We start from the raw sequence: 115,343 nt of genomic DNA, 5'->3' as shown, positions 1-115,343 counted from the left end.
GAGAGAAGATCCCCCGGATACAACTTCATTACTTCGTCTGTGGCAATTTGCCCGACCTCACGCTGGCTGGATGTTGCTCGCACTAGTCATGACGATGACTGCGGCCATCGCCGAGGTCAAGACAATTCAGATGACAGAGCCCCTGACTCGTCTGTTAAAAAACTATCAGCAGGGCGATCCTCCGCTGATGCCTCAGGCGGTTTACTATCTGGGGATCATGTTCGCCTTCGCGGTTGTGGCCTGGCTTCTGGGTTGGGGACAAGGGGCGATTCTCGCCTGGGTCAGTGAACGGGTCACGGGCGACCTGCGGCGCCGAACGTATTCGCACCTGCAGAAGCTATCGCTGGAATATTTCGGCGGCAAACGAACGGGTGACCTGATGTCGCGAATCAGCAGCGACTCAGACCGCCTTTGCTCTTTTCTTTCAGACAGCATCGTGGACTTTACATCCAACACGATTCTGCTGTTTGTGATCGCCTATGCTCTGTTTAGTGCCAATCTCCAGATCGCCCTCGTCGCGTTGCTCCCATTCCCGTTGATTATCTGGCTGATGTACTATGCTCGGGACCGGCTCCAGATTGGCTTTCAAGCGTCCAGTCGTGCCTGGGGCGCCATGTCGAGTGTCCTGGCCGACACTATCCCAGGCATTCGAGTCGTGAAAGCCTTCGCGCAGGAAGATCGCGAGATCGAACGATTTTCGACTGCCAATGAAATGGTGGTGACAACGAACAATCGCGTTAATTCACTCTGGACGTTCTTTTGGCCATTGATCACGTTCCTGAATCACCTGGGTGTCCTGGTGGTCTGGGTCTGCGGGGTCTGGCTAATCGGTGGTCGCGCCTCAACCTTCGACGCCGGGGCTCTGGTCGCGGCAGTTTTGCTGAGCGAGCGATTCTACAGCAAGCTCGAAATGATGAGCCGGATTGTTAATGCATCCCAGCGCGCGGCCGCCAGCGCTCAGCGCATTTTTGAGATTCTCGATCGCGTTTCGAGCGTTCCCGAACCCGCGAAGCCGGTGCCGATCGATAAGCTGCGAGGCGAACTCGAGTTTCGCAACGTGGGATTCCGGTATGGCAACCGGAAAGTGATTCGCGATTTTTCGCTCAAGATTGAAGCGGGAGAGATGATCGGTCTGGTGGGGCACACAGGCGCTGGAAAGAGTACCCTGATTAACCTTGTCTGCCGGTTCTTCGATGTAGCGGAAGGAGCAATTCTTGCCGATGGCGTCGACATCCGTAGTTACAAAGTGGAACCCTATCGTCGAAACGTGGGGATCGTTCTCCAGGATCCATTTTTGTTTTACGGAACCATCGCCGAAAACATCGCCTACGGACTTCCAGACGCGACCCGTTTACAGATCATCGAGGCGGCAAAAGCCGCCAAAGCTCACGAATTTATTCTGCAGCTGGCCGACGGATATGACTCTCTGGTGGGAGAAAGAGGACAGTCGTTATCCGGAGGGGAGCGACAGCGCATCAGCATTGCACGCGCACTGCTGATTGATCCGAGAATACTGATTCTGGACGAAGCGACGTCGGCTCTTGATTCCACCACCGAGCGCCAGATTCAGGAGGCGTTGCAGAACCTTGTCCGCGGAAGAACCACGATTGCCATTGCTCACCGACTCAGCACCCTTCGTCAAGCTAACCGCATTATGGTGATTGAACGGGGACGATTGGTGGAAATCGGCACACACGAGCAGTTGCTGAAAATCAACGGTGCGTATGCAGCACTTCACCGTGCTCAGCAGGAACAAACCAAAGATATTGGCTGGTAAGAAGCCGTGCGTGTTAACCGGTTATCCTGCGTTTTCATCTGCTCATCACCACTCTTGTTGCCTCACTTCTTCAGAAAGCGTCCGAAATGACGGTCTCACAAGCCCAGAAACCCGTCGAGCATGTTCTTGTTGTTCCGACGTTGCTTTTTCATGAGCTCGGTTACTTCCAGGGATTCGAGTCGCGTATTGATCGATACATCAATACTTTGCTTGATCCCGCCCACACCAGTTTCCGGCCGCGAAACGAAGTGGAGGAAGACCCCAGCTACAAACAACTGATTCCGTATTGTATTTTCCGGTACGAGGGAAAAGTCTTCTTCTACAAACGGGGGAAACTGGGAGGAGAAGGCCGCTTGCATAGCAAAAGATCGATCGGTATCGGGGGGCACATTTCCTCAACCGACAGCCTTTCCGGTGACCGCCGTTACCTGGACGCGATGCACCGGGAAATTGAAGAAGAAGTCTTTCTGGAATCAGGGTTTACAGACCGATGTGTGGGGCTGATCAATGACGATGAAACCCCAGTAGGACGGGTGCATTTGGGAATCGTTCACATTTTTGACCTCGACATGGCCAAAGTTCGCCCACGTGAAGAGTCGATCTTAGAGACAGGATTCGCAGATCCCGCGGAATTGCTACAGGTCCACGACGAGTTTGAAACCTGGTCACAGATTTGCCTCAAGCATCTGTTTGGTTGATGACGACGCGAGGGCATTGGGGCAAAGCGGGAGGCCGTTTCAATAGATTCAGGCTGATCTCGAGGCGACACTGAGGGGGAAGTCGTGACCATGGAGGGTTATTCGATGTCGAAACAATGGAATCGTAGAAGCGTAATCAGCGCGGCCGTCATGGCAGCAGCCGTTCCCGTCTCAGGGGTGATGGCCGCGACGGAAAAGAAGGCGGATCCTGTCGTTAAAGGCAAACTAACCGATCAGACGCTCGGAAATTTGCTGCAGGCGATGGGCCTCGAGACCAAGGTCCAGGAAACACGCTACGACTTCGGATTCAAGGCGACCATTGAGGATCAGGAGTGGGAACTCTCCATGTCCACTGTGCTGAGCCAGGACGCCAGTTCCGTCTGGGTGATGGCTTGGCTGGATGAACTTCCCAAGTCAGCAGCAGACGTTCCCCGGACAGCACTGCTTCGACTGCTGTCGGACAACGACAAATTGGGGAAAGGAAAGTTCTTCGCTTATATCGCTGCGAATCGGCGATTTGTCCTTCAGCGAGTTGTTCCGAACGAAGGAATGACTGCAGAGAAGTTCCGTGCCGTGCTCGACGACCTGGGTGAGTCCGTTGTCGCTACCCACCCACACTGGAGTGTCTCGAACTGGACTTCGTCGGGAGATGATCCCGCTGCCGCCGCCAAGGCTGCTCCCCCTGTGAAGGGAAGCCTGCCTGCAAGCGGTGTCAATAAAGCCGTCGGTACGCAATCAACCGGTCAGGGTAAGGTTCTGAAGACCGGCGTGAATAATTCGAAGCTTGGAGACTCACAAAAGAAGTAAGTACGGAGAGTCCACGTTGAGAAGGTTGCGGTCGGTTTAATGACTCGGGAGGAATTGAACCGCTCTGAACTTTCGACACGGATGTGCAGTCCCGCATGGCTGAAAGCCCGCTGACCAATCTGGTCGCGGGCTGAGCTTTTAGCTGGAGACACGCTCGAAGGCTCACCGTCGCCGCTACCGGGGTTTGACTTGTCCCTCGCGATCCTTCCGGAACATCTCGTCCAGGACAATCGGATGCCAGGATCCATCCCGCTGTTCGGCGGGCGCATAGTGTCGCCTGGCCCAGGTTCGCATCCGCATTTCTTCTACTGGATCGACATCATGGCTACTGACTTGTTCGAACATAACCAGTCCGCTCACGATACCCTCCTCCACCGTACTAACGGCTCCGAATTGCTAAAGAACCGAACGACTGAACTCGTTCGACGCCTGCCAGCGTAAACAAATTTGAAATTTTGGCAACAAAAAAGCCGGTATCGCCAGGTTTTTTCCATCTTCTCTCCGACATTTCCACAAAAACTCGTGGAACCGACTTGCCACCAGTGCTCTGGTTGAAAAGGATTGTGCACGCTTTGCTTCGGCGAGCGATCGACTGCCTTCAACTTCGAGTATGGCCTGGATTCACGGTATGATCGTAAATACGCTTACGTCAGATGAAGTTCCTGCACGCTCTTAGGAGGAGCCATGGACGGGCTCGTTCAGAGTGGTCTGCAACCGAATCTTGAATTACGTCACTGGGAATTGGAGCCTTCAACTCCCACACAAATGCAGTGCTGGATCTCATTCGGTGGGAATGTTGGGGACGTCAAAGCCACATTTGATGCCGCTCTGGCACTTCTCAGCTTGCACCGCCATATAGAACTCGGTCCACGCTCGGGACTTTATTGTTCTGCACCGATGGGAGCGCAATCAGGGAGCGAATTCCTGAATTCCATCTGCGGACTGAAAACCAGATTGAATGCCCGTCAACTGCTCTGCGCCCTGCAATCGGTGGAAACGCAGCTTGGACGAGTACGTGACATCTACTGGGGTCCGCGGACGCTTGATCTTGATCTGCTGAGTTATGGCTGCAGCGTAATCGAAGAGACTAATCTGATCGTGCCCCACCCGGCATTGACGTATCGTCGATTCGTATTAGATCCGCTCGCCGAAGTCGCTGCTGAGTGGCGCCATCCCCTACATGGAGAGACCACACGAGAAATGCTGGGTCGAATCCAGATTCGCCCGTTACCGGTTAAGTTACTGGATGTTCCTATGGAACACATGGAAGCATTAGCGGCCCTGATCCGGCCAAAGTTTCCTGATATTCAATTTGTGCATCCAAAAGACCCGACCAGACAAGCACTGCTAATTCGTTTTGCTGGTGGCCCACCCTGCGAAAACCAGACGGTCATTGATTTGCGCCGTTCGCCTGGAGATCGGCATGAAAAACTGACCGCTGCCTTCACAGCGATCTTTGACAAACCTCTTCGCATCAGTGATTGGTGAGGAGAGCCAGTTACAAGCAAAGGGGACAACCGTTGCCGTGGATGACGACGCAGAACAACGGACAGCTCAGGCGGTGACGCCCACTCGATGCAGAATTGGGATTGCGTGTCGTCTGGCCGAAATCACATGAAGTGTCTGAGTGGAGTTCGTTTAAGGCCGTCCGTGACCGCGATCGAAATCAGGATCACCAGAATCGCAAGTAGTCCTCCTTCATGCAGTGGTGTCAATCGACAGGTGAGAAATTGCACGAACGGATGGACCAGATAGATCCCAAAGCTAAGCCCGGCTAGCCAACTTATGCAGCCAAGGGCGGGGATGTGGACGAGCCAGGCCGCTCCGATTGCTGCTGTTCCCAGGATGCAGGGGATATAAAACGCAGGGGAGTGCGTCGCAAGACACCCGATAGAAACTGCGAGGACAAGCGAGACAACGCGTAATGTCTTTCTGGAGAAGCCGCCCGAATGGGGGAGCGAAAGCCCCACGGCGACAGCGGGAAATCCGAATACCCACTGTCCAAAAGGGGCGGGGAACGTCGTTGTCTCCAGAATCCAGGCGCAGATCGCGGTCGTGCCACTCACAAGCATCACGGCCGTCGCACCCGCTGTCCGTTCCGAATAATAAATGTAGGCCTGCAATGGTCGCGCAAGACAGGTGACGAGAAAGGCAAAGGGGAGATACCACAGGTGAAGCGATGTGCCTGCCAGGAATGCCCATTCGTTAGCGGGATGCCTAGAGATCTCTTTGAGCCCTTGTGATTTGATCAGGTTCGCGCCTCCGTAGACGGCGCACCAGAACAGCCATGGCAACAGAAGTCGCTTCGCACGCTTCACGACCATCAGGGAGAAGGGCGCTGATGCACCGGGCGCCGTAGCAAGCCCCAAAGATAACGCGATGAGTGCAGGCAAACCGGCATACGCCAGGAATTTTCCCGGCCCCTTACAGTGGAACCAGACAACTCCGAGAGCAGAGACAATCCGAAGCAAATCCAGCGCTACATTCCGGTTTGATCTCGCGGCTGTGACGGATGGCAACTCGCTCGTCTGGACCGATTGCACGTCAGTGCTCATATCGGTCGTTCCTGTGTCTACTCAAGCTTAGCCTCGTCCGTGACTGAGTCGCTGAAAAACTCGTCACAATAAAAAGTCCTGGTCGCCTAGTTCAACGGTGTCTAGTGATTTCGGCCCCTCAACCAGGCCGCTGCGACTCTAAAGTGCTTGCTCTCAAAAACATAGAATCGCGTCTCGCGTTGTTAGCAACTTCCATTCCAGCAGGCGAAAGAAGGTGCGAATGGCATGAAGAATGGATCTCACTGCACGCGTTGGAAACTCTTTACTAACTTGGCGGAAAAGTTTTTTCAATCTCGGAAGAATTTCTTGCCTGCACTTGTTGTGTTTCGGAGGACATCCGCCACAAACCGCTGCGAAAAGTGCTGAGAACTGAGGCGGATCGCCCCACTTCAAGAGTTTTGCATCGGTGGATCTTGATGGGTTTTGCTTAGGAATCAGAATTAAATTGTTGGCTGGAAGGTCGGACGCTCGGGTTCCCCGATTTCCTCGCACGGGGTTTGTATCGAGAGTCGAAGGCATCCTCCATGCTTCCTATCTATTCCCGGTCAGCGAGACCGGAGGTTCGTTCAAGGGTTGTGTGCTCTTTTTTAGGAAAAGTTGTGTGGTTTGTGGAAGAATGGGCGAAGTCCCCTCGGAACGAGAGCAGACTCGGTTCAAGCGTTTTCGCCCACCCACCTCAATGTTACGATCAATTCAGGTTCACCTCGGGTGCGCAGGCTCTCGTCTGCGATTCCTCCCGGCCTTTCGATCGACGTCATCCAGCTGCGGTTGTCGCGCGAACTCGTCACTGGTCGTTCAGCGCGCGTTGATCACCTCGGCAGATTCAGTTCCTCTGGAAATCACAAGTTTTTTTCAGGACGGCGTTTGCAACAAGTGCGCCATGCTCGCTTCACCGGCGTTTGGGGAGACTTGCTTGAGTGTTGCCCGTCTGAATTTTGGCGAGATCTCTCCAAGGAAGGTACTCCGCGGAGGCTGAACGTCCCTCGCTCGGCCGAGGAATCCTCCCGGGAAACGCGTCACTGAGTGTCAACTCTGCTCCGATTTGCTCCACGAGGGTGGGGTGTCGTGTACTAGACAAGTACTTGACAGCGATACTGAAATATGTATCGAACAGTCTTGACTCAAATCCTGATTAACGAGTAGAAGACCGACGATGCGACACAGCCATTCGTGCTGTAATGCAGTAAACACTAATGTCAGCGTTGATTTTATCGACGCGTGGAAATAGTCCAAATCTGTTGTTCGCAGGTGAAGTTGAGATAAGTACATTGTTTTAGTCTTTATCCATAACACCTGTAATTAGCTTTGAAATTAAGTGTACGGTCCAGTCTCACGATTATTTCGCTTCCGCCCGGAAGTGAATAAAACCGACAGGATCAGATCATCACTTGAGTGTTGTCGCCGACTTCCGGTCCATCACGCTAACAGATGGTATGTCGGGCTCAATTGATGTCTCCAGGCATACGTCGTAACGTGTGATTAGCGGCAGTCTACGGACTATCGTTTGAGCGTGCTTTTCCGTGCGCTTGTAACCCGCCTGAACACCCCTCTACTGCCCATCTTATTTTCGATTCATAAACACTCCTCCTGCAATGGGGGAGTGTCTGATCTTAAGCCTCTGTAAATTTTGACTAGAACGGAGACTGGACCAATGGGTTCTCGTACGCGACAGGTCTCAACCATTGTGATGGCGGCACTTGTCGCATTGGTAAATTCAGGTGCAATTGCAGGTCCCGGCGCGTCCACGCCGGCGGCACCAAGAAAAGTTTTCTTCGCGGACCCCTCAAAAGGCTCAACGACGAAGGGCGATGGATCGGCGAAAAAGCCGTGGGGTTCGCTGCAGTCGATCGTTGATGCAAACTTGATCGACGGCAGGGCTCGATCAAATGGGAAAGTCGGTCCGGGTGATTTGATTTATCTGATGTCGGGTAATCATGGAGACATTGGAATCTGGGGCCCATCGCACACCAACTCTGACTTCATCACGATTCAGGCAGGTCCGAGTCAGACGCCCATCATCAAAACGATGACGATGTCGAATTGTGAAAAATGGGTCGTGCGAGGTGTGACATTTGAGAATATTCCCAAGGCTGGGGACCGTAAGGTTCTTCTGAATATTCAGCAGTCCAATGAGGTGATCATTGACGCGAATAAATTTCGATCGCAAGCAGACGTCCGCCAGTGGAGTCCCCGCAACTGGGCTATGCTGAGTGCCCCCCACGCGATCTTTACGAACAAGCTCACGAATTCGACCATCAGCAAGAATATTATCACGAATGTAGAGAATGGGATCGCGGTGTCTGGCGATTCGCTGGACGTGTCAAACAATTCAGTTGACTATTTCGCGAATGACGGAATTCAGTTCACGGCAAGCAATTCAATTATCAGTCGTAACCGCATTACGAATCATTACGGTCTGTGGAACAATGGTTACCATCATGACGGGATGCAAGGTTATACCGCATGGGACGAACGGAATACGAAGAACGTCGTTGTGGATGGAAATACCGTCCTGGCTTCGACCGGCGCGTACCCGCTGATTCCTCCGGTGTCCACCGGTCAGGGTGATGACTATATGCAGGGAATCGTGATCTTTCAGGGGGACTGGGATAACTTAACGGTCACTAATAATGTCGTCGGAGCCGCCGGATTCCACGGCCTCTCCCTGTTCAATCTCAAGAATTCGTCCGTATTGAATAACACCATCATTTCGCAGGCGAAGAACCACGATTCGTGGCTAGGTATCTTCGGGGAATACAAGAATGTCGTCGTCCGAAACAATATCGCGACGACGTATTCCCTTCCCGAGAAGGGAGTGCTGTTCGATTCAAACCTGGCATTCACGAAAAGCTGGCAGCCGTGGCAGCGATCGATCCCCTACACGTCACCGGAAAAAGTATTCACGAAGTGGTCGCCCTCAACCGCCCAGTTTGATTTTCGGCTCGCTAAAAACAGCTACGCGATTGGTCGCGGGAGCACCCGAAACTTCGCCCCCCGCGATATCGTCTACGTCAATCGAAAATCGCAGGTGGTGGATATGGGAGCTTACGTTCACAGTCGCTGATCGTGCCCGCGAGTACTGTGTGAACCTGGGTGGTCAGAGATTCGCCTCGTGCCCCTGACATTCCTCGACGGCATCGATCAATCGGTCGATGTCGTCGTTTGTGTTATAGAGATGGCAAGACACCCTGAGGAACGATTGGTCGCAGCAATTTGTGACTGGTATTTCGATCCTGTAGCGTTCACGCAAACGTTGTTGGAGTGGATGCATGGCGTTGGGCTTTGGCTTCTTCCAACCGTCATTTTTCAGAGGGATGGCGATCATCGAGGCATACCACTGAATCGAGTCCGGAATCCAGGCAGTCTGTCCCCAGCGGGATTCCATTTTCTGTCGAGCCGACGCAGCCAATTGATGCGTCCAGAGACGAAACTGCTCAAGTCCCGCCTGTTCCATAAATCTGATGGCTGCGGGCACCGCGAGATTCGGAGCAGGGTCCCTTGTTCCGAGCCAGTTCAACTGGTCCTGCCACCGTTCTGGTCTGCCACCCAGGCTTCGACCCCAACTCGTCACAGGCGACGTCAGGCTTCGTTGGTGTTGGCGCTTCACGTACAGGAATCCCGAACCAAATGGCGCGCAGAGCCACTTATGCAAGCTGGCGCAATAGTAATCGCAGTCGAGTTCACCCAGGTTGACGTCACGCATCGCGATGGCGTGAGGTCCATCGACGCAGACGGGGATCCCGCGGGCGCGTGCTTCACGGCAGATCTCTGCGACAGGAAGAACAATGGCTGAGGGCGAAGTCACATGGCTGACGACAATTAGCCTGGTCCGAGGGGTAACAGCGTCGAAGATGGATTTCACGACGGCGGCAGCGGGATCGCTGCCATTTTGCTGACCGGAAGCGATTTCCGCCGTGGTCTCAGGGGTTGATCCGAGTCCGAGCTTCGCTGTGACAACGCGGGCTCCTGTCTGCTGGCATCGTTGCCTCCAGATTCGAAACACGGCTCCGTATTCATGATCATTCAGCAAAACCTCGTCGCCAGCCTGCAGAGGTAGGCTGGCGGCAACCACGTTCATTCCCACGGTCGCATTATCAACAAACACCATATCTCTGGCGTCTGCTCCAACGAATCGCGCCAGCACGCTCATGGCTTCATCGAGCGCCGGTTCCATCTGCCTGAGATAGAAATCCATCGGCTGGTGTTCCAACCGTCGGGACCAGCCTTCACGGCATTCTTGCACGACGCGGGGCGAGGGGCCGAACGAGCCGTGATTAAGGTACGTGATATCTTCGGGAATTGACCATTCGGATCGTGGCGGGGGTACATAGTTCAAGCAAATGCCCCTTCGTGAAAACGGAACTTGCATGCCCCAGAGGGCGTATTTCTGGGGTTACTGGTGTGTGTGTTCTGCACCAGGAAACTCGCCATCCCGTACTTCCTGCAAGTAGCGTGTCGTCGCCTCGAGAATCACTGATTGAAGATCGGCGTAGCGCTTCAAGAATTTGGGATGGAACTGCTGATTCATCCCCAGCATGTCATGGCACACCAGGACCTGCCCGTCACAATCGGGGCCCGCACCAATTCCGATGGTGGGGATGGAGAGTTCTCTGGTAATGCGTGCGGCAATGGATTGCGACATCAGTTCCAGCACCACTCCGAAGGCACCAGCATCTTCGGCAGCCTTGGCATCGGCCAGGAGGGCTTCCTCGTTGCGCTGTACCTTAGACATCCCTCCCATTTTCATGACTGACTGGGGACGCATGCCGACATGTGCCATGACGGGCAAATCGGCAGAGGCCAATGCACGAATTGTGTCGGCCTGGTGGACGCCCCCTTCCAGTTTGACCGCTCCCGCGCCTGTTTCTTTCAGAATTCGTCCGGCATTTTCAAGCGCCTGTGTCGAGCTGACCTGATAAGACATAAAAGGGAGATCGACGATGACAAGAGCTCTTGAGGTGGCTCGCACGACCATTTCGCCGTGGTAAATCATCTCATCGAGGGTGACTGGAACTGTGGAGGATTTCCCCTGTACCACCATCCCCAACGAATCGCCCACCAGGATCGCATCGACACCGGCTTGATCGAACAACCGAGCGAACGCAAAATCGTAAGCTGTCAAAACAGTCAGCTTCTTTTCGCGCCCTTTCGCCGCGGCAAACTTGGGCACCGACATCGGCGAAATCTTGGGAGTGGTAGGGCGAGATTCAGACATACCAGCAATTTCCTGTCCGCAAAATAGGGGCAGCGTCTCGGCCATCCAGACATTCGCTGGGGGACGCAACGCTCAATTTCAATGTTAACGCTTCCGGCAACCCATGTCCGACCCGCGGTCTCCTCGGGAGGTTCGGCGGCGATCCCAGCGCGAGGATAATTCGCCGAATTGCCGTGGCAGCAGACTGTATCGGCTGTTTCAGGATATCTCGAAAGGGGGGAGGGACCGTTATCTTTCCCAGTTTTGCTGGGTCAGACCCTGCCAGCCGGTCAGGAAACTATTTCGAGAACAATTCAGCAAAATCTTTCTTCACCGAGTTAACCCCTGCGACCGCCAGGCGAATGTCATTTGTAGGAGACAGCATTTTGCATCCTTTGCTGAGCAGCATCTCTGCATGCTGAGCATTGAATGTGACCGCCGCCCAGGGTTTGCCAGCTTCGCGGCAGGCCATTGCGACTTTATCGATCGCTTCCAGGCATTTTTCGTGAAAGAACTGTCCGGTGACGCCGAGGCTCTGGCTGAGATCTGAGGGGCCGACGAAGAGCGCATCGACGCCGTCGATCTCGGCAATTTCCCGGCACTGTTCCAGCGATGACAGAGTCTCGATCTGGATGGCGACGAAGGTTTCTTCGTTGGCTTTGCGCGTGAACTCGGCGGCGGGAATCATGGAAAACTTGGCATCCCAGCCCCCGGCGTTCAATCCGCGCCATCCGCGAGGAGCAAACTTGGCCCATCGCACGAATTCTTCCGCTTGCTGAGCGCTGAAGATTTGAGCCGCCATGATGCCGCTTGAGCCTGCTTCAAAGCAGCGGGTCACCGTCGCATAGTCCGTCGGTGCCACTCGGCAAAAAGTGTCCAGGCCATGTTCCCGCGCGGCCATTGTCAGAATCTCGATTTCTTGTGAAGAGAGTCCGGCATGCTCGAGATCAAACCAAACTCCATGAAATCCGCCGCTCAGGCCTATAATGTGAACGAGATTGTGGTGCGGCATCCTTCCCATGCCGCAAATTCGCACAAATTCATCGTTTTTCAAACGCTGTTTCAGTGTTGGCATGCTGATCATTCCAGATATCGAGAACAGAAGCCGAGCAAATTCCTGGTGGCGGTAAGTCGGGTGTAAGATAGCGAATTGCTTCTTGGACTTCACGCGGATCGGAACTGACCGTATCCTCTCCGCCACGTACCAGTTGTGCGAAGCCTCGGTATCTGGGGCGAATGATCGACCAATGGATGTGTTCGTTCAATGATTCAAGTTCGTAATTCGTGTTTCGAGAGCCGCAAATGACGACCATTCTCGTGGTCGACGACTCGACCGTCGACAGGAAGTTGGCGACCGGACTGCTGGCGCAGGAGTCCGAGTGGCGCGTGGTTGAGGCCAGCGATGGTAACGCTGCCATGTCGATGATCAGCGAGGTTGACCCCGACTTGATCGTGACTGACCTGAATCTACCCGGGATCAACGGTCTCGAACTGCTGGCGAATCTCCAGAAAAGTCATTCCCGGATTGGGGTGGTTCTCTTGGCCGCCCAGGGAAGTGAGGAAATCGCGGTCGAAGCCCTGCAGACGGGGGCTTCCAGTTACGTCCCCAAACGGCTTGTCCCTACGACACTTGTGGAAACCGTCCGGCGAGTCCTGGCGTCGATACAGGAGACTCGAAAGCATTCCGATCTGATGGACCGCATGGGCGAACGCGTCGAGACGTTCGTACTCGAAAATGATGTTAACCTGCTGATGGCGATGTCGAGACATTTCCAGACCGTGCTGGCAGACTCATGGAGCCTTGATCGGACTGATCGACTCAGAACAGGAACTGCACTCGAAGAGGCACTGCTGAACGCCATGTACCATGGCAATCTCGAAGTCAGTTCCGAGTTAAAAGAACAGGATCATCAGGCCTTTTATGCCTTGGCCGAGGAACGAAGGAACTCGGCTCCGTGGATCGACCGTAAAATTTTCATTCGTACGATTCTCAACCCGGATGAGGCCACATTCGTGATTCGCGATGATGGTAGCGGGTTTGATCCCAACTCCCTGCCTGACCCCACCGATCCCGAGAACCTGATCCGGCCCTTCGGACGGGGTGTGATGCTGATGCGAGCGTTCATGGACGATGTGACGTACAATACGACTGGAAATGAAGTCACTCTAAAGCGGAAGCGAAACCGCAGTTAACTGCGACACCAGTTTTATTGTGAATGACAACGAGTGGCAGCCTGTACTTTCCTTTCCCCTGCGACGCTCCTAAAATTTAACCCAGTTGACTCCCTTTTGCCCAACCCCCACGTGCCAGTCATGAAATGCGGACGTTGTTCTAAACCGGCGGTGTTACACATCACCGAATTGCGTCACGGAGAAGTGCAGGCCCTGCACCTGTGCGAGAGCTGCGCGCAAGACTACCTCAATCCCTCTCAGGCGGCCAAATCTGCGAGCACAGCAGATTCCGGTGCTGCAGGTGACGCCTCAGAGCTTGAGGAACTGGATCAAAAGGTCTGTCCGAATTGCGGAATCTCCTTTAAGGAGTTTCGTGCACAGGGACGACTGGGCTGCCCACACGATTACGTGGTGTTTGCCGACGAACTGATGAAGCTGCTGGAAAATATTCACGGAGAAACCACTCATGTGGGTAAGGTTCCCAAGCGGTCGCCTCAGGCCAGTCAGCTTCAGTTCCAACTGATCAAATTGCGAAACGAACTTCGTTCTTCTGTAGAAGAGGAACGGTACGAAGATGCGGCCCGAATCCGTGATTCGATCCGTGAGCTTGAAGAATCCCGTTCCCGCTCTGATACGCCCGCAGCGACGAGTGAATCAGAGTGATTTCTCAGTTTTGGTGAAGACATTGCGTTGATCGAACAAATAACGCGATGCAGCACAATTCGCTTTCAAAGAGCACTACAATCAAGGAATTCACGTGGACCTCGAGTCCCTGACGCGCACTAGTGGCGAATGGTTGAAAGCGACTGGGCCTGACTCCGATATTGTCATGTCCAGCCGTATTCGGCTTGCCCGAAATCTGGCTCAGTTCTCATTCCCCAGTCGCGCCGATGAAGTCGCGCGGCGTGAGATCGAAGAACTGCTGCGCAGTCAGATCGCCAAGAAACCGGCCGGACGTGAACTGACTTACATTTCAGTCAGTGCGCTCAGCCAGATCGACCGCCAGATGCTGGTCGAACGACAATTGATCAGTCGTGAACATTCCGAAAATCAGGGACAACGTGGTGTCGGAATCAGCGATGAAGAAAACGTCAGCATTATGGTCAATGAAGAAGACCACCTGAGAATTCAGGTGCTTCGAAGTGGCTTTGCATTGGAAGATTGCTGGAAAGAGATCGATGCGATCGATGATGCCATCGAAGCTGATCGAACGTACGCCTTCAGTGATCGACTGGGATATTTGACGTCCTGCCCGACGAACTGCGGAACCGGCATTCGTGTGAGTGTGCTGCTGCACCTGCCCGCACTGGTGCATACAAAAGAGATCCAGAAAGTCTTCCAGGCGCTTCAGAAGATCAATCTCGCCGTTCGGGGGCTTTATGGGGAAGGGAGCCAGGCGATGGGCGACTTCTACCAGATCTCGAATCAGGTGACTTTGGGTAAAAGCGAGGAATACCTGATTCGTACGATTCAGGACGTTGTTCCCAATATCGTCGCGTACGAACGAAGGACGCGGCAGGCACTGGTCAGCGAGAGTCGACGTGAACTTCATGACCAGGTCTCGCGTGCATTTGGGATCCTTAAAACGGCTCGAACGATCAGTTCTGAAGAAACGATGGATCTGCTTTCCAGTGTGAGACTCGGGATCAACCTGGGTCTGATCGAAGGGCTGGAAATTCCCACGATCAATGAGCTGTTCATTCATACGCAGCCGGCCCACCTGCAGAAAATCCGGCACGAAAAACTTGAAACGGTCGACAGGAATGTTGCTCGAGCGGACTACATTCGACAGCGTCTCAATGAACAAAATTGATCAGTGGTGTCGTCGTTGAAGACGGTCCTCGATCGCCTTGCTGGTTCAGACCTCGAACCGGCCGGTCCGACAACCCCTCACACTGACTTCAGGTGTCGCCGTGGTCCGAATTTTTCTACCTCTGGCGCTACTCAGCACCGCATCGCTGCTGACCGCCATGATGTTGGGGTTTTCCATTGATGACCCTAAGGTCCGTACTCACGCCGTACAGGCGGGAGTGCAGTACCATTTTCTCATGGCCCTTGCGGCACTGGTCTTCGCAACCCTCGTCCATGCCATCGTCCTGACCTATTTCATGGGAACGGGGCGATGGATGGAAGAGACGTCAGCGGCCTATCATCTCGACCCCGGGCTGCACGCAAAGAGTCAGTCCCTGAAATACCGCACGATTCCGGCGATGGTGCTCTGCTTTGCCATGCTCTTGGTGACCGGGGCACTGGGTGCCGCCGCCGATCCGGCGTCACCACTTCAGTCAAAAGGGTGGGGCGGCTTGTCTGCCAGTTCCATTCACTCCATCGTTGCTCTCACGACCATCGCCTTGAATGTTCTGGTGCACTGGCTTGAGTTCCGGGCGTTGGAGCGAAACAGCGGTCTCATCGACCAGGTTCTGGCGGAAGTCCGGCGAATCCGCCTCGAAAAAGGTCTGGCTGTCGACGCCTGATCTCGAATTGCCTTCTCTGGTCGGTCATCCATTAATGAGACGAGTCGGCGACGCGTCCCATCAGCGACCGTTCAGTCAGCGACCGTTCACAGCGTAATCCCCACGAGACTTTCTGATCATAAAAATGACAAACCCCGGATGGATGGTCCGGGGTTTGTCTGCTGAGCCCGTCGGCGAAGGATTGCTGGAGCCGCACACCTCGCGAAGGGGGCGAGAGTCACTTGCTGGTGACAGCTTTTGGCTCGATGTGTTTCAGGGCAATCAGCACATACGCGGTCGTGAGGTTTGGATCTCCTTCGTACCACCGGTCATTCTTATTCAGCCAGCTCCCGTTTTCCCGTTGGAGACTTACCAGGTGGTCACCCAATTCCTTGCGCCAATCATGCTTGACGCCGTTATCGTCCACGAGGTAATCGAGGTTGAGCGTTGAGAGCGTTTTGGCAAAGACCTGGAAGTAGTAGTACAGGCCCTGTTGCCCCAGACCGGGATTGTCTTCGACCGTGTAATGTCGGGAGATCCATTCTCTGGCGGCTTTAACCCGTTTGTCGTCCGGTGTGAGGCCGGCAAAAACCATGCTCTTGAGGCCGGCATACGTCATGCTTCCGTATGACCGCAGTCCCCCATTCTCGTGGTTCCCCGCCTGCGAGTTTCCGCCGGCGGCGGGAGTGTAATAGAAGCCTCCGTCGTTGACCTTCGACGAAAAGGGAGTCGTGTTATGTTCGGATTCCAGGTTTTGGCAGCGGGATAGAAACACGAGGGCGTTTTTCACGGCGGGGTCATCGGCGGTCGCACCGGTCGCCTTCAGAGCGTCGAGGAAGAATGTCGTATTCGACAAGTCGGGACGATCATTTGTCCGTCCGTAACCGGCTCCACCGAATTTCACGTCAGACGAAGGAGTCTGCTCGGTTTCATCCCATTGCAGGTTTCGCAAGTATTTTTCCGCCCCCTTGATGAGGTCGGTAAATTCACCTGACTTGTTGGCCGCATTGAAGGCGAGCAAACTGATTGCGGTCTCGTAATTACCATGGTGCGTCTTTGGGGAATAGATCCCACCGTTGGGTTGAACGAAACTCTGCAGATGTTTTAAGCCCTTCACGAGGACAGGATCGTCGGCGGGAACCCCACTTTCCAACAGCGCGTAGGTGACCAGACCTGAAATCCCTGGAGATTCGGGCGAAGTCCAGCTTCCGTCTGCTGCCTGAGATGTTTTGAGGAAGTTTGCACCGCGAAGTCGCGCCTTGGCCAATTGTTCCGTATTCGGACCCAGAGTTTGACCGGCCAACGGCGACTCAAGTCCATGCGCGAAACACGTCAGAAGGAACAGCGACAGAAGTGTCGAGATTCTTGGCATGATCTACCTTTGCTGGATCCTGATTTGGCGAAGAGCAGGTGATGAACCGCTTAATGCAATTCTAGCTATCGCTTTCCTGGTCTGCGATCGTGATCGGATTCTGTTGGATGATTATGAAGTTCAGCGGTCCTCAACGTGACCGACGGTTACCGAAAAACGGTGGCCAGACGCAGAGACGAGGAACTGGGGAGGTTGCTGAATCTTAAGCTTCGATTCGACGCGGGAATTCAAGTTTGATCCCAACCCAAAGCGACAAACTCCTTCTGTCCCGTTGACGAACTGATGCCTTCACAAACGGAATGACTCCCGCTATTGGCCTGTTGCAACAGGCAGTAGTTGAGCCCGCGAATAACCTCTTCCCAACTCGTCGAGATCACGTTGAGAAATGATGCGTGGCGGTAGTTGTGAGCTGTCAATCGTGGCTTCGATGCGGGAAACGGGCCCCCCCCCGTCGAAGAAGCCCAGGACCTGTACACGGAAGACGTCACCCGTGGCGGTGATATAGGGATCCAGATTGATCATTCCGGGAAGATCGACCAGATTCTCTGTATAGAGCCAGCTTGTGTTTGAATGCTGCCGAATGGTTTCCAGCGAGGGCTGGCCGTTCGAATCCAGACGCTGGGCGGCAATGATGGCGTTCGCAATTTCTTCGGTCATCGATGGAAGACCCAAGAGAAGCTCGCGTCGCGCCTGATTGATGTTAATCCTCCCTTTCATAATCTCATCGGTCGTTGTCGTCAGTTTTGTCAGCAAGTCGGGCAGGACGGCGGAAATTGCTGCGGGATCGTCTTCCCAGGGACTTTCCAGCTCTTCTTCTTTCCCATTGATCGTGACCTTCGTCTTAGCCCCAATCAGTTGCCATAGAGAATTGATCGTTCCTTTGCTTTGACCACCTTTCGAGAGATCAATTCCCCCCCGAGTCACTTCGCCTCCTGAACGTGCAACCCAGCCGAGAAACTCGCTGAGCCCTGCCGCGACTTCTTTTTCCTGCTGCGACTGACCACTGTCAGAAGTCGAACTGCTGGCAGCATCGTCAGCCGGTTTCGCGTTGGGGCTGGAGGCCTTCTCGGTGTTTGATAGCTTGGTCGATTCTGCGTCTGGCGGGACGAGTGGATTCGTCTGGGATTCTTTCAGTTTCGTCGATGGACCGTTGATGCGGTACGCGACAATGAACTTGGCGGTGTTCTCATCAAATTCCTTCTCGAGAGCGTCGTACAGGTCGGTCAGGAAACCGTCGTTGACGTTAATTTTGAGTGTCCCATCCTTGCGCCGATTCGACTCCCCTCCGCTGACTGTTAAATAGGCCATGAATCCATGGTCAAGAATGCCATCCGAGTTATCCAGTGGATGACTCGCGTCCCCATCATTCTCATTCGGATCGAGCAGGCCATTCCGGTTTGCGTCTTCCCCGTACAACAGAGTCGGGGTGATCCCATTGACCAGAAGTAATTCGTCGATGGACTCGAAGGGGCCGTTCTTGGCTCGGTAAGGTGGCACCATTTGTTCGTACGTTTCTGATTCCGCCCCGTACGGATTCTTGGTGTCGTCAGTGTCCATCCAATCGAGAATGGCATCGATGATGTCGACCGTCATTCCGGGGATTCTGATCATCATCGCCGAGATTTCGTCATGGGACATTTTCATGTCCAGTAGATGATTGAGATTCAGCTTCGCAGACTCATCCATCAGCCCGTACCGAATGGCAGCCCCTCTGGGATCCTGTTCGATCGGAGCGATGATCGTGAAACGGCCGTTGGCACGCAGATGGGTGGAAGGGGAGACGACCCGGCCCATGAAGAGCTGGGGATTGTGGATCAGGTTCTCGGCCAGATTCGGATTGCGGCTGCCCAGCAGGGACGCGACAAATTCAACTCCTGAGTCAGCCGTGGCCTTCGCCTGCACATCCAGTGCATACATCGAAGCAGCCTCGAGCTCGGTCATCATCGACTGCGCGAAGTTATAGGCCGCAAGGGTGAGCATTGCGATCACAACGACGACCAGTAGCAAGACACTGCCTCTTCGAAGCGTCGATTTGAGCGAATCGGCGAGCTCAAGTGTCAACGAAACTTGAGCCGTGTCGGGTACTCTCACGTCAGGTTGCCGTTTCCGGGACCATGTTCTCATTGAATAAATTCCTTGGGAAATGGATCTGAAACGGGGATGAGAATCACGCTTCGAAAGGAGTCCATCGATCGACTGACAGCGGCATTCAGCAGAGGTGGTTTTCGTTTTGGTGGATGAAACGAGAATTTGATTTCAACCGCACGGGGAATTCTTCCCATCGTGTCGGAATCCCAGGTTGCATACCAGATCCTCCCGTCAAAGTAGCGAAGCTCGAACGTCGCCACTTCCGGGGCGAGAACCTGCGGGGTAGAGACGTTCGTCGGGTTGGCACCCTTTTCCTCCTGGACTTCTGCAGCCATGCGGTCCCCTTCGAACCTCACCAGTCCGCTCGATGCGGAAACGCCGCTGGGGAGAAAGCTGTAAGAGACGAATCGCAGGTCGCTGGTCCTGAGCGGGCTGACTGCGGCCGCTGCGGGCGTTGTTGAGTTCACACCGTTTTGGGCGGTCCCCATTCCCGGTAACAAATCCCGGCGTGCACGAGCGATGCTCATGTCCATACGGATATTCGTTCCCCGAATTCCGATGCTCTTCGAGTTCGGGGTGGTATCTTCGGTTTCTTCGGTGGTCGTGCTCTCTTCAGAATTTGAGGAGGAACTTGAGGTGGTGGATTCCGTTTCATCGACAGGAGGAGGGGGAACATACGTAATCGCACGAAGGTCCTGTTCCAGACGGTGAATCAACGCACGAGCCAACTGAGCCCGCTCCATCTCTTCGCGCCCGCTCGCAGCGGTGCGCCAGGATTGATCGATGGCCGCATAGATCCCTGCCAGCAGCAAAGCCGAGATTCCTAGAGCCAACATCGTCTCAAGCAGGGTGAACCCGAAGCGGCCAATATCCCGATCCTGGCGATGACTGGATCTCATGCTCCCCTGGCGTTGTCGACCGGCCCGGAAGTAGGCATCTGCTGACGACGGGGACAAGCCACGCCATCGTCTCTTTCGCAAGGATTGAGCGGCGCTGTCTTTCATTGACCCCGCTCCTCTTCTTTTTTCTCTTCGAGTCTTCCCTGTGCAGCCCCTTGCTGGAAGACTGCGAGTTGTCGAGCCCAGCGTTTGAGAGTGACATCGATGGTAGAAAGTTGACTGGCTCCTTTATGCGTGACTGTGACCTCGAGTTGAACCAGATCCGCCGTACCACTCGGAATGACTTTTTGACTCCAGACCCATCGACTGTCATCAGGGAAGGGGACTTGGTTCTGAGGCTGCATGGGTTCCACACCCGCGAGAACTTCGTTGAGTTTCGTCTCGCAGCGAATCGTGGCCTGGGTCTTCAACCGTGCTTGCACGGTCGCCCGAGTTCCGTTCCAGGCCAGCTGAGACAGTGCCGCGATCGCTCCGCAAAACAGGGCCAGCGCGAGAATAATCTCGAGCAGCGTCAGGCCCGTTCGATTCTGAGAACTCCGCATCAGCGTTTCCCCTGAGTCAGTCGCTCCATGGCGACGGCACCCGTGAAGGCGCGAACGCGAAGCAGAATCTCTTGATTTCGTCCGTCAGCGACCGTGATTTCCGCATCGACGTTTGCCGAACCTTCTGGATGAAACAGAATGGGCGAACACCAGCTGACACCTGCAAGATCGTTGGCGTTGGGAAGTCCTTGAAGAGACTGCGGCGATAGCTTGTACGACGCAGGGACTGCAGTCATCGTCCCGGCATTTCGCACTTTGAACGTGCTGAACACGATCCTTTTAGGCAAGTCTGCAGAAGCGCGGCCTAAAGGTCTACTTCCTGAAACGGCGGGCTGAGCAGTACTTGAAAAATCCAGTTCGTAAGGAGCAACCACAAACCTGCTGCCGTTGAGTTCGCAACAGAATTGATAGACTAACCCGGACTCAATTGCACGGATACGGGCACTGGCAATCGCCGAGCGGACCCGCTCGGCGGACCCTGTCAATTTCTGCTGTCCGAACATTCGCATCACGGCCGGGACGGTCATCCCGGCAAATACGGCCAGCACCCCCAGCACGAGCAGGACTTCCACCATCGTGAATCCGCGTCGGCAGGGGAGGCGGGCACGACGAATTGATGATGCAGGTTTCATCGGCTCGTTGACTTCCGCGTTCCAATTTCTCGCTGCTCATCACAAACCAGAGACACATCCACGAGACAGGTAAGTGACCCGGTCGGCCAAGTCCGTCTCGTGGATGTCGATGGTGCTGCACTCATGTGAGGAAACGAGGGCAAACTACTTGATGTATAACTGGTACGGCATCACCGTAAGGACCTTCTCCCGTGCGAGTTGATCATACACATCCAGACTCTTTAATTGAGATGAAATCTCGGCCGGAAGTCGGTTCAGCCAGGCTTTCATGACAGCGTTGCTGATATGGACTGATGGATCCAGCGGACCGAACAAAGCCTCGAGCGGGCTGGTCGGTTTAGGAAGATCGAGACGCTCAAGTTTCGACTCTGGATCGATTCCCGCAGATTTCTTTGCGTAGGCGATCGCATCGTCCAACGTTCCTAATTCGTCAATCAATCCCAGGTTCAGAGCCTGGGTTCCGGTATAGACTCGCCCGCGAGCGAGTTTTTCGAGTTTCTCGTATTCCATCTTGCGGCCTTCCGCCGCTTTCTTCGTGAACTGCGCATAAATGTCGTTCATCATTTTCTGCATCGCATCACGTTCGGTTTCCGTCCAGGGCTTGGTCGTGCTCAGCACCCCGGCGTTCTTTCCTTTCTGAACGACACTCGTGGTGATACCGACCTTGGCATAGAACTTCTCCAGAGCGATCTTTCCTCCGACGACCCCGATCGAACCTGTGAGAGTTCCCGGTTCGGCAAAGATGCGGTCTGCACCCATGGCGATGTAGTAGCCACCACTGGCGGCAGTGTCACCCATACTGACGATGAGTGGTTTCTTTCCTTCGAGAGTTTCCAGTTCGTGCCACATCAGGTCACTTGCCAGCGCGCTTCCTCCCGGACTGTCGACCCGGAGAACGACGGCCTTAACAGAGGCATCGTCCCGTGCCTGTCGGATGGCTTTGATCATGGTGGTTGACCCCATCGACTCTTCGCCGAAGAAGTCTCCTCGGCTGGTCCCCGACATAATGGGGCCGACAGCACTGATGATCGCAATTTTGGGACTGGACGATTTGCGTGTGGCAGGTTCGATTCCCATCATCATGTTCATCATTTTCGCCATGCCGGTGAATCCACTGAAGTCGGTGTCGATTTTCTTTTTCCCGTACGACTTCGTGATTTTGACTTCCGCATCCTTCTGATCTCCCTTGATCAGATCAATGATGTGGTCTTCGTAGGCGACGTGATCAATCAGGCCACGTTCTTTCGCTTCCTGAGCAGAGAACAGACCCGTGTCGATGATTCCAGAGACCTGATCCGCATTCAAATTCCGGGACTTGGAGACCATCTCGATGATCTGCTGATAGTAATCATCGATGATTGTTTCCATCTCTTCTCGGAAAGCGGGACTCATCTCCGATCGGCTGTAGGGTTCTGCTGCGGACTTGAACTCGCCCACCCGCAACATTTCGGGTTCGATCGCGAGCATGTCGAAGAGATTCTTGTAGAACGAGATTTCCGCTCGCAGACCGGGCAGCATCACCATTCCCGATTCAGGAATGACGATCTGGTCGCAAGCCGAAGCCAGCAGGTAATCTTTCGTGTCTGCTCCTTCGAGCCACGCGTAGACCTTGCGTCCGCGGTGCCGAATTTTTGCGATCCCGGTCTGGAGTTCATTCAGTTTGGCCCAGCCGATCTGTGGGCTGTTGATGTGCAGAACGACGGCATCGAGACTTTCGTCGCCGGCGGCCTTTTTCAGCCGTTGCAGGGCATCATTCAGGGTTTCGACGACTTCACTGAACAGGCCTCCGCCACCCAGACCTTCCGTGTAGCTTCCCTTAATTTCGATGTGTGCGACATTCAATTTTTTCGCAACAACTTTTGCCGCTTGAGTCGCCTCTTTAGGGGAAGATGTTTCCGTCTGGGCATGAGCGGTTCCGACGGAAGCGGTTCCCAGCAACAAAAGAAATGCCATGAATCGTCGCATAGATTACTCCTGAGATTTTCTTTGGGTCGCCTGACACAAATTCTGTCTGAAATGAAGGATTTGTGTCAGGCGACGCGATCACGTCCGATGACAAGTCGTTCCGTCGAACTGTCAAAATTACTGAAAGGTGATTTCACCCCCTGCTCGACATCGAGGGCGCACACGAATTGTCTTTCAATCTTACGATGCGTCATTCGTTCTGACTAGCACTGTGTACACTGAACGGCGAACATGAAATCCATCTGACGCGTCGCAGGCAGACAATGGGATGTCAGACAGCAGGCAGCCCTTCACAACTTTGTTCTGCTTTGATCAATGTGTCAGAATTGTCAGAATGGACCCAACTGGCGTCGGTGAGTCTGGTTGCAGACAAACTTCGAGCGCTGCTGCGTCACGGGATCTTCCGCTTGCATTCGGTCATGGTTCCTTTCAGATTTCGCGGGCCTCAAACGCTCCACCCGCTACAATATTCCGAAAACCGCTGGACGATGTCTCGTGGTGACGGGCCATCTGGTCGGTGACAGATCACTGCAGAAGCAGTTCAGAGACGACTTCGCCCCAAACATTAACGATCAAACATGGATAATCGGACGCCCCCTGCGGCTGTCGGCCGTGGTGCTCAAATCAATCCGCTGAATCGGTATTCCCGGATTGAGTACGTGGAAGATCCGACACACCGGGACGAAGACGATGATGCAGAGGGTCAGCGTCACAAGACTGAGTATTTCGCAGACCTTTCCCAATCCGTTGTAACAGAGAACGCCAGCCCGGACGTTTTTTTTCGTTACAGCGTCAACCCGTACCGCGGTTGCGCGCACGGTTGCAGCTACTGCTATGCCCGGCCCACTCATGAATATCTCGACCTCAGTGCGGGGCTCGACTTTGAAACCAAAATCTTCGTCAAACAGAAGGCGCCAGAACTCTTTCGCGAGTGGCTCGCTCGCGATTCGTATTCGCCTGAGCTTGTCATGATGTCCGGTGTCACGGATTGTTACCAGTCGGCCGAACGGAAGTTTCAATTGACGCGCGGATGTCTTGAGGTGTCATTGGATGCGAGGCAGCCCATCGCGCTCATCACCAAGAATGCTCTGGTCACTCGGGATCTGGACTTGTTGAGTGAAATGGCGAAGCGGAACCTGATTAGTGTCGGAATCAGTATCACCTCGCTCGATCAGTCCCTGACGAAGGTCATGGAGCCCAGAACGAGCAGCCCGCAGGCTCGCTTGCGCGCGATTCGCGAACTTTCCGCAGCGGGTGTCCCAACTCAGGTGATGGTGGCTCCCGTGATTCCGAGTCTGAATGATTCCGAAATTCCAGCGATCCTGAAAGCAGCTCGCGAGGCAGGGGCCACATCAGCGGTCTACGTGCTTCTTCGATTGCCCCTCACGGTGAAACCCGTGTTTCTGGAATGGCTGGAGAGGGCTCTGCCAGCGCAGAAGGATCGCATCGAAGGGCGCGTTCGGGATACCCGCGGAGGCCAACTCTATCGATCAGACTTTGCAACTCGCATGACCGGAACAGGTGTGGTGGCAGAACAGATTCGACAGACGTTTCAAGTCTTTGCTCGTAAGTATGAACTTGCCCAACGCTACCCGACGCTCGACGTATCTCAGTTCCGCTCACCCGTTCCCAAGTCTGGTCAACTCCGTCTGTTCGACTAAACGAACCGGGGTTTGCTTAGCGACGCCGGTCCCGTCGGTTGCAGGGGCGACATCTCACGACTTGAGGCTGGCTTTCTCGGATCCCGTTCGAGTTGGTAATTCGGACGCCGCAGGTGACGCATCTACACCCGCTCGAGTCAACAGACGAACGACCGCGAGCAGTCCAGCAATCATGATGACGATCGGAATCCAGAACGAGGGACCGAAAACGGCGGTTGCCTGGATCATGAGAAATGCGAAGACAGTTTGGACTCCCCAGTAACCGGATCGGTTATTCGGCCATGACAGGTCCCGCCACCAGAGCAGGGTGTCAACAACCCATAAGGCAACAAATGCCTCGTTAATGTAGAGTCCGAGTCCCGATGACCATCCCGTCAATTCTGCGGTTCGCTTCGCCGTGTATGTGTAGGCTGCGTCGTGATTCCATTCGTGCAGAAAGTGAAACGCTGAAACAACGTGTAAAATGAACCAGCCGCATCCCACCGTCCACCACCAGCGGGCCTGTCGCTGCGCCGAGGGCTCAGTCATCCCGGCGGCATCATAGAGCAGTCGCGCGACGTAACACGCCACTGCGAATCGAGCTGTCCATCGAATCAGGAGTTCCCCCGGCATTCTCATCACCTTTCATCGTCTGCACCGTATCTCTGACTTCACGCCGTCGTCTGCGAAGAAGTCTCTCGGACCTGGACTGTCACTTTCGCCTCGATTGAGTCTTCTGACATGTACGAACCGAATTCTTTAATCTGCCTGCGTCCAATTAGCCTTTTCATTGGTCAATTGATGGCTCCAGCAGGAAAATCATCGCAAGTTTCCGTACGATAAGTCGACTCTCTCGACGACGCATCAGGATCCGCCGGAGCTCTGATGAGACTCCCCACTCTCGTCGTGATTTATTCAAGTTTTGAACGCGATCTCGTAGCAGGGAACGATGCGTTCGCCAAGCAGGTGCGATTGGATCGACGTATGTGAAACGAGAACGCTGTCGGAGCGACATGGGCCAGATCGTGAGCATCCACTTTCGTGAATTCATCACACTCCTTTGAATACCGGTTTGAATAACGGGCCCCAAGATACGGTTGTGCATCTGTCCTGTACTCGCTTCCGTGCGTCGATGGCGATCAGCGAGTATCTTTAGATTCTCGAAAAACTTCTCTCCTGGTTAGAAAGCAATCCTCCATTATGGTTTCGTCGGATCCACCTGTCGGGAAGTACAGACGGATCGCACTTTACTTGGCCGTCCTTGCCGTGCTGGTCGGACTTTCGGTCTGGTTCTGGCGAGATTTTTGCCTTTGGAGAGGTACCTCGGCATTGAGGCAGCGGAAGCTCGCTGCGGCCGAGTCCTGGGTTGCCAGAAGTCAATGGTTTCACGAGGGTGACGATCCTCAAGCCTGTCTGCTGGAGATTCGGATCGCGCGTCGCCAGCAGCAATTTCAACTCGTAGAGTCCAAGTTGCAACTGGCGAGCAAGATGGGTGTCCCTAAGTCAGAGTTGCGGCGCGAGCGGCTGCTCGCGATGGCTCAGACGGGTCAGTTCAGCGCCATGCAGGCGAACTGGTCGGATCTTTTGACGGATCCACGCGATGATGGCCCGGAAATCGCGCGAGCCTATTACACCTGGACGATGCTCAACCATAATCTGGAGCTCGCCAACAAGACGCTCGATCTCTGGCAGAAAGACTATCCGAAGGATCCAGAACCCCACGAACTGCGTGGCCGGTTTAACCAGTCAATCTACAACTGGGCAGAGGCAGAGTCCGACTACCGACGAGCCCTGGCACTCGATCCGGACAATGACGATTTTCGTCTTGCACTCGCCAGCGTGATGCTGGAACGGCTGAAGACCAACGACGCCGTCCCGCTCTTCAAGGAGTACCTGTCACGGCATCCGGACAATCTGACGGCCATCCGCGGGTTGGCACAATGTGCCGCCACGGCGGGTGACCTGGATACGGCGATCGAGCTCTTGCGCGGGGCCATGGAAAACCATCCGGACGATTTCAACGTTCAGAAGTCCTATGGCGAGGTGCTGCTTGCAGCGAATCGTGCCTCTGAGGCTGCGGCGGTCCTGGAAAAAGCGTATCGTTCCGTGCCCGAGCATGCGAATCTCGCGTACTCCCTCGCACGAAGTCTCAAAGCCAGCGGCCGCGGCAACGAAGCCGAGCCGCTCCTTGCGTTTGTGGCCGAATCCAGAGCCCCACTGGACCAATTGACTGCTTTGGAACGTCAGTTGCGCAGTGAACCCGGGAATCTGGAACTGCGCATGCAGATTGCGGCCATCGTTGCGAAGTACATCTCCCGTCAGGATGCAATCCGCTGGTACCAGAACCTGCTTCAGATTTCGCCAGACTACCCTCCAGCCCACCGCGAGCTTGTCGCTCTCTACCATCAGGCAGGAGATCTCGAAAAAGCGCAGTTCCACCAACGAGTGCTGGAGGGGAGGGGCGAAGCGAAGGAAATGGGTGACCAGCCGATTTCAGATCCCGCTTCGCCGACCACATCGGATGCGGATCGTACACCCTAGTACTTGAACGAGGCAACGGCTGGCGCGAGTGCGAGGATAGCAATACGAGCGCGGATACTTTAATCCTTACCTCGAATCCGCTTTTATTTCGAAGTTGGGCGACGACACAATTCAATTGCTAAAAAGTAAACGCTCGCATTGGCAGGATCATCGATGGCGTCAGGCAAGTTGCGTTCGTCGAACAACTGGAGCAGGACCGTTCTTATTGGTTTCTGCGTTGTCGTATTCGGATGTACGGACCGAGCGAAATCTCCGTCTAGAGTCGACAGTTTCAGTTTGAACGGCGAAAAGTCGCTCGAGCAGCACCACATCCGTTTCACAGAGATGGCTCAGCAGTCAGGAATCGACTGGACGGCTCGCAATGGTGAGGAAGCGAACTTTTTCACCATCCTTGAATCGTTCGGTGCAGGTTGTGCGATCGAGGACTTCGATCGTGACGAAAAGCTGGATCTGTTTCTGGGAGGTGGGGGGCACTTCGGGTCTGACAAATCGATCCTGCCCCACCCGATCGCCCTGTACCGCCAGATTTCCGACTGGAATTATGAAGCCGTCACTGATGCTGCGGGGCTGAGCCCGATTCATCGCTACCACCATGGTCTCTGGACCGTGGACATGGATGAAGATGGTTTTGCGGATTTGCTGATCACAGGGTGGGGAGGCCTGCAATTGTTCCGGAATATGGGGGACGGAACGTTTTCCGATGTGACCCCTTCATCCGGATTGACGGACCCTCTGTGGAGTCTGGCCGCCGGATGGGGAGATCTCAATCAGGATCAGGTGCTTGATCTGTTTGTCGGTCATTATGTCGACTGGTCGTTCGACAACGATCCTGTTTGCATCGACAAGCGGCTTGGCATTCGGAACGTCTGTGATCCCACAGTCTTTCGCGGACTGCCCTGTACCGTGTTTCTCGGTAATGGAGACGGATCATTTCGACCGGGGAACGAAGAACTGGGGATTGAGGGGATCGGCAAGACGCTGGGTGTCCTGATTGCCGATCTGAACAACGACAATCAGCCAGACGTATTCGTCGCCAACGATACGGTACCCAATCAACTGTTTGCTTCGCAGTCCGATCGACGCTATCGGGAAGTCGCTCTCGAAAATGGCGTGGCCCTGGGTGAGACGGGCGCCTCTGATGGCAGTATGGGCGTCGACCTGGGGGATGTGACCGGTGACGGCAAGCCGGATCTGTGGGTGGCAAATTACGAGAATCAAACGTTTGCCTTGTATCGCAATCTTGGCAACGACATCTTCGGTCATGCCAGCCGCGCATTCGGAGTTACAGCCGTTGGGTCAGCGGCTGTGGGATTCGGAACGACGCTGCTGGATGCGGACGGCGATGGATTCCTCGATATTTTCTGCACGAATGGTCACGTCTGGGCCCCCAATTCTGTCGCTGATCGCCGGCAGTTGCCCTATCTGTTCTGGAATGATCAAGGCAGGCGTTTACGTGAAATCGCAAAATCCTCAGGCGAATATCTGAGCACGCCGCATCTGGGGCGAGGGGCTGCCATGGGAGACCTTGATGCGAACGGGAGCCCGGACCTTGTGGTCGTGCATACCAACGAACCTGTGGCAGTACTTCGGAATGAGGTGAAGATCGAGAACTGGCTGGCAATACGACTCGTGGGACGCCACAGCACGCGTTCAGCGGTGGGAGCCTGGGTGAAAATTTTCACGGGCGAACGGGAGCAAACCGGATATGTGAAAGGTGGGGGGAGTTACTTGTCGACGAGTGACCGGTCCCTCCTGTTTGGACTGGGCAAGTCGACTCAGGTGGACCGTCTAGAAGTTCACTGGCCAACGGGTCAAACGACCTCGCTGGCCAGTGTTTCGTCTTGCCAGCGAATTCTCGTTCTGGAAGGCACTTCAGAGTATCACGTGATGCCAGTCGGGCATCGTGAATCTGATTAAAGCTTCAGCTCGATCGCGGGCGTTTTTTCCGTGACTTCCACCTCTTTCGGTGTCGTTCTGGTCGACACGTAATCTTTCGAGAACGGAAGGTCTACCTTGGGAGGCCCCTTGCGCATTGCAGCCTTGGCTTGCTCTTCTTGAGACATCTTTGGAGCGTAGCCGAGGACGACTTTGTATTTACCCTTCGCAGCCCCTGCGTGTCCGTTGCTCGCCGTCATTTTGAAGTTACCACTGGCATCCGTGATACCACTCGACGTCAGCGTCCCTGGAGAATTGTTTGTTGCTGGTTGCGGATCGACAGGGACCAGCTGGACGCTCACGTCTGCGAGTGGTTTGCCACCGACGGTGAGGTTTCCAGTGACCGGGAAAAGTGGTGGGCCGGCTGGACCCGATGAGCTACAGCCAATGAGGCCGGCCAGACAAAGCAGACTGAACAAACGCGCGGACATAGAAATTCTCCTGAAAGGAATCCAATGGTGTCTCGTTGCAGTGAATTAGAGGGACGTGCGGTAATCTTAGCTGTGGAGGCGGCACAATTCGAGTCATTGCTGTGGACCGGTGATTCGTGAACGCAGGGCGGTGACGACTTCCGCATCCTCGATCAGTTCGGCCAGGGTCATCAGGCTGGTACGAAACTGAAAATCATCGAAGGCGTCGGAAGAGCGGTTCATTTCCATGATCATCTTCGACAGCGGGACACTGACCTCGTAGAGCTTGAAAAATCGTTGAGACTCTTCTGCCTTACCCAGTCGCCGGCAAATGTCATGAATCTGAAAATGAACCTTCCACCAATAGGGATCAATGGCGTAAGCGCGGAGCGACAACTCCAACGCGGATTCGAAATCATTTTCAACATCGGCTTTCCAGGCTCTCGCACGCCAGATTCGAGCATCTCCGTCGGCTGCTTCCTGCGGTACCGAAGCAAGCAGCCGAGTCACTTCATCAATGTTTCCATCTTCGATGGCGAGGTTAATAAAGTAAGCCAGTAGTTCCAGGTTGTGTGGGTACCGTTGCAAAAGTTCCGTTGCCTCTGGAATGTGCGCATAGTTCTCGGCTTCTTCCAGATTCGACTTGGCTTCAGACATGTAGATCTGCATTGCACGAGCGACCTGGAACGTTTCGTCGTCAGGATTCCCTTCCAGCCAGAACGAGTTGTTACGATAAAGCGATGCACCGTAGAACCAGCTTGCGCTCGCGAGATAAACATACGCTTCCGGGGATTCACGACGGACACGGATTGCTGCTCGAATTCGTTTGACCAGTTCCGCACGTTGAAGCGTCATGGCTGCAAAAAAGATGGACTGCTTGTGTGCGAGCAGAACACGCGGATCGAGCGAGATGATTTCGTCACAGGTCTTAAGGCCGTCCCATGGCCGATTCAGATACTCAAACTCCAGTCCCGCTTTTCTCGCCAGAGAAGGAATTGCGCGCCGGTCCGTTCTGGGAATGCTACCAAGACACTTGGCCATCAGCTTCCAGTCCTGAACTTCTTCCGCCGCTTCCGCTCGAAACAGCCAGGGTTCTGCACGCTGGGGTTCCAGGTAGGACCATCGCTCAGAGGCCTTCGCCAGCTTGTCCCACTGTGAGTTTCGTGAAGCTTCATAACAGAGCGAGGCCAGCGACTTGACAGTTTTGGCCTGCCAGACCTGATGTCCCCAATACGCGAGCGGTACGACCAGCAGGATGATCAGCATGACCCAGATTGATCGGCGGTTTCTAACCCCAGCGGTATGCTTCATTCCTGGTCTCGCCGTTTCACGGTTGCTCACTTGTCGACAGGGGGATTTCGTGGCTCGTACCACATCGCAAGGACTGGGCCCGATCGACTGACTCAATCTTACTCCGTTGCCGAAGATCGGGGTTGTTGAATCAGCATCATCGAATCTGCTGTGACATCGGGAATCTGCTGCACGGTACCGTCCGGCCAGCGAATCTCCAGCGAACACGGGCTGGAATCGTCGCCCAAGCCGAAGATGAGAGCAGGTTCATGTGCGGAACAGTAGCTGTTCCCCCCCAGCATCTGCTGGGTCAGAGTTTTTTCTCCCTGTCGCAGGGTCACACGTACCCCGACACCGCGACGATTTGTGTTGCACTGAAATCGAAGCTTTAACCAATGCCCTCGAACCGATTCATTGCGCAGCAGCGCCGTCGGCGATTTTTGATGCACGACAGCCAGGTCCCAGTCACCATCGTTGTCAAAGTCGCCAGAGGCCACTCCGCGCCCGAGTCCTTTTCGCTGAAAGTAGGGTCCTGCGATCTGAGAGAACTCGACAAAACGCGTCCCCGCAAAGGAGAAGAGCTGAGCGGGCATTTCATGCAGATCCCCCTGAGAGCTCCAGTCATCAATATGACCGTTCGCGATAAAAATGTCTTCGCGGCCATCCTGGTTAAAGTCCGTCATCACCGTTCCAAACCCGAGAAAGGGAATGACAGGGGTGTGGAGGCCGACCAACCCCGTTACGTCCTGAAAGCCCGTCGGTCCCAGGTTCTTGTAAAGCGTGTTCGATTCTTTGGTGAAGTGGGTGCTGTAGAGATCCAGCCAGCCGTTATGGTCGAAATCCCCGGCAGCGATTCCCATACTGGCCTGGGGATGTCCTTCGCGGCTGACCGCACAACCCAGCAGCATTGCCATTTCAGAGAACTGACCATGGCCCTGATTGATGAACAGGAAATTCGGAGAAGTGTCGTTCGTGACATAAATATCGGGCAGGTTGTCGTTGTTAAGATCTGCAATCACCACTCCCAGACCCTTGTTCTCAGGTCCGAACAGGCCCCGCTTTTCAGCTTCAGCCGTGAATGTCCCGTCTCCCTGATTGAAATAGCACTCGTCCGGAACTCCCGTCATGTTCTTGGGATGGCAAGTGCCGGGACGACCATCCGCGCGGAGGCACGGAACGGGGTTATGTACGTCGTAGTCCACATAATTGCAGACGTACAGGTCCAGATCACCGTCGCCATCGAGGTCACCCCAGGCAGAGCTGGCGCTCCAGAGGGGATTCGCAACTCCGGCGGAGTTTGCAATCTCGATGAACGTCCCATCTCCCATGTTACGGAACAGGGAGTTGGGTCCTACGTTGGAAACATAGACATCATCGAATCCATCGTCATCGAAATCGGCGACAGAAACGCCCTGACTGTATTGCGACTCGTGGATCGTCGCAGGAACAGTAACCCGTTCAAACCTCCCCGGTTCCACCTGCCGGAAGAGTTGATCGAGAGGTTGAGTATCATTGGAAGAATCGACCGGATTTCCACCCTGGCAGAGATACAGATCAAGCAGATGGTCTCCGTCGTAATCAATCCAGCCCGCTCCACCTCCTGTGGCTTCCACCATCAGGACTTTTCCCTGTTCGCCGTTATCGTAAACGAAGTTCAATCCCGACTGTTCGGCAACATCGGCGAAGACAGGATTGGCGATCGGTTGCTCAGACCGTGGTCTGTTAACGGTCGATTCGGGCGCCCCCTTTGTTACTGAAACCGTAGAGGTCGAAGAATCAACAGGGGCTGTGGAGGTCTTGGACGTACAACCGCAGACCGCCCAGACGCAGATACCAAGATGAAACCAGCGCGGCATGTCCCCGCATCCCGTGGACTTAGATGATGTCGTGATGAATGTGAGCTGCAGAAAAGAGAGAATCTCGCCCCGCATAGGGGCGAGATTCATGTCTGGAACTCAGCAGAGGATGGAGTGAACCACCTTCTAGAATTCGCCAACTGTTTCCGAGTTGCCGCGGGTCGAAATGGCCTGCAGCGTGACACCCGAAATGCTGTCGCTGATAAATCGCACAGCGCCGTCACACATCAGGACGTGAGCCCCACCAACGTGAGTACTGCTGATGCCGTGACATTTGTGTGAGTCATGACCGGCAACCATGCTTCCGTCGAGGTTGAACGAGAAGTTCTGGTTTACGAGGTGCGCGGCCGTCGAGATGGCCATAGGGCTGGCCCAGGCAGCATCGCCAGAAACGCTGGCTGGTCGGCGAGGACCAGAAGCGAAATGCTGGTCTTCCATGATCAGAATCGTGTTCGAGGTTCCATCGGTAATGTCGCGCATCTTCGCGGTGCCGAGCAAACTGAAAACGCCATTCTCACGACAGAGATAAGCGGTCTCGTACATTGAGGCCCAGATGGCCTGGCCGACAATTTCAGTTCCGCCACCGTTACGCGGAGTTGGAACGGCGGGACAGTCGCGCCAGTCGCCGTAGGTGAATCCCATGTTTCCAACGTAATCGGTACGTCCCGAGGTATTTCCGGGAACGGAAGGTTGGCCTCCACCAGCAGCACCGACGTCGACATAGACGAGTGAAGTCTGTGGGTTGCTGGGGCACATGAAAGCTGCCATGCCGCGCTGTGCCAGCAGTCCATTGTAGCTGCTACCCCATCCAGGGATTCCACTTGGAGCATTGGCAGACAGGTTGTCGGTGAAGTTGAACTGGTTGTACAGAGGAGCCTGGTCAATGTATGGCAGAGCCATGATCATCCAGCCGAAGCTGCCAGGGCCCCCTTGCCAGGAACTGCTCCCCTGCCAAGCCTGGATTGCTCGTCCATCGGTGTTCTGCGGGAACTGACCTGCAGTGTCATGGTAGTTGTGGCAGGCCAATCCGAGTTGCTTGAGATTGTTCTTACATTGTGTGCGGCGGGCTGCCTCACGAGCCTGCTGCACAGCGGGCAGCAGCAATGCGATCAGAACTGCGATGATCGCGATGACGACCAGGAGTTCGATCAGGGTGAATCCACGAAAACGAGTCTTCATTTGTCTAGATTGCTCCGCGTTAACGATGTCGCCAAATATCGCGACTCATACAGTCCTGTCCTCCACGTTGAAGGACACCCATCAGGTGAGCTCAAGGCAACCAATCAGTCGAATGAGAAAGAGAAAATTGCGCTGCTGGTTTTGAGCTGCCTTTCGAACGTCACAGCGGCACGATGTAAATTGCGGCGCGCTGTGATCTTTTCGACCAACCTGAGTTCCTTCGGTAATTCTCAATAGAAACTTCGGATAAGTCAAGGAGAGACGTGTGATGGCCGAAGTCCTTCGGGGAATTCCGTTTTTTTCCGTGCGACCAACCTTGAAATTCGGGTGGAGTTTGTGTCGGCCTGAGTGCGGTCGCGATTCAAATGTTCTTCTGGAGTGTAAGAATCGCACTGGAAACCCGTGAACTTTCGCTGCCCATCATTTGAAAATCCCTTGTCCGGATGGTATCCCACCTTATCTCTGCGGCGCCACGCGGTCCCCTGATTCCCGTCTGGCCACGTCTCACGAGAACGTCACTCACCGTCAATTTGCGACTAAACTACAGAACGGAGTTCTAGCGGATGAGTTCAGACACTCCTCCACAGCAACGAGATTTCGACAACGGAGAAGCACCACGGAAGAAGCGAGGAGTGCCCGAAGGACTCTGGATTCAATGTGATTCCTGCAAAAGTACGGTGTACCGAAAGCAAGTCGAACAAAATCTTTATCTGTGCCCTGATTGCAACCACCATTTCATCGTTCCTGGCCGGGTTCGCATTCAACAACTGCTCGACGAAGACAGCTTCGAAGAATGGTTCACCAACCTCGCTCCGAAAGATCCGCTGGGGTTTGTTGATTCCAAGCCTTACAAGGTCCGTTTGCTGGCGGAACAGAAGAAGACCGGCTTGAAAGACGCGTGTATTGCAGGCCGAGGTTACATGCGAGGGCGACCGCTGGTCTTCGCCCTGACGGACTCTTCTTTCATCATGGGAAGCATGGGATCTGTGGTTGGTGAAATGCTGACGCGGTCCGTCGAGGAAGCCACCCGACTCAAGTTGCCTTTGGTGATCGTGAGCGGATCCGGGGGTGGTGCTCGAATGCACGAGGGGATCCTCTCTCTCATGCAGATGGGGAAAGTCAGTGCCGCACTGGCTCGGTACCAGTCTTCAGGGGGGCTTTTTATCTCGGTACTGACCAACCCGACCATGGGGGGGGTCGCGGCGAGTTTCGCATCGCTGGGTGACATTACCCTGGCCGAACCGAAAGCCCTCGTTGGTTTCGCGGGTCCACGGGTTGTCCGGGCTACCTGCAAAATCGATCTTCCTGCGGGATTTCAGACAAGCGAATTTCTGTTGACACATGGTTTTATAGACAGGATCGTCCCACGCCCTGAGCTGCGTACAGAGATCTCTCGTATCATTGATTACTGTGGTGTGTAGTTCGGTCGCGTTGTTCACCTGCGAGCTGAAATTGGAGCAAGGAAACCCATGTTGCAATTCCTCAAAGCGCTGCTCAAACGCAAGCCCAAGGTGAACAAAGTCGACATCGGGTCGCGCTTTCAACTGATCAGTCGCGTCGGTCAGGGAAGCATGTCGAAAGTCTGGCGTGCGACCGACCGCCGTACAGAGAAGACGGTCGCATTGAAGGTGCTCGACATCGAGAAAACCGAGCGACTGGAATCCCGCTTCTCTCAAATGAAGAGTAAGAAGCCGACGGAAGGGGAGGTTGCAATCACATTGCAGCATCCCCACATCGTCAAAACCTTCGAACATGGAATCACGACGAACAATGAACAGTTCCTCGTGATGGAATTCATCGAAGGAATGTCGTTGAGCTATCTGATTGACGTTCAGAACGACGTCATGAAGAAGAATCGGTTGAAATTCATCGTGGAACTTGGCGAGGCCATCGAACACTTTCACCGACAAAACTGGATTCATCGGGATATCTGTCCGCGCAACATCATCGTCGATCAGTCGCTCAACACGAAGCTGATCGATTTTGGCCTCGTCGTCCCCAATACCGCGGAGTATCAGGCGCCAGGAAACCGTACTGGAACGGCAACCTACATGGCTCCTGAACTCATCAAGCGTCAGAAAACCGACCAGCGCATCGACATCTTTGCGTATGCGGTGACCTGCTTTGAGATGTATACGAAAGAGCTTCCGTGGCCGGGTGGAGAAACGCTCGAAGCTGTCGTGCAGCACATTAACCTGCCCCCCAAAGAACTTCAGAAACTGGTCCCGAGTATCGACCCTCTGGTCGCGGAAACCATCATGAAAGGTCTCGCCGCGCGGCCCAATGAGCGCTGGTCCACCATGGGACAGATGCTGAAACCGCTGCGTGAAGCACTCCACAATTCGCAAAGTCAGTAAAACAAAACCGCCACTATCGTTTGACAAGCGGTATCTCCCTGATATTCTGCATACCACCCAGACGGGACAATCAGACAATTCTCCCCAATCTGACATTTTGAAAATTGTCTCTCGGCGACAGTTCTTCTCAGAACTGCGAGGGAAGGATTGGAGGGGCCGAAGGTCGGCTTCTCCAGGTTCAGCACCCGTGATCGCTTTGAAGGAGTTTACTTATGAGTCGTGCCCTTGGTCTGTTGGCCGCAGTTGCTGTTGTTTTTTCAGCTGTTTCTTCGGTCGAAGCCGGCCGTGGCTGCCGCAACGCATGCCGTCCTGCCCGAGTTCACCATCACCGAGCTCGTTGCTGTCCAGCACCGACCTGCGCAGCACCAGCAGTAAGCTGTGCCGCTCCAGTTGCAACCTGCAACAGCTGCTCAACCGTTAGCGCTGTTCCAACCTGCAGCAACGGCTGCAGCTCCACCACCGTTGTTTCGGGCGGCTGCCCAGGTGGTTGCAGCGCTGCTCCAGCAACCGTCATCTCGACCGGTTCACCTTCGTACGCCGCTCCTGTCCAGAACGCTCCAGCTCCTCCAGCTGAAGCTCCAAAGCCAGCCGACGCTCCGAAGCCAGCTGAAGCTCCAGCTCCAGCTCAGTAATTTCCGCATCGCAGGAATGACTGAAATTCAAAGGGTTCGTACTGAATACTCAGTGCGAGCCCTTTCTTTTTTTACTTGTTGCCAGCAAATTGAACGGAAAACCCAATTACGGAGGATTCATGCTCGAGTACGTCCAAACCGCAGAAGAAGCCGCACGACGCGCGGGCCATGTTTTGAGGGCCTGGTCTTCAAAGTTCACTGTTCGAGAGAAAAGTCGATCGAATCTGGTGACCGAGGCGGATGAAGCTGCGCAAGCGGCGATCTTCGATTTTATTCGGGGACGGTACCCGCAGCATGCCTTCTGTGGCGAAGAAGGGCTGTCGGTGACCGACACCGACTCTCCGTATCGGTGGGTCATCGATCCCCTCGACGGAACAACCAATTACGTTCATGGCTTTCCGTATTACTGCGTCTCGATCGGTCTGGAATGCCGCGGCGAAGTGATTGTCGGCGCCGTGTTCGATCCTGTGCACGATGAGATGTTTCTGGCGGTCAGAGGGGAAGGGGCCAGTCTGAACCGACGTCCGCTACGGTGTTCGGGGGTGACGGAGTTGTCACAAGCGCTCCTCATTGCCAGCCTGCCCGTCGCAACGACCGGATCCGAGGATGCCGTCCGCCGCTTTCTCAATGTGCTCCCCCACGCTCAGTCCGTACAAAGAACCGGGTCTGCGGCACTCAACCTCGCCTATATCGCCGCGGGACGACTCGAAGGATTCTGGTCCACCAGCCTGAAGCCATGGGATATGGCTGCGGGAATTCTGCTGGTGGAAGAAGCGGGCGGACGTGTTTCCAAGATTGATGGATCCCCGTTCCAGCTCGAACAGCCGAACCTGCTCGCGACAAACGGTTCTGGAATTCACGACGAGTTACTACCGATTCTCGTGTGATCCTGCCAGCGGATCTCAGTTTGGCAGTAACCCGCTTGAGTTTCTCCAGGTATGGACCAGCAGCGCTCGTATGCGGGCTCGCTCCGGCTCGCATACTCTTTAGCTCGTTGAGACAGCCCGAGCCGTGACTTAGTGGGACGACACGTGCATCCGAATTCCAATTGCGTACGGGCTCGAAGCCATGGGACTGAACAGAAAACCTGCGTTGAAACAGCCGTGAGGCAACTTCGCAACCTGCTACAGAATTCCTTCGCCCCATTCCTCCTCAGCAGGCTCTACGGGAATCTCTTCAGGGACCGGGGCAGGGGGAGCAACCAGTTCACTCTCTGGTTTAGCGCCGGCTGCCTTGATCTCAGGCTCCTGGTCGCGCGCGATTGCCGGCTTAATGATCGTGGCGGCAGGCCGCGTTGGCTGAGGTGGAGTTGGTTCGATTCCGAAATCAATCGGACGTCGCTCGACATCGCTGGGGCGCTGGAGTGGACGAGGTGTCTGGATCCGTTCCGACACGATCTGCATCCAGCGATCGGGTTGGCAGTCACACTGAAGCGACGTGATCTCGCCTCCGAGCTTGCGTTCGCGTCCACACTGCGAGCATCGCCAGGTTCTTCTGACATCTCCTGCGGTTTTGTAACCAGGCCCTCGCATCCTTCGACACCTTTCACATCAATATTTCAATCCGTCGCCGGGATGCCGATCGCTGGCACCGAGATTCCCGTCGGCATCCCGGCTCATGACTGCAGCCCCCCCGAACGTCCCCTTGAATTCGCTTCGGGTTTCAGGGAAACGAAGGATATCAAACGGAAACAGTCAGGTCTCTACCCGTTGTTCGAACCTGAAATTAGAATAGCTTGTCATAGAATACTGATTCGGCTCTGACAAATCAAAATTCCTCAAACGGACATTGCATGACATCACGTCGCATGCTTGTGACTTCGGCATTGCCCTACGCCAATGGCCACATCCACTTGGGCCATCTCGTTGAGTACATCCAGACAGACATCTGGGTTCGCTTCCAGAAGCTGCGCGGCCACCGGTGCATCTACATTTGCGCTGATGACACGCACGGCACCGCGATCATGATCCGTGCCCGACAGGAAGGCCGTAGCGAAGCTGCGCTCATTGCTGATATGCGTGAATCGCATCTGAGAGATTTCACAGGGTTTGGAATTGCTTTCGACAATTACGGCAGCACGCATAGCGACGCGACGCGAAAGATTTGCCACGAGGTCTGGGCCGCGCTGCGGTCTGCTGGGCTCATTGTGGAAAAAGACGTGTCCCAACTCTTCGACCCTGTCGAGAAGACCTTTCTCGCCGACAGGTTCGTAAAGGGAACGTGTCCGAAATGTCACGCCCCCGATCAATATGGCGACAACTGTGAGAAATGCGGATCGACGTACAGTCCTGCCGATCTCATCAACCCCGTCAGCACGCTCTCAGGAGCCACGCCTGAACTGCGTACCGCCAAACACCTGTTTGTCGAGATTGAGCAACTGCGAGACTGGCTGACGGAATGGACTCAATCCGGTGATCATCTGCAGGACGAAGTTGCGAATTACCTGAAGGGACACTTTCTCGGCGAACCTTTACGGAACTGGGACGTCTCGCGACCTGCCCCGTACTTTGGTTTTGAGATCCCCGACAGTCCGGGGAACTACTGGTACGTCTGGTTTGATGCCCCGATCGGGTACATCGGGTCTACCGCCGATTGGTGCGAACGTACTAACGAGAATCTTGATGACTGGTGGAAGAATCCCCAAACGGAGATTCACCATTTCATCGGTAAGGACATTACATACTTCCATACACTCTTCTGGCCCGCCATGTTGAAAACGGCGGGACTTAACCTGCCGAAAAAAGTTCACATTCACGGTTTTCTCACTGTGAACGGCGAAAAGATGTCAAAATCCCGGGGGACGTTCATCCAGGCGTCGACGTACTTGCAGACGCTCGATCCGGCCTATTTGCGTTACTACTACGCCTCGAAGCAGGGATCACGGCTGGACGATCTGGATCTCAACCTCGAAGAGTTTGTCAACAAGGTCAATTCGGATCTGGTCGGCAAGGTGGTCAACCTGGCAAGTCGCACCGCTCGATTTGTCGAAGTGACCGGATTGTCAGCGGTCTATCCCGACGACGGCGGGCTGTTCGCAGAGTGCGCCGCTCAGTCTGAAGCCATTGCCTCAGCTTACGAAGCGTGTGACTTCAACTTGGCCATGAGAACCATCATGGCGCTGGCAGACCGGGCAAATCAGTATGTCGAACAGACGGCCCCCTGGACGCTCAAGAAGGATCCCGGCAAGGCTGCTGAACTGCAGCAGGTCTGTACAGTGACACTCAATCTGTTTCGGCAGATTGTCGTGTACCTTTCCCCCGTCTTGCCGTTGCTCGCAGAGCAAGTTGGCAAGTTATTCCAGCAACCGATTACGAATTGGAACGATGCTCAGACACCGCTGGTTGGAACGCGGGTCTCGAAGTTTGAACACCTTATGAAGCGAGTCGAACTCGCACAGGTCAATGCCATGATTGAAGCCGGTCAACAGTCCGTCCCCGAAACCGCAGGTGCCGCACAACCTGCTGAGTCCGCACCGGTCTCGCAGTGGAATGATGGTCCCGAAGCGCTCGCCCACGAACCGCTCCTTGCCGAACATTGCACCATCGACGACTTCACGAAAGTGGATTTGCGGGTTGCTCGAATCGTCGCAGCGAACGCCGTCACCGGTGCCGACAAATTACTGCAACTCACCTTGAGCATGGGGGGCGACGGGACGCGAAATGTCTTCGCAGGAATCAAGAGTGCCTATGCGCCAGAAGATCTGATTGGACGTCTGGTCATTTTCTGCGCTAACCTCGCGCCCCGAAAGATGAAGTTCGGAGTCAGCGAAGGAATGGTCCTCGCCGCAGGCGCAGGGGGAAAAGAGATTTACCTGCTGAATCCGGACAGCGGAGCCAAGCCGGGCCAGCGAGTTCACTAAATTGATGAGCCAATCGGCGTGTAGATTAAGGACCAGAGTCGAGCAATACTCTGGTCCTTTTCTCTGCCCCCAGTTCCCCCGATAGCAAAGTCCTCATCGCCATGACGAATCGCCCCGTGGAGTCAGAGAAATTTCGTTGTCCCTGGGCGCAGGGGGATGAGTACGTCGCCTATCATGATCAGGAGTGGGGAGTTCCCGTCCACGATGATCGGTTACTGTTTGAGTTCCTGATTCTGGAAGGAGCCCAGGCGGGGCTGAGCTGGATCACAATTCTCAAGAAACGCGCCGCCTATCGCCGACTGTTCGATGAATTCGATCCCGCTGTCGTCGCAGGGTACGACGAGGCCAAGTTCGAAAGTTTGATGAGCGACGCCGGAATCGTACGAAACCGGCTGAAGATTCAATCGGCCATTGGCAACGCGGCCGCCTTTCTGGAAGTCCAGCAGGAATTCGGTAGTTTCGATCGATTCATCTGGGATTTTGTCGGCGGTCACCCTTTGCAGAACCGGCGTCAATCTCTCGCCGATGTCCCGGCGAGTACTCCCGAGTCGGATGCCATGAGCAAATCGCTCAAAAAACGTGGTTTTCGATTTGTCGGGACCACGATCTGTTACGCGTTTATGCAGGCGGTCGGTATGGTGAACGATCATCTGGTGACCTGCTATCGCCATCGTCAGCTTCACCCCAAATAAGAGTCACCTCGTGAATGATTCTGTTGCCGAGTGGGCTGTCTGCATTCGCAGAGGCAATCCGCAGAGGCACAGATGAGAGCTGTCGGGCAACCGGTTGCTTCTGATGAAACGCACCTCTTGGGCAGTCCGGAGAGAGCGTATGGCGTATCTGCCGCCTGCTACGCGCCGCCATGGCTGTTGCGGGCTTCGAAGAGATATTCCCGCGTCACGTCTGCGACCTTCAATTTTTGCCTGTGATAGTATCCGGATTATTGAAGGGGTACGATTTTCAGCAGTGATCACTCAACTCACACCTGCCGATGTGCGATGGCCGACCAAATTCGGCCCGAACCGCTCAGAGGCATTTCTTAGGAGACATGAATGACGATCAAACGTTGGACTCCTGTGGCAGGAAGTATTCTCCTGCTGGGGGTGGGAATTTTTGAGTCGACCAAGTGGCAGACCGCTCATTCGCAGGAAAAGCCCAACTCGCAGCAGAAGCCTCTCACCACGACCTCTGAACCCATCGTGGATTCGCTGAAAGCACTGGCGCTGAAATTCGAGAAGGCATTCAACGCGGGTCGTGCACAGGAGATTGTGACGCTGTTCGCTCCGACGGCGGAAGTGATCGATGAAGAGGGGGACGTCATTCAGGGCCGTCCCGCGATCGAGGCCAGATTTGCGGAGTCATTCAAGAGTTACCCACAGGCACAGATTCAGATCGAAGTAACGTCAGCGCGGCAGTTGAATCCTTTTCTGGCGATCGAAGAGGGGACCAGTACCCTGACGCTGGAACCGGGAGAGCCTCCGGTTCGAAACCGATATACGGTGATCCACGTTAAGAGCGACGGCGTCTGGCAATTCGCCAGTGTCCGGGATTTTCCGGCTGAACAACTGGAAACGGCTCACGACCACTTACTGCAGCTCGGCTGGCTGGTGGGCCAGTGGGTGGATGAAAGTCCCGAAGGGCGTGTCGAGTCCACCGTGCGGTGGTCAGAAGACAAGAACTATCTGCTGCAGGAATACGTTGCTCGAAATCGCAATGGGCGCGAGCTACGGGGAGTGCAGCGGATCGGCTATGACCCCCTGCGAAAGACCATTCGAGCGTGGGCCTTTGATCACAGCGGTTCGTTTGCCGAATCCGTCTGGACGCCTGTCGAAGGTGCCTGGGTGATTGCTGCAGAAGGAGTCACGGCGGCAGGCCTCTCTGCGCATGCTACGCGGGTTCTGACGCCATTGACGACCGACTCTTATCAGCTTGATTCCTCAGGGCAGGTTGTCGGTGGGGAAAGGCTGGCCGATTCGTCGATTCGTGTCGTCCGCGTGCCTCCCCGACCGGCTGAGTAGTTACGTCAGTTTGACGACTTCCCGGTGATTGAACGGACGATTCCAAGTACCCCGAAAATCAACTCAAAGAGCATGACTATGAATCATCGAGCGTTTCCTCAGTGGCTTCGCTATGGGTTAACAACGGTCCTCATTTTTTCCATCGCGGGAACCGGCCCGGCTCTTGGGCGTGGAGGAGGCGGTCGAGGTGGGGGATTCGGAGGCGGAGGTGGCGGTTTCCGCGGCGGAAGCCCGGGAGGATTTGGAGGTGGAGGCGGACGCGGCTTTGGAGGCGGAGGCGGAGGTGGACAATTCGGCGGAGGGGGTCGACCGGCGGGCGGTAATTTTGGGGGCGGAAACTTTGGGGGGGGTGACCGGTCCTTCGGAGGTGGAGTTGGCGGCGAAAGACCCATCGGTGGAGGCAGCTACGGGGGCGGATTTAGTGGAGGACGTCCAGGCGAATTCGGTGGTGGAATCAACCGCCCCTCCATCGGCAGTGCACCGTCGTTCGACCACAATTTCGGCGGGGCCGGCCGGGGATCCATTCCGATTGACGCTGGCGGGATAGGTGGCAACCGGGGAATTGGATCGCGTGATGGCATCGGTTCCGGAGTCGGAATTGGGTCGAAGGGAGGATTTGGCGAGCGGCCGTTGACCGGCAATGACGGAGTGCTCGGCAATCGAGGTGCACGTTTACCTGGTTTGGATCAAGGAGGGTTCGGTTCAAGACTTCCCAATCAAGGGGCGGGACTGCAGGACCGGATGTCAAATCGCCCCCGGTCGACAGAAGACCGGCGATCCGATCTGAATCAGCGAATGGCCAATGGTCGTCAGGACTGGCAGAACCACATTCAAAATCGGCAACCCGGAAATTACGATCATTTCAACGGACGCCACGAGGACTGGCAGAACTTCACCAACTCCTATCACTACCACTATGGAGCGTGGTACCACGGCTGCTGGCATGGAGGCTGGTATGGAGGATTCGGCTGGGGCAACTGGAACAATCTCTGGAACCGTTACCCCGTCGCGGCAGCCTTCGGACTGACGGCCTGGGGAATCAATCGCATGGCCTACGGATTCGGGTATTTCCCCTACGTGAATCCCTACTACACTCCCGCGATCGTTGGGACGGCCGGCTACGATTACTCGCAGCCCCTCGTGAGTTACGCTGACAGCGATCCGGGCACGGGATTCGGTACGTCAGTCCCATCCGGCGGTACGGTCGCAGATTCGGGATCGAGTGATTCTGCAATCGGAGTAACGAATTCACAGCCTTCGCCTGACGATCCCGGTATGACGGCCTTCAGCAGTGCGCGCACTTCGTTCTATAACGGCGACTATCCGTCAGCTCTCAAGTACCTGGACACAACACTCAAGACGATGCCGCGTGATGCGGTCGTGCATGAATTTCGAGGTCTTGTTCTCTTCGCCACGAAGAGTTACCCCGAAGCGGCCGCCGCCATCTACGCTGTTCTTTCCGCAGGCCCCGGTTGGGATTGGGCCACGATGAGCAGCCTCTATCCCAACGTAGACGTATACACGCAGCAACTTCGACAACTCGAAGCATTCACAAAATCAAACCCAGACTCGCCGGACGGACATTTTCTGCTCGGGTATCACTACCTGACGACCAACTTTCCCGAGGCTGCCGGGAAGCAGTTTGCACTTGCAGCGAAATTGCTTCCAAACGACCGGCTGCTCTCGCAACTCGTCAGTATGACCAGCCCGACTGATGCGGCGAAACCCGCTGAGACGGTTACCGCACCGACTCCTATCCCACCTGAAAAACTGCTGACGACAGATAAACTGGTGGGATCCTGGAAGGCAAGCGGCAACGGGGCAGACTTCACACTCGAGATGACAAAAGAAGGAAAGTTCGTCTGGACCTGCGTGCGAGGTAAGGACACCCAGACCGCGAAAGGGGTGTTCGCCGTTGATCAGAATAATCTCGCCATGCAGCCCGACACCGGAGGGACGATGCTGGCAGAAATTGATTTTCAGAGTTCCGCGCAGTTCAACTTCAAGATGATTGGCGGCGATGCCAATGATCCAGGATTGAACTTCACCAAGTAATCCGCACGTGATCCCGACCACTGCGCGCTGAAGTGGCTTCCCTTACGGGGGCTGCTTCAGCGTCATTTTTTGGAGGCACCTTCCGAATGAAAGGAAACCGATTCTGCCTGTCAGATCGAGTAATCCGGCGCCGGTGGCATGAAGACACGAACCCTTCGAGCGGCAACATACACCCGGTCACCGGGATTCAGTCGTAATTCGGCATACCTCTCGAGATTCAGGTCAACATTCAACGCCAGACCGAACTGTTCCGAGAAGACACGCACTTTGGCGACCGAACCGGCCGGATTCACCTGCATGACCCGGACTTCCAGACTCGAGGTCCCGCAGGGGGCGTGGGAGATATCGAGTTCGTGAGGACGGACGTAAGCCGTCGCGATTCGGGATTCGGCATGCGGGTACTCGGGATACTCGATGTTAAGTGCACCCAGCATGGCCATGCCGTTCTCGACACGGCCGTGGAACACGTTCACGTTGCCGAGAAAGTCCATCACAAACGGCGTCGCGGGATGATCGAAGACCTGCTGAGGCGTCCCTGCTTGCTCGATGTGTCCGGACTTCATAACGACGACGCGGTCAGCCACTTCGAACGCTTCTTCCTGGTCGTGCGTGACGAAAACCGTCGTCAGATGAATTTCGTCATGGAGTTGTCTGAGCCATTGGCGAAGTTCCTGTCGGACCTTGGCATCGAGTGCGCCGAACGGTTCGTCGAGCAACAAAATTCTGGGCTGCACCGCCAGAGCACGAGCGAGGGCGACACGTTGCCGCTGACCTCCCGACAGTTGTGAAGGGTAGCGTGAGTTGAGGCCTTCCAGACGAACGAGGTGCAAAAGTTCGTGGACCCGCTTTTCGATTTCCGAGTTTGGCCGATGGCGAACCCGCATCCCGAAAGCGACGTTCTCAAACACCGTCATATGGCGGAACAGGGCGTAGTGCTGAAATACGAATCCGACCTGCCGGTCTTTGGGCGATTGCTGAGTGACGTCTTCATCCTGATACAGGACTGTGCCACTGTCGGCTGTCTCCAGACCCGCAATGATGCGAAGCAGTGTCGTCTTACCCGATCCAGACGGACCTAACAACGCGAGCAACTCACCACTGGGCGCTTCCAGACTGACGTCGTCGAGTGCGGTGAAATTCCCGAATTTCTTGATTAGGTTCTTGACGACGATGCTCATGAGACAATCCGGTGGAAGAGGAAGTACGAGAAGAGTTTTATTGCGGAGGCGGTTTCTGCGAACCCGACTACTCGATCTGATGAATCTTGGCTGCTTCACGCAGATCAGTTTGCGTCTTCCGTTCCAACGCGATTTTGATGAACAAGGTGACAAGTGCAAGCAGAGTTAACAGAGATGCCGCAGCAAAAGAAGCCGCGTAAGTCTCGGATGATCCCCCTTCGAAGAGGGTGTTGACACGGATGGGCAACGTTTCGGTTTTATTGATGATCCGTCCGGAAACAACGTAGACGGCCCCGTATTCACCCATTGCGCGGGCGTTACAGAGGATAATCCCGTACAGCAGCCCCCACTTCATATTGGGCAGACTGACTCGCCAGAACATCTGCCAGCCGTTCGCTCCCAGGCTGATGGCGGCAACCTCTTCGTCAGGGCCGATGGCTTCCATGACAGGAATGAGTTCCCGCGCGACGAAGGGCAGCGTCACGAAGGTGGTCGCCAGTGCAATTCCCGGCCAGTTAAACAGAATTTTCAAACCATTCGCCTGTAACCAGCCTCCGAAAACGCCATGGTTGGCAAACAACATGACGAACATCAGGCCCACCACGACGGGCGAAATGGCGAAGGGAAGATCAATGATGGTTGTGAGCAGCGTGCGACCAGGAAATCGAAACCGCGTAATGACCCAGGCCGCCGCCACACCAAAAATGACATTGGCCAGCACCGCGATCGGGACGACGAAAAGTGTCAGCTTGATCGCATGCATGGTCTCGCGATCGGTCAGATTTTTGAAATACGTCCCGATACCGCTCGAGAAGGCGTGATAGAAGACGTTACTGATGGGCAGAATCACCAGCACAAACAGCACGAGCACGGAAAGTGAGATCAGGCCCCAGCGAACCCACCACGGATCTTCTTGTGCCGAACGGCCCCGAAGTATCGAATTGGCATTCGTTGGGGGAAGGTGTTTCGGAACCGCGTGCATTGTGATCGTCTTTGCGGGGAGGAAGGACAGAAGACCGAGCCGGGAACTGAGGCGATCGACTGACGGTCGATCAGGGCATCATGTCAGGTCAATTCGCCGACGAGTTGGCGGCACTTGTCCTGCGTTCCAGGGCGTTAATGATGATAAGCATGATGAATGACGCAATCAGAAGCACCACCGCGACCGCCGTTGCCTCGGCCCACTTGAATTCGTCCAGCTTCTGAACGATCAGTACCGGGGCGATTTCTGTCTTCAGCGGGGTATTACTCGAGACGAACACGACTGAGCCGTATTCTCCGATGGCTCGAGCGAAAGTCAGTGCGAATCCTGTTGTGAGAGCCGGATAGAGGGCTGGCAGGATCACCCGGGTAAACGTCTGCCAACGGGTGGCACCTAGACACGCCGCAGCCTCTTCGATATCCGCGTCCATACTTTCCAGTACGGGCTGGACCGTCCGTACTACGAAGGGAAGCCCAATGAAAGTCAGCACCAGCACGATGGCAGAGGTGGAATAAGCCAGTTCAATTCCCATGGGAACCAGGAACTGCCCGATCCAGCCTTTGGGGACGTACAAGCTTGAGTAGACGAGCCCGGCAACCGCAGTCGGAAGAGCGAACGGGAGATCGACCAGTGAGTCGAATAAGCGTTTGAACGGAAACTCATAACGAACCAGCACCCAGGCCAGGAGCAGTCCCAGAATCGTGTCGGTGACTGCGGCAATGGCCGAGGTGCTGAAGGTGACAAAATAGGCTGCCTGGGCTCGTGGGGTCCAGGCGGCGGCGAGAAACTGCTCAAAAGTGAGAGAACTCGCTTTGGCAATCAGTGCAGCTAACGGAATCACGACCAGTAGGCACAGGTAGGATATCGCAAGGCTGAGACTCAGACGAAACCCCGGCAGAATGCGATGTGATGCCATGAAAATGTCGACCTCAGATCAGAAACTCATACAGCTACGGCGGATAAAATAGAGTTGCGCAGTTTCGTGACATATCCGCATCTCGTCAACTGGGATCGCGCCAAGGCTGAAAACCGGAATTGTCGCCTACTGTTTCGAGTAAATTTTGTCGAAGATGCCCCCGTCGGCAAAGAACTTCGCCTGAGCTTCTTCCCAACTCGGTACCAGATCGGTGATCAGGAACAGCTTGATCGGCTGAAATTGTTCCGCGACTTTCTGAGCGATCTCAGGATCCGTCGGGCGATAGTAGTGCTTGGCAATGATCTCCTGTCCCTCTTTTGTGTACAGGAACTTGAGGTACGCTTCCGCAGCGGCGCGGGTTCCTTTCGTCTCGACGTTCTTGTCAACAACGGCCACATGGGGTTCGTGGAGGATGCTGACAGGGGGATAGACCAGTTCCAGTTCGCCCTTGGATTCTTTCACTTCCAGATAGGCTTCACTTTCCATCGTGATATGCACATCGCCGATCCCCTTCTGAGCGAAGGTCATCGTGGCACCACGGGCACCGGTATCCAGGTTGGGAGCGTTCAAGTAGAGCTTCTTGATAAACTCAGTCGCTTGCTCTTCTGTACCACCATTAAGAACCACGCTTCCCCATGCGCCCAGCAGGCTGAGGCGGCCATTCCCGGAGGTTTTCGGGTTCGGTGTGATGACAGCAATGCCTGGCTTTACGAGGTCACTCCAGTCCTTGATCCCCTTCGGGTTCCCTTTGCGGACCACGAATACCACTGTCGATGTGTAGGGGAGAGAGCGGTTCTCGAAGGTGTTCTCCCAATTGTCCTTGAGCAGCCCATTCTTTCGAAGAGCGTCGGTATCGGTCCAGATCGACAGGGTCGCGACGTCGGCTTCGAGACCATCGATGATCGAACGTGCCTGACTGCCGGAAGAGCCGTGGGACTGGTCGATCGTAATTGTCTGGCCCGATTCCTTTTCGTAGACGGGAATGAAGGCCTGATTGAGTTCTTTCCACAGTTCACGCGTCGGGTCGTACGAGACGTTGAGCAATTTCACGGCGCCGCCCGAGCTTCCTCCCGAACCTGTGTGATCTCCGGTGCAACCCACTGCCAGAAACAGAAGGGGAGCGGTCAGGACAAGAGCCCGGATAAAAGTGCCAATTGCGCGACGCATGAAAATAGACCCCAAACTAAATATCACTGAAATTATCGACAATATGAGCAGCCGATTTGTGGACGGTGCGAGATCAAAGCCGGGCACCGCGTCGAAATCTTGCGATCAGATGCCGTCGCCACCGATAAATGCCGAGCTGAAAACCTCTGACTTTGTGACCGGTGCGGTGCCGTAAACAGCTGCCAGATTGGCCTCGTCCATTCGACGAGAGGAATAATTGCGGATGTCGAGCATGATACGCCGGAAGCGACAAGTCGCTTCCTGACTGCAGGGCTCGTAGGCTGTAGCAGAAACACATCCGATCGGTGCGATCAGTCCGTCGAAGAAACGGACGATCTGACCCATCGTGATCTCTTCCGGGCGTTTCGCAAGTTCGAACCCACCAATCCGACCGGGGATGCTTTTCACCCAGCCCTTGGTCTTGAGTTCGAGCATGATATGTTCCAGGAAGCGGCGCGGTACGTCATTCTTTTCAGCGAGTTCTCTGATGGAAACTGGCCCCTGCCCATATCTTCCAACAAGCGTCATGAGCGCACGGAGCGCGTAATCCGACTTTCGCGACACTTTCATCGACTTTGCCGCCTCTCCGTCTTGAAGGTTAAATACGACTATGTGACTGATATTATTCGGGTCATGACGAGCTTGTCAAATTGACCGTCAAAACTCCTCCTTCAAAACGCACGATTGAGCGTTTTGCCCACTGCCCGTGAGAAGGGATGGACGAGGAGCGAAAACTGGCTGATGTCATCTTGTGCCGACTGCCGTAACCTGTTGGAGTCGAACAATTTGCCGCCCCGTTCAAGGGGTGCCGCACGCGCTACTGTGCATCGCGTCGTGCGCGATACCCCGCGGAGTTATTGACGTAGTGCTGGAAGGTAGTGGCCAGCCTCTGCCGCTGCTCCGGTGTTAATTCTTTGATCTGGCGAGCCGGGCATCCTGCCCACAGGGTATGAGGCGGAACGACCGTCCCTTCAAGCACGACGGCTCCGGCGGCGATGAGAGCCCCCTCACCGATCACACAGCGGCTGAGAACGGTCGCACCAATACCAATCAGGGCACCGTCCCCGACGGTGGAGGCATGTACGATCGCCCGATGTCCCAGCGTCACGCGGTTCCCGATGATGCAGGGGGTATCGGCTTCGATGTGCAGAATCGATCCGTCCTGGATGTTCGACTCTTCCCCCACCTCAATCCACTGCTGATCACCCCGAAGGATGCAGCCGAACCAGACTGAGCTTCTTGCTTTCAAACGGACACGCCCCACAACAACGGCTCCATCAGCCACAAACGCTGTCGGATCAATTTGCGGAACGGCGTGCAGCGCCGACCAGTCCCAGAGGACGTCCGGGTAAGCCACCGATGGAACAGGGGGGAGTTCTGGTGGGGCTGAAGGCCAGTTGGCCGTCTCGGGGACCATTTCATCTGAAGAATTGCGATTCAAGAGTAAATCCAGGCTCAAAGTTATCTAAATTTGCCGTTTCAGCTCGGCAATGGCGGAAATGGGACACTCGCTTAGAACGGTCGGCACCGCTTCACACAGGGGGTGGCTACCTGTCGGTTCTGCCAGCATCTCGGCCAGAGTGGTTTGGGCAAACGATTTCTCAACCATCCCCAGCGCTTCGTCCATGCGATGGTGCAGTGGACATAATTGCTTGCCGTGGGACTTGATGTTGAGAGGGCAAGTATGAATGCGCTCAATCGGCTCCACCGCATTCACGACTTCCAGAATCGTGAGCTCTTGAGGAGTTTTGACGAGCGTTACACCTCCACCGGTTCCCCGTTGACTGCGGACAATCTGATTCCGTCCCAGGTTCTGTAAGACTTTGGACAGATACGGTTTCGGAACCTGCGTGGCGAGCGCGATCTGGTCGGTGGTGCGGGCGTTCGGGGCGTGGTCGGCCAGATAGACGACGGCTCGTAGAGCATATTCTACTGTCTGAGAAAACATGCCTGCATTCCCATTGTCACTAAAATGGACATTGACGTCCAGTTTCTAAGGTCGTACAGTGATTGGAAAGCGACGCCGAGATCCAGTATCGGAGGAACAAGACCTGACGGTCAATGTTCAGCCGTGGAATTTCTGCGTTCGGACGTGATGAGCATTCCATTGTGAAATGACTTATTGCGGTCGACACCGGGTTTTCTTCTTTACAGGAAGACACCAGCATGAGTCCATCTATCGATCGCGCCGTCCACACTAAGATTCGGAGATCGAGTCTCTGGAGTGGCATCCTCACTCTCATTCTGTTGGGTCTCGGTTCGCCGTTTAGCGCGTTGTGCGGAGAAGATTACGAACGAGAGCCCATCAATTATGACACGGCGACTCCCGAGAATCCCATTAGTCGTCTGCAGTCTGCACTAGAAGAGGGGGCGGTCTCGCTGAGTTACGAGGCCAATACGGGCTACTTGAACTCACTCCTGCAGGCACTCGAAGTTCCCGTCTCGTCCCAGACGCTGGTCTTTTCCAAGACGAGTCTGCAGCGCAATCGGATTACCCCTCGTTCACCTCGCGCACTTTACTTTAATGACGATGTCTATGTCGGTTACTGCCAGGATGGCGATGTCCTCGAACTGTCCGTCGCGGATCCAAACTTAGGCGGGGTCTTCTACACGCTGGATCAGAAGGCTGAGAAAGCGACGCTGGTCCGTCAGAATGACCACTGCCTGACTTGCCACAGTTCCAACAACACGAAGGGTGTGCCCGGTCATCTGGTTCGGTCGGTTTACGTCGACCAGAGTGGATTCCCGATTTTCTCGATGGGAACTCATCGCATCGATCATTCCAGTCCCCTCGAAAAACGCTGGGGAGGCTGGTACGTGACGGGGACTCACGGGGATCAGAAGCATCTGGGCAATCTGGTCATGACGGGGACAAAACAGAAAGAGCCCGTCGATAACAGTGCTGGCCAGAATGTGACCAGCCTCGATCGTCGCTTCAAACACTCCAGTTACCTGACACCCCACAGTGATCTGGTGGCTCTGATGGTACTCGAGCATCAGGTGGAAGCTCACAATCTGATCACGAAGGCGAACTTTGAAACCCGGCAAGCCCTCCATACAGAAGCCGGAATGAATAAAGCGCTGAACGAACCACCCGAGCATCGCTGGGAAAGCACGACCACCCGCATTCGCAATACTGCAGACAGATTGGTGAAGTATCTGCTGTTCTGCGACGAAGCTCCGCTCCATGGCAGATTGACCGGCACCAGTAGCTATGCTGATGAATTCACGCAGTGGGGTCCCCGGGATGAACAAGGTCGATCTTTACGCGATTTCGATCTGGAACGTCGTCTGTTCAAGTATCCCTGCAGTTATCTGGTGTACTCCAAATCTTTTGATTCCCTTCCTGGGGAGGTAAAGGAAGTTGTCTATCGGAAGCTGTGGGACATACTCACGGCGACCGGACCGCAAAAAGACTATAAGCATCTTTCCGATACTGATCGCAGCTCCATCCTGGAAATACTTCGATCCACGAAAAAGGATCTCCCCCCCTACTGGTATCCCTCGCAATCGGCGGCCGATACCGCATCGAGCGTTGGCGCGCCAGAGCAGAAAATCGACTGAATTCCCCACTGCTTTGACGGCCTTTCCGTGCCAGTCTCTCCCTGATGACGATGCCGCTTCAGGACAAAAACTGATAATCTCGCCCAGGAATCGCCGGACCGCTATCACGATTCTGACGCGGGAAGCAAGTTCCCCGGGGAACTGTCTCGGCATCTGACATGCTATGCTTTCTGAGGCCGTCGTTCACGTTGCGAGATTGAGGCAACTCGTAGTGATGGGGAATCAATGCTGAGTAACAAACGGTGCTGTTTCACGGCAGAAACTCATCTGGCCACGCTTTGGACTCAAACGTCTGGCCGTCGACCGTCTCTTCGAGCCTGCGCCGGAGTAATGGCAGGCATCCTCTGTTATGCCACCTTCATTCTGATCGTCGGTACTGCGGGTGCGCAGGAACGCCCGACGACGAAAGCGACGGTCGATGAGTTGCTTGGTCGACTCGATGCACCGACACTCTCTGAACGATCGCAGGCAGAACGTCAGATCCTGGATCTGGGGCCGCAGGTTCTGCAACAGCTACCAATACCGGAATTGATCGAAAGTGTTTCGGCCCGCGAATCAATCCGGCGGATTCGGTTACAACTTGAGAGGCGCGCTGCACGCGAGTCGTCTCGCGCGGCGCGAGTGACTCTCGAAGGAGATTTTTCTCTCGAACAACTCCTTCAGCAGATTCAAATGCAGACAGGGAATAGGCTCACGCTCCATAAATCAGCTGCGGCGGTCCAACGCCAGAACCGCAAGGTAGTGTGGAACCAGGTGTCGTTCTGGGAAGCTCTCGATCAGCTTTGCGAATGGGAGCAGGTTCGCTGGCGATTCGCTGAAGAGGACGCTGCCATTATCGTCGAACTTCCCGAAGCAGAATCCACTCGCCCGTCCGGTCTTCAACGAACGGGACCATTCCGACTTGCCATCGAGACGGTCGAGCGGCGTCCCATCGTTGGTGAACAAGGACAGCAATTGATCCGCGTGCGCGGTCAACTTTCGATCGAACCTCGCCTGCGCCCCCTGTTCCTCGCGATGGCCGCTGCAGACGTTGTCGCAACCGCAGACACGGATCGTTTACTCGCCGCCTGGAATCCGGATGCACGGTACGAACATCCTGCCGGTGATGGGGGAAGACAGATCCCCGTCCAATGGGACTATTCCCTGCGAGAGCCACTGTCCGTGAGCGAACTGGCGCTGCAGGGACGCATTCACTGTCAGATCGCCGCCTCAACCGAGCGAATCGTCTTTGACCGGACATCAATGGTGAAGGGGACTGTTCGCCGCAGAGGTGGCGTTTCGGTTCGACTGAAAGATGTGGAGTTCGATTCAACGCCACCCGCAGGGGTGAATGCAGAGATCGATATCGCGGTCACGTATGACTCGGGAGGACCGGCGTTTGAGTCTCATCGAACCTGGATTTTCCATAATGCGGTCTATCTCGAAACCCGGGAGGGCGTACGAACCAGCTTCACCAGCTTTGAGACGACCCAGCAGTCCGACGGAGCAGTTGGGGTGACTTACTACTGGACTGCGCTCGCCGACCCACGAGACCAGTATCGCTTCGTGTACGAGGCACCGACACTCATCATCAACGTTCCCGTTGACATTGACCTGCGGAAAATCCCTGTCCCGAAGGAGACTGAATAGGTCAAACTTCGTTTGGCTCACAGAAAGCCGCTCGAACCGCGGCAATGTTGTCGCACGAAGTCGCAGCTTCATTCACCCCAGCCGACGTCCCATGAAGTTGACTTTGGTGTAATAAACACGACGATATTCACATTACTTCCGTCTGATGTATTCCTCGTGCCCGGAACACCGCCCGTCGTGATGTTCGAAATTGGGAATTGGCGGATTGATCGAGTCAGTATCTACGTGACGAAATCTTGATCGAAGCGAAACTGATGGCGAAATTGACAAAGCTTCCCGCAGGGACACCGCTGACATTCTCACCGTCGCAATTGATATCCAACGTCTCCCTGGGGCTGACTCTGATTGGACTGTTCATCTGCAGCAATAACAGTGCAGGTGCAGACCCTGGAGAGTTGGACTTCAATCGTGATATCAGACCCATCCTGGCCGAGAACTGCTTCTATTGTCATGGTCAGGATGGAAACAAACGCCAGGGCGATCTGCGACTGGATTTGCGCGATGCCGCAGTGGCTGCTGGAGCAATCGTCCCGGGCGATGCTGCGGCGAGTACCCTCGTTCAGCGAATCCATGCAGACGACCCCGAACAGTTGATGCCCCCTTCCAATTCAAACCGCCGACTGAGTGCTGAGCAGAAAACACTGCTCGCAAAATGGATCACCGACGGGGCAAAATATCGAACGCACTGGGCGTTCACGGCACCTGTCCGTCCGGCCGAGCCAGAAGTAAAACTCAGCGGGTGGGTTCGTACGCCCATTGATCGCTTTGTACTCGCCAAGCTTGAAGCGGAAGGGCTCCCACCTTCAACGGAAGCGGATCGAGCGACCTTGATCAAGCGACTTTCGGTCGACTTAACCGGGCTTCCTCCCCGACCTGAAGAAGTCGAATCCTTCATGAAGGACAACAGTGAGGGGGCCTACGAGGCGCTGGTCGATCGGCTGCTCAACAGCCCTCACTACGGCGAACGCATGGCACTGAGCTGGCTCGACGCGGCTCGCTATGCCGACAGTAACGGTTTCCAGCAGGATGGCGACACGTGGCAGTGGATCTGGCGCGACTGGGTCGTCAAAGCGTTGAACAACGATCTTCCGTTTGACCAGTTCACAATCTGGCAGTTGGCGGGTGACCTGCTGCCAGATGCCTCGAACGATCAGAAAATCGCCAGCGGATTTAATCGCAATCATCTTCTGAACGGTGAAGGGGGGGCGATTCCGGAAGAACAGCGTTTCGTAAATCTCTTCGACCGCATGGACACGACATCGACGAACTGGCTGGGGCTGACGATGGCATGTGTCCAGTGCCACGACCACAAATATGATCCGATCACCCAGCGTGACTACTACAGTCTGCTCGACGCTTTCAACCGCGTACCAGAGAGTGGAACACCGCAGTACTTTTCGTCCCGTATCCGCGTCGCAGCTCCGTTTATCGAACTTCCCACAGACGAAAATAAAGCGAGATTTGCCGAGCTGGAGACGCAGATTGCGGCCTCAGGTGTCGACGCAAAGCTGGCTGCAGATTCGGCGTTTGAAGGCTGGAAGACCGGACTCTTTGCCGATGGAAAACCGGCCGAAGGGAACGGGCTGCCTGAGCCTGTTGCCGCAATCTTGCGAAAGCCCGACGGCGAGCGAACCGATGAGGAAAAGAAGTCACTCGAACCATCGCTGCGGAAATACTTCGACGAGAAAGTCCGTTCGACTCTGGTGTCGAAGATTCCGGCTCTGGCCAAACTTGACGGTCTCAACCGCCAGCTTGCCGACTATCGCGCCGACCAGTTGCCACGGGTCATGGTGATGAGCGACGCCGCGCCGCGTGAAACGAAAATACTGGATCGCGGCGAGTATCTTTCTCCGACCGAGAAAGTCTTGTTCGCAACACCTGCGTTCCTGCCACCACTGCCCGCTGATGCGCCACGGAACCGGCTTGGTTTTGCTCAATGGCTTTTTATCCCCGAACATCCGCTGACCGCTCGTGTTCAAGTCAATCGAATGTGGCAGCACTTTTTCGGTACAGGCATCGTGAAGACGTCCGAAGATTTCGGCGTTCAAAGCGAATTCCCGATTCATGGCGAACTGCTCGACTGGCTGGCGGATGAGTTTCGCCAGCGGGGATGGAGCATGAAGTCCATGCACAAACTGATTGTCATGAGTGCGACGTACCGACAGTCCAGTAAGCTGACCCCCGAGCTGAAGGCGCGAGACATCGAAAATCGGCTGTATGCTCGCGCCTCGCGGATGCGAATGCCGTCATTGATACTGCGAGACTGGGCACTTGCCTCTTCGGGACTTCTGGATCCTCGTATCGGCGGACGCCCCGTTTACCCGTATCAGCCCGATGCGGTGTGGGAAGCTCTGGCGATCACCAAGGAACGGGATTTCACTTATCCTGCCTCTCAGGGAGCAGACCTGTACCGGCGCAGCATCTACACGTTCTGGCGGCGGACGGTCAATCCGTCCAATATGTTTGACACTTCGAACCGGCAGACTTGTCGAGTGCGTTCGATACCGACCAGTTCTCCTTTACATGCCCTGACCACGCTGAACGATCCCACGTGGGTCGAAGCGGCACGCATGCTGGCAGAAAACTGTCTGCACCACGCCCCCGATCGAAGTCAGCAACTGTCTTACGCCTTTGAACGCGTCCTTTGCAGGACTCCCACGGCGTCTGACCTCGCCCGTCTGCATCGAGCTTACGACCGTCAGTTCGCGATTTATCAGAATGAAGTGGATCACGCCAAGACGCTGCTGAAGGTTGGCGCTGCCCCCCGTGATGAATCGCTCAACGTTTCCGAGCACGCGGCACTCACCGCCGTCTGTCTGGGAATCCTGAATTTTGACGAAGCGCTCACACGAGAATAGAAGAGAGCCGGAATGTTTGACCTGCTACAAAACCAGATGTTGAAGTTTCATCGTCGTCAGTTCCTCGGTTCCAGTACCAGCGGAATTGGCCTCGCTGCGCTGGCGCGACTGATGGGCGAAAAACCGGCCGAGGCTTCTGACGCTGAAGGGAGGCTGCAGGCCGGATTGAGAGGATTACCCGATCTGCCACATTTCCCTCCGAAAGCAAAGAGGGTGGTGGTCCTCTGGCAGGGTGGGGGGCCGTCCCACGTCGACTTGTTTGACGATAAGCCGATGCTGAGAGAGATGGCCGGCAAGGATATTCCGGATAGTGTTCGAGGGACAACGCGTCTGTCGACCATGTCGAGCGGCTACGGGAAGTGGCCCTGTGTCCCTGCCATCAAGCCTCACCGCGCCTACGGTCAGGCGGGAACCGTCATGAGTGAGATGCTGCCCAGTGTGGGAGGCATCGCAGACGACATCTGTCTTGTTCGCAGCATGCATACGGAAGCGGTCAATCACGCGCCGGGAGTAACCTTCTTCATGACGGGGGCTCAGGTTCCGGGGCGACCAAGTATGGGAGCGTGGCTCTCGTACGGATTGGGGAGTGTGACGGATAACCTGCCGACATTCGTCGTGATGACGTCCAGTGACCGCGCGAAGACCTGTGGACAGTTATTCTTCGACTACTACTGGGGAAGCGGATTCCTGCCCAGTCGTTATCAAGGGGTGCGATTCCGGAACACGGGTGATCTCGTCCCTTACCTGACAAATCCACCTGGCGTCAGTTCCCAGGCACGTCGCGCATTGCTGGATGAAATCGTCGACATGAACGCCGCTCATCTCGAGGACTACGGCGATCCTGAGATTGAAACGCGGATTTCGCAGTACGAAATGGCGTTCCGCATGCAGACCAGCGTTCCGGATCTGGTCGACTTCTCTAACGAAACGAAAGCAACGATCGATCGATATGGCCCCGATGCGCTGATCAAGGGGACGTTCGCCAACAACTGCCTGATCACCCGACGCCTGCTGGAACGGGGTGTCAGTTTTGTGCAGTTGATGCACGCGGGGTGGGACCAGCACAGCAATCTGTTTACTCATCTGGAAACGCAGTGCCTCGATACCGAAGGCCCCTCGGCCGCTCTCGTTCTTGACTTGAAGGAACGGGGCATGCTTGACGATACGCTCGTCGTCTGGGGAGGTGAGTTCGGGCGAACGCCGTTCGGTCAGGGAGACCCAGCCAGTCCCAAGGGACGCGACCATTTCGGTCGCGCCTATAGCTGGTGGCTTGCCGGAGGAGGAATCAAGCCCGGTCACGTTCACGGCGCGACCGATGAATTTGGCTGGAACATCACGTCCGATCCGGTGCATGTTCATGACATGCAGGCCACAATTTTGAAACTGTGTGGTGTCGATCACACCCGTCTCACATATCGCTATCAGGGCCGGCAATACCGGTTGACTGACGTTCATGGTGAGATTGTGGAGGGAATCCTTGCTTGACCCCCTGCTGACGAGCCGGTTTCTGTTCCCCGAGATACGGAAACAAGTGAGTTCAGAGCAGATCGCGCAGGTGGAAGTGGTGTTTGCCTAGTTTTCCGCCGTAGTTTCCTGCAGTGATTCTCAGGACACCCGGCATGCCCGCAGCTGCGTGAAGACCCTGGCGCATCGCCTGGTTCACTGCATCAAAGTTTAATCCGTCGATCACGACTTCGTAGACGGCCTGGCAATCAGCCGGCAGTTCGGATGGAGTCAGTGAGCGAAGCGTAGGGCAGTAGGCATCGTTCGTACTCGCCTTGAGTTTCGGATATCGCGAACCCACTTTGCTTCCTGAACGTACGATCCCTCCGGGAAAGGGGAGCGCGACATCGGGGACTTTTCGAATGGCATCCGCCGCCGCTTCCGTCGCGACTAGGGCTGAGATTTGATTTGTGCCGCAGATCAACAGATTGCCCCCGGCGACCCCCGTGATCGTGCCGAAGTAGTCTTCACAGAGAAATTCCCCATCCATGACCGGGATTCTCCAGAACCGTCGGTGATCCGGTTTCTTCGACTTTTGAAAGCCGTCACCAAAGTAACGAATGGCGCCGCCGATCCGAATTTGTTTTTCCCTGGGACAATTTTCGATTCCGTTGAAACAAGCCGTGGTCGGGCAGGTCAGCACACACTGTCCGACACGGCTTTGCAGTGACTTGGCCAGGGCGTCGATCGAAAATGCAAAGACCAGCACAGAAACCCCGGGCCGCCCATCTGGCGTCTCGCCCGACGGGATCGTTTGTTCCACAGCCGCTTCGACATCACAGGCGATGACACTGGTTGCGTTGCCGCACAATTCAGTGGCGGCAGTCAGGGCCCAGCGTTCACTGATCGCAGTCAGCACGAGCCGCGTTGCTTTAATGGGGAACGCTTCCGCAAATGTATCGACAACTTCGACATCATTGATTCGTAAGCTGCTGAGAGACTCGGATTGTTCGGGAGGCATTTCCAGGTCCGTGAGTCACATCGGTGGATATCAAGATTACAGGCGTCGATCGTCACAGTTGCAGATCTCAGAACGATTGGCCTCCCCTCATGAGGTTGTCTCAGTGAGGGAAATCCGCTCCTTCAGTGACTCGACCGACTCATCGACTGTCAGCTTGATGTGAAAGTATTCACTCAGATTTGACGTGCGAAACACCTGGCGAAGGAAATCATTCAGCCCGCACAGTGCCAATCGTCCTCCTCGGCGATGCAGATTCCGATGCAGGGCGATCAATTTTCCAATCGCCGAACTCGTCATGATTTTCACCTGGCTCAGGTCCAGCGTTATCCAGTTGCGCCCAGATATCTCAACCAGTTTCGTCAATTCGAAACCGAATTGTTCGATGTTGTCTTCTTCTGTAAGACTGGGCCGTACGACGGTCAGGACGACAACCGGCGCCCTGTCTTCAATCGTGAAGTACGTCGCATTGAAGTCTTGCAGTGTCATGCGGGGGACTCTCCCGTTCAGCTTCGACAAAATGACGCGTTGCCCGAACAGCACGGCCGATGCACATGCGACCGATATCATCTCGAGTTCCCGGCATTTCCACCGGGGCGTAGCTTCGTTCCGTACCGCAGACCCAGCCGGGGCGACTGGATTCACTTTCGACCATGACTTCCAACGACCGCCCCAGCAGCGATTGATAATAGCGTTGAGCCAGGTCCCGCTCCAGTTGTTCCAGACGAGCCATCCGTTCATTTCGGATAGTTCCGTGGACTTGCTCACCATATTCCGCTGCGGGCGTGCCTTTCCGCGGACTGAATGGGAAGAGATGAATTTTCATGAACTCGGCCTGACGGCACGTTTCCATCGTCTCCTCAAATTCCTCCTCGGTCTCGCCCGGGAATCCAACGATGACGTCCGTCGCAAATGCGGGACGGTCCAGCAGGTCACGCATTCGCTGGATCTTGTCGAGAAAACTTTCGACCGAGTAACGGCGGCGCATCCGCTTCAAAACCGTGTTGGATCCGCTCTGCAGCGCGGGATGAAACTGTGGGCAGAGATGTTCACTGTCGGCAAAAGCGGATATCAGCTCGTCGTCGACTTCCGCCGCTTCGATGCTGGATAACCGCATCCGCCATGAACCCGGAATCTTGTCCAGTTGCCGCAGAAGTTCGGGAAGACGGAAACGGGACTGGCCCAGACGCGCCCGCGAAGTGTCGACACCGTAGTGCCCGACATGCACACCCGTAATGATGATTTCCTGATAGCCATTGTCGATCAACCGACGCACTTCCGCTTCGATATCCGCCGCGGATCTGCTCCGCAGACCGGGACGAACCTGAGGAATAATGCAGTAGGTGCAACGCAGGATGCAGCCGTCCTGAACTTTGACGTAGGCCCGACGACGGCCTTCAAAACGGCTGATCCCCGTGGGAATGTCGACGATCCCGTGCCGTTCCAGCACGTCTGGTAATTCCCGTTTGTCAGTCACAACTTCGAAGACCGAGGGGAGTCTTGAAATGGCCTGGGGATCTCGGGTCGCGTAGCAACCCATGACCAGCGTCCGTGTCCCCGGATTATGCTTTGCCAACTGCCGAATCACCTGTCGTGAACGGGAATCGGCGTTGGAAGTGACGGTACACGTGTTTACAACGCACAGATCTGCGGTTTCGTTCTCCCGAGCTTCCCGGAATCCGTTCTTCTCGAGTGCTTCGAGTACGAGTTGCGTTTCGTATTGGTTGACTTTGCAGCCGAGCGTCACCATCCGACAAAGTTTTTCGGCCATGTTATCCTCGCCCGCTTCGGGAGCGCCACCTCCAGAGAAAGCAGCGGAAATATTCGACAAAAGGGGGATCGCTTCGATTGGTTTGTCGTGTGCCAGAAGCGTGTATCCCCGGGAGAAGCCCCCGCAGCAACAAGCCCATGGGCAGCGCTGCATCCCAAACGAAACTGACTCTCGAGGAATTCGTTTAAGGCGAATTCGCTGTGCAACAATCGTATATTCGCGAGTCAGGCCACCTGCCGCATAGCGACAGGTGGCCCAAGATTGGTTTCCGACGACGAAAGACTTCTTAGCGGCGTCGCGAGTCGTCCCGTCGACTGTCGTGCCGACCACGATAAGATCCTCGTGATTCGGTTGGCGGGACGATTACAAGGTAGGAAATCGCTTCTTCCCAGGTAGGAATTCCTTCATAGCTGACCGGAAGAACGACTTCTTCATCAGCATCTTCGGACTCCGAATCGCGATCGACACTTTGAATCTCGTCCCCATGTTCTTCGTCGCTGAATTCTTCCGACACTTCTTCTTCGAGGTCTTCCGATTCCAATTCAGAAGCGGCGGGGATGTCTGAGCGTCGGCCGCGACGACGGCGGCGGCGGCGAGGTCGACGCACTTCTCGCTCTTCCTCTTCCGGCTCTTGAACTTCATCCGTGGCCTCGACCTCGGTGAGTTCTTCGTCAGCATCGTCATACGCAGCGGGTTCATCGGCGTCACACGAATCGTCTGCTTCGAGATCAGCGGGGACGCTGGCCAGATCCGATGCAGATCGACCACGTCGTCGTCGGCGTCGACGGCGTCGGCGTGGTGGTCCACTTTCCCCGTCATCGGAATCGAATACAGATTCTTCCGGCTCACTGGTGACGGCTTCATCGATGAATTCGTCGTCCGAATCTGACAGGAAGAGGTCACCTTCGAAATCGTCTTCCGGTTCAGGGCGTCGAGTGGCGACCGGTCTTCGAGCTGGCGGCGGGGCGACCTTGTCTTCACGTTTACGGACTGGTCGGGCTTGCTTTGGACGAGGAGTTTCGACGGCGTCTTCCACTCCGGAACCGAAGTCGTTCCCCACATATTCAGACGCAGTCTCTCGTGTCTTAACGTTCTCGGCGGGGCGCTGCGGTCGGCGTTCCGCCTGGGGGCGTTTGGCCGCAGCAGGTCGTTCTGGAACCGCTCGTTCGGCTGCGGGACGATCCGCTGGAGCAGCACGCCTTGGCTTTGGTGGCTGTTCCGTACGTGGGGGACGTTCTCGGCGCGATTCTTCGCGTACCTTTGGCAGATCATTGTCGTCGTCAGCAATCGTTTCCTCGACGGCTTCGAGATTGCGGCGACGTGGCCGTTCTGGTTGTTCTCGTCGGCGTTCTTCCCGGCGTGGTGCTTCCTCACCCCGAGCGACTTCCGGCCGGGGGGATTCGGCACGAGTTGGCTCGGCTGCCCGTCGCGGCGTTTCTGACCGGCGAGCTGGTTCTTCCCGACGAGGGGCCGATTCCCGGCGCGCTGGTTCGTCCCGCTGACCCCGACGAGGTTCGGAGGAACCCGATTCCTGCCGACTACGGCGTCCCTGAGATTCGTCAGTCCGACGAGCGGGAGGAGTTTTTTCGGACTCGTCCCAGTTCCAGGATTCGAGGATATCCCAGAACTCGTCATGATCCTCATTGCCAGGAACGGTTGATTTCTTATCGGTCTCGACAACTTCCTGAGCTGTCTCTTCGACTTCGTCAAACCCTGCCTCGGCCACTGTTTCCATTTCAGCCGCCGAGCTGGATAAGGAACTTCCCGTCACAGCAGCCGCCGAATGCGACTCGGCTACGGGTGCTTCGTCATCGGGAAGTTCAAAATCGTCGTCGTCGTTGAATTGGATCCCGAACAGATCTGAGGCAATTTTGCCCCAGGAGTCATCATCAGGAGTGGAACCGCGCTGTGCAGGATTTGCCATGAGTACTTGCTGGTCGATTAGGAGAAATTAAATGGGCGGGCAAGCTCCGCTGAGGCCCGCCCTAATCTGCTTGAACTATGGCGATTTGCCACGCCTTCTGCAACAGTCTTCGTGGGTTAGAGTTGGCAGGATCGGCGAATTCGTCGACCCTGCCCGCTCGGAGTCAACTGTTGCGGAATGAAACTATTTGTTGTTCGCCGTCACTCCGGGCCAGTCATCGGTCCGGAAGGGGGTCAGAGGCAGTCCGGCACCGCTGAAGACATTCACGATGGGATTGTCAGCCCAGCCGTAACGAACGGCCACGGGTTCGGCGACCTGATCGCTCGACACTTCAATCGTGTTGTCTGGCAGAATTGTCGCTGTTGCCCAATGGAATTTCTTGTCTTCACCAGCAATCGCGAATCCACGCAGTTCCTTAACGTCGAAGGGACGCCATCCGCTGTCGACATAGTCGAACGTCAGGACAATCTTGTTGTCCTTGGCAGTCATCGATTTGTATTGAGGACTGTGGTAGGGAACGGCCACTCCGTAGTCTTTTGCAAGTGCCCACCGGGCCAGTCGACGGCCGACGTCAACCTTGTTTTTCGGATGGATGTCTTTCCCTTCGCCGATATCAATAATGACCGCTTCGCCCGTCTTTGGCAGACGAGACATCGTCATGGTCTGAGCTTCGCGAAGTTCTGCCCATGCGCTATCGGTTGGCTGTGGCTGTTCATTCATGAAGTCCGCGAGTTGGACCCAATAGAAAGAGAAGTCGCCCTGACCCCACTCGTCGCGCCAGCTTTGGATCATAAGTGGGAACAGATCGCGATACTGATACGCGCGACTCGCGTTGGATTCACCCTGGTACCAGATCGCTCCTTTAATGCCGTAGCCGAGATGTGACTTCAGCACACCATTGTAGATGTTGGCAGGACGGTGGTTCCCGGCCAGCTGACCTTTGAGCGCCGTCAGCTCTTTTTTCTCTGCGTCCGAAAGGCTGTCCCCTTTGGCGACAAGTTCGTTGTGCCGGGATTCGATTTGTCCCCATCTCTCAAGCAGAGCCGAGTACTTTTCGTCGGCAGCGAGAAGATCGCGTTTAACCCAGGCTTCACACGCCGATCCACCCCAGGCGTTGTTGATCATCCCAACGGGGACACCCAGCGTCTGGTAAATCTGTCGGGCGAAGAAGTAACCGACTGCGGAGAAACCCCCGACATTTTCTGGTGTCGTCACTAACCACTTACGGTCGTCGTGGCTCCAGAGCGCTTCCTGAGTTCCCACTTGCGGAAAGTTAATCATTCGAATTTTGGGAAAATTGGCCGCCAGACGCTCCAGGTCAGGATCGTTGGCGAGATTCACCGACCACTGCATATTGGATTGCCCGGAGCAGACCCAGACTTCTCCGACCAGAATGTCGGAAATTTTGACTTCTGTTTTCCCTTTCACCAGCATCCCGTAGGGACCGCCGACGGGAATCGGATCAAGCATCACTTGCCATGATCCATCTGCAGCCGCCGTCGTAGTCTGACTTTGTCCGTTGATGGAAACCGTGACGGACTCGCCCGCATCGGCGCGTCCCCAGACCTTGTTCTTCTGTCCCTGCTGCAACACCATGTGATCGCTGAAAACGTTCGGCAGCTTTACATCTGCTCGAATCTGGGTCGTCAGCGCAGAGACCGCAAGTCCCATCGCCAAGAATTGTCTTGCCCCTGATGCCCATCGAGATGCCATTCCATTCCTCATGTTCGCTCTTCCTTTGTTTTGTTCCGTCAGAGATGAGTGCTCACACTCCAGAGCTGGCGCCAACCTCACCGGTGCGAGGAGAACACACGTAACGCTTCGTGGATGCGAAAACAACCGAACGGGGGCAATTTGCAGGTCCGTCCCCTGCGCAGAAACGTTTGTCAGACACTTCCGTTGATTTCGGGGGCTCAGCCCCCACATTGCGAAAGGCCGAGGTCGCACTTCTGCTCGCGCGGCTGTCCCGTCATTGGTAACCGGCGGTTCGCTGGAAGTCGCTCGAAATTGCTGTGCGACAAGACACAGTCAGCACATGTGAACTTCTGAATACTGACCACAGCCCCCGCCGTGAACGTTCTCACGCAAGTGAGAACGTTCGCGATTCAGCGATTCGGCTACCCGAAACGGGCTGGGGTGGTTAGTCTATTCTCAGTGCGCAATTCCCTGCTGCCAATCAATTTAATCAGTTAGAAAGCAGCGTATTCCTATTCCTACTGAAGGGGTGCCGCCACTTTTCTGATGGATCAGGATAAAGACGGCGTGAAGAAGGTCGAACGATGGACGCGACTGGTTCCATTGACAGCGAGTTCGCTTCACTGGCGTACGAACTTCTGGACAACACGTCGACGGTTGTATACGCCAAGGACCTCAACTACCGGTATCTGCTGGTCAACCGCAAGTTTGAAGAGCTGTTTCATATCGATCGGGCATCGATCCTGGGCAAAACGGACTTCGATGTGTTCCCACTCGAGATGGCGGAGGCATTTCAGGAAAACGATCGGATCGTGAAGGAGTCTGGAATGACTCTTCGCTGTGAAGAGGTCGCTCCTCACGATGACGGGCCACACCGTTACGTCTCGGTCAAATTCCCTCTTCGCCACCGCGACGGCGCCCTCTATGCCGTCGGAGGAATCTCGACTGATATCACGGAAAAAGTTCGAGCCGAACACGAAATCGCCTCGCTCGAATACCAGCAGAATCTGATTCTGGATTCGGTCGCGGACGGGATCTGTGGACTCGACTCAGCCGGGCGGATCGCCTTCCTCAACCACGCGGCCGAGCGAATGCTGGAAGTCTCCAGCGCCGAACTGGAAGGGCGCTGTCATTCGCAGATCGTGGTGCCGCCGAAGCCGAATGGGCTGTACCAGTCTGACTCCGAACCATATCCCGTGAAAGCTGTGCTGAATGGAAACACGGCCATCAAAGTCTCCGGGGCAACTTTTCGCCGCCGTGATGGAACACTGCTCCCAGTGGAGTATACAGTCTCACCGGTCTGCCATAACGGGGTGACGGTGGGCGCCGTACTCGCGTTTCAGGATGCGACGGCACGGTTAAAGCAGCGCGAGATCGAGCAAGAGGTGCAGACGGCCCTGCGTATTCAAGTATCGCTGTATCCGAAGCAGGTCCCACAAATAGCGGGATTCGACTTTGCGTCGTTCTGCCAGCCCTGTTCTAAGGCGTGCGGTGACTACTTCGACTTTATTCCCTGGGGGAATGACTGCCTCGGGATTGCTGTGGGGGACGTCAGCGGTCATGGTCTGGGGCCCGCTGTTGAGATGGTTGCCACCCGCGCGGTACTGCGAACGCTCACGCAACGGGAGTCCGCGCCGCATGAGTGCCTCAATCAACTCAACCGCATCCTGAGCGAAGACCTGCCCGACGACATGTTCGTAACGCTGTTCCTTGCGTCGCTCAATACGCGGGACCGGACACTGAGTTATGCCGCCGCCGGACATGAAGCAGTGCTGCTCCGCGCAAATGGTGATCTCTGTCCGTTGAAAAGTACTGGCACCATTCTGGGGATGCAGAAGACCGCAGTATTTGGCTGTGGTCAGTCTGTCACGCTGCAGACTGGTGATCTGCTGCTCATCGCAACCGATGGGCTGGCAGAATCCACGTCACCAGATCGTAAACTATTTGGACAGGCAAGGATCATTCAAGTCCTTCGTCAACATCAGGCCGAGTCGGCTTCACAGATCCTCCATGCCCTGATGTCAGCATGTGACGAGTTCCGACAGTCCCAGCCCAGCCGCGACGACGTGACGGCCGTCGCCATCAAGCTTGTAGAATGATGGCGACGCGGCTACACCGAGCTAGGCTCGGCGACCGATTTGCCGTGCCCTACGTTGGTGTTTGATTCCCGGTTTCTGCGCAGCACATCCATGAGGGGCGTCCCGTCATGAAACCCACACACGATGGCGATCGACTCATGCAAGATCTGCAATCGGATTTCCCGCCGGTTCTTACCGAATGGCTGGCCCAGGCCGCGCAAGCGGAAGCCTCAGACCTCCATCTGGTGGCAGGTTTTCCTCCAAGCATCCGCCTGAATGGGCGATTAACGCAATTGAACGAATCGCCGCTCGAACCCGACCGGCTTAACATTCTGCTGATCGAGGCCTGTCCGGAACACTTTCAGGAAAAACTGAAGACCGAACGCAGCTTGGATTTTTCCGTTGCACTGGGTGGTGATCTCGCCGGCACCCGGGTTCGGGCGAATCTGTTTTACACGATGGGGAATCTCGGCGGATGTTTCCGAATCATCCCCGGGACGATTCCCGACTTCGAATGGGCAGCCTTTCCTGAAGAACTGGCCGAACGACTGGCAGGAATTCGGGACGGAATGGTGATTGTGACGGGGCCTACCGGTTCCGGAAAATCGACCACCCTCGCCATGATCGTCAATTTGATCAACAGGGCAGGGGGCAGCCGCATCATCAGCATTGAAGAGCCGCTCGAGTTTGAATTTCCCAGGATGCCCAATTCGATGGTGTCTCAACGGGAAGTGGGAGTCGATGTTCCCACGTTCGCGGACGGACTACGCAACGGACTGCGTCAAGATCCCGACGTGATTCTCGTGGGAGAGATTCGTGACCATGACACTGCTCAAATCGCACTGAGCGCCGCGGAAACAGGGCACCTCGTGTTCAGCACCTTGCACTCACGCGACGCAAAGGGGGCCATTACGCGATACGCCGACCTCTTCACCGATGACGCGCAACGCGACATTCGCTCTCAACTCGCCCTCTGTCTCCGCTCGGTCGTGGCTCAACGACTGTTACCCGATGTGCGACCGGGACAGAAACAGCACCTGGCTCTCGAGGTTCTCTGGAATACGTTTCCCATCGGCAGCGCGATCCGGACGGGCAAATTTGAATCAATCGACAATTACCTCACCACTGCCCGCGATGACGGAATGGTCAGTTTTGATGAATCGGTTCGACGGCTCTTCAAGGCGGGGAAAATTTCTCAGCAAGTTGCCGAAATGAACGTTCGCGAAGCGATTCAGCTTTATCGGTAATTCCTGTCTGGACGTACCTGTCACTTTGTTCTGTAATACACCCGGTCAACAGAGTTTGGCGCAACGATTGCGCGTTGTAACTGGCAGGGATGCGAATCCGTGAAGACATGGGGTCGATTGGGTTCATTTATTTGGCCGTACCGGCGAAAGTTGACACTTTCGTGCGTATTCGGGCTCGTAGCTGCACTCCTGTGGAGCTTCGAACTGCTCCTGACATTCCCGATCACCATCATGTTTGGCGAGTACCACACACTCGGAAACTACGTCCGCCACGAAGTTGAGCTCAAGACGTCGGCGATTGCAGAGCGAAACAGCAAACTCCTCGAACTCGATGAGAAGCTGCTGTCGCTACCTGAAAATGGAGAACGACGGCGCCTGTCTGAACGCGTCGAGGTCATTGAAGATCAACAGCGGCTGCGTACGGAAGTGAAGGCGTACACGTCGAAGCTCTGGTGGCTGACCTGGATCGAATCCAAGATCATCCGTAACCTGCCCACCGACCAGTTTCGCATGTTTGCGCTGCTGTTTTTCGGCATCCTGGTTGTCACCTTCGCCAAGGGAGCGGCGGGCTACTACCAGGACGTGCTGGCGGGCAGCGTCGCGGAGTCGGTCGTCATCGACCTGCGTCAGCAGTTGTTTCGAAGTGCGTTGCGGCTGGATCCACAAACGATTTCGCTTGAGGGAAGTTCGGCGTGGCTGACCGACTTTACGTACTCTCTGCAGCACCTGGTCAATGGGATGACAGAAGTCGGGGGACGCATCGTTCGCGAACCCTTGAAGGCGCTGTCGTGTCTTGTTGCGCTGTTCTACTTTAACTGGCAGCTGACGGTCGTCTTTCTGCTGTTCATGCCCGTCCTGGGATTGCTCTTCCATTGGCTGGGACAAAGACTGAAGCGGGCGGCCAATCGTGTCGTCGACAGCATGAGTCGGATCTACAAGAGCCTGGAAGAAACGTTCAATAACTCCAAAGCAGTGATCGCCTTCGATCGCGCCGGGCAACACCGTCGCCACTTCCACCGTGAAAACAAAAACTTTTATCGACAGGCAATGAGACTCGTGCAGCTGGATGCGATGAGCGGCCCCCTCGCCGAATTACTCGGAATGGTGGCCGCCTCGGCCGTGCTCCTCCCGGCTGCATTTCTGGTGCTGCGTCAGACGACAACAATTGGGGGGATTACCCTCGCCAGTTCTCCGCCGACCTTTCCCGAACTCGCGCTGTTCTACGTGCTTCTTGCCGGAGTCCTGGAACCGGTTCGCAAATTCTCGAAGTTTTACAATTCGATCCGGCAGTCGACCGCGATTGCCGAACGGTTGTTCGAACGGATGGACACGAAATCGCTCGTCTCCACCCCGGCCGAACCGCAGTTCCTGCCGCGCCTGACGCAATCGATTGAATTTCGAAATGTTTCCTTCGAATACGCCCGCAATCCGAACGACCGCAGCGAACGGGGCCTGGTCCTGAACGGTCTCGACCTGACAATCCGCGCTGGCGAAACAGTTGCCGTGGTGGGACCCAACGGCTGTGGCAAGTCGACACTGGTGAACCTGCTGCCGCGCTTTTATGACCCCGTGAGCGGCGACGTGTTCTTTGACGGGATCAATCTGAAAGATGCAAATCTGGGCGATATCCGGGATCAGATCGCCCTGGTTCCTCAGGAAACATTGTTGTTTGACGACACAATCCTGGAGAACATCCGTTACGGACGACCGACCGCCATGGATGCCGATGTCGTGGATGCAGCCCGCCGCGCTCACGTCATTTCCTTTTCAGAATCCATGCCCCTGGGACTGAAAACCATGGTCGGAGAGCACGGAAAACATCTGTCGGGCGGACAGAGACAGCGAGTCGCCCTGGCACGGGCCATCCTGCGAGATCCTCGAATCTTGATTCTGGACGAACCTACGTCGGCGGTTGACGCTCAGAGTGAGCAGTTGATTCACGCCACGCTGCGTGATTTTGTCGTCGGTCGGACGACACTTTTGATCACACATTGTCTGACGCCGACCCTGCTCGAGTTCTTGACGAGGATCGTCGTTGTCGACCGCGGGCGCGTCGTGGCCACTGGACGACATGCTGAACTTCTGGCGAATTGTCCTATTTATCAGCGTTTATGGGCGGCCCAGACGCAGCGTGCGGTTGCCTGAGCAACGGGTCACACCCGCCAAGATCACCTCCTGCAAGACCCCCATTCCGGGTTTTAGGAAAGTAAGTAAAAAGTTGATCCTCAAAGTGTCCTCATGTCGAAAACATATACGGCTGAGATGTGACTTCAGATCGACTAAGCTGAGAGTAACTGGAACGTATCGTGTCGACGAAATGGATGAACTGGCGACTGAGTCTAGTCATCATCGCGATTACGGTTGGAATACTAACCCTGATCTCGCAGAGCACCGGCACGCCCGAAGTTCGCAATGCAGACAGTCCTTCTAACTTCGTCCTCGTTGATCCTCGGCCCAGCGCCGAGGATTGGCCCTGGTGGCGTGGGGTCGAAGGGCGAAATGTCGCACTTTCGAAACAGTTCCCGTTGCAATGGTCGGAAAGCAATCATCCGGGATGGCAAGTGGGGCTCTCGGGGCTCGGCAGTGCCACACCCAGTATCTGGGGCGATCGATTGTTCCTGCCGGTATTCGAACCGGACAGCCAGAGGTTGTACCTGAAGTGCGTTACCCGTCGTAGCGGCGTCGTCGCGTGGAAAACAATGATCCACGACAAAGATCCCAAAAACGTCCGGGACAGCAACTTGCTCCACCTTGCGACGCCGGTTTGCGACGGGCAGAGCGTGTTCACTGTGGCTCACTACCGTGATCAGCTTTGGGTGACTGCGGTCGATTTTTCCGGACGCGTGTTGTGGCAGAACCCGGCGGGTCGTTACCTGTCGGAAACAGGTAGCGTCTCGTCGCCGACCCTCTACAAGTCGCTGGTGATCGTCACTGCAGATCAGGCCCGAGACAGCTACATTGCTGCAATACATCGTCAGACGGGAGAAGTCATCTGGCGCACGCGACGCCCCAAGGGGGAAAGCCTGGGAACACCCGTGGTCGGAACGATCGCCGGTCGTGCTCAAGTGGTCGTCGGAGGGCCGGGGGCCGTCATCAGTTACGACCCGGCAACGGGTGAACCCCTCTGGACGTGTCGAATTTCCGCATCACACGTCCTGAGCTCCGTGACCTTTGATTCTGAACGCGTGTTTGCAACCACGGCACAACCCAACGCCGAAGTCATCTGTATCGCGGCGGACGGAACCGGTGATGTGACGACAAGTCATGTCGTGTGGCGCGACGCACGTTTGGCGGGTGAGGTCCCATCTCCCGTATGTCACGGAGGATTGCTTTACGTGCTTGCCGAAGACGGGCGACTGTCGTGTGTGCAAGCGGCGACGGGAAAACTGGAGTGGATCCGGCAACTGTCCGGAACATTCTCTGCCTCACCCGTGATCGCTGGAGACTTCGTCTTTTGTGCGAGCGAATCGGGAGAGACTTATTTTGTTCGCACAGGGACAGCAAACCCCGTCATCATCAAGAACACGCTGGCGGAAGGGATCGTCGCCACCCCGATTTTCGCGGGTGATTCCATCTTCATTCGGACGATTCATCAACTGCACCGAATTTCAGGACAGAACGTAGAACCCGTCGTTGAACGCGGAAGCGACGTGCGAAGACGATTCTAAAAACGGATCCAGACGCAGGACGAAATCACCGTGCGCGATTGTGCTCGGAAGAAGGCGGACCGAAACGAGGGAAGCCTCCTCCATGCAAAGCCCGGGCATCTGTCACCCGAGCACAGTCCAGCACGGTGATTTGCGTCGTCCCCGGTGGACGAGATGGCGAACCGAGGCTGCCACAGGACCAGTGAACGCTTACAGAACTTGTCCTTCGATCAGATTGCCGTTCGATTTGACTCGAACGACGCTGCCGGCAGGGCAGACAGCGCGTTTCAGCGTGCCGATCCCCACGCCCTTTGTTTGGGCCGGATCTGGATTCTCGCTGTCGCTGGCCGCGGACGTCAGCACACCCACTTCGCTCTCTCCGGCAGCATCAAAAACAGGAGAGCCACTTGCCGGAGCAATCGGAGATTCAAACCGAATCCGTCGGATCTCACGGTTCGTGTGGCCCAGTGCATCCAGGCGAGCAATCGTCTCCTGACCGAGATAACAACCCTTGTTGAATGAAACACACTGTCTCGTACGAGCCACTTCTTGCGCCAAGTAGTCCTCTGTGAAGTCTTGTCCGAAGAGCGGGTACCCCGCTTCGATCCGCAAGTACTCGAACTGGTCTGAAGTCCCTTCAGGGATACCTACCGATATCATGCCCTGTTTGACGCGGTCCACCTGGCTCCGGGGAATCGACATCAGAAAACCAGGTGCTCCAAACAGGTCGACGCGACGAATATCGATTGCCGTGTCGTGAAGCTCGCGCTGCTCTGAGTCACCGATCCGCATGGTCTCAGGAAGCTGCAGCAACTGTGTCGCCAGCGGTCCTGACACGAACAGTTCTCCAAAATCGTCCTCATGAGCAATCAGTTGCACGTCGTCGATCAGAACGAACTTCTGAAGGTGCGGCAGGATGGCTGACTGCTGCTGAGGGGCCCCGTCCAGCCAGTGCGAATCCTCACGACAGAAAACATAGACGTGAGCGACTACTTTTCCTTTCAGGCTGGTCACGAATGTTTCGCAACCGGTTCCCGATTTCAGTGACTTGATGTCATTCGACATGAAGCTGTGCAGGAAACGAGCGCGATCCGCCCCCCGAACTTCAATTTGTGTTCGATTGCTGACATCAAACACGACCACGCTTGAACCGGCTGCGTTTCGGATCGCTGCCAGAGAAATCGATGAGTTTCGGTTATCAGTGCTCAATGGATGCTGCCTTTTCTTGTGATGATCGCGATCTTCGCCCGGATAGCAAGAGCCGTAATTCGGTCAGGTTCACAAGGCGTGCCGTGAAGAGGAAGGCTAATCCACCCATTCCCATGGGAAGGACCAACCGAACTAGCCGCTCCAGGAACTCCACCCGAATCGGGAATGAGGTCGGCATCAACAGGCAGACCAGAACCATCACCAGGGTCGCCGTCAATGTTTTCAGCGTGGTGATGCCGATCTCACGCCAGTTGAGCGTTCCCAGTTTGTGCTGAAGCATGAGCGCCGTCACGGTGCTTTGTCCCGCCGCGACGAATGCCGTGGAAAAGGCGAGCCCAATTCCGCCCAGAGGCCAGATCAGTGTCAGATTCAGCACAAAATTAATCGCGACCGCTCCGAGACCGATGTACATCGGAGTCAGTCGATCCCCGATCGCATAGAAGCCACGTTGCAGGATCAGCAGGCCACAGTACGCCCAGACCCCGGAACCGTAAGCGGCAATCATCTGTCCCGTTGTTTGAGCAGCCTGCGCATCAAACTTGCCATACTCGAAGAAGAATGTCGCCAGTGGCTGACCAATCAGAATCAGGCCGGCGCTCGCGGGCAATCCGATGGCAATTACCAGGCGGATTCCAAACGACAGATCTGATCTCAGCTTGTCCGAGTCCCCATTCTGGGCATGCGCCGTTAACAGGGGGAACAGGACTGTCCCGAGAGCAACCCCGAACACACCGAGGGGAAACTGATAAAGACGCTGGCCGAGGTACAAGGCCGTCGCAGTCCCTTCACGAAGAGGATAATTCAACGCCCAGGGAAGGGGCATCAGTTCGTTGGAGCCCGCTGGCTGCGTGAATCCCCAGGCGACGAAACTGTCCAGGACCGCGTTGAGTTGTGTGATCGATACTCCAATCACGACCGGCAACATGCTTCTGGCAATTCGTCCCACCTGCCCCATCGACAGCCGCCAGTCAGAGCGGAACCCGAAGCCGCACTGCGTTAAGACGCTCAGCGGAAAAATCAGCTGAAGTACCCCGCCGATCAGCACACAGACCGCAACGACGTAGACCTGCGTAATCTCGTCCGTCCAGAACGGAACGATTCCCCACAGACTCAGCAGCCACACGGCATTCAGGACAAGTGGAACCAGGGCAGGCCAGAGAAACTTGCCAAGCGCATTCAGAGCTGCGCCAAGTTGAGCCGCCAGACAGATCAGCAGCACATAGGGCATCAGGGCCATCGTGAGATTCCGCAAGAGCGTTCCTTCGGGACTGAGCGGAATGTACCAAGTCAGCGACCACAGCAGTCCATTGATGAGCAGGATCATGGTGCTCAGGAACACGGCTAATGTGATGAAGACCGCCCATGTGACGCGTACTGCGGACTCAATCCCCTTCTCGCGCATTTCAGAAACAAAAACGGGCAGAAATGCGGTCGTCAGCGCCCCTTCGCCAAGCAGCACCCGTGCCAGATTCGGCAACCGGAATGCCACCGTGAATGCGTCCATCACCGGCCCGGCGCCGAACATCACACCCATGGCCTGGTCACGTAACAATCCCGTGATACGACTTAAGAGGGTGCAAAAGCTGACAACTTTCAGGTTTGTCGTGACTTGTTGCAAAGATTCGTTCAATGAGAAATCCGTTCCATGAACCCGGAAGGCATCTGCAAAAGGCGAAAGATTAGGAGAATAGTTCCATGAATTCCACCGTTCAGACGGAGCACACTGACTGCGTCCCGTAATGCAACCTTTAATGCATGAACCTGCCGCTGCCGTTGAGCCGTCCAAGTTCGATGCCCCCGATCGCAGCGTAGCACCCGTTTACGAATGGCGGTGTGAACGGTCTCTGGCCTTTGGGGCACCGAAGGGGGACATCACACTGAACAGATTTAGGCCAGATCATTCATTCGATCACTTCCCCCACATACGGAATCACCCATCTCGATTTCGGGGGCTGGTAACCCGAAGGACGAGGTTCTACATTCTCGACAAACTTGGACTCAGAGGACGAGCGTCGGCCGGTCGAATGAAGTACGCTCTTGGCGCTGCGGGGAATCAGATAAGAGAACGAGCTCTGCCATCGGTCGAGTAAAACTACCCCGCGCTGCCTGGCCGGAGGACTGCGTCTGCATGAGTCCGAGCGGATGGATACCTAATTTTGGCCTCGCCCTGGCCTCTTTTCGTCATCAGGACAGGGCAGGCATGCGAATTGAGAATCGACAATCCTGAGGAAATCTGTGTCACGCAAACCGCTCTTCATCATCTTTGTGACGGTCGTCGTCGATTTGCTTGGTTTCGGAATCGTCCTGCCTCTTCTGCCACGCTATGCAGAACATTTTCTCCCCACGGAAACGCACTTCGCGGCACCAGCCGAAGCTGTCGCAGTCGACGTCCCGGAAACAGTTCCTGGCACCGCAGATGGCCCGGTTGAAGCGGTCGAACATGCGGTCCCAGAACTCACCCGAGGGAGTGAGGTGAGCAAGTTCTGGAGGGGGATGATCCTTGGGGGCCTCATGGCATCCTTTTCTGCGATGCAGTTTTTGTTTGCTCCGTTATGGGGATCGCTCTCAGATCGTGTGGGACGCCGTCCGGTGCTCCTGGTGGGACTGGCCGGATCGACCCTGTTTTACATTCTGTTCGCTCTTGTCACGCAGTGGGGCAACAGTGGACCGGTATGGGGGTTGAGCCCCGTCGTCTGGCTGTTCGTCACGCGCATGGGGGCAGGCATCGCGGGCGCCACCATTCCCACAGCCCAGGCCTACATTGCCGATTGCACAGACCAGTCGACACGTGGCAAGGGGATGGCGATCATTGGAGCAGCGTTCGGAATCGGCTTCACCTTTGGACCATTGCTGGGGGCCTGGTTTGTCCCCGACAATATCACCGCCGCACCAAGTGCCGCTCCAGGTTATGTCGCAGCGGTCCTTTCCGGGATTGCGTTTCTGCTGGGCGTTTTTCTGCTGCCGGAATCTCTCAAAGGGGGCGAGCGATCACCCTCATCGCGGCACGGCTGGCAGTCGATGGGTTCCGTCTACCGGGTCCTCACAAATCGAGTTCTGGGCCCGATTATCTTTGCCGTCTTTCTAACGACGTTTGCTTTCGGTCAGTTTGAAACAACACTCGCCATGCTGACGAAGAAACTGGCAGTGTCCGATCGAGGCAACTTCTACATTTTTGCTTATATCGGTCTGATTCTTACCCTCGCACAAGGGCTTCTGGTTCGTCGACTGATTCCCAAATTGGGCGAATATCGCATGGCCGTTGGCGGCGTGATTTTGATGACGATCGGACTTCTGCTGGTTGGGCAAGCCGCCACAGCAAGTTCCCTGACAATTTTGCTTGTCGTCCTTCCGATCGTGGTCATTGGTTTCTCTGCAACCACTCCTTCCCTGCAGTCGATGCTCAGCCTGAATACGGGTGATGACGTACAGGGCGAAGTTCTGGGGGTCGGGCAGAGTATTTCATCGCTCGCTCGTATCGCTGGCCCCGTGGTTGGAATGGTGCTGCAGGAACGAAATTTGTCGCTTCCGTACTGGTTTGCAGCGGCGTTGATGGCCTTTGGTGCCGTGATGGTGTCGCGTCTGAAGTCGCTTTCCCACGTTGGGAAAGAACTTGGCGCGACGGCGCCTGCTGATCCGACGTCCGCTGCCTGAATGGATCGTAGACTTCTCGACAACGCGTCAGACGATTGAGGTTTCGCCCGCTTCACATTTGCATCTCTGGGGATTTTTTTTGTTCCCAGAGGCGATCGAGATAACACGGCGCCGCAAGCGGTAATTAATCCTCGTCACGTCCTGATTGAAAAAGTTCCAGAGCGAGGGAGATGTGGATTGCCCTCTTGACGCATAAGTGGTTACCTTGGTGTTTCGATTTGAGTACCACTTGCTCAGGGAACCGAATCCATGACGCGTGCGCCTTCCGGAATGTCAACTCCCCTCGATTGGATCCATCAAATTCCGGTCTCGCGACGGAAGCTCCTGAAAATAGGCAGCCTGGGATTGGCAGGCATGGGACTTTCCCTTCCACACCTGCTTGCGTCGGACGCGGCGAAAGCGAATTCACGCCGATCAACCCTGGCGGACAACTGCATCCTGCTCTTTCTGAACGGGGGCCCGAGTCATCTGGACATGTGGGATCTGAAACCCAACGCTCCGGATGGAATCCGGGGAGAGTTCAAGCCGATCTCGACATCGTTACCCGGTTATCAGATGTGCGAGCATCTTCCTCGTCTGTCGCGGCAGGCTCATCTGGCCACCGTGGTGCGGTCGATGAATCACACCGTCAACAATTCACACGCAGCCGCTGTCTACGCTTCACTGACCGGACATGATCGGGGAGAGCAGGGGGGTGGGGCGAAAGCGACCGATCATCCGTCACTCGGCTCCATCATGGCCCGCGTCCGTCCGACCGAGGCGAATGTCGTACCGCATGTCTGCCTTCCTTACATTACCAAGGAAGGGGCAGGTGGGCCGCCTCAGCCCGGATTCTTCGGAGGAATCCTCGGTAACTCGTATGATCCGCTTTTCGTTCTGAAAGATCCGAACGCGCCCGACTTTCGCGTCCCGGAACTGACTCTTCAACAGGAAGTTTCATTCGACCGTCTCGACGCGCGACGCAAGCTCTTCGAATCCGCAGAAAGCGCGGCGAAAGCGACCTCTGCGACGACTGGCGAGATGACCCGGATGCAGTCTCGGGCATTGGACCTGCTCACCTCGGAAACGACTCAGCGAGCGTTCCGGCTCACCGAAGAATCCAATGCGATGCGTGAGTCGTACGGCCGAAACATTTACGGTCAAAGCGCTTTGCTGGCTCGCCGGCTTGTGGAGGCGGGGACCCGGATCGTCACGATTTCGTGGGCTCCTGACGCCAATGCCACCTGGGACACTCACGGAAGCAATTTTGTCAGCCTGAAAAACACCCTGCTCCCGCAGTTCGACGCGGCCTGCGCCAGTCTGGTTGCCGATCTGTCCGAGCGGGGGATGCTGGACCGAACTGTGGTCGCGGTGATTGGCGATTTCGGGAGAACGCCTCGAATCAACGCCAACAATGGCGGACGTGATCACTGGAACTTCTGCTATAGCGTGATGATGGTCGGGGGCGGTTTCAAACCGGGACTGATTTACGGTTCAAGCGATGCAACAGGAGCGTTTCCCGCGAGTCAGCCGCTTGTTCCCGGGGACATCATTTCGACCATCTACACCGCACTTGGGGTGGATCCGACAGGTGACATTCATGACGCATTCCAGCGTCCCTACCGCATCGTTCCTGCGGGCGAAACCGTCTGGGATTTACTGCGAGATCGCGTTTCTTGAGCGATCTTCATTCTGGACCTGATTAATCCCACGTCGGTCGAGCAGAGAGGAACGGACAACACTCCACCCTTCCTCGCCCTGTTTGCACTTCTTCACCGGCGCACCACGTTGACTGGTTCACCGGCGCACCACGTTGACTGGCTCATCAAGCGGGGAAGAGTTGTCCACGCGCGGTTCCGGGTCATTCAGTGGTTCGACTGCGAATCCGTATGCTGCATTGATTGTCCGCAATCCCCGGAAGTGCTAGGATTAGCGTGCCTCAGCGCAATGGGGTTATGCACCATATTGATCTAGCCACCTGTCCCGTCCATTGCCCATTTAAACACAGGTTCTGCCCGGATGAATTCCACCCAATACCGTCATCTTGGTGCACACCTGGCAATTGAGAATGGTGAGCCCGGCGTGAAATTTAACGTCTGGGCTCCGAATGCCACCGAAGTCTCCGTCCTGTGTGATCAGAATGCGTGGATGCACGGACGCAACTGGCTTCAATCCAGTGACAACGGTGTCTGGTGGGGTTTTGTCCCCGGAATGAAACACGGGGACCCTTACAAATTTGGCATTCGGTCGAAGCACGGGCAATTGCTTCAAAAATCGGACCCGTACGCCTTCGCGACCGAAGTCCCCCCGAAAAGTGCGTCGCTGGTTTACAACCTCGATGGCCACAAATGGCGCGATCACGAATGGATGAGCCAGCGAGAGGCCTCCAACTGGTACGAAAAGCCTGTCTCCGTCTATGAAGTCCACCTCGGTTCCTGGAAGCGGCCGACCGATGGTCGTCAGTTCTTCAACTACGTGGAACTGGCTCGGATGCTGGTGGCCTATGTGCAGGACCTCGGCTACACCCACATCGAACTCATGCCGGTGAATGAATTTCCCTTCGACGGTTCATGGGGGTACCAGGCGACTGGCTACTTCGCTCCGACCAGTCGCTTCGGAACGCCGCATGACTTCATGGAGTTTGTCGAAATCTGTCACGCAGCCGGAATTGGCGTGATCATTGACTGGGTTCCCGCTCACTTTCCCACCGACGGACACTCGCTGGGCAGCTTCGACGGAACGGCGTGCTACGAACACGAAGACCCGCGGAAAGGGTTTCACCCCGACTGGGGAACACTGATTTTCAACTACGGTCGCACGGAAGTGCGCGAATTCCTGCTCTCGAGCGCCCGTTACTGGATTGACACGTTCCATGTCGACGGACTACGCGTGGACGCCGTAGCCTCGATGCTCTATCTCGACTACTCCCGTAAGCCCGGGGAGTGGGTGCCGAACATGTTCGGGGGACGCGAGAACCTCGAAGCCATCGATTTCCTCAAAGAAATGAATTCCGAACTGTACCGTGAATTCCCGGGCATCCTGACGATTGCGGAAGAATCGACATCCTGGGGCGGAGTTTCTCGTCCGGTCTACACCGGCGGTCTCGGTTTCGGCATGAAATGGGACATGGGCTGGATGAACGACACGCTGCGCTACTTGCGCCGTGAACCCGTCCACCGCAAGCATCATCAGAACGAACTTTCGTTCCGAATGGTTTATGCCTTCACAGAAAATTTCATGCTGCCGTTGTCCCATGACGAGGTCGTGCATGGGAAGTGCTCTCTCTTGTCCCAAATGCCGGGGGATCATTGGCAGAAGTTCGCCAATTTGCGAACCCTCTTCGGATATCAGTATACCCAGCCCGGCAAGAAGCTGCTCTTCATGGGAGGAGAGATTGGCCAATGGCTGGAGTGGAACCATAACACGCAGCTCGACTGGCCGTTGCTCGATCATCCGATGCATGCCGGAATCCATCGACTCGTCAAAGACCTGAATACGCTCTACCGGAACGAGCCGGCGCTGCATCAGCTCGATATGTCCGGCGAAGGGTTTCGCTGGATTTCCTGCGACGACGCCCAAAACAGCGTCTACGCCTACATCCGCCAGGGACGTGCCGCGAACGACCGTGTGATTGTGGTCGTCAATTTCACTCCCGTCCCTCGATACAACTACCGGATCGGCGTTCCAGTCGCCGGTTACTATATCGAGCGTATGAATACTGACTCGAGTCTCTACGGCGGCTCCAATGTGGGGAATGTCGGAGGAGTCTACTCTCAACCCGGCTCGTGCCATGGCGAAACCCAGTATCTCTCGCTCACACTCCCTCCGCTAGCCATGCTGGTCCTCAAACCAGTCACTGGCGCCGCGACGGTCTAATGGCAGGACCAGTGACATCGAAAAAGTCATGACGCCAGCGGAAAATGAGTTCGACGACTTCGACTGGGGACTTGCCACTCAGGCGATCACGGTCCGAATCCGCTGGTTTGGCATCTGCATCGGTTACGTTCTCGTCAATTTCATCGGACAAGGCCACAATCGGGGCATCCTCAATGCCATTCTGCTGCTCGGAGCGATCTACGCTCTGTTCGACACCATCTGGTCCATGCGCGGACGGGTGTTTCTCAGCAAGTGGCCCGTGTTCATCTCCTTTATGGAAGCCCTCTTTATTGGCCTGCTCTGCCACTTTGACGAGGGGTTGCTGAGCGCCTTCCGTTTCTATTACTTCCTGTCACTTTTAGTCTGTGCCATTCGTTACGCCCCACTGGTCACCTGGATCACCTTTGGACTCCATTCAGCCAGCTATATGACTCTCGCGCTGACACGTCGGATTACCACCAGCGACGAGATTTCGGCCCTGATCCTGATGCCGATCTTTATTGGCTGGGTCACCTGGGCGAGTGTCTCTTTATCCGGTCTGCTGAAGTGGGCGAGCACCCGCCTGCGGGAACTGAATGCAAAGCTCCAGCAGAACCAGTCCATGCTCGAACACCGCATCAGTGAGCGCACTCGTCAACTGCAGGAGTCCCAGGCCATGCTTGTCCAACAGGAAAAGCAGGCAGCATTCGGACTTTTAGCAGCAGGAATTGCTCACGAAGTCGGCAACCCGCTGGCGGCGATCAGTTCCCTGGTGCAGCTGCTGAACCGCCGGAATATCGGAGGAGAAACTCGCGAAAAGCTGTCGCTGGTTGATGATCAACTGCGCCGGATCCAGCGCACCCTGAGGGAACTGGTCGACTTCAGTCGTCCTGCAGTGAACGAGCAGACCCGGTGTGACGTCCACGCAATGATTGATGCGGCACTTAATATCGCCAAGTACTACAAGCGAAAAAAAGGGAAGCAAATCATCACGCGCTACGCCCAGGGCGTTCCGCTGATCATGGTCGTGCGAGACCAGCTGGTACAGGTTTTTCTCAATCTGATCCTGAATGCCATGGACGCCACCGAAGAAGGAGGAACGATCCTGATCGTGACGTCGAGACAGGACTCTTGGCTGAAGCTTGATTTCTGCGACGACGGTCACGGCGTTCCGGAAAGTTTACGCGGACGAATGTTTTCGCCCTATTTTACCACGAAAGTGACGGGTACCGGCCTGGGGCTGTTCGTCAGCAAGAATATCGTCGAGCAGAACGGGGGGCGGATTGAGCTGACGCAGACGTCGTCGGAGGGGACTGTCTTTTCTGTCTTTCTGTCGTACGGCGAGGGAACGGCCATCACCGACGATTGCTCTGCCCCTGATTCCGCCCGGCAAGAAGCGTAATCAGTTCGGTTTGACGAATGGAGACATCGGAATGGGGGACTCGACACAAGCGGTTCTCCTTGCCCATGTGAAGACACGCTACTAGAATTCGCGGTGACCTGGAATGTTCTGGAGCGTTATCGGAGACGGCAGTTACGGCGAAGCGCACATCTACGGTTTGCGGAATCAATCTAGCGAAAGCATGGCGACGTTGGGTCGATGTTTGAGTGTGAGGGATTGTCCTCGACAAATCAGGTCGTATTGGTTCAAGCGTTTCACATCGAGTTATGGCAGGTTGTCCTGTCCCTCATAACCTTGGAGGCTATGGAATGTACGAGCGATTTACTGATCGCGCCCGAAAAGTTATGCAACTCGCCAATCAGGAAGCCCAGCGTTTCAACCACGAGTACATCGGTACCGAGCACATTCTTCTCGGGCTGGTGAAGGAAGGTTCCGGCGTTGCCGCGAACGTCCTGAAGAACCTCGAAGTTGACTTGCGCAAGATTCGTCTGGAAGTTGAGAAGATCGTCCAGTCGGGGCCCGACATGGTCACGATGGGCAAACTTCCGCAGACGCCTCGAGCAAAAAAGGTTGTCGAGTATGCAATGGAAGAGGCGCGAAATCTCAACCACAATTACGTCGGTACCGAGCACCTTCTGCTGGGCCTGATCCGTGAACAGGAAGGTGTCGCTGCACAAGTCCTGATGAACCTCGGTCTGAAGCTTGAGGACGTCCGGGAAGAAGTCCTCAACCTGCTGGGACACGGTGTCGACGGTGGCGCGGAAGGCTCTTCCGAACGCGCTGGTGCCGGCCAGGCAGGCCCTGCGGGCAAGACCCCCAAAAGCAAGACCCCCGCACTCGACAGCTTCGGCCGTGATCTGACCGAACTGGCCCGCCAGTCGAAGCTCGATCCCGTCATCGGTCGTTCCAACGAAATCGAACGCGTCATCCAGATTCTCTGCCGCCGTCAGAAAAACAACCCCGTCCTGCTGGGGGAAGCCGGCGTCGGTAAGACCGCAATCGTCGAAGGCTTTGCCCAGATGGTTGTGAACGGCGAAGTTCCGGAACTGCTGCGGGACAAACGAATCGTGGTGCTGGATCTGGCGATGATGGTCGCCGGTACCAAGTACCGTGGTCAGTTCGAAGAACGCATCAAGGCAGTGATGAACGAAGTCAAGCGAGCCAAAAACACCATCCTGTTTATCGACGAGCTTCACACGCTGGTCGGTGCCGGGGGTGCCGAAGGTGCGATTGATGCTTCCAACGTCCTGAAGCCCGCTCTCAGCCGTGGCGAAATCCAGTGTATCGGTGCCACCACACTCGACGAGTTCCGCAAGTACATTGAAAAAGACGGTGCGTTAGAACGCCGGTTCCAGACCGTCGTTGTCGAGCCCCCATCTCCTTCGCAGACGATCGAGATCCTCAAGGGATTGCGAGATCGTTATGAGCAGCACCATCGCGTACAGATCACCGATGACGCACTCGCCAAAGCCGTCGAACTGTCGACCCGGTATATCACCGCACGGTGCCTGCCAGACAAGGCGATCGATGTTATCGACGAATCGGGTGCTCGCATCCGCCTGAAATCGATGGTTCGTCCGCCCGATCTGAAAGAACTTGAAGGCGAAGTCGAACGCCTGAACGCAGCGAAAGAAGAAGCCGTTGCCAATCAGGACTTCGAAAAGGCAGCGGCTCTGCGTGACCAGGCTGATAAGCTGAAGAAGAAGAAAGAAACGATCAACAAAGACTGGCGAGAAAAGTCCAAAGAGAAGGAAGGTGTCGTCGACGCCGAAGTGATCGCGGAAGTCGTCGCGAAGATGACCGGAATCCCGCTGACACGTCTGTCGAGCGAAGACGCCGTCCGTCTGCTGCGGATGGAAGAAGAACTGCATCGCCGGGTGGTCAGCCAGAACGAAGCCATCAAGCAGGTTGCGAAGTGCGTCCGACGCAGCCGCAGCGGCTTGAAAGATCCGCGTCGTCCCACAGGTGTGTTCCTGTTCGCCGGTCCAACCGGGGTCGGGAAAACGTTGACCGCCAAGACGCTCGCAGAATTCATGTTCGGTGATCAGGACGCCTTGATCCAGATCGACATGAGCGAATACATGGAGAAGCACAACGTCAGCCGTCTGATCGGTGCTCCTCCGGGATACGTCGGTTTCGAAGACGGCGGACAGTTGACCGAAAAAATCCGACGCCGTCCGTACGCGGTCGTGCTGCTGGACGAAATCGAGAAGGCTCACCCTGACGTCTTCAACATGCTGCTGCAGATCATGGAAGAAGGTCACCTGACCGACAGCTTTGGTCGGAAGGTCGACTTCAAGAACACCATTCTCATTATGACGACGAATGCCGGGGCACTCGCCGTTAATAACGAGTTTGGATTTGCTCCGAAAGATACCGACACAAGCTACGATCGCATGAAGGAACGCCTCATGCACGAACTCGAACGCGAGTTCAAGCCAGAGTTTCTTGGTCGTCTGGACGAAGTCGTTGTCTTCCGGTCGCTGACCGAAGAAAACCTGAAGCAGATCGTCGTGATCGAACTTGCCAAGGTCCGTGAACGCCTTGCAGAAAAGGGTCTGACCCTGGTTCTGACCGAAGAAGCAAAGCAGTTCATTATCTCCAAGGGAAATGCGACTGAATATGGTGCTCGTCCGCTCCGCCGGGCAGTCGAGACCTATATCGAGGATCCGCTTTCGGAAAACCTGTTGCAGGGATCGTTTGAAGGCTTCAACACCATCACCGTGAAGGTGAAGGAAGTCGGCGATCAGAAGCAACTCGACTTCGAAGCATCGACACAGGAACATGCACCAGCAACCGAACTGGCAGAAGCTCAGACGACCTGATCTTCCGCCCGGCGTTGCTGCTCGTTGAACGACTCAGCTCGATCACCTTTCGATCGGGCTGAGTTTTTTTGTGCACTGCAGTCAGTTCACCGTCAGAAAAGACCTCGCGTCGGCTATCCGCCCCCGAAACTGAAGCCGTATTTCCCCTAAATCGCATTTTGCAAAGGAAAGAGTCGTAATTCTCGTGATAACCGAATGTCGCTCGTTGACATCGCCTCTCAGACCGGGTTAAAACGAATTCGGTAAGTCTACGGAGTTTTTCAGAAGTGCGACGGAGTCGCCTGAATGACAGTCGGCGTCAGGGAGAATGCGGCGCAGACGACTGTCTGACTGAGTCGTTCAGAGTGAAGGTGTAAGTCATCATGGCACGCGCAGCGAAGCTTGCAATCGTGTTCGCGTCAGTTGTGGGGTTTTCCCTGGCATCTCCCGTCGAGAGTCAGGCAGGGGTCATCCCCTGGATGTATGATGCCATTTTTGGCCCTGTGGGCAGTATCCGCGCAAATAGCACCTATGCTCCCGCGGCCGTCGGTTACGCTCCCTATTCTGCCTACCAGGCCTCTTACACTCCCATGACGGTGGCTTACGCCCCCATCGATGGAAGTTACGGGTCTGTTGCCGAACCGATGTACACGTCGTATGCGCCGGCCTATTCTTACTCGGGCGTGACCACAGCAGGCTATCGCTCACTGGATTCAGGCTGTGCCTGCAACCAGTCCACAAGTTATGTTCCATCGTCAACGTATGGGGCCGCCTATGGGTACGGGCCTTCGTACTATGGAAGCACAGGCTGTAGCTCCTGCTCCGGTGGCAATTGTTCCAGTGGCAACTGTGGAGTGGGTTGCTCAAACTGCAACGTTGGATCGGGATCGACCACTGCCGGATACGGTTCCACCAGCACGACGGGTCCGGTTCCCGAACCAGATCCCAACAATTCCGGCCGTGACGATCGTTCCAAAATCTACGAACTCGAGCGACGACTCGACGAACTCGACCAGCGACAGCGTTACGATGAGCGCTATTTCCGACGTCAGCATCAGGACTATTCACCGAACACCCCGAACTCAAACCGGGATGCTCGCGAGGAAGAAGAAGTGAAAGCGCGGCGGAAGCAGTCGACGTTCGGTTCGGACTCGGACTCGGATCCCAGCAAGTATCCTCCTCCAGTAAAGCGATCACCCGCTCCCGCAGACGATCAGGAACCCGAAGAACGATTCAAGCCAAGCCTGGATGTTCCCCCCACGAACGAAAAGCCTGCGACTGAAGCGGACGGAACAACTCAGGTCAAAGAAACAGAACCCCAGGCACTGAACATGGAAACTCGCATCACTGCTAAGGCCGTGACCCCCAAGGTCCGACTGCAGATCCGGACAAAGCAGGGTGCCACTTCCGTCGCGAAGTCGGTAAAGCCGTCAGTCAAAACGTCGGTCAATCCCGTGCCTGTGACAGTCGCCAAACAGTAATCCGCTCTGAATGCCGGCGGGCAAGGCCCAAATTGCAATTCGGGCGATTTGGCTCTTGCTGACAGAAATGTCTACCGGCTCTTGCGTTGTCGCGATTGAGAATAACTCCAGACTGGCAGGTGCACCAAGCAGCTGCCAGTTTTGGTTTTCACATCCCGCTGACATGTCTTCAATCGACTTCCGTTACTGGCAGGATTCAATCCGTCAGTGCATGATTCGCTGATGATTCCGCCAGCCTGTGGTCGATGGTCTGGCAAACTTGAGATAACGACACTTCTACACGCTGACGTCAGTTCATACTGACGTGGTCAAGGACGAATCTCGCATGTTTCTCGGTATCGAAATCGGCGGCACGAAACTGCAACTGGGTGTTGGACAGGGGGACGGATCTGACTTCGTTGCCTTCGAGCGACTCGATGTCGATATCTCCAAAGGGGGGCAGGGGATCAGAGACCAGATTCGAACAGTCGGTCGAAAGCTGGTCGCCGAACACAAGATCGAACGTGCGGCCTACGGCTTTGGAGGTCCCATTTTTGGATCAAAGGGAATCGTCCAGACCAGTCACCAGGTTCCAGGCTGGGACAACTTTCCGCTGAGTGCATGGACCGAGCAGGAACTGGGGGTTCCGACCATTCTCGGCAACGATTGCGATGTGGCCGCACTTGCAGAAGCCAACTTCGGGGCAGGCCGTGGAGCCCGCAGTGTCTTTTATGTCACTGTCGGGACTGGTATCGGTGGCGGACTCGTTCTCGATCGGAAGATCTACGGAACATACCGTCCTGCGGCTGCTGAAATTGGCCATCTGCGACCCGGCCTGGACGCGACTTCCCCTTATCAGACCGTTGAATCGTTCGCCGCTGGCCCGGGAATCGCTATCGCGACCGTCAAGCGACTCGAATCCATCCTCCAGGCAGGCGAAGCCACACGAGACATCCACGACTTCCGTGAACGCTGCGGCGGCGACTTCCAGAAACTGACAACCAAAGCGATTGGTGAAGCCGCAATCGCAGGCAATCAGCTGGCCCGGGATCAATATGCCGCGGCGACAAAAGTCCTGGGCTGGGGAATTGCACAACTTCTGACGCTCGTTTCTGCGGAAGTTGTGGTGGTCGGCGGAGGCGTATCACTCGTCGGCGAAGAAATCTTTTTCGAACCACTTCGCACTGCGGTCCAGCAGTATGTCTTCCCGCCACTGCGAGAGGCGTACCGCATTCTCCCAGCGGAACTCGGGGAGAGCGTCGTTGTTCACGGTGCGCTCGCACTCGCTCGAGGCGACTGACTCTCTCGGTGAGGACTCAAGCAATCATCTGGCTCTGCGAAGGGGTCTGTATTTCCGCGCGAGAATGCCTGGTTCCAGAGTGACACCGGCTCCGACAGTTGAGTCATTGCATCTACGGTCAGGCATCCGCAGCATCAGGTTGCTTCAGCATCGCCAGCCGTACCGACACAACTCTCTTCCAAGTTGCCCTTCGTCATTGTGCGGTCGCTTGCCGATTGCGTAGCCCGAGCATGAATCAGCAAACGCCCCTCAGTCCAGACACACGCGGGCGTCCAGACGGAAGGGCGTTATCCATCCGCGAAGTGCGACCCGACGAACTGGTCGAGGCTACGAGTTTATCGTCCTCTGCACCAACGCTGTCGGATGGCTCGTACGCCCAGCCCCAATCCCCCCAGGCCGAGAAGCGCAAAGGTACCGGGTTCGGGAACCGTATCAGGAACAGGAGGAGAACTGAGATCCTTCACGTAAATGGTATCTGCAGACGCGATGTCGAATCCTAGAAAACCGGGATCTCCGTAATGGTAGGACGTGACATTGCCAGCCGTGTAATCAACCGTATCAATGTGCGTATAGCCTGTGTTCCAATACCGCACTGCGTCATTTCCGCCTCCGGGTAGTGCGAGAAAAAGAGAGATATCAGGTCGATTCGCCCACTCTTCGGCGGTCGCATATCGCCAGCCCACATTTCCATTGTCGGACGGCTCCAGCAGGATGTTAACGTTATGATAGTCTGTCACCGCGACCGGCGAGGCATAGGCCCATCGCAGGTCAGCCCAGACGACTGTCTTACTGTCCGGTACCGGCCCCGAGATGAGAGCCGCTTGCGCGGAGGCGCATGAGACGCACATCATTGCAGCGATTCTCAAGGCAGCGGAGATCCTTCCGAAAAGATTCACTTCCATTCGAATGAGCCCTTTAGACATAGTTGACGGGGAGGGAACTGAGAATGACAACACAGTTGTCGAGAGAGGTGAAAGCAGACTACTTACCTGGTGTCGCACGTGAGACCGAGGGTGTTAGCACGCTCAGGAAATCTACTTATGTTGTAATATTTCTGCCATTCCGAATCAGGGAATCCACCCGCCGTGTGATCGAATACGTTTAATAACGCATGGGAATGGTGACCACGCACAAGACAGCTTCGCTGCGCAGGATTAGCGACCTGTCAACAGCACGGCTAAAGCTGCATTAGATAACAATTCCTTAACCTACGTGAGCGACTCACAACCATTCCGAATTGCCTGACACCGGACTTCGAAAGGACTCATGCCGCGTGCCGCTGGGCACTGACAGTCCACCATTCGCAATCACACCAGCATTCGTCGCAAGTTGAACTTGCACCAGAGAACGCGAATCACCGCTTCAATATTCCAAGGAATGCCAAAGGCCTCAGAAAGCAGAATGCTGACGAACTTCCTGACATGGAAAATCCTGACAGATACAGATGCCTTCAAGCCCCTGATCAGAATCCAGACGTTCCGTCACAGTCCCGTGCCACTTGGCCGCTACTCCAAGCGAAGTGAGTAGTCCCGGTCGCCTTGATCGGTTTTGATTCTTCCGACAACGAAATCCGATTGATTGGTCCCGTTTCACAAGTGCAACTCAGGACCCCGCCGTCGAGCAATGTGCAGACATCCTCGCGCGGATTTCAGATTTGTGACGGATGACGCCGCGGTCCTCAGCATGACCGTGGGAGCGGCCGTTACGAACTCTCTTGTCTGACAAGGAGTCCTGAGGAAAAGTGGCGGACGTCGGACGTAACGCGACGGTACGTGTCGATGACGCCACAGGTGCGAAGAGGGCTGAAACAATATCCGGTACGGTTCCCCGAATGGGCGTGCGGAGATTTCGCTGGCGAGTCCGCAGCAGTGTTGCGAAGATCGTGCCGAGAGTTTCTATTGGCAACAAGGCGCTGCCTTCAGCAGCCGGCACTTAGGTCGTCACATCGCCATCGGCACGTGAATCGATCGGCAATGTAAAACTTTGCAGATGACGAATGCTTCAGCCGGATTGAAATCAAACCCAATACTGGCCTAAGTCTCGTTGCGGGGACCAGAGGTGCAGGGAGTAAAACTCAAAAAATGTTTTCGGTTCGCTTTTCAGTCTGCACCGCACCATCTCCCCGCTCAGGTGGAACTCGGTACAAACGCATCACAAATCGGGAAGCCAGTGACCACTTTTCTGATCAGGTGGGCGAGAGGACTGCGTGTGAGTGAATATGAGCAAAGTGCGAATCGCCCGGACGTCGCACAGTCGCATCGGACGGAGGGGCTCCCCTCCTCACTACCATCTAATGGGAAACGAAGAAAAGTCCTCGCAGTGGCCTCTCGAGGTGGACACTGGATTCAGCTTTTACGTCTGCGCCCGGCGCTCTCTGAATCTGATGTGACGTTTGTCACCACGGACCCTTCCTATCACAGCATGGTCGCAGGGGAAAAATTCGTCGTTGTCTGTGAGGCGACTCGAAACCAGAAACTGCGGCTGCTCTGTTTGAGCGCACAGATCCTTTGGATTCTGCTGCGGCACCGGCCCTACGCGATCATCACGACGGGGGCTGCCCCCGGCTACGTTGCGATTCGCCTGGGCAAGCTCCTCGGTGCGAAGACGCTCTGGATCGACAGCATTGCCAACGCGGAAGAACTCTCGCTCTCTGGGCAACTCGCGTCGAAACATGCGGATGTCACTCTGACGCAGTGGAGTCATCTCGCATCACCGGACGGCGCTGACTACAAAGGTGCCGTGATATGATCTTTGTGACTGTTGGCAGTCTGGATCCGTTTGACCGTCTGATCAAGGGGGTGGACCAGTGGATTGCCGAGACTTCGCCGAAGGAAAAGGTCTTTGCCCAGATTGGGACCGGTAGCTACGCGCCTGCGAACTGTGAGGCTGTTCGATTTCTCACACCCGGTAGGTATCGAGAAATCTTTCAGGAATCGCGATTGATCGTGTCCCACGCAGGGATGGGGACGATCATCACGGCACTCGAACTTCTTAAGCCAATCATCATCATGCCCAAGCGAGCCAACCTGGGCGAGCAACGAAACGATCATCAACTCGCCACCGTGCGCCACTTTCGACGCTCGCAACAAATCATCGTTGCCGAGACAGACGAGGACCTGCCCAAAGTTCTGGACCAGACCCTGACCTCGACTTTCGCCAGAAAACACGATCCCCGCGATGCAATCAACTATCAGCCAGACCCCGGGCTCATGCAGTTCATCCGAGAGTTCGTCTCCTGAAGCCAATGTTCGAACGGCTCTCGGAGACAGCGATGCAGGCGTCCGCATTCACCACTTCGACTTCCGGAAGTAAGTACGAGTTCCTGCCGCCGCGTTGTCGACTGCACTCCGACTCCTACCTGGCAGGATCAGGGGCCGAGTTCGTACAAGTGGTGTCGAACGAGCGATTTGGGTGAGACTTGGATTTTCTCGCATGGATTCCTGGAAGCGTTTCAGCAAATTGAATGTCTATTTAACGATGTTCGACTTTTGTAATACAAGACAAATAGTTTTGAAACTTGCCACTACCATTCTCGGTTGACTTTTTCACGAACGACGATTGAACGTACGGATAATTTTCAATGAGGGCGACGCGATCGATTCCGGAATGAGGTGAAGGGTCTCATGAGTTGTGACATTTCGAGCTACGCGGAACGACGGACGCCGAACGGATGGGAAGTGGTTAGAGGCTTCGAGCCCTTCCGAGACTGCTCTTACGGAGTATTTGGATTTCTCGCGGACGTCCCCAATCTCTCCAACATCAGGCCCATCTGCGAACAAAGGGGATTACCAGGGGACGCTTGCAGCGAAGTGGTAGACGAATTTGAGAGGATGTCAGACGTCGCTCATTCAGCCTCATGGATCGAAGTGAGCGACTTGCTGGGGTTCTCCTATGACGCGAGAGTTGAGGATCGGCGAAATGCTCCAGGATCCGTCACCAGGTTCGAATGGAGTCCAGAGCTCAGTGAAACTCCCTCGTACCGGGAATTTCTGGGTCAAGTGTTCTTCGACGACTTGGACAAACTCAAAACCCTGAACGTGGATCGAATTATTTTCTGGTTCGATAACTGAGGATTGGCTCATGCTGGTACTGGTGCAGGGCGCAGAGCACTCTGAGCGTCAGTCTTCGTCGGGGGGCTTCATCGGGAACGTCGATTCGGGGGTATTCCCTTCGTCGCGAGTCACTCTCTGCAGCGATCATAAGCGATACGCCGTATAACTAGCCTTTCTTTCTAGCATTCTGCACCGATTGGTGACAATGTCCTCGCAATATGAAACTGAAGCCGATGATCCAGTTACGACGCGCATTTTACAGCAGGCTGTCAAGTACCCTGGCCGTAAACGCGATTTCCCACCCGCGCACTGAGATCGACGTGGGCCCATCAGGTACTGGAACGTGATTATGCGAGGTTTTTTACATGGGTGGAAACCTAAGGTTGGCATTGTGACGCTGCTCTTTACAGTGGTGCTGGAAGTGGATGCTTTCACGGCATCGGATAGTCGGCAAAAGATTGTCTCAACGAATCTTGCTAACATTTTCGCGCTGATTTCACTGTGGCTGATTTGTCATAAATTCTTCAACGGATGCCGCCGACAACTCGGGACTATCACTCTGTATTTTGCGGTCCTTTTCTTGCCGGGTTTCGTTGGCGAGATCTACCGTGCAAGCGTTTACCCAATGACATTCAGCGGCGCTGTCATTTTGTCGCTGATCATCTCGCGTCTCCTGTTCAGCCAGCCGCAGCGGTCAAAGCCCACCACCCCGCCTCAGCGCGCTACAATTTCCGCAACGTCGTCTGACCGCTCTCCAACCGAATCAGGTCACAGCCGACAGATTTGAGCTGCGAGCCTCCCTGACACCGCGCGTCGCCACGAATTCGCCAGACTGCCTGCCCAAAAAAGGGGCGATGAGGGTCCGTGGAAACCGTTCACAGCGAGAGATGGTCTTTGCACAGCATGCACAGCAAACATGCACTGTCCCCGTCCCCCGTTTGCGTGAATCCACACCAGGGCAGTGAGGTAGATCGCGACGGAGAAAGCAACTCGTGGTCTGAACATGGCTCACCCTTTGAGTCATGACACGGGAGCACTGCACGAAAACACCATTCGCGCAGCAATTCAACACAGACAGAGTCTCTTAACAAGCTTGCCGTGGAGATCCTGACCGGTGACACTGCAGGCGAGTTTCAGTCCAGCTATGCCAGAGGGAGCGAAATTGTGTTGGGGTACTTCACTGGCTGGAAACGGAAGATCGGGATTGCGACCCTGGTACTGTGCTGCATCTCCAGTGGTGGGTGGATGAGAAGCCTAGTCATCCGCGACGAGCTTTGGGTGCGTCGGGCGACGCAATTGTGGGATGTTTACTCGACTGAAGGGACTCTCATTTTTGAGAGAACAGTTGAACTCGACAGAACAGATGATCTAGATTTCTTCTTTGATTCCACGCCACTTTCGCAGCTCGGAAACATGTTCCCTTTGACATATGCTGTGAGAGGTTTTGAGAACCAAGTCGACCGGGATTTTTGCGGGTTCACTATTATTACGGCTGAGAGTGATTGCGATTCGCTCTGTGTTTTAGTAGCGCCGTACTGGTCTATCGTAATCCCACTCACGTTGCTTTCCGCCTACTTCCTGCTCAGCAAGCCCCGCCAACGAAAGCAGCCAGCATCCCTCACTGCATCAAAGGAGCCTGCTTAGGCCTCACCAGGCCAACTCCTACCGACGGAATCAACTCCCGCTCAACGTCCTAAAACACGGCCCGCACTTCGGGCACTTGTGCCACCTGCACGACCTCCGGGTCGATATGACGGGACATGCTGCGGATCGGCAGCGGCGGCGGGGACAACGCGATCAATTGTCTGCTGGAACATCACTCAACGCCTTGGGCTACTCCCTCGTCGCGGTCAAATGAATGCAATTGCCTCCGCTTTTGATTGTTCTTTAAAAGCCTTGGACGTATCGTCGATTCGATTCGTGGGATAGTTTAAGACGAATCTCGAGGAGGAGTAGGTTCCGTGGAAAAAGGAAAGAAGCACGCTGCCAGCGATGGATCATGTCGCGTCGATCGCAGAACTGTCAAATTGCTGTGGATTTGCAATATGCAGTATTATCAAGTATGGCCCCAGCGACGAATGACACGAAATGGAATGAGCTTCGGCTGGCGATGTACGATCTTGATGATTTGTCTCCGCTTTGGCGCGTCAAGGATTTGTCGGGATACTTGTGCCCTTGGGATGGTGATTGGTTTTATCACTTTCGAACTGGCGGCTACGATTCGATTGAATGGGTCGAAATTCAGATTACCTCACCCGCTCAGGACAGTGCCGTTCTAAAGCTTCTCCGACAAATTCATCTGCCTGGGTATCGCACAGACTGTGGATTCCGCGTCTATGGATTCATACACTGCGGCACACCAATCAGTTACATCTAAATCACTTCTCCACTACCTACCGCAATCAGTAGCAAACGGTTGATTTCCGCCAGATTTGGTTTCCCGGTTGCGACACGGGGAATAGCGCCCACGGGGACACAGACACTTTTCACGCGCTCGCCCCGTTGCCGGATTCGTTTGCGCCGGTCGGAGTGGAACCGAGATCGACAGCGGCACAGCAGGACCCGACCCCGCCGCAGACGTCGCCGCAACCTGCGACGGTACCGGTCCCCCAACCTCAACCGTACGGAAACCTGGTCAGTCAGCAGCGGAGTGGTCAGAGTACGTTCTATCACTTCGATGTCCTGGGGAGTGCGGCGGCGCTGACAACCTCGACGCAGACCGTCAGCGACAGCTACACCTACCGCGCGTTCGGTGACATCGCGGCCTCCTCAGGCACGACAACCAACCCTTACCAGTGGGTCGGACGGGAAGGGTACTACCGCGATCAGGAAGCGTCGGAACTCAACCTCGGCCGCCGCCACTACGATACGGGAACGGGTCGCTTCACCACGGAAGATCCGATCGGATTTAATAGCGGTGACGGTAATTTCTATCGGTATGTTGGTAATAATCCGATCGTCAGGACTGATCCGAACGGGTTGCAGCCGCCGACCGATGCTACTCTGCCAGCGAATAAGCCATTTATTGAGCTATACAGTGAGGTTGTTCGCAATGGGCGGATTTCAAAATCGTAGGCATCAGGCAGCGAGTTCGGGCGTGACGCAAGTTGTTTGATGGAAGAGTTCTTCTGCTCTCCCCGCTTTGATCCATGCTCGGATTCGGATGATCGTTTCCGCGTTCTCCCGTAGCCAGTAGACGGCATTGCTTTTGACACGCAGGTTGATGACGCGACGAACGGCGCTCTCGATGGCACCACTGCCGATCGGCAGCTGGTGATCGCGCGCATGAGAATAGTCCATGCGACGATTGGTCAGTCCGTTCGTGATGAAATAGTTCAACCAGGTCTTCTGGTCTTTCGTCCTGTGTGAGCCCAGTAGCGATCGAATCTCATCGACCACTGCCCCGATCTCTCCCCGCCAGAGGCGTTTCTTTTGAGTCGTCAGCCAGCGCGACTTGCGACTTCCCGTGAGCGACTTACTTTCGGCAATCTTGCCCAGATATTCCATCGCGTGCCAGAAGTCGATCAATTGCTGGACCTTTTCCTCAAGGAGTCCCAGCGACTTGATCAGCTTGGGGATCCGCCGCCAGATCCAAGTGGCGCCATCCGCCACGAAGAGGATGCGAGCGGCTTCCGTCAAGTCGAGCCCCCGCAGGTAGGCCAGCAGTAATGCGAACAGTTGGTCACACGAACCCATGGTGCCGTCAATGACGGGGGCGAAGTCGCTCGCCATCCGGCCCTCTTCATCCACGGCATAGATGATGAAGAGTCGTGGTTCACGCCATTTCGGTGAGAATCGCTTGCGCCCCTTCTTCGTTTTGCCTCGACGTCGCTCCCGCAAACGGACACGCCCCCCATCCATCGACACCACAATCCGTCGGCCCGACACTGTTCCCGTCGCGGTCATTGAACCGAGGTCGGTCATTCGCCGAAGTAATTGGCCCATTCCCGCAGTCACCGTTCGCAGTTGGTTGACGGAGATGCTGATCCCTTCTTCGGCGAGCATCGTCACCGCCTCATCATAGGATCCCAGCAGTGCCGCGGCTTTCGCCATCCGCGTGCGGATTTGTGGGGTGTAATGACCGGCAATCCCCAGCAGCATCAGCATCGGAAACAAACCCCGACGACTGTTCCCACCCGATTGGCAACGGTGGTAATACGTCACCATGAGTGTTACGGCGACGTCACCTGGAAGATGAACTTTCTTCTGGCGTATTCCCTGAGAATGGTAGGTCCTTGGAAGTGACTTGATAAACTGCCGTTCCTTCAATCGCAGCTCGCAAGAGTGAGTTGCCCGAATTAAGTGAAGACCCAGGCGGAGCGATGCCAACTTTCTGCCCAGGGCGGCGTACTGCTGCTCATACTTCGTCACGTCGGCAGCGGAGCGGAGATCGACAGTCATCCCCCAATCCCGCAGTTCTGCTTCGACGACACTCGCCTCCGCTTCCAGTCGTTGATATTCTGCGTTCATCCGTGAATCGCTCCCTGAAAAAACGTTGTGGTAAACGCTCTTTACAGCGATTCACGGACTTTCTCATACCCCAATTTCTTGTCGAACAATTCCCGACAATTTCAGAATCCGCCCGTTCGCAATCGAATTAAGAAATTAGGGTACAAACCGATAACTTTGCTTAAAGCGGCCAGTGATGGAAAACTGACCATGGACGAAATTGCGCGCCTGGATTTAAGTTATGGGGAGATACAGAATATCCTCGGATCCAAATTCAGATGGACTCTCACCAGTTTAAATTTCGAAAGTGCCGAGGAAAGGTTCGGTACATCCAATCCGGTTGACGCGTACAAGCGCCGACTCGCAGAGATCAACTACGCTGCTGCCAAACTGCGCTTGGCCGTGCGATTCACACCAATTAAAGAGTTGATTGAGGAGACTTATGACTCCTGGCGGACATTGAATCTGGTGCATTTCGTTTCTGAAAAAACAATTGTAGTAGCCACCGGGCACGAACCCGTTCTGAACAAGCCAGCAAGCCAATTAGGAGCAGCTTTTGATATAATCACATATTTGGCATTCCTCAAAGGGGCCGGTTGGGTTCTCTCAAAAGCACGCGCCAAAGCGCTCATGCCGATTTCGGGTAAGCCTGATGGAGTGCGGATCAAACTGAAAAATGGAAAAACAATTGAAATCGAGCCCGGTAAAAAAATCTCGCCAAGTGAACTCGAGTTGCTTTTCGAAGACACTCCAGATGTGGTACCGAACGAATATGGTGGTGAAGTTGCTCCAAACACCGGGAAGTTGGCGGGAAGTGGACCAAAGAGCGGATTCTTGGAAATCAGTGGGAACACCAAGTCGGCAAATGCTGTCAAGAACTTTCAGGGAAAGAAGCCAGTAGATTTTCGGTATGATCCTGAATCTGGTCGCTTTGTGATGGGAAATAATCCATTGGGTCATAGTGGTATTCCCGGTTTTCCAGAATCGGCACCGGGGGGCCGAATTCGCTTTGAGAACGGCAAGTTGATTACTGACGAATGGAGTGGTCACTACGGCGGTAAACTTTGGACGCCTGCAATCAGGGCACAATTCGTGGAATTCATGAAGCAAAACGGGGTAGATATTACGCATACCCCGTGGGGAGGATGATTCTCATGACTCACTCAATTCCAGCAGAAACACTCCAGAACATTGTGGCGCAGGACGAACGCGCATGGCAACGTGGTCCAATGAGCGGAAAAGAAGACACGTCAATTCGTTGGATTCCGGTTGCTGACGTTGGTCGAACAAAGCTTCACATTGGATTGTCGGATGAAGGGGAGTGGGTCCGAGGCGGCGGTGCGACTGTTGAAGTAGCAAATGGACCGCATGCACTCTCCTTCTTGCCATGCCTTGATGTTCCGTTGGAAGAGGTTCGGCAAACGATTCGCAATGGCTTAGTTCGCATCGGTTTGCCATCGAGCTTCGCCGACACGTTTCCACTTGCTAACGTGATCGTTACCGGGCTTACCAGTGGTTCCGAGTATTGGGTGACATTGGCGTTAGAACGGATTGACGACAGCGTGCGAAACGAACAAGTTGACGAGGCAATTCGGAGTGCTTCTACGTCAGCCCCAACTCAGAAGCTTCGTCATCAAGCAAAAAGATTGCTAGGCAAGCCCGTCCGATAATTCATTGCACCGTTTTCTCTTGGGTGAATCTTGGGCCGATTCCCATAAGACAAAGACACGGCTCATCGCCCAGGGCCAGCGCGTACTAACTCTTGATTCCCATTAGTGTTTTGAGCATCACGTTATCATCCCAGCCACATCTTCTGCGGTTCATGGCGACGCTTTTCTTGTTTTGCTGTTGCTTGAGCAGCGAAAGAGTATGTCGGTTGAGCCACGCCATGTTCTCCCGAAGTTGCTTTTCTCGGATGCGGGACTCGTCTTCTCGATACGTGACATCCAAGGTCCAGTGGCAACTGTTTTCAATCGACCAATGACTGCGAACGGCCTTGGCAAAGCACTTCACTCCCAAGGGGAGGCTACTGATAAAATACCGGATGTCGACGGTTTCCTGGAAGGTACTGGGGGACACAGCCAATACCGTTCGGCACGAGATTTGATACGGCTCGTCTGTTTTTTGGGTTCGTTCTTTCTGTCGCTGTTCACGCCCGGTCAATCCCGCGAGACAAGGAGTTCGGCGCGACGTGAGGCTAGTATTTAGTGGTTGTCGCTTATGATGTTTATATAGGCGCGCACCCGTTGTCATCGCGGAAAGTAGTTCACGCGGAACGGATCTCTTATCAAAGACTCACTTCAGGAAGACGCGGTCTTGAGCTTATCGATGTGGCCTTGGATCTCATCGAAGTCGACCCAGCCGATCAGGTAAAAGCACAACAGCTCAAACGTCCGCTTGGTCGGTATGCGTCCGGTATAAAGCAGGATCAAGAGGCAGGCGATGAGTGCGGAATAGACCTGAATCTCGACACCTTGCTGTCGGGTACTCAGCAGGTGGCGGCAGCCCAGCAGGTGCTTGAACATGCGGAAGAAGAGTTCGATCGTCCAGCGAAGCTGATACATCTCTGCGATCAGTTCTGCGGGGACGTCCAGCAGATCCGTCGCAATTCTCAGTGTTCCATCGCTGCTGGGGGCTGTACTGGAGAACTTGCGTCCCCGGCGTCGACCGCGGCTGGTGTGAGTGGAGCAGCGGACGGAGATCAGCCTCAAGGTATGGTTGGTTCGTGTCTTCTTGTGTCGCAATTTGATGACTTGGTCAGCCTGAACTCCTGCTGCGGTCGCTTCGGGCGTGAGCGGCCGTTCCTCAATGGTCTCATACGCCAGCCTGTCACGGACTCGACAGACATAACTGCTTCCAGCGTCATGGATCTTATTCCAGAGTCCGAACGTCATGTAACCACGATCGATAACATAGCAGTGGTCTGGTTCGATTGTCCTCTCCAAAACTTTTCGTTCGTCCGCATCTCCCTTCGGGTTGGCTGATGTGGCCTCAATCCGCTTCGGAAGACCACGCAGGATTTCAAAATGTGTATGCAGGCGATAGCCGCACGTTGGCTTCTCGGAACAGTTGGTGATCCAGGCGAGTCGGGCGATCCGTGCCAAGGTGGGAATCACTGAACCATCCACAGCGACCAGGGTCTTACCCAGCCCTCGGAAGCGCTCCGGGGCTGGCGCGTCGGGCAACTGGTCAGCCAGCTCGCGAGCAATCTTTTTGAGCGGTTCAGGATCAAAGAGCTTCACCGACTCGGAGAGGGAGCCCAATGACGTTCGAGGGATCTTGAGTCTCTGCTGGATCTTCTTCAGTTGCGAAACCTGCTGCAGGCCACGCAGCGAGTCGACGATGGGAGAATAGAACCAGAGCAGCACCAGCGTGCAATACTGGTCCATGTGCAGCTGTCGATTTCCCGCTGTATCCCGTGCGGTTCCAACCGCATGTAAACGCTTCAGGAAGGGCCTCAGCACCCGAAAGTATTTCAGACCATGAATATTCTTGACCGAGATCTTGGGCGCTGGTTCGTCATTCGAGTCGGGAGCTTGCTCTTTTGGCATCCGGGCACGCTGACATGGCAGATAAACTGACCAAATGACGAGCAAAAATGCCCCGCTGGCATCTTGCAATCAGTATCTTGGCCATGCGCAAATGGCGTGCCGAACAGTATTGGCAGTGTCCCCGTGGCCCTTTTCTCGTGGCCCTTTTCTCGTGGCTGACTGATCCGCAGACGAATCGATGACACCGCTTTCACAGCGACATTCGTCAGGATGGTTGAAAACCGAGAATTCGGTTGAGATTTGCTTGGGATGTCCATAATGTCGATATTGCACAGGTCAACGAATTGAGATGTTTGTTTTTTGGGATAGGTTTCGTTCCGATCAAAGTTTGGGCCGCTTTGATTCGTGAACTATTCGAAGGCAAATCGTTCCGAAAGCGCAGCGACATCAATGAATCCATCAAAACTCGCAGTCTTCGTTGTTCATCAAAGCATGTCCGTGATCGTTGCGGCATTTCTGCTTGGGGCCGCTTGCGGTCCTGTGCACGCTGGGACGATCTCGGCTCCATCGGGTCTGAAATACGGTGACGCTTTTCGGATCATCTTTGTGACCGCTGGAACGACCGACGCGACGTCAACGCATGTTGCGGACTATGACGACTTCGTGAATTCCCAGGCCAACAGTGCGACGTACAACGGAAGTTTGGTTCATTGGTCAGTGGTGGGTTCGACGGACACCGTCAATGCTTATCAGCATATTGGCGAGTCCTCAGCTGGCGTGTACATGGTCGATGGAACAAAAGTGGCGAATTCCACAATTCGAGGTCTTGGGAACCACGGTCTATGGTCTTGCGATTTGCTCGCTCAACCAACTGCGGGGATTGATGGAACTGTCTTCAGTGGTGTGACGGTCTGGACAGGCACTGCAGGCAACGGAGTGACTTATGAAACCATCAATGGGAAGTTCGGATTGGGTTCCACCAATCATGGGCCGAACAACTACTTCGGCGGAGCGGTCACTGAAGTTGGTCGAGTTCCGGGTGCGGGTCCAATCAGTTACGACTGGGTTGAGGCGGGTGGTATTCCAAGCGTTCACATCAACTCGCAGCAGTACCAAATGTACGCAATTTCAGACGTGCTGGTCTACTCGGTCCCGGAGCCTTCATCGTTCGCGCTTGCTGTTCTCGGCGGGATCGGATTGGCATTCAGTTCCAGCCGCAAACGTCGGCTCGCAGACTAATCGAGACGCGAACTGATCGCAGCCACAAAAGCAGCTCGAACTATGCGGCTTTGTCCGTTTGAACGGATAAGAGAAAAAGACGACCGGACAAGCGGGGGGAGCCAACTCGACCGGCCCGCATGCCGCCCCGACTCGCAAAAGAAGTCATGCACTGGCATTTTGGCTCACCTAGTTTGTTTGCCCACGATCGATCGCAGAAGTGAAGCGAAACACTGACCACCCTCGCCACGAGTAACGGGAGTGGCAATCGATGAACCCGATGCGTACCACATCTGCTCAACACAAAAGACAGAAATCCGGTTGAAAGCTCGGCAGAGCTAATTATTGCTCGAAGTGATTACCTACTCTTGCCGAACTTCTCTTGCTGAACGAGAAAGTGAAGATCTTCCAAGTTCATCGAGCGAACGACAGCCGGTTGCCAGTGGTGTTTATTGCACAAAAACAAGTGGACTGCTTCAATCCCATCTAGGTTCTTAAACCCTTCACGGACTGCAATACGATTGCCGATACCGTCAAGAAGCAAGAATGTGTGCTCGGCGAGTTTACCTGTAGTAGCAGCGTGCTCATTGGTCTGGACTTGCCCATGAAATGTGGGCGCGAGGTTAGGATTAAATGGCCTGCTCGAACTTGACGGGTGAGAGATACCCGATCGTCGAGTGCCTTCTGACGCGGTTGTAAAACGCTTCAATGTATTCGAAGAGGCTTTGGCGCGCTTGCGCATGAGTCTGATACCGTTCGCGGTGGACCAGTTCCTTCTTCAAGGTGGCGAAGAAGCTCTCCATCGGTGCATTGTCCCAGCAGTTGCCTCTGCGGCTCATCGAACAGGTGATCTGATTTCGTCTCAAAAGAGTCTGGTAGTGCTCACTGGCATACAGCCATTCCCGGAGTGAGGCTGTCTTGAGCCTGATTTGGAGTCGATTTCGGCAGTGGCGCAGATGCAGATGGTAGAATGGGGCAAAGAGGTGTAATACATCGGCATTATCGCCATGAACGGCGATGTATTCTTTGTGCTAATGCCGCGTGAGGTTACCTCAATTTCGTTATTGCAAGAGCGTGTTGCGCACGTTGCCCTGAACCCTCCCCATCCTTGGGGCGGCCGCATGATCTTCCCTGGTGTGATGCGTGGACGGTTGTGGGTTACGAGCTATTGACCGGGGTGGGGAAATCTTCGAAGCCTCGAATGATTCTTCGGTAGAGTTGCTCCATGTCTTCAAAGGGAGCGGTAAAGAAGAGGGCTCGCAGTCGTTCCCATAAAGCCCGCTTGCTTTTCATCGCTGCAGAGGCGGCACGGAACAGCGGACAAGCCAGTTGCGATGTCTGATCCACCAGAAACGCCAGCATCAACATCATCAGGACGGTGGACAGATGCTTGAATCCATGCCCGTAGTTGTGCTCAAAATGGTAGTCCTGATTCTTGAGTGTGTTGAACGTTTCGTTCTCAATCCGCCACCGGGCGCGACCTCCTCGCTCGATCAGTGGGAGCATCATTTCCCTGGGTTCCACGGGCAGGTCCGTCACCCAACTGAATGTGGTCGATTTCTTCCCCTTTTCGACGGTACACGAGACAAAATTGACCATCAGGTCCGGGTGGGCCGCGTTCAGCGGGAGTTGCGCCACGGCGGTGTAACTCTTTCGCTCACTCTTGTGGGGGTCATCCGTTTGCCACGTGATCGCAGTCCCGTCATCAATGGCTTGTGTTGCTTGCTCAAACAAAAGCGCGTGGTCCCCCGGCTTGGCCCCCAGAATAAAATGCATGTCATGAGCACGCAGGTCCTGAATGTGCGGTCCATTCGAGGCCAACCCATCTTCTGTGACGATGAATCCCAGGTGCGGATGGTCTTTTCGAACGTGACTCAAGAGACGTCGCGAAGCGTTCCGTTCGCAGTCATTCTTCTCCGTGCCATCCTGGCGAATGATCGGTTCCGGGCACAGCGGGATCACTTCACGAATGTCGGGATGGACGATCACCGCTGCCACGGCAGCATGCGAATAGGTGATCCGGCCCGACTGCGAGTGCTTCTCCAGGCACGATGTGCAATGGACCTTGTCGGACGAGAAATAGCCTGTCCCATCGCACGCGAGCAGATAGCAATTCTTCCAATAGGCAAACCGCTCCAGAATCTTCCCCCGTTGTACGCAGCGGAACACATCCGCGAACGCAGGGCGAATTTCCTCGGGGGCGACGCCATCCAGAATTTCCCGCATCCGGGTGTCACTCGGAGTACGTCCAATGTGATAGAACCGCCTGATGTTGGGGTTCTTACGTTCTTCTTCAAACGCCAGCAAGGACGGGCATTTCAGGGAGAACATCGCGAACGCCGACATCAACGCATCCGACAGAGGAATCTCGACGAGTCCCCGTCGTGGATCCTTCACGAAAGAGAATCTCTCTTGAACCACACGGATCAGCCCGTTTGTCGACAAATACTTCCGCGCCTTAATGCCTTCTCGCGATTCCATTCTTCACCCCGCAGTTCCTAACAGCGGAAATCAGAGTATCAAGACCACGAAAATCCTACCCGATGTTTACGAAAGGGGCAGCCAATATCGCTCGATCTTCAGCCTTTTTCTGACCTCCGGGAATTGCTGACTGGCATACTGCACCCCGCGATCCGAATGCGCCACCAGGCCCGCGGCAGGGAGTTCTCGCTGGACCGTCATCTCCAGCGCATCGACGACCAGTCGACTGTCAATCCGCTCTGACTTCGACCAGCCCACGATCTTCCGTGAGTGCAAATCTTCGACGGCCGCCAGATAAAGCCATCCTTCATCCGTCGGAATGTACGTGATGTCTGCTGTCCAAGTCTGATTCTTTTGAGAAGGAGCGAACTCACGATCCACAACATTGGCAGCCACCGGATGAGAATGATTGGAATCCGTCGTGCTCACGCGCAACTTCTTCACCGTCGCGGCCTTAATGCCCGCCTCTTTCATGCAGCGAGCAACGGTCTTCCGATTACGGGGATGGCCTTGAGCTTTCAGCTCTGCCTGAAGTCGTGGTGCTCCGTAAACATCGTGATACTTCATCGCGTGAATGGTCTGAATGCGACGCGTCAGTTCCTCGCGTCGCCGTGAAGTCTCACAGACGGGACGTTTTCGCCAGGCGTAGTACCCGCTGCGGGAAGCGTTTCCATCGATGCGGCAATAGGTGTTCGGCGTGGTTCACGCACGATTTTCGCACTACAACGGTTTCAACATCGCGTGGCGAAGCTTCCTGCTGACCTTCAGTGCGACTGAGATGTCGGGATCCGCGTACACTTCAGATAATCGCTGTTGCAGCAGTTCTTCCGCAGGGACAGCCCGAACCAGCTTCCTTGCAATGTCGCTGGGAATCACCACTTTCTCAATCGGTACCGAATGCCGGGTGAGCATGGCTTCCACGGCCGCTGCGGCTTCTGCACATCCCAGCCGGGTGAACGGTTTGTTGTCCACGATCCAGAGCGTTATCGGGCGCCGCTCCGTCGCCGCTGGGTCAAGCTCCACGATTTCGCTCATGGATTCCGTGTAGAACGATCGCTCCTCGTTGATATCCAGGTCCGGACCGCTCACAAGGAAGCGGCTGCGACGGAGCAGGGGTTGAATGTCGAACGTCACTCGCTCGATCGGTTCTTAATAAAATTCCTGTACAAAACTCGGTAAGATTTTGGTGAGTCGCTGCAACAAATCAGGTCACTATCGAGATTCAGCGCCTTCCGGCAATCAGTCGGGGCTTGTTCGTTTCTGGAGAGCAGGGGATGCATCATGGCTGCATTTATCATCCCGGAGAGGGCTGGCCCCTACCGAATCGTGAAGAGCATGGCCGGAACCCCGTTGGTCGCGAACGGTATTGGCTGTGTCCCTGTATGTCCGCGTTACTAGGGTTGCCGCAATCGTCTGGACGGGTAACACTGCGGACGAGGTTCAGTCCAGGCATGTCAGAGGGAGCGAAATTGTGTGGGGGTTCTTTCGGGGATGGAAGCGGAAAGTGGGATGCGTGACGCTCATCATCGCGTCCATAGTGTGTCTGTTTTGGATCCGGAGTAATCATCAAATGGAAGGGGTGACATTTCCGGTCGTGAAAAGTTCGTTCGATGTACATACATCCCACGGACGTGTAACCGTCACGAAGTGGAACCGGCGCAAAGACTGGAGGATCTACTCAACCACGTTCCCGAGGAGATCTAGCGGGCCGAGAGACTGGGTTTACAGATTCCACTGCTGGCATGTGGTCCTCCCATTAACCCTTCTCTCCGCCTGGTTGCTGCTATCGAAACCACGCAAACCCGCCGCCGTCCCTTCTGGTAAGGTTGTGTGACCATGCGAGAGTTCTTTCGTGGATGGCGACGAAAGGCGGGGTGTGTGACGCTGGTGATGGCGTGCAACTTCGCTGGGGGGTGGCTTCGCACCTTTTATGTGGGCGATGGTATCGATATCGGCCGCGTCGTCGTCGGCTCGCTGGAAGGCTCACTCGTCGTCGTCGGCTCGCTGGAAGGCTCACTCGTCGTCGTCGGCTCGCTGGAAGGCTCACTCGTGGTCGTGGGGACGATGGAAGAATCACTGTACTTCCCGGAGTGGAATTGTGAGGAACCCCGGGCCGCGAAAGAAGAATTGAAATCGCTCGACGAAATCGTGAAGGGGTGGCGATGGTGCGGGGTCGTATGCGGTCGCATCGACGCTTTAAGTGACCGCGGCGCTTCAGTATGGATTGTGCCGTACGTCTATTTGGTTGTTCCACTCACCCTGCTTTCCGCGTACCTCCTGCTGAGCAAGCCCCGCCAACCGAAGCCGCCTGGGTGAACTCACCGCATCAAGGGACTCCGCGTCGGCCTCACCCAGGCGAACGTCTACCGGGGGAATCAACTCCCGCTCGACACTCTTGAAAAAAAGCCCGCACTTCCGGCACTTGTGCCACCTGAGCGGCCTCCGGGTCGATGTGACGAGACCCTGTGTTGATCGGCAGCGGCGGCGGGGACACTGGGCGACGTGAGATAGGACGGGCTCGGGGCCAAATCGGGCCTTTGCTGCGTGGACGATTCTCTCAACCCCGATCGCTCGGCATCGACGCCGCCGCGCAGTCATCATCCGTCGTGACGCCATACCGCTCCGAACTTATGGCATGCGGCCGGTATCTCATCCGGTTCGCTGCTTGGTCTGTCGGCCTGCAACAGTGACCTTGATTCCAGATTGGCCTGGAACAGCTTTTTCTTTCCGCGCCAACCTCGCAGCAGAACCTTCTTCCAAACGTATGGATCTTTGGACTCGCCGTCTGGCTGCCGGATGAACACACTGTTCGCGTCGAAGGAACTGCTTGTCGAAATGTGAGGATTACTCAAGATGGATAGTCTAGAGTTCCAAGTGCATCGAGGCAGAGTGACGCGGGATGGCGGACTGGCCAACTGGCCAGATCTTGGCCAATCGGTGGCCAGTCCCATGTGCCGCAGAAATCAGGAGTTAAATCGATTTCGACGGACTGGCCAGAATGGCCAAGGGTGATTTCTGGTGCCGCCATTCTCAGTGTGAGGAACGCGGAGGGCAGGGCGTCTTGGGGTTGGAGTCGTTTTACGAGCCGCAGAGTGCCTCCATGCACGAACGCCTGAATGGTGGTGCGGTTATTTGACAATTCGAGGCAAGTTCACGCCACGTTCGGCTTTTCCAGAGAAATTGCCAACAAGGCTGTGGCCGCAGTTGCTTCAGGCGGAAAACTTGATGCAACGAAGCGATCGGAGTGAGTGGCGGATGCGGCTTGAACAGGTCGACGACTCGCTCAGCAGAGCGTCACACCGGGGCCGAACGTCTCGGCCCACCATTGAAACAAAAAACGCTTCCGGTCCAGCAGAACCAGAAGCATTTTTCAAAATGCGATTCCCAATTTTCTGAAGGAAAATCGAAAATTGCCCCCACTAGGGCTCGAACCTAGAACCTAATGATTAAGAGTCATTTGCTCTACCAATTGAGCTATAGGGGCTTGGTGGGGCGGATTCTAATGAGAGAGGGGACCGGGATCAAGCGGCAGGGTACCTCAAAAAATGAAGATTTCGGTCGGATTCAGAATCGGCCTGGTCGACTCACGATCAGCCATCGTTTACTGTTCATTTTCCCGGTAACCATTACTGGCGTTCAGCCGGTGATTGGCCATTGAGCCCTCTTTTTCAGTTTTTTTATGCCACTCATCGAAGTCTCGTCCACTCCCGTCGTCCTGCGACTGAATCGCGATCTGGTGCGATTGATCAAGCGTGGGAACCCATGGGTTTATGCGGATGCATTGCGGGAGCTTCCTCGCGCTCCGGCAGGGACTCCTGCGGTTCTATTGGATAACCGTAAGGGGCAGGCGGTCGCTCGAGGTTTTTATGATCCTCGTTGTCCTGTTGCACTGCGGATTTGTGAGACGGATCCGGAGCTGAAGCTGGATGACCGGTGGGCCGAGCGACGTTTGCGCGGCGCCCTGGATCTGCGTCGTGGTTTTTCCTGTGACGGCCCGACCAATGGATTCCGACTTCTCAATGGGGAAGGGGATAGCGTGCCGGGTGTGGTCGCCGACGTCTACAGTGACACGGCGGTTGTGAAACTGGACGGTGAGGGGCCGGCTGGTTTCTGGAAAATTGATGAACTGGCCGAGTGGCTCGCGCGGGAGCAGAACCTGCCCCGAATCTATGAGCGTCAAAAGGAACGGGGGGCGGCCGGCCGACCGCTAGTGGGAACGACACCCGCTGAACCCGTCTCCTTTCGCGAACATGGACTGGAGTTTACTGCTGATGTTGTTCGGGGGCAGAAAACCGGATTCTTTCTCGACCAAAGGGATAATCGACAGTTGATTCGCGCCTGGTCTCGGGATGCGACCGTGCTGAATGTTTTTTCCTACACGGGTGGTTTTTCGATCGCAGCGGGTGCAGGTGGAGCAACACAAGTTACCTCCGTCGATGTTGCTCCTGCGGCGATCGAAGCAGCGAACACGCATTGGCGACTGAATGGTTTTCCCGCTGACCAGCACACGGGAGTTGCCGCGGACGCCTTCGAGTTTCTGGCGCAGGCTTCCAGCGAAAAACGACGATGGCAGCTGGTGGTTCTCGATCCTCCTTCGTTTGCCCCGAATCGGGAATCGGTTCCGAAAGCGAAATCGGCGTATCAGAATGTGATTGAAGCGGGGGCACGAGTGACGGCGCGACAGGGCTTGCTGGCGGTGGCATCGTGCTCCAGCCATATCGATCTACCGATGTTTCTGGAATGTTGCGAAGAAGGAATTTCCCGGGCACGCCGTCGGGGCACAGTGATCAACGTCGGCGGACAGCCCACCGACCACCCTACGCCGCTGGCCTTACCGGAATTTCGCTATCTCAAGTTTGTCCTGCTGCGACTGGATTGATCGGTCGAGCTGTCGACGTGCGGCAGATTGCTGAAGAGGCGTCATGGGGCGATTGCCGGACTTGAGGTTCACAGCGGTTGATATGGTGAGGAGACAGGCCCCGTGTAGGGACCTGCACCGGGCGGATCTTTGCAGACCAGACTACAATCAACTTCCGTTGCACGGGGCTCAGGAAAAAGAGTCGCAGAGAAGGGCTACAGGCGATGTCATACTGGTTACGCTCGGACAATGAGACGCTCGTTTGTCACGCCGATTCCCTGCTTGAGACCAATGAGGCGGGACGGTCACTGGCGGGAACATTGCAGCCCGGTGACGTAATCGCACTGATCGGCGATCTTGGGGCAGGGAAGACTCAGTTCGTTAAAGGGGTTGCTGAAGGACTGGATGTGGCTGCCGAAGAGGTCAACAGCCCGACATTCACCTTGATTCAAGAGTATCCGGGCCGCATTCTGATGCGGCATAGTGACACCTATCGTTTGCGAGACGCGGAAGAGTTTGCCGACCTGGGGCTGGATGAGTTATTCGCAACAGACGGTGTAGCCCTCATCGAATGGGCCGATCGCGTTGAGGAGTATCTCCCGCGGGACCGTGTCATTGTGCGGATCACGATCAACAGTCCGACAACGCGAATTCTGGAAATCACTGCCACCGGGAACCGGTCTCGGGCGACCCTTGCTCAACTCGCCGCGACAGTTCTCTAGGCCCACGGTCACGAGCCACCTCGCGCATCGCTCGCTTCGCGCGGCTTTTCCGGCCCATTCAACCATTTCTCTCTGCGCAGCCCATTCCGACCAGTCTCTGGTGAAAAACTGCGTTTCACGAAGTGGTATTGCATTGCATTTTGTTTCCTGTAAACATACTTTTGTTATCCATAATTCAGGAAGCGAAAGGAGTGGTCTTTCCGAATTAACACCTCGGCATCTTGACGGTTTTGTGACGAATTTTTCTGAATCATGAACGAATCATGATTCAGGGCTGAGAGCTCGGCTCATGAAATCAGGGCGAGGGGAAGACACGCCAAGGCAGGCTGGACTGGAGAGGGAAATCTAGCGTGAAAGCTTGTTTTTGTGGAGTTTGTTCGTGGGAACAATGAGTCGTCGCGGTCAGGCGGAGCCCGCTTCGGGGTGGAACCGCGTGATCTCGCTGCCGTCAGTACAGGTCTGGCTGCATCTCGTCTTCAGTACGAGAAACCGTGAAGCGTTATTGCAGAGTGATCCCTTTCGGGAAGAGATGTTTCGCATGCTGTGCCAGCAGGTGCAGGAGTGCGGTTGTATCCCTCAATTCGCCGGGGGCAGTGTCGACCACGTCCATCTGGTTTGCGGCCTGTCGCGGACAGTGACGATTGCCAAGCTGGTCGATCATGTAAAGACCGAAACAGCGCGTTGGGCTCACACGGCCCATGGTCTGTCTGGCTTCGCCTGGCAATCGGGGTATGGCGTTTTCTCTGTCAGCCAGTCTCGACTCGATCAGGTGATCGACTATGTGGCTGCCCAGGAAAATTATCACAGGTGGCAGTCGTACCAGGAGGAGTTTCGGGAGTTGTGCGAGAAGCACACTATCGAAATTGACGAACGGACAGCCTGGGATTGAGAGACTCAGATGACTCTTCCAGTGAATCAGCAGCGTGTGGGAATCGAAGAAAAACCCGATCGTGCCGAGACAATCGTCGCCCTGCGAAGATTGTGTCAGACAACCTCCCGAACATTCAGCTCGTATGTCGCGGATTCGACAAGAATATCGACCGGCATTCCAGCGCTGGATGCGTTACTGCCCGGCCGCGGGCTACAGCCGGGATGGCTGGTGGAATGGCTGTCACCCGTTGAAGGTTGTGGAGTAACGGTCCTCGCCCTGCAGGGAGTACAGGCCGCACTCCAGCGACGGGGGGCCTGGGCGGTCGTGGATGAAACGGGTGAGTTTTACCCACCCGCAGTACAGGGATGGGGGATCTCGCTGGAAAGAATGCTTTGGCTTCGTCCGTCGTCTTTGGGGGATGCGGCCTGGGCCGTAGAACAATCGCTTCGTTGTCCTGCCGTGGGGCTGACCTGGTTTCAAGCCGAACGAATGACCGATCGAGTGCTGCGACGATGGAAGATTGCCGCGGAGATGGGGGGAGGAGTCGGTGTTCTGTTTCGTCCCGCGAAAGCCGCACGCACGGCATCATGGGCCGATGTCCGCTGGTTAGTTCATCCTCAGCCATTACGAGCCACCCCGTTGGGGCGGCGAATACGAGTCGAACTTCTCTCTTGTCGCGGTGAGTATCGCACGGGCGACTGGGTGGAACTGGAAGTGTGTGATGCGACGGGTGATGTGCGTCTGGTATCCACTCTGGCCGGTGCAGCATCTGCGCTGCATTCTGTCAGCAAAATCGCCTGACGAGCCTCTTCGCGCCCCGCTGCGAGAGCCTGCCGTCAAGCAGAGAGAGAACACACAGGGGAGGGACGCAGCCGATTCCATCAGTGTTCGGGAAGGAACACAGGCTTCCGCCATCAAAACGCCTCCTTCGATCGCCACACCATGGAACTCCACGCAGGAGCGACATCCCGACGCCTCTCCTGATCAGCATCAGGACTTTGAATCGGAAAGTTTGTTCGGCTCAGATCATCTTCCCTCACCACTACTCGGCGAACCAATGCTGCGGGAGCGATTTTTACCGCGAGAGAAACCGGCACTGCGCCCCGTCATTCTGTTCGATGAAGGACGACGGGGGTATCAGGTTGTAGTCTGTTCGCCCGAGGCGTTGCAGTGGGGCGTACGTGTCGGCATGCCAATCGGTGAAGTCCGATCACTGTTGCCGGGGGCCTCACATCAAAACTCTGGAGCTCCGCATCTCAATCGAAGAAATGCAAAAGGTGCGAGTTCCGCAGAGTCTGCTGTCCTGCAGCGCGTCGACCACGCTGCGGATCGGCTTAAGCTTCAGGAACTGGCCCGGTACTGTCATCGATACAGCCCACTGGTGGGGCTGGAAGAGACGGCGACTCCTGAATCGCTTTGGCTGGAGATCTCGGGAAGCGAAGTGCTGTTTGGAGGAGAACAAAAACTGGCCGAGACCGTACAAACAGACATGGCGCGGCAAGGGATCCATGTCCGGGTGGCAATCGCCGATTCATGGGGAGCCGCCTGGGGAGTCAGTCATTTCGGAGAAGCCGACCTTTCTCTGATTCCCCCTGGTGAACAGCGCCAGTGGCTCGCATCCCTACCGGTGGCGGCCCTGCGAATCAGTGAGACGGTCCGGCAATCGCTGGAAACTCTGGATATCACTCGAATTTCTCAGCTCTACAGTCTACCGCGAACGACATTGCCGGCTCGCTTCGGAAAAGAACTGCTTCTGCGAATGGATCAGGCATTGGGGCATGCCCCCGAACTGCTGGTTGCCGAACGACAGTCAGAGCCGCTCTTCACCGAGTGGCTGTTTGAAGAACCGATTGACGACCGCCAGACACTCGATCATGTTTGCGAGGTGTTGCTGGAGCGATTGCTGGTCCGCTTAATGGAACGACAGGCCGGATTGCGCGAGCTGCAGTGCCATTGGCTGGGAACAACCGCCGACCCGACCGTGCTGCGAATGCTGAGACCTGTGAATGAAAAACGACACCTGCTGGAACTGCTCCGGTTACAGAACGAGCGTCGCGTGTTTCTTTCAAACGTGCAGGGGGTTCGGATGGAAGCTGCCGAAATCGGGTTGCCTCCCGTTCGGCAGACAACCTTGTTTGACGACGATACTGCGGACAGGCAACCTCAGTTACTGGCAGAACTGGTGGATCGGCTGAGCATTCGTCTCAGTTGCGAGGCTGTCCTAAACCCACGCTTGAAGCCGGATCCCCAACCGGAATTTGCCTGTGAGCCGGTTCCGTGGCTGGATGCGAAAACTCCGACCGACGCCAGCTTCAGTTCTTCGGGATTGCGCTGCCGCCCGCTACGACTTTTGCACCCACCCCGGCCTCTCGTTGTCGAAAAAACATCGACGGAGGGCCTGCCGGTTCGAGTCCACCACTCATCGGTGATCCGGATCAGCGGACCCGAGCGAATCGAAGGGGGCTGGTGGCGAGATGTTGACGCAAAGAGGGATTATTACCAGCTCGATCTTGCCAACGGGACCAGGCTCTGGGCCTTTGTGGAGCGAGACACAGGGAACTGGTTCCTTCATGGATTATTTGCGTAATCCAATCCCCCGGAGAGACCTCAACATGGCTTCGTACGATTGCCTGGTATCGAGACAGACACCAGCCCATTCCTGGAAGGGGAGTTGCCGTGCCGACATTGAATCCCGTGGCCGTCAAAGCGAAACAGCCCCGGGAAAAATTCCCGAGGCTGCTCGACTTTGTGCTGGTGGTTGACTTGCCCGGAGGTTGCTTCACTTCAACGCCAAGCTGTGGAAAGCTCGTCAAATTGAGGAATGTCACTCACTACGGCAAAACCACTTCGAGTGGACGATATTGGACTCGAACCAACGACCTCCACGATGTCAACGTGGCGCTCTAACCAACTGAGCTAATCGTCCAGAGAGTGCTCTCACTGGTGTGGTGGGCACAACAATAGGAGCCAGCAGCGATGTGGTCAAGTCTCCCGCCACAGTTACGCCACATGTTCTTAAACTCGTCTGGATTGAATCGGATAAGTGGTCTATGTTTCTTAATCCTTCCGCGAGAATTTTCGAGGTTTTTCAGCATGATCACAATTCGACTTCTGCCTGACGTTCCCACGGGGGCGATTGCCACCGCTCTGGTGGCGACTGCACTGCTGATCAGCGCCGGTTGCGAAACGATGCGGGAATCGGGAATTCCCGGGTTGAGGGCGGATACGACCAAGAAATATGAGGCCAACCGGGTCGAACAGGAACACCGTGACAACTTTGTGGTCCACCGCGACCACAAAGCCTTGTACTGGCTGGTCGCCAACCGGATTAAAAACGGGATGTCACTCACCGACGTCGAGCAAATTCTGGGGGAATCGGGGGAACGGGAAACCGACATGGGGCGCCTCAAACTGGGAGGGCTCTACCAGACGACCGATTTGATCTACAAGTGGGGTCCCGACAACGAGGGATACAGTGTCGTGCTGATATTCCGCGACAATCATCTTGTGAATTTCGATCCCAGTGGTTTCCGATCCGCGTGAAGCCGAATACATTCTGAGTCGATCACGTCCTCACACGACGCTTGCTAGATGGTCACGTCCCGACATGTGGACGTCGATCAGGTCACAGAATGGAATCCGTTATGCCTCTGTTTGGCTCGCACTTAAGTATTGCCGGTGGATATTTCAAAGCCGTTGACGCGGCCGCAGCACTCGGCCTTCACACGGTGCAACTGTTCACAAAGAACAACAATCAATGGGCGGGAAAACCGCTGACCGACGAGGACGTTCGACTGTTCCGCGACGCCCTGGCCCGCACGGGAATTCAGCGGCCGTGTGCTCATGACAGCTACCTGATCAATCTCGCCAGCCCTGACGACGTGCTCTGGCAGAAATCTCTCGATGCACTCGTCCATGAGCTGGAACGGGCAGAGGCTCTGGGACTTGAGGGGGTTGTGATGCACCCCGGCAGCTACGTGAAATCATCCGAGGAAGAAGGCCTGCAGAAAATTGTGGCAGGACTCGATGAAGCTCATCGCCGCACGAAGGGCTTCCGCTGTCAATACTGGCTCGAAACGACAGCCGGGCAGGGGACGAACCTGGGAAATCGCTTTGAACACCTGGCGTTCATTCTCAAGCAGGTGCAAGAGCCCGAAAGACTCGGGATCTGCGTCGATACCTGCCACATCTTTGCCGCCGGGTATCCCCTTCAGTCTCCGGACGAATACGCCGCCACGATGGACGAATTCGACCGAACTATTGGCATTGAGCGAATTCGGGCGTGGCATATCAACGACAGCAAAAAGCCGTTAGGGAGCCGGGTCGACCGGCACGAACATATCGGAGAGGGATGCCTTGGCCTGGAACCTTTCCGTCATCTCGTGAACGATCCCCGGTTTGCGCAAACGCCAATGTACCTGGAAACCGAAAAAGGAGAGCGGGATGGTGTTAATCTCGACGCCATGAATCTGGCCACTCTGAACAGTCTGATTTCTCCGTCCACCGGCCGGACAGCCAAAAAGCAGAAACAGGCCTAGTCTGAATCGGACAACTGGATGCGAACTGCTGTCGCCAAGAGGAGTTACGCGGCGGTGAAATTGCCGTGTCACCGTCAATAAGTGTATGAAGCTCGCTTGCATTATCGTGGTCCCCCAGCGATACTTCCGTTCCGTCTCAGCCGTGTATGCTGATGTAGCGACTGGTCGATCTGTTTTCGGATTCGGTCTCGCGACGGCAGGTAGTTCCCTCCCGCGTTTCTTGATGAAACGGGTTCCGGTTTCGCTGGAATCACCAACTCGAGGTCAGTGACAATGAATGCGTATACCAAGACAGAGATCAAGAAACTCCGTAAGAAGCGTCAACGGCTGAAAAAGAAGCTGCGTTGCCGATTCTGCCCGAATGGATGCGACAAATCACCACGACCAGTTTTTGTTGATTATAAAGATCTCAAGACACTGCGAACCATGATCGATCGCGAAGGCAACATGCTCGCTCGCCGCAAGACGGGCAATTGTGCCAAGTTCCAGCGCGCCGTTCGTGAAGCAATCCTCCGAGCTCGTTACGTCGGCCTGCTGCCGTACGTTGCAGAAGAGTGATTCGGATTCGCGTGAGTCATCTCTTGTGATGACAATTGCAGATTAAGCGGCCCGGCGATTTTGCCGAGCCGCTTTTTTCGCGCACCTTCGCAGAATCATCGACGAAGAGTCTCGCAAGCTGCCGCAGCCATTCTCTTCGCATTCACACCCAGAGTGTTGGCTTACGGCTCTCGTGACAACACCGACAACCGATGGCTGTCGTAAACCGATTTCGTTAGTCGAGATCGTCGACCGGTTCCTCGTTCAGAGAGAGAAGCTGCTGCAGTTCCTCGACGGCTTGAGAGAAGGTCGCGTGTTCACGTGGAGCCTGCCGTAGAAATCGCTGGATCGGCTCCCGCAGTCTGATGGCTGCATCCACGTCGGAATTGGAGCCGCGCTGATAGGCGCCGATGGAAATCAGAT

General features: G+C 55.5%; 91 protein-coding genes, 2 tRNA genes and 1 pseudogene (2 of these 94 only partly in view). 52 read left to right on the top strand and 42 right to left on the bottom strand.

What is annotated here, in order from left to right; translation table 11 throughout:
• From ACGY09_RS01220 to ACGY09_RS01210, 3 genes are all read left to right on the top strand, one after another.
• On the top strand, positions 1–1,777 hold the 3' portion of the coding sequence (locus ACGY09_RS01220; protein ID WP_397571918.1) for an ABC transporter ATP-binding protein. The gene continues 317 nt to the left of window position 1, outside the view; the window shows 1,777 of its 2,094 coding nt (coding positions 318–2,094); the start codon falls outside the window, past its left edge; it ends in the stop codon at positions 1,775–1,777.
• An 86-nt stretch (positions 1,778–1,863) separates the two neighbouring features.
• Complete coding sequence (locus ACGY09_RS01215; protein WP_397570165.1) at positions 1,864–2,475, top strand: phosphoesterase; 612 nt, start codon at positions 1,864–1,866, stop codon at positions 2,473–2,475.
• A gap of 105 nt (positions 2,476–2,580) precedes the next feature.
• Positions 2,581–3,282: a type III secretion system chaperone gene (locus tag ACGY09_RS01210; RefSeq protein WP_397570164.1), complete on the top strand. Its 702-nt coding sequence runs from the start codon at positions 2,581–2,583 to the stop codon at positions 3,280–3,282.
• A gap of 174 nt (positions 3,283–3,456) precedes the next feature.
• Here ACGY09_RS01210 and ACGY09_RS01205 read toward each other — a convergent pair whose 3' ends face one another.
• The gene (locus ACGY09_RS01205; protein ID WP_373651890.1) at positions 3,457–3,642 is read right to left on the bottom strand and encodes a hypothetical protein; all 186 of its coding nucleotides are present in this window, start codon (positions 3,640–3,642) and stop codon (positions 3,457–3,459) included.
• Positions 3,643–3,966: 324 nt separating this feature from the next.
• Here ACGY09_RS01205 and folK point away from each other — a divergent pair, with 324 nt between their 5' ends.
• Positions 3,967–4,770, top strand: coding sequence for a 2-amino-4-hydroxy-6-hydroxymethyldihydropteridine diphosphokinase (gene folK / locus ACGY09_RS01200; RefSeq protein WP_397570163.1), 804 nt, complete (start codon positions 3,967–3,969; stop codon positions 4,768–4,770).
• A 122-nt stretch (positions 4,771–4,892) separates the two neighbouring features.
• On the opposite strand, the gene ACGY09_RS01195 is transcribed toward folK, so the two are convergent.
• Entirely contained in the window at positions 4,893–5,837 is a 945-nt protein-coding gene (locus ACGY09_RS01195; RefSeq protein ID WP_397570162.1) for an acyltransferase family protein, read from the bottom strand.
• Between the two features lie 1,651 nt (positions 5,838–7,488).
• Here ACGY09_RS01195 and ACGY09_RS01190 point away from each other — a divergent pair.
• Positions 7,489–8,901, top strand: a complete 1,413-nt coding sequence (locus ACGY09_RS01190) for a hypothetical protein (protein WP_397570161.1) — start codon at positions 7,489–7,491, stop codon at positions 8,899–8,901.
• A gap of 33 nt (positions 8,902–8,934) precedes the next feature.
• On the opposite strand, the gene ACGY09_RS01185 is transcribed toward ACGY09_RS01190, so the two are convergent.
• The 3 genes from ACGY09_RS01185 to ACGY09_RS01175 all read right to left on the bottom strand — a co-directional run bounded on the left by ACGY09_RS01185 (position 8,935) and on the right by ACGY09_RS01175 (position 12,106).
• Positions 8,935–10,173 carry an aminotransferase class V-fold PLP-dependent enzyme gene (locus ACGY09_RS01185; RefSeq protein WP_397570160.1) on the bottom strand — a complete coding sequence of 413 codons (1,239 nt, stop codon included), beginning with the start codon at positions 10,171–10,173 and terminating at the stop codon, positions 8,935–8,937.
• Between the two features lie 57 nt (positions 10,174–10,230).
• The gene (panB, locus tag ACGY09_RS01180) at positions 10,231–11,052 is read right to left on the bottom strand and encodes a 3-methyl-2-oxobutanoate hydroxymethyltransferase (protein ID WP_397570159.1); all 822 of its coding nucleotides are present in this window, start codon (positions 11,050–11,052) and stop codon (positions 10,231–10,233) included.
• Between the two features lie 277 nt (positions 11,053–11,329).
• The gene (locus ACGY09_RS01175; protein ID WP_373651895.1) at positions 11,330–12,106 is read right to left on the bottom strand and encodes an HpcH/HpaI aldolase/citrate lyase family protein; all 777 of its coding nucleotides are present in this window, start codon (positions 12,104–12,106) and stop codon (positions 11,330–11,332) included.
• A gap of 227 nt (positions 12,107–12,333) precedes the next feature.
• Here ACGY09_RS01175 and ACGY09_RS01170 point away from each other — a divergent pair, with 227 nt between their 5' ends.
• The 4 genes from ACGY09_RS01170 (at position 12,334) to ACGY09_RS01155 (ending at position 15,677) form a co-directional block, all read left to right on the top strand.
• Positions 12,334–13,224 (top strand): response regulator, encoded by an 891-nt coding sequence (locus tag ACGY09_RS01170; protein WP_397570158.1) that lies wholly within the window; start codon positions 12,334–12,336, stop codon positions 13,222–13,224.
• Positions 13,225–13,344: 120 nt separating this feature from the next.
• Positions 13,345–13,866 (top strand): UvrB/UvrC motif-containing protein, encoded by a 522-nt coding sequence (locus ACGY09_RS01165; RefSeq protein ID WP_397570157.1) that lies wholly within the window; start codon positions 13,345–13,347, stop codon positions 13,864–13,866.
• 94 nt (positions 13,867–13,960) lie between these two features.
• Positions 13,961–15,016 (top strand): protein arginine kinase, encoded by a 1,056-nt coding sequence (locus tag ACGY09_RS01160; protein WP_373651898.1) that lies wholly within the window; start codon positions 13,961–13,963, stop codon positions 15,014–15,016.
• A 100-nt stretch (positions 15,017–15,116) separates the two neighbouring features.
• Positions 15,117–15,677 carry a hypothetical protein gene (locus ACGY09_RS01155; RefSeq protein ID WP_373651899.1) on the top strand — a complete coding sequence of 187 codons (561 nt, stop codon included), beginning with the start codon at positions 15,117–15,119 and terminating at the stop codon, positions 15,675–15,677.
• A 217-nt stretch (positions 15,678–15,894) separates the two neighbouring features.
• Here the strand turns inward: ACGY09_RS01155 and ACGY09_RS01150 are convergent, their stop codons facing one another.
• The 6 genes from ACGY09_RS01150 to sppA form a co-directional block, all read right to left on the bottom strand.
• On the bottom strand, positions 15,895–17,028 hold the full coding sequence (locus tag ACGY09_RS01150; protein ID WP_397570156.1) for a prenyltransferase/squalene oxidase repeat-containing protein: 1,134 nt from the start codon (positions 17,026–17,028) through the stop codon (positions 15,895–15,897).
• Positions 17,029–17,337: 309 nt separating this feature from the next.
• Positions 17,338–19,152, bottom strand: a complete 1,815-nt coding sequence (locus tag ACGY09_RS01145) for a hypothetical protein (protein WP_397570155.1) — start codon at positions 19,150–19,152, stop codon at positions 17,338–17,340.
• Positions 19,149–20,120: a prepilin-type N-terminal cleavage/methylation domain-containing protein gene (locus tag ACGY09_RS01140; RefSeq protein WP_397570154.1), complete on the bottom strand. Its 972-nt coding sequence runs from the start codon at positions 20,118–20,120 to the stop codon at positions 19,149–19,151. The genes ACGY09_RS01145 and ACGY09_RS01140 overlap by 4 nt, the downstream gene beginning before the upstream one ends.
• On the bottom strand, positions 20,117–20,557 hold the full coding sequence (locus tag ACGY09_RS01135) for a hypothetical protein (RefSeq protein ID WP_373651903.1): 441 nt from the start codon (positions 20,555–20,557) through the stop codon (positions 20,117–20,119). Before ACGY09_RS01135 ends, ACGY09_RS01140 begins: the two co-directional genes overlap by 4 nt.
• The gene (locus ACGY09_RS01130; RefSeq protein WP_373651904.1) at positions 20,557–21,189 is read right to left on the bottom strand and encodes a prepilin-type N-terminal cleavage/methylation domain-containing protein; all 633 of its coding nucleotides are present in this window, start codon (positions 21,187–21,189) and stop codon (positions 20,557–20,559) included. Before ACGY09_RS01130 ends, ACGY09_RS01135 begins: the two co-directional genes overlap by 1 nt.
• A 144-nt stretch (positions 21,190–21,333) precedes the next feature.
• Complete coding sequence (sppA, locus tag ACGY09_RS01125) at positions 21,334–23,154, bottom strand: signal peptide peptidase SppA (protein WP_397570153.1); 1,821 nt, start codon at positions 23,152–23,154, stop codon at positions 21,334–21,336.
• 578 nt (positions 23,155–23,732) lie between these two features.
• Here sppA and ACGY09_RS01120 point away from each other — a divergent pair.
• Entirely contained in the window at positions 23,733–24,815 is a 1,083-nt protein-coding gene (locus tag ACGY09_RS01120) for a PA0069 family radical SAM protein (protein WP_397570152.1), read from the top strand.
• Between the two features lie 54 nt (positions 24,816–24,869).
• On the opposite strand, the gene ACGY09_RS01115 is transcribed toward ACGY09_RS01120, so the two are convergent.
• Positions 24,870–25,427: a hypothetical protein gene (locus ACGY09_RS01115; protein ID WP_373651907.1), complete on the bottom strand. Its 558-nt coding sequence runs from the start codon at positions 25,425–25,427 to the stop codon at positions 24,870–24,872.
• A gap of 567 nt (positions 25,428–25,994) precedes the next feature.
• On the opposite strand from ACGY09_RS01115, the gene ACGY09_RS01110 reads away from it, so the two are divergent.
• Together ACGY09_RS01110 and ACGY09_RS01105 are read left to right on the top strand one after the other, a co-directional pair.
• Positions 25,995–27,335 carry a tetratricopeptide repeat protein gene (locus tag ACGY09_RS01110; protein WP_397570151.1) on the top strand — a complete coding sequence of 447 codons (1,341 nt, stop codon included), beginning with the start codon at positions 25,995–25,997 and terminating at the stop codon, positions 27,333–27,335.
• A 276-nt stretch (positions 27,336–27,611) separates the two neighbouring features.
• Positions 27,612–29,252: a CRTAC1 family protein gene (locus ACGY09_RS01105; RefSeq protein WP_397570150.1), complete on the top strand. Its 1,641-nt coding sequence runs from the start codon at positions 27,612–27,614 to the stop codon at positions 29,250–29,252.
• Here the strand turns inward: ACGY09_RS01105 and ACGY09_RS01100 are convergent.
• The 4 genes from ACGY09_RS01100 to ACGY09_RS01085 all read right to left on the bottom strand — a co-directional run bounded on the left by ACGY09_RS01100 (position 29,249) and on the right by ACGY09_RS01085 (position 34,005).
• Positions 29,249–29,701, bottom strand: coding sequence for a hypothetical protein (locus ACGY09_RS01100; protein WP_373651910.1), 453 nt, complete (start codon positions 29,699–29,701; stop codon positions 29,249–29,251). The two genes, ACGY09_RS01105 and ACGY09_RS01100, sit on opposite strands and share 4 nt — an antisense overlap.
• 93 nt (positions 29,702–29,794) lie before the next feature.
• On the bottom strand, positions 29,795–30,991 hold the full coding sequence (locus tag ACGY09_RS01095; RefSeq protein ID WP_373651911.1) for a tetratricopeptide repeat protein: 1,197 nt from the start codon (positions 30,989–30,991) through the stop codon (positions 29,795–29,797).
• Between the two features lie 98 nt (positions 30,992–31,089).
• Entirely contained in the window at positions 31,090–32,826 is a 1,737-nt protein-coding gene (locus tag ACGY09_RS01090) for a CRTAC1 family protein (protein ID WP_397570149.1), read from the bottom strand.
• Positions 32,827–32,952: 126 nt separating this feature from the next.
• The gene (locus ACGY09_RS01085; RefSeq protein WP_373651913.1) at positions 32,953–34,005 is read right to left on the bottom strand and encodes a DUF1559 domain-containing protein; all 1,053 of its coding nucleotides are present in this window, start codon (positions 34,003–34,005) and stop codon (positions 32,953–32,955) included.
• Positions 34,006–34,568: 563 nt separating this feature from the next.
• On the opposite strand from ACGY09_RS01085, the gene accD reads away from it, so the two are divergent.
• From accD to ACGY09_RS01070, 3 genes are all read left to right on the top strand, one after another.
• On the top strand, positions 34,569–35,426 hold the full coding sequence (gene accD / locus ACGY09_RS01080; protein ID WP_373651914.1) for an acetyl-CoA carboxylase, carboxyltransferase subunit beta: 858 nt from the start codon (positions 34,569–34,571) through the stop codon (positions 35,424–35,426).
• A gap of 48 nt (positions 35,427–35,474) precedes the next feature.
• Positions 35,475–36,362: a serine/threonine protein kinase gene (locus ACGY09_RS01075; protein WP_397570148.1), complete on the top strand. Its 888-nt coding sequence runs from the start codon at positions 35,475–35,477 to the stop codon at positions 36,360–36,362.
• 751 nt (positions 36,363–37,113) lie between these two features.
• Positions 37,114–37,881 (top strand): inositol monophosphatase family protein, encoded by a 768-nt coding sequence (locus ACGY09_RS01070; RefSeq protein ID WP_373651916.1) that lies wholly within the window; start codon positions 37,114–37,116, stop codon positions 37,879–37,881.
• A gap of 237 nt (positions 37,882–38,118) precedes the next feature.
• On the opposite strand, the gene ACGY09_RS01065 is transcribed toward ACGY09_RS01070, so the two are convergent.
• A complete protein-coding gene (locus tag ACGY09_RS01065) occupies positions 38,119–38,526 on the bottom strand; it encodes a hypothetical protein (protein WP_373651917.1) in 408 nt (135 codons plus the stop codon).
• 260 nt (positions 38,527–38,786) lie between these two features.
• Between ACGY09_RS01065 and metG the strand changes: the two genes are divergently transcribed.
• From metG to ACGY09_RS01045, 4 genes are all read left to right on the top strand, one after another.
• Entirely contained in the window at positions 38,787–40,853 is a 2,067-nt protein-coding gene (gene metG, locus ACGY09_RS01060) for a methionine--tRNA ligase (protein WP_397570147.1), read from the top strand.
• Positions 40,854–40,969: 116 nt separating this feature from the next.
• The gene (locus ACGY09_RS01055; RefSeq protein WP_397570146.1) at positions 40,970–41,545 is read left to right on the top strand and encodes a DNA-3-methyladenine glycosylase I; all 576 of its coding nucleotides are present in this window, start codon (positions 40,970–40,972) and stop codon (positions 41,543–41,545) included.
• Between the two features lie 360 nt (positions 41,546–41,905).
• Positions 41,906–42,871, top strand: coding sequence for a YybH family protein (locus ACGY09_RS01050; RefSeq protein WP_397570145.1), 966 nt, complete (start codon positions 41,906–41,908; stop codon positions 42,869–42,871).
• 78 nt (positions 42,872–42,949) lie between these two features.
• The gene (locus tag ACGY09_RS01045; protein ID WP_397570144.1) at positions 42,950–44,926 is read left to right on the top strand and encodes a tetratricopeptide repeat protein; all 1,977 of its coding nucleotides are present in this window, start codon (positions 42,950–42,952) and stop codon (positions 44,924–44,926) included.
• Positions 44,927–45,036: 110 nt separating this feature from the next.
• On the opposite strand, the gene ACGY09_RS01040 is transcribed toward ACGY09_RS01045, so the two are convergent.
• The 7 genes from ACGY09_RS01040 to ACGY09_RS01010 all read right to left on the bottom strand — a co-directional run bounded on the left by ACGY09_RS01040 (position 45,037) and on the right by ACGY09_RS01010 (position 51,117).
• Positions 45,037–46,104 carry a sulfate/molybdate ABC transporter ATP-binding protein gene (locus ACGY09_RS01040; protein WP_373651922.1) on the bottom strand — a complete coding sequence of 356 codons (1,068 nt, stop codon included), beginning with the start codon at positions 46,102–46,104 and terminating at the stop codon, positions 45,037–45,039.
• A 67-nt stretch (positions 46,105–46,171) separates the two neighbouring features.
• Positions 46,172–47,086 carry a sulfate ABC transporter permease subunit CysW gene (cysW, locus tag ACGY09_RS01035; RefSeq protein ID WP_397570143.1) on the bottom strand — a complete coding sequence of 305 codons (915 nt, stop codon included), beginning with the start codon at positions 47,084–47,086 and terminating at the stop codon, positions 46,172–46,174.
• An 88-nt stretch (positions 47,087–47,174) separates the two neighbouring features.
• Positions 47,175–48,002, bottom strand: coding sequence for a sulfate ABC transporter permease subunit CysT (cysT, locus tag ACGY09_RS01030; RefSeq protein WP_373651924.1), 828 nt, complete (start codon positions 48,000–48,002; stop codon positions 47,175–47,177).
• A gap of 126 nt (positions 48,003–48,128) precedes the next feature.
• Positions 48,129–49,169 carry a sulfate ABC transporter substrate-binding protein gene (locus ACGY09_RS01025; RefSeq protein WP_373651925.1) on the bottom strand — a complete coding sequence of 347 codons (1,041 nt, stop codon included), beginning with the start codon at positions 49,167–49,169 and terminating at the stop codon, positions 48,129–48,131.
• Positions 49,170–49,274: 105 nt separating this feature from the next.
• Positions 49,275–49,739 carry an Rrf2 family transcriptional regulator gene (locus tag ACGY09_RS01020; protein WP_373651926.1) on the bottom strand — a complete coding sequence of 155 codons (465 nt, stop codon included), beginning with the start codon at positions 49,737–49,739 and terminating at the stop codon, positions 49,275–49,277.
• A 247-nt stretch (positions 49,740–49,986) separates the two neighbouring features.
• The gene (locus tag ACGY09_RS01015) at positions 49,987–50,610 is read right to left on the bottom strand and encodes a gamma carbonic anhydrase family protein (RefSeq protein WP_397570142.1); all 624 of its coding nucleotides are present in this window, start codon (positions 50,608–50,610) and stop codon (positions 49,987–49,989) included.
• Between the two features lie 24 nt (positions 50,611–50,634).
• The gene (locus tag ACGY09_RS01010) at positions 50,635–51,117 is read right to left on the bottom strand and encodes an RrF2 family transcriptional regulator (protein ID WP_397570141.1); all 483 of its coding nucleotides are present in this window, start codon (positions 51,115–51,117) and stop codon (positions 50,635–50,637) included.
• Positions 51,118–51,335: 218 nt separating this feature from the next.
• On the opposite strand from ACGY09_RS01010, the gene ACGY09_RS01005 reads away from it, so the two are divergent.
• The 4 genes from ACGY09_RS01005 to ACGY09_RS00990 all read left to right on the top strand — a co-directional run bounded on the left by ACGY09_RS01005 (position 51,336) and on the right by ACGY09_RS00990 (position 58,705).
• Positions 51,336–52,733, top strand: coding sequence for a hypothetical protein (locus ACGY09_RS01005; RefSeq protein WP_397570140.1), 1,398 nt, complete (start codon positions 51,336–51,338; stop codon positions 52,731–52,733).
• Positions 52,734–53,063: 330 nt separating this feature from the next.
• Positions 53,064–54,362: a hypothetical protein gene (locus ACGY09_RS01000; protein WP_397570139.1), complete on the top strand. Its 1,299-nt coding sequence runs from the start codon at positions 53,064–53,066 to the stop codon at positions 54,360–54,362.
• 254 nt (positions 54,363–54,616) lie between these two features.
• The gene (locus ACGY09_RS00995) at positions 54,617–57,220 is read left to right on the top strand and encodes a PSD1 and planctomycete cytochrome C domain-containing protein (RefSeq protein WP_397570138.1); all 2,604 of its coding nucleotides are present in this window, start codon (positions 54,617–54,619) and stop codon (positions 57,218–57,220) included.
• A gap of 12 nt (positions 57,221–57,232) precedes the next feature.
• On the top strand, positions 57,233–58,705 hold the full coding sequence (locus ACGY09_RS00990; RefSeq protein ID WP_397570137.1) for a DUF1501 domain-containing protein: 1,473 nt from the start codon (positions 57,233–57,235) through the stop codon (positions 58,703–58,705).
• A 52-nt stretch (positions 58,706–58,757) separates the two neighbouring features.
• Here the strand turns inward: ACGY09_RS00990 and fhcD are convergent, their stop codons facing one another.
• From fhcD to ACGY09_RS00965, 5 genes are all read right to left on the bottom strand, one after another.
• Complete coding sequence (fhcD, locus tag ACGY09_RS00985) at positions 58,758–59,684, bottom strand: formylmethanofuran--tetrahydromethanopterin N-formyltransferase (RefSeq protein WP_373651933.1); 927 nt, start codon at positions 59,682–59,684, stop codon at positions 58,758–58,760.
• Between the two features lie 87 nt (positions 59,685–59,771).
• Positions 59,772–60,170, bottom strand: a complete 399-nt coding sequence (locus ACGY09_RS00980) for an STAS domain-containing protein (RefSeq protein ID WP_373651934.1) — start codon at positions 60,168–60,170, stop codon at positions 59,772–59,774.
• Positions 60,130–61,782, bottom strand: coding sequence for a tRNA (N(6)-L-threonylcarbamoyladenosine(37)-C(2))-methylthiotransferase MtaB (mtaB, locus tag ACGY09_RS00975; RefSeq protein ID WP_397570136.1), 1,653 nt, complete (start codon positions 61,780–61,782; stop codon positions 60,130–60,132). The genes ACGY09_RS00980 and mtaB overlap by 41 nt, the downstream gene beginning before the upstream one ends.
• Positions 61,739–63,376, bottom strand: coding sequence for a hypothetical protein (locus tag ACGY09_RS00970; protein WP_397570135.1), 1,638 nt, complete (start codon positions 63,374–63,376; stop codon positions 61,739–61,741). The genes mtaB and ACGY09_RS00970 overlap by 44 nt, the downstream gene beginning before the upstream one ends.
• 183 nt (positions 63,377–63,559) lie before the next feature.
• Complete coding sequence (locus tag ACGY09_RS00965) at positions 63,560–65,089, bottom strand: sialate O-acetylesterase (protein ID WP_373651937.1); 1,530 nt, start codon at positions 65,087–65,089, stop codon at positions 63,560–63,562.
• 566 nt (positions 65,090–65,655) lie between these two features.
• Between ACGY09_RS00965 and ACGY09_RS00960 the strand changes: the two genes are divergently transcribed.
• From ACGY09_RS00960 to ACGY09_RS00945, 4 genes are all read left to right on the top strand, one after another.
• Complete coding sequence (locus tag ACGY09_RS00960) at positions 65,656–67,170, top strand: SpoIIE family protein phosphatase (RefSeq protein ID WP_397570134.1); 1,515 nt, start codon at positions 65,656–65,658, stop codon at positions 67,168–67,170.
• A gap of 107 nt (positions 67,171–67,277) precedes the next feature.
• Positions 67,278–68,396, top strand: a complete 1,119-nt coding sequence (locus ACGY09_RS00955; RefSeq protein ID WP_397570133.1) for a type IV pilus twitching motility protein PilT — start codon at positions 67,278–67,280, stop codon at positions 68,394–68,396.
• Positions 68,397–68,513: 117 nt separating this feature from the next.
• Positions 68,514–70,541 (top strand): ABC transporter ATP-binding protein, encoded by a 2,028-nt coding sequence (locus tag ACGY09_RS00950; RefSeq protein WP_373651940.1) that lies wholly within the window; start codon positions 68,514–68,516, stop codon positions 70,539–70,541.
• Positions 70,542–70,702: 161 nt separating this feature from the next.
• Positions 70,703–72,064, top strand: a complete 1,362-nt coding sequence (locus tag ACGY09_RS00945; RefSeq protein WP_397570132.1) for a PQQ-binding-like beta-propeller repeat protein — start codon at positions 70,703–70,705, stop codon at positions 72,062–72,064.
• A 189-nt stretch (positions 72,065–72,253) separates the two neighbouring features.
• Here ACGY09_RS00945 and ACGY09_RS00940 read toward each other — a convergent pair whose 3' ends face one another.
• Together ACGY09_RS00940 and murJ are read right to left on the bottom strand one after the other, a co-directional pair.
• The gene (locus ACGY09_RS00940) at positions 72,254–73,252 is read right to left on the bottom strand and encodes a YgfZ/GcvT domain-containing protein (RefSeq protein WP_397570131.1); all 999 of its coding nucleotides are present in this window, start codon (positions 73,250–73,252) and stop codon (positions 72,254–72,256) included.
• The gene (murJ, locus tag ACGY09_RS00935) at positions 73,242–74,882 is read right to left on the bottom strand and encodes a murein biosynthesis integral membrane protein MurJ (protein ID WP_397570130.1); all 1,641 of its coding nucleotides are present in this window, start codon (positions 74,880–74,882) and stop codon (positions 73,242–73,244) included. The genes ACGY09_RS00940 and murJ overlap by 11 nt, the downstream gene beginning before the upstream one ends.
• A 605-nt stretch (positions 74,883–75,487) precedes the next feature.
• On the opposite strand from murJ, the gene ACGY09_RS00930 reads away from it, so the two are divergent.
• The 7 genes from ACGY09_RS00930 (at position 75,488) to ACGY09_RS00900 (ending at position 87,703) form a co-directional block, all read left to right on the top strand.
• Positions 75,488–76,903: an MFS transporter gene (locus tag ACGY09_RS00930; protein ID WP_397570129.1), complete on the top strand. Its 1,416-nt coding sequence runs from the start codon at positions 75,488–75,490 to the stop codon at positions 76,901–76,903.
• A 354-nt stretch (positions 76,904–77,257) separates the two neighbouring features.
• Complete coding sequence (locus tag ACGY09_RS00925; protein ID WP_397570128.1) at positions 77,258–78,562, top strand: DUF1501 domain-containing protein; 1,305 nt, start codon at positions 77,258–77,260, stop codon at positions 78,560–78,562.
• A 339-nt stretch (positions 78,563–78,901) separates the two neighbouring features.
• Positions 78,902–80,758 (top strand): 1,4-alpha-glucan branching protein GlgB, encoded by a 1,857-nt coding sequence (glgB, locus tag ACGY09_RS00920; protein WP_373651946.1) that lies wholly within the window; start codon positions 78,902–78,904, stop codon positions 80,756–80,758.
• Positions 80,759–80,786: 28 nt separating this feature from the next.
• Positions 80,787–82,139: a sensor histidine kinase gene (locus ACGY09_RS00915; RefSeq protein ID WP_397570127.1), complete on the top strand. Its 1,353-nt coding sequence runs from the start codon at positions 80,787–80,789 to the stop codon at positions 82,137–82,139.
• A 308-nt stretch (positions 82,140–82,447) separates the two neighbouring features.
• Positions 82,448–84,964, top strand: coding sequence for an ATP-dependent Clp protease ATP-binding subunit (locus ACGY09_RS00910; RefSeq protein WP_373651948.1), 2,517 nt, complete (start codon positions 82,448–82,450; stop codon positions 84,962–84,964).
• 362 nt (positions 84,965–85,326) lie between these two features.
• Entirely contained in the window at positions 85,327–86,424 is a 1,098-nt protein-coding gene (locus ACGY09_RS00905; protein ID WP_397570126.1) for a hypothetical protein, read from the top strand.
• Positions 86,425–86,749: 325 nt separating this feature from the next.
• The gene (locus ACGY09_RS00900; RefSeq protein WP_373651950.1) at positions 86,750–87,703 is read left to right on the top strand and encodes an ROK family protein; all 954 of its coding nucleotides are present in this window, start codon (positions 86,750–86,752) and stop codon (positions 87,701–87,703) included.
• A gap of 335 nt (positions 87,704–88,038) precedes the next feature.
• Here the strand turns inward: ACGY09_RS00900 and ACGY09_RS00895 are convergent, their stop codons facing one another.
• Entirely contained in the window at positions 88,039–88,554 is a 516-nt protein-coding gene (locus tag ACGY09_RS00895; protein ID WP_373651952.1) for a PEP-CTERM sorting domain-containing protein, read from the bottom strand.
• Positions 88,555–89,104: 550 nt separating this feature from the next.
• Between ACGY09_RS00895 and ACGY09_RS00890 the strand changes: the two genes are divergently transcribed.
• The 6 genes from ACGY09_RS00890 (at position 89,105) to ACGY09_RS00865 (ending at position 94,830) form a co-directional block, all read left to right on the top strand.
• A complete protein-coding gene (locus ACGY09_RS00890) occupies positions 89,105–89,230 on the top strand; it encodes a hypothetical protein (protein WP_373651953.1) in 126 nt (41 codons plus the stop codon).
• Between the two features lie 792 nt (positions 89,231–90,022).
• Positions 90,023–90,451, top strand: coding sequence for a UDP-N-acetylglucosamine--LPS N-acetylglucosamine transferase (locus ACGY09_RS00885; RefSeq protein WP_375314912.1), 429 nt, complete (start codon positions 90,023–90,025; stop codon positions 90,449–90,451).
• On the top strand, positions 90,448–90,942 hold the full coding sequence (locus ACGY09_RS00880; protein ID WP_397570125.1) for a glycosyltransferase: 495 nt from the start codon (positions 90,448–90,450) through the stop codon (positions 90,940–90,942). Before ACGY09_RS00885 ends, ACGY09_RS00880 begins: the two co-directional genes overlap by 4 nt.
• A 1,156-nt stretch (positions 90,943–92,098) precedes the next feature.
• Positions 92,099–92,542, top strand: coding sequence for a hypothetical protein (locus ACGY09_RS00875; RefSeq protein WP_397570124.1), 444 nt, complete (start codon positions 92,099–92,101; stop codon positions 92,540–92,542).
• A 1,212-nt stretch (positions 92,543–93,754) separates the two neighbouring features.
• Positions 93,755–94,132, top strand: coding sequence for a DUF6678 family protein (locus tag ACGY09_RS00870; protein WP_397570123.1), 378 nt, complete (start codon positions 93,755–93,757; stop codon positions 94,130–94,132).
• A 125-nt stretch (positions 94,133–94,257) separates the two neighbouring features.
• On the top strand, positions 94,258–94,830 hold the full coding sequence (locus tag ACGY09_RS00865; RefSeq protein WP_397570122.1) for an RHS repeat-associated core domain-containing protein: 573 nt from the start codon (positions 94,258–94,260) through the stop codon (positions 94,828–94,830).
• Positions 94,831–94,833: 3 nt separating this feature from the next.
• Here ACGY09_RS00865 and ACGY09_RS00860 read toward each other — a convergent pair whose 3' ends face one another.
• The gene (locus tag ACGY09_RS00860; RefSeq protein WP_397568103.1) at positions 94,834–96,225 is read right to left on the bottom strand and encodes a hypothetical protein; all 1,392 of its coding nucleotides are present in this window, start codon (positions 96,223–96,225) and stop codon (positions 94,834–94,836) included.
• Positions 96,226–96,414: 189 nt separating this feature from the next.
• Between ACGY09_RS00860 and ACGY09_RS00855 the strand changes: the two genes are divergently transcribed.
• Positions 96,415–97,353, top strand: coding sequence for a polymorphic toxin type 43 domain-containing protein (locus ACGY09_RS00855; protein WP_397570121.1), 939 nt, complete (start codon positions 96,415–96,417; stop codon positions 97,351–97,353).
• A gap of 5 nt (positions 97,354–97,358) precedes the next feature.
• Positions 97,359–97,874, top strand: coding sequence for a hypothetical protein (locus ACGY09_RS00850; protein ID WP_397570120.1), 516 nt, complete (start codon positions 97,359–97,361; stop codon positions 97,872–97,874).
• 85 nt (positions 97,875–97,959) lie between these two features.
• Here the strand turns inward: ACGY09_RS00850 and ACGY09_RS00845 are convergent, their stop codons facing one another.
• Entirely contained in the window at positions 97,960–98,283 is a 324-nt protein-coding gene (locus tag ACGY09_RS00845; protein ID WP_397570119.1) for an ISAs1 family transposase, read from the bottom strand.
• 221 nt (positions 98,284–98,504) lie between these two features.
• On the bottom strand, positions 98,505–99,755 hold the full coding sequence (locus ACGY09_RS00840) for an IS4 family transposase (protein WP_397570118.1): 1,251 nt from the start codon (positions 99,753–99,755) through the stop codon (positions 98,505–98,507).
• A gap of 390 nt (positions 99,756–100,145) precedes the next feature.
• Between ACGY09_RS00840 and ACGY09_RS00835 the strand changes: the two genes are divergently transcribed.
• Positions 100,146–100,934, top strand: a complete 789-nt coding sequence (locus ACGY09_RS00835) for a PEP-CTERM sorting domain-containing protein (RefSeq protein ID WP_397570117.1) — start codon at positions 100,146–100,148, stop codon at positions 100,932–100,934.
• A gap of 608 nt (positions 100,935–101,542) precedes the next feature.
• On the opposite strand, the pseudogene ACGY09_RS00830 reads toward ACGY09_RS00835, so the two are convergent.
• The 4 genes and pseudogenes from ACGY09_RS00830 to ACGY09_RS00815 form a co-directional block, all read right to left on the bottom strand.
• Positions 101,543–101,806, bottom strand: a pseudogene (locus ACGY09_RS00830) (IS3 family transposase); the annotation flags it as partial.
• 265 nt (positions 101,807–102,071) lie between these two features.
• Positions 102,072–103,394, bottom strand: coding sequence for a transposase (locus tag ACGY09_RS00825; protein WP_397570116.1), 1,323 nt, complete (start codon positions 103,392–103,394; stop codon positions 102,072–102,074).
• Positions 103,395–103,460: 66 nt separating this feature from the next.
• Positions 103,461–104,072: an IS3 family transposase gene (locus ACGY09_RS00820; protein ID WP_397571917.1), complete on the bottom strand. Its 612-nt coding sequence runs from the start codon at positions 104,070–104,072 to the stop codon at positions 103,461–103,463.
• Between the two features lie 42 nt (positions 104,073–104,114).
• The gene (locus tag ACGY09_RS00815) at positions 104,115–104,528 is read right to left on the bottom strand and encodes a hypothetical protein (protein WP_397570115.1); all 414 of its coding nucleotides are present in this window, start codon (positions 104,526–104,528) and stop codon (positions 104,115–104,117) included.
• 702 nt (positions 104,529–105,230) lie between these two features.
• On the opposite strand from ACGY09_RS00815, the gene ACGY09_RS00810 reads away from it, so the two are divergent.
• Positions 105,231–105,710, top strand: a complete 480-nt coding sequence (locus ACGY09_RS00810) for a hypothetical protein (RefSeq protein ID WP_397570114.1) — start codon at positions 105,231–105,233, stop codon at positions 105,708–105,710.
• Between the two features lie 1,095 nt (positions 105,711–106,805).
• Here ACGY09_RS00810 and ACGY09_RS00805 read toward each other — a convergent pair.
• Positions 106,806–106,878, bottom strand: a tRNA-Lys gene (locus ACGY09_RS00805).
• A gap of 195 nt (positions 106,879–107,073) precedes the next feature.
• On the opposite strand from ACGY09_RS00805, the gene ACGY09_RS00800 reads away from it, so the two are divergent.
• The 5 genes from ACGY09_RS00800 to ACGY09_RS00780 all read left to right on the top strand — a co-directional run bounded on the left by ACGY09_RS00800 (position 107,074) and on the right by ACGY09_RS00780 (position 112,432).
• Positions 107,074–108,273: a class I SAM-dependent rRNA methyltransferase gene (locus ACGY09_RS00800; protein ID WP_397570113.1), complete on the top strand. Its 1,200-nt coding sequence runs from the start codon at positions 107,074–107,076 to the stop codon at positions 108,271–108,273.
• A 203-nt stretch (positions 108,274–108,476) separates the two neighbouring features.
• Complete coding sequence (gene tsaE / locus ACGY09_RS00795; RefSeq protein WP_397570112.1) at positions 108,477–108,974, top strand: tRNA (adenosine(37)-N6)-threonylcarbamoyltransferase complex ATPase subunit type 1 TsaE; 498 nt, start codon at positions 108,477–108,479, stop codon at positions 108,972–108,974.
• Positions 108,975–109,362: 388 nt separating this feature from the next.
• Positions 109,363–109,863, top strand: coding sequence for a transposase (locus tag ACGY09_RS00790; RefSeq protein WP_397571916.1), 501 nt, complete (start codon positions 109,363–109,365; stop codon positions 109,861–109,863).
• A 9-nt stretch (positions 109,864–109,872) separates the two neighbouring features.
• Positions 109,873–110,646 (top strand): ImuA family protein, encoded by a 774-nt coding sequence (locus ACGY09_RS00785; protein ID WP_397570111.1) that lies wholly within the window; start codon positions 109,873–109,875, stop codon positions 110,644–110,646.
• Positions 110,567–112,432, top strand: coding sequence for a hypothetical protein (locus tag ACGY09_RS00780; RefSeq protein WP_397570110.1), 1,866 nt, complete (start codon positions 110,567–110,569; stop codon positions 112,430–112,432). The genes ACGY09_RS00785 and ACGY09_RS00780 overlap by 80 nt, the downstream gene beginning before the upstream one ends.
• A gap of 265 nt (positions 112,433–112,697) precedes the next feature.
• Here ACGY09_RS00780 and ACGY09_RS00775 read toward each other — a convergent pair.
• A tRNA-Val gene (locus tag ACGY09_RS00775) sits at positions 112,698–112,771 on the bottom strand.
• Positions 112,772–112,938: 167 nt separating this feature from the next.
• Here ACGY09_RS00775 and ACGY09_RS00770 point away from each other — a divergent pair.
• From ACGY09_RS00770 to rpsR, 3 genes are all read left to right on the top strand, one after another.
• A complete protein-coding gene (locus ACGY09_RS00770) occupies positions 112,939–113,388 on the top strand; it encodes a hypothetical protein (protein WP_397570109.1) in 450 nt (149 codons plus the stop codon).
• A gap of 101 nt (positions 113,389–113,489) precedes the next feature.
• A complete protein-coding gene (locus ACGY09_RS00765; protein ID WP_397570108.1) occupies positions 113,490–114,383 on the top strand; it encodes a deoxyribonuclease IV in 894 nt (297 codons plus the stop codon).
• A 273-nt stretch (positions 114,384–114,656) separates the two neighbouring features.
• Positions 114,657–114,941 carry a 30S ribosomal protein S18 gene (rpsR, locus tag ACGY09_RS00760; RefSeq protein ID WP_373651993.1) on the top strand — a complete coding sequence of 95 codons (285 nt, stop codon included), beginning with the start codon at positions 114,657–114,659 and terminating at the stop codon, positions 114,939–114,941.
• A gap of 214 nt (positions 114,942–115,155) precedes the next feature.
• On the opposite strand, the gene ACGY09_RS00755 is transcribed toward rpsR, so the two are convergent.
• A protein-coding gene (locus tag ACGY09_RS00755; protein ID WP_397570107.1) for a FliI/YscN family ATPase crosses the window boundary here: on the bottom strand, positions 115,156–115,343 show its 3' end. The gene runs 1,138 nt beyond the window's last position; the window shows 188 of its 1,326 coding nt (coding positions 1,139–1,326); its start codon lies beyond the right edge, outside the window; it ends in the stop codon at positions 115,156–115,158.

The sequence above is a fragment of the Schlesneria sphaerica genome (genome assembly GCF_044336245.1).
Classification (GTDB): domain Bacteria; phylum Planctomycetota; class Planctomycetia; order Planctomycetales; family Planctomycetaceae; genus Schlesneria; species Schlesneria sphaerica.
The sequence above is the reverse complement of the archived record's forward strand: the minus strand, read 5'-3'. Positions and strand labels throughout refer to the sequence as shown.

What these genes read in the sequence shown, in the direction of transcription:
- ACGY09_RS00925 (WP_397570128.1), top strand. Translation starts at nt 77,258, where the DNA reads ATGGGACTTTCCCTTCCACACCTGCTTGCGTCGGACGCGGCGAAAGCG.
- ACGY09_RS01110 (WP_397570151.1), top strand. Translation starts at nt 25,995, where the DNA reads ATGGTTTCGTCGGATCCACCTGTCGGGAAGTACAGACGGATCGCACTT.
- ACGY09_RS01145 (WP_397570155.1), bottom strand. Translation starts at nt 19,152, where the DNA reads ATGAGAACATGGTCCCGGAAACGGCAACCTGACGTGAGAGTACCCGAC.
- ACGY09_RS01000 (WP_397570139.1), top strand. Translation starts at nt 53,064, where the DNA reads ATGGCAGGCATCCTCTGTTATGCCACCTTCATTCTGATCGTCGGTACT.
- ACGY09_RS00910 (WP_373651948.1), top strand. Translation starts at nt 82,448, where the DNA reads ATGTACGAGCGATTTACTGATCGCGCCCGAAAAGTTATGCAACTCGCC.
- tsaE (WP_397570112.1), top strand. Translation starts at nt 108,477, where the DNA reads ATGTCATACTGGTTACGCTCGGACAATGAGACGCTCGTTTGTCACGCC.
- ACGY09_RS00900 (WP_373651950.1), top strand. Translation starts at nt 86,750, where the DNA reads ATGTTTCTCGGTATCGAAATCGGCGGCACGAAACTGCAACTGGGTGTT.
- ACGY09_RS00770 (WP_397570109.1), top strand. Translation starts at nt 112,939, where the DNA reads ATGATCACAATTCGACTTCTGCCTGACGTTCCCACGGGGGCGATTGCC.
- ACGY09_RS01040 (WP_373651922.1), bottom strand. Translation starts at nt 46,104, where the DNA reads ATGAGCATCGTCGTCAAGAACCTAATCAAGAAATTCGGGAATTTCACC.
- ACGY09_RS01170 (WP_397570158.1), top strand. Translation starts at nt 12,334, where the DNA reads ATGACGACCATTCTCGTGGTCGACGACTCGACCGTCGACAGGAAGTTG.
- ACGY09_RS00785 (WP_397570111.1), top strand. Translation starts at nt 109,873, where the DNA reads ATGACTCTTCCAGTGAATCAGCAGCGTGTGGGAATCGAAGAAAAACCC.
- ACGY09_RS01065 (WP_373651917.1), bottom strand. Translation starts at nt 38,526, where the DNA reads ATGCGAGGGCCTGGTTACAAAACCGCAGGAGATGTCAGAAGAACCTGG.
- ACGY09_RS00970 (WP_397570135.1), bottom strand. Translation starts at nt 63,376, where the DNA reads ATGGCAAATCCTGCACAGCGCGGTTCCACTCCTGATGATGACTCCTGG.
- ACGY09_RS01175 (WP_373651895.1), bottom strand. Translation starts at nt 12,106, where the DNA reads ATGCCAACACTGAAACAGCGTTTGAAAAACGATGAATTTGTGCGAATT.
- ACGY09_RS00890 (WP_373651953.1), top strand. Translation starts at nt 89,105, where the DNA reads ATGCTGACGAACTTCCTGACATGGAAAATCCTGACAGATACAGATGCC.
- ACGY09_RS00860 (WP_397568103.1), bottom strand. Translation starts at nt 96,225, where the DNA reads ATGAACGCAGAATATCAACGACTGGAAGCGGAGGCGAGTGTCGTCGAA.
- ACGY09_RS00765 (WP_397570108.1), top strand. Translation starts at nt 113,490, where the DNA reads ATGCCTCTGTTTGGCTCGCACTTAAGTATTGCCGGTGGATATTTCAAA.
- ACGY09_RS00870 (WP_397570123.1), top strand. Translation starts at nt 93,755, where the DNA reads ATGTCGCGTCGATCGCAGAACTGTCAAATTGCTGTGGATTTGCAATAT.
- ACGY09_RS01135 (WP_373651903.1), bottom strand. Translation starts at nt 20,557, where the DNA reads ATGCGGAGTTCTCAGAATCGAACGGGCCTGACGCTGCTCGAGATTATT.
- cysW (WP_397570143.1), bottom strand. Translation starts at nt 47,086, where the DNA reads ATGCACGCGGTTCCGAAACACCTTCCCCCAACGAATGCCAATTCGATA.
- ACGY09_RS00915 (WP_397570127.1), top strand. Translation starts at nt 80,787, where the DNA reads ATGACGCCAGCGGAAAATGAGTTCGACGACTTCGACTGGGGACTTGCC.
- ACGY09_RS00965 (WP_373651937.1), bottom strand. Translation starts at nt 65,089, where the DNA reads ATGGCATCTCGATGGGCATCAGGGGCAAGACAATTCTTGGCGATGGGA.
- ACGY09_RS00990 (WP_397570137.1), top strand. Translation starts at nt 57,233, where the DNA reads ATGTTTGACCTGCTACAAAACCAGATGTTGAAGTTTCATCGTCGTCAG.
- ACGY09_RS01215 (WP_397570165.1), top strand. Translation starts at nt 1,864, where the DNA reads ATGACGGTCTCACAAGCCCAGAAACCCGTCGAGCATGTTCTTGTTGTT.
- ACGY09_RS00835 (WP_397570117.1), top strand. Translation starts at nt 100,146, where the DNA reads ATGAATCCATCAAAACTCGCAGTCTTCGTTGTTCATCAAAGCATGTCC.
- ACGY09_RS00800 (WP_397570113.1), top strand. Translation starts at nt 107,074, where the DNA reads ATGCCACTCATCGAAGTCTCGTCCACTCCCGTCGTCCTGCGACTGAAT.
- metG (WP_397570147.1), top strand. Translation starts at nt 38,787, where the DNA reads ATGACATCACGTCGCATGCTTGTGACTTCGGCATTGCCCTACGCCAAT.
- folK (WP_397570163.1), top strand. Translation starts at nt 3,967, where the DNA reads ATGGACGGGCTCGTTCAGAGTGGTCTGCAACCGAATCTTGAATTACGT.
- ACGY09_RS00780 (WP_397570110.1), top strand. Translation starts at nt 110,567, where the DNA reads ATGCGACGGGTGATGTGCGTCTGGTATCCACTCTGGCCGGTGCAGCAT.
- ACGY09_RS00825 (WP_397570116.1), bottom strand. Translation starts at nt 103,394, where the DNA reads ATGGAATCGCGAGAAGGCATTAAGGCGCGGAAGTATTTGTCGACAAAC.
- ACGY09_RS01010 (WP_397570141.1), bottom strand. Translation starts at nt 51,117, where the DNA reads ATGTTTTCTCAGACAGTAGAATATGCTCTACGAGCCGTCGTCTATCTG.
- ACGY09_RS00880 (WP_397570125.1), top strand. Translation starts at nt 90,448, where the DNA reads ATGATCTTTGTGACTGTTGGCAGTCTGGATCCGTTTGACCGTCTGATC.
- ACGY09_RS01090 (WP_397570149.1), bottom strand. Translation starts at nt 32,826, where the DNA reads ATGCCGCGCTGGTTTCATCTTGGTATCTGCGTCTGGGCGGTCTGCGGT.
- ACGY09_RS01085 (WP_373651913.1), bottom strand. Translation starts at nt 34,005, where the DNA reads ATGAAGACTCGTTTTCGTGGATTCACCCTGATCGAACTCCTGGTCGTC.
- ACGY09_RS01190 (WP_397570161.1), top strand. Translation starts at nt 7,489, where the DNA reads ATGGGTTCTCGTACGCGACAGGTCTCAACCATTGTGATGGCGGCACTT.
- ACGY09_RS01070 (WP_373651916.1), top strand. Translation starts at nt 37,114, where the DNA reads ATGCTCGAGTACGTCCAAACCGCAGAAGAAGCCGCACGACGCGCGGGC.
- ACGY09_RS00980 (WP_373651934.1), bottom strand. Translation starts at nt 60,170, where the DNA reads ATGACACTGCAAGACTTCAATGCGACGTACTTCACGATTGAAGACAGG.
- ACGY09_RS01150 (WP_397570156.1), bottom strand. Translation starts at nt 17,028, where the DNA reads ATGCCAAGAATCTCGACACTTCTGTCGCTGTTCCTTCTGACGTGTTTC.
- panB (WP_397570159.1), bottom strand. Translation starts at nt 11,052, where the DNA reads ATGTCTGAATCTCGCCCTACCACTCCCAAGATTTCGCCGATGTCGGTG.
- ACGY09_RS00810 (WP_397570114.1), top strand. Translation starts at nt 105,231, where the DNA reads ATGCGAGAGTTCTTTCGTGGATGGCGACGAAAGGCGGGGTGTGTGACG.
- ACGY09_RS00960 (WP_397570134.1), top strand. Translation starts at nt 65,656, where the DNA reads ATGGACGCGACTGGTTCCATTGACAGCGAGTTCGCTTCACTGGCGTAC.
- ACGY09_RS00840 (WP_397570118.1), bottom strand. Translation starts at nt 99,755, where the DNA reads ATGCCAAAAGAGCAAGCTCCCGACTCGAATGACGAACCAGCGCCCAAG.
- ACGY09_RS01140 (WP_397570154.1), bottom strand. Translation starts at nt 20,120, where the DNA reads ATGAAAGACAGCGCCGCTCAATCCTTGCGAAAGAGACGATGGCGTGGC.
- ACGY09_RS00955 (WP_397570133.1), top strand. Translation starts at nt 67,278, where the DNA reads ATGAAACCCACACACGATGGCGATCGACTCATGCAAGATCTGCAATCG.
- ACGY09_RS01100 (WP_373651910.1), bottom strand. Translation starts at nt 29,701, where the DNA reads ATGTCCGCGCGTTTGTTCAGTCTGCTTTGTCTGGCCGGCCTCATTGGC.
- glgB (WP_373651946.1), top strand. Translation starts at nt 78,902, where the DNA reads ATGAATTCCACCCAATACCGTCATCTTGGTGCACACCTGGCAATTGAG.
- ACGY09_RS00855 (WP_397570121.1), top strand. Translation starts at nt 96,415, where the DNA reads ATGGACGAAATTGCGCGCCTGGATTTAAGTTATGGGGAGATACAGAAT.
- ACGY09_RS01210 (WP_397570164.1), top strand. Translation starts at nt 2,581, where the DNA reads ATGTCGAAACAATGGAATCGTAGAAGCGTAATCAGCGCGGCCGTCATG.
- cysT (WP_373651924.1), bottom strand. Translation starts at nt 48,002, where the DNA reads ATGGCATCACATCGCATTCTGCCGGGGTTTCGTCTGAGTCTCAGCCTT.
- ACGY09_RS01120 (WP_397570152.1), top strand. Translation starts at nt 23,733, where the DNA reads ATGGATAATCGGACGCCCCCTGCGGCTGTCGGCCGTGGTGCTCAAATC.
- rpsR (WP_373651993.1), top strand. Translation starts at nt 114,657, where the DNA reads ATGAATGCGTATACCAAGACAGAGATCAAGAAACTCCGTAAGAAGCGT.
- ACGY09_RS01165 (WP_397570157.1), top strand. Translation starts at nt 13,345, where the DNA reads ATGAAATGCGGACGTTGTTCTAAACCGGCGGTGTTACACATCACCGAA.
- accD (WP_373651914.1), top strand. Translation starts at nt 34,569, where the DNA reads ATGAGTTCAGACACTCCTCCACAGCAACGAGATTTCGACAACGGAGAA.
- ACGY09_RS00850 (WP_397570120.1), top strand. Translation starts at nt 97,359, where the DNA reads ATGACTCACTCAATTCCAGCAGAAACACTCCAGAACATTGTGGCGCAG.
- ACGY09_RS01075 (WP_397570148.1), top strand. Translation starts at nt 35,475, where the DNA reads ATGTTGCAATTCCTCAAAGCGCTGCTCAAACGCAAGCCCAAGGTGAAC.
- ACGY09_RS01130 (WP_373651904.1), bottom strand. Translation starts at nt 21,189, where the DNA reads ATGAAACCTGCATCATCAATTCGTCGTGCCCGCCTCCCCTGCCGACGC.
- ACGY09_RS00790 (WP_397571916.1), top strand. Translation starts at nt 109,363, where the DNA reads ATGAGTCGTCGCGGTCAGGCGGAGCCCGCTTCGGGGTGGAACCGCGTG.
- ACGY09_RS01115 (WP_373651907.1), bottom strand. Translation starts at nt 25,427, where the DNA reads ATGCCGGGGGAACTCCTGATTCGATGGACAGCTCGATTCGCAGTGGCG.
- fhcD (WP_373651933.1), bottom strand. Translation starts at nt 59,684, where the DNA reads ATGCCTCCCGAACAATCCGAGTCTCTCAGCAGCTTACGAATCAATGAT.
- ACGY09_RS01095 (WP_373651911.1), bottom strand. Translation starts at nt 30,991, where the DNA reads ATGAAGCATACCGCTGGGGTTAGAAACCGCCGATCAATCTGGGTCATG.
- ACGY09_RS00895 (WP_373651952.1), bottom strand. Translation starts at nt 88,554, where the DNA reads ATGATGTGCGTCTCATGCGCCTCCGCGCAAGCGGCTCTCATCTCGGGG.
- ACGY09_RS00995 (WP_397570138.1), top strand. Translation starts at nt 54,617, where the DNA reads ATGGCGAAATTGACAAAGCTTCCCGCAGGGACACCGCTGACATTCTCA.
- ACGY09_RS01050 (WP_397570145.1), top strand. Translation starts at nt 41,906, where the DNA reads ATGACGATCAAACGTTGGACTCCTGTGGCAGGAAGTATTCTCCTGCTG.
- ACGY09_RS01020 (WP_373651926.1), bottom strand. Translation starts at nt 49,739, where the DNA reads ATGAAAGTGTCGCGAAAGTCGGATTACGCGCTCCGTGCGCTCATGACG.
- ACGY09_RS01045 (WP_397570144.1), top strand. Translation starts at nt 42,950, where the DNA reads ATGAATCATCGAGCGTTTCCTCAGTGGCTTCGCTATGGGTTAACAACG.
- ACGY09_RS00905 (WP_397570126.1), top strand. Translation starts at nt 85,327, where the DNA reads ATGGCACGCGCAGCGAAGCTTGCAATCGTGTTCGCGTCAGTTGTGGGG.
- ACGY09_RS01005 (WP_397570140.1), top strand. Translation starts at nt 51,336, where the DNA reads ATGAGTCCATCTATCGATCGCGCCGTCCACACTAAGATTCGGAGATCG.
- ACGY09_RS01195 (WP_397570162.1), bottom strand. Translation starts at nt 5,837, where the DNA reads ATGAGCACTGACGTGCAATCGGTCCAGACGAGCGAGTTGCCATCCGTC.
- ACGY09_RS01025 (WP_373651925.1), bottom strand. Translation starts at nt 49,169, where the DNA reads ATGCGTCGCGCAATTGGCACTTTTATCCGGGCTCTTGTCCTGACCGCT.
- sppA (WP_397570153.1), bottom strand. Translation starts at nt 23,154, where the DNA reads ATGCGACGATTCATGGCATTTCTTTTGTTGCTGGGAACCGCTTCCGTC.